This is a genomic window from Actinomadura sp. NPDC023710, assembly GCF_040639875.1.
Classification (GTDB): domain Bacteria; phylum Actinomycetota; class Actinomycetes; order Streptosporangiales; family Streptosporangiaceae; genus Spirillospora; species Spirillospora citrea.
Map to the genome: position 1 here is coordinate 1 of NZ_JBFAGB010000007.1, position 115,343 is coordinate 115,343.

The 115,343-nt window shown below is 73.2% G+C and carries 98 protein-coding genes and 2 pseudogenes (1 of these 100 running past the window's edge); 55 read left to right on the forward strand and 45 right to left on the reverse strand.

The window, feature by feature from the left end; translation table 11 throughout:
• A partial coding sequence (locus tag AB0H37_RS10050; protein WP_131764087.1) for an acyl-CoA dehydrogenase family protein occupies positions 1-96 on the forward strand: 96 nt, incomplete at its 5' end.
• 67 nt (positions 97-163) lie between these two features.
• Here AB0H37_RS10050 and AB0H37_RS10055 read toward each other — a convergent pair.
• From AB0H37_RS10055 to AB0H37_RS10065, 3 genes are all read right to left on the reverse strand, one after another.
• Positions 164-775, reverse strand: coding sequence for a hypothetical protein (locus AB0H37_RS10055; protein ID WP_329085643.1), 612 nt, complete (start codon positions 773-775; stop codon positions 164-166).
• Positions 776-881: 106 nt separating this feature from the next.
• A complete protein-coding gene (locus tag AB0H37_RS10060; protein ID WP_360612174.1) occupies positions 882-1,688 on the reverse strand; it encodes a thioesterase family protein in 807 nt (268 codons plus the stop codon).
• Positions 1,689-1,758: 70 nt separating this feature from the next.
• Positions 1,759-3,426, reverse strand: coding sequence for an LCP family protein (locus AB0H37_RS10065; protein WP_360612175.1), 1,668 nt, complete (start codon positions 3,424-3,426; stop codon positions 1,759-1,761).
• Between the two features lie 270 nt (positions 3,427-3,696).
• On the opposite strand from AB0H37_RS10065, the gene AB0H37_RS10070 reads away from it, so the two are divergent.
• The gene (locus tag AB0H37_RS10070; protein WP_179837512.1) at positions 3,697-4,749 is read left to right on the forward strand and encodes a glycosyltransferase family 2 protein; all 1,053 of its coding nucleotides are present in this window, start codon (positions 3,697-3,699) and stop codon (positions 4,747-4,749) included.
• Positions 4,750-4,848: 99 nt separating this feature from the next.
• Positions 4,849-5,589 carry a hypothetical protein gene (locus tag AB0H37_RS10075; protein WP_329085652.1) on the forward strand — a complete coding sequence of 247 codons (741 nt, stop codon included), beginning with the start codon at positions 4,849-4,851 and terminating at the stop codon, positions 5,587-5,589.
• 31 nt (positions 5,590-5,620) lie between these two features.
• Here AB0H37_RS10075 and AB0H37_RS10080 read toward each other — a convergent pair whose 3' ends face one another.
• Together AB0H37_RS10080 and ispD are read right to left on the reverse strand one after the other, a co-directional pair.
• Positions 5,621-6,370: a glycerophosphodiester phosphodiesterase gene (locus AB0H37_RS10080; RefSeq protein ID WP_179837510.1), complete on the reverse strand. Its 750-nt coding sequence runs from the start codon at positions 6,368-6,370 to the stop codon at positions 5,621-5,623.
• Entirely contained in the window at positions 6,367-7,068 is a 702-nt protein-coding gene (gene ispD, locus AB0H37_RS10085; RefSeq protein WP_179837509.1) for a 2-C-methyl-D-erythritol 4-phosphate cytidylyltransferase, read from the reverse strand. Before ispD ends, AB0H37_RS10080 begins: the two co-directional genes overlap by 4 nt.
• Positions 7,069-7,148: 80 nt before the next feature.
• Here ispD and AB0H37_RS10090 point away from each other — a divergent pair, with 80 nt between their 5' ends.
• From AB0H37_RS10090 to AB0H37_RS10115, 6 genes are read left to right on the forward strand one after another with little or no spacing between them, the layout of a single operon-like run.
• Positions 7,149-7,937: a hypothetical protein gene (locus tag AB0H37_RS10090; protein ID WP_360612176.1), complete on the forward strand. Its 789-nt coding sequence runs from the start codon at positions 7,149-7,151 to the stop codon at positions 7,935-7,937.
• Positions 7,934-8,587 carry a DUF5941 domain-containing protein gene (locus AB0H37_RS10095; RefSeq protein ID WP_179837507.1) on the forward strand — a complete coding sequence of 218 codons (654 nt, stop codon included), beginning with the start codon at positions 7,934-7,936 and terminating at the stop codon, positions 8,585-8,587. The genes AB0H37_RS10090 and AB0H37_RS10095 overlap by 4 nt, the downstream gene beginning before the upstream one ends.
• Positions 8,584-9,315: a phosphocholine cytidylyltransferase family protein gene (locus tag AB0H37_RS10100; protein WP_329085660.1), complete on the forward strand. Its 732-nt coding sequence runs from the start codon at positions 8,584-8,586 to the stop codon at positions 9,313-9,315. Before AB0H37_RS10095 ends, AB0H37_RS10100 begins: the two co-directional genes overlap by 4 nt.
• 48 nt (positions 9,316-9,363) lie before the next feature.
• Positions 9,364-10,419 carry an iron-containing alcohol dehydrogenase family protein gene (locus AB0H37_RS10105; protein WP_179839060.1) on the forward strand — a complete coding sequence of 352 codons (1,056 nt, stop codon included), beginning with the start codon at positions 9,364-9,366 and terminating at the stop codon, positions 10,417-10,419.
• The gene (locus AB0H37_RS10110) at positions 10,409-11,299 is read left to right on the forward strand and encodes a CDP-alcohol phosphatidyltransferase family protein (protein ID WP_329085663.1); all 891 of its coding nucleotides are present in this window, start codon (positions 10,409-10,411) and stop codon (positions 11,297-11,299) included. Before AB0H37_RS10105 ends, AB0H37_RS10110 begins: the two co-directional genes overlap by 11 nt.
• A complete protein-coding gene (locus tag AB0H37_RS10115; protein ID WP_360612177.1) occupies positions 11,296-12,177 on the forward strand; it encodes a glycosyltransferase family 2 protein in 882 nt (293 codons plus the stop codon). Before AB0H37_RS10110 ends, AB0H37_RS10115 begins: the two co-directional genes overlap by 4 nt.
• On the opposite strand, the gene AB0H37_RS10120 is transcribed toward AB0H37_RS10115, so the two are convergent.
• The 6 genes from AB0H37_RS10120 to AB0H37_RS10145 form a co-directional block, all read right to left on the reverse strand.
• Positions 12,174-12,812, reverse strand: coding sequence for a TetR/AcrR family transcriptional regulator (locus tag AB0H37_RS10120; protein WP_360612178.1), 639 nt, complete (start codon positions 12,810-12,812; stop codon positions 12,174-12,176). The genes AB0H37_RS10115 and AB0H37_RS10120 overlap by 4 nt on opposite strands.
• A gap of 68 nt (positions 12,813-12,880) precedes the next feature.
• Positions 12,881-15,328, reverse strand: a complete 2,448-nt coding sequence (locus tag AB0H37_RS10125; RefSeq protein WP_360612179.1) for an AAA family ATPase — start codon at positions 15,326-15,328, stop codon at positions 12,881-12,883.
• Between the two features lie 88 nt (positions 15,329-15,416).
• On the reverse strand, positions 15,417-16,139 hold the full coding sequence (locus AB0H37_RS10130; RefSeq protein ID WP_360612180.1) for an SDR family NAD(P)-dependent oxidoreductase: 723 nt from the start codon (positions 16,137-16,139) through the stop codon (positions 15,417-15,419).
• Positions 16,136-16,873, reverse strand: coding sequence for an acetoacetate decarboxylase family protein (locus tag AB0H37_RS10135; protein WP_329085670.1), 738 nt, complete (start codon positions 16,871-16,873; stop codon positions 16,136-16,138). The genes AB0H37_RS10130 and AB0H37_RS10135 overlap by 4 nt, the downstream gene beginning before the upstream one ends.
• 60 nt (positions 16,874-16,933) lie before the next feature.
• A complete protein-coding gene (locus AB0H37_RS10140) occupies positions 16,934-17,431 on the reverse strand; it encodes an SRPBCC family protein (protein WP_329085672.1) in 498 nt (165 codons plus the stop codon).
• Positions 17,432-17,464: 33 nt separating this feature from the next.
• Complete coding sequence (locus AB0H37_RS10145; protein ID WP_360612181.1) at positions 17,465-18,061, reverse strand: HD domain-containing protein; 597 nt, start codon at positions 18,059-18,061, stop codon at positions 17,465-17,467.
• Between the two features lie 161 nt (positions 18,062-18,222).
• On the opposite strand from AB0H37_RS10145, the gene AB0H37_RS10150 reads away from it, so the two are divergent.
• The gene (locus AB0H37_RS10150) at positions 18,223-20,184 is read left to right on the forward strand and encodes a PQQ-binding-like beta-propeller repeat protein (protein WP_360612182.1); all 1,962 of its coding nucleotides are present in this window, start codon (positions 18,223-18,225) and stop codon (positions 20,182-20,184) included.
• Between the two features lie 57 nt (positions 20,185-20,241).
• On the opposite strand, the gene AB0H37_RS10155 is transcribed toward AB0H37_RS10150, so the two are convergent.
• From AB0H37_RS10155 to AB0H37_RS10165, 3 genes are all read right to left on the reverse strand, one after another.
• On the reverse strand, positions 20,242-21,375 hold the full coding sequence (locus AB0H37_RS10155; protein WP_179837497.1) for a glycosyltransferase family 4 protein: 1,134 nt from the start codon (positions 21,373-21,375) through the stop codon (positions 20,242-20,244).
• A gap of 202 nt (positions 21,376-21,577) precedes the next feature.
• Positions 21,578-22,840, reverse strand: coding sequence for a nucleotide sugar dehydrogenase (locus tag AB0H37_RS10160; protein ID WP_329085679.1), 1,263 nt, complete (start codon positions 22,838-22,840; stop codon positions 21,578-21,580).
• A 19-nt stretch (positions 22,841-22,859) separates the two neighbouring features.
• Positions 22,860-24,314: a glycosyltransferase family 4 protein gene (locus AB0H37_RS10165; RefSeq protein ID WP_360612183.1), complete on the reverse strand. Its 1,455-nt coding sequence runs from the start codon at positions 24,312-24,314 to the stop codon at positions 22,860-22,862.
• 53 nt (positions 24,315-24,367) lie between these two features.
• Between AB0H37_RS10165 and wecB the strand changes: the two genes are divergently transcribed.
• The 3 genes from wecB (at position 24,368) to AB0H37_RS10180 (ending at position 28,348) form a co-directional block, all read left to right on the forward strand.
• The gene (gene wecB, locus AB0H37_RS10170) at positions 24,368-25,450 is read left to right on the forward strand and encodes a UDP-N-acetylglucosamine 2-epimerase (non-hydrolyzing) (protein WP_229810018.1); all 1,083 of its coding nucleotides are present in this window, start codon (positions 24,368-24,370) and stop codon (positions 25,448-25,450) included.
• Positions 25,443-26,171 carry a hypothetical protein gene (locus AB0H37_RS10175; protein WP_179837494.1) on the forward strand — a complete coding sequence of 243 codons (729 nt, stop codon included), beginning with the start codon at positions 25,443-25,445 and terminating at the stop codon, positions 26,169-26,171. The genes wecB and AB0H37_RS10175 overlap by 8 nt, the downstream gene beginning before the upstream one ends.
• An 86-nt stretch (positions 26,172-26,257) precedes the next feature.
• On the forward strand, positions 26,258-28,348 hold the full coding sequence (locus tag AB0H37_RS10180) for a glycosyltransferase family 1 protein (protein WP_329098548.1): 2,091 nt from the start codon (positions 26,258-26,260) through the stop codon (positions 28,346-28,348).
• Here AB0H37_RS10180 and AB0H37_RS10185 read toward each other — a convergent pair.
• Positions 28,345-28,545, reverse strand: a pseudogene (locus AB0H37_RS10185) (integrase core domain-containing protein); the annotation flags it as partial. The gene AB0H37_RS10180 and the pseudogene AB0H37_RS10185 overlap by 4 nt on opposite strands.
• 258 nt (positions 28,546-28,803) lie before the next feature.
• Positions 28,804-29,814, reverse strand: a complete 1,011-nt coding sequence (locus tag AB0H37_RS10190) for a CDP-alcohol phosphatidyltransferase family protein (RefSeq protein ID WP_179837492.1) — start codon at positions 29,812-29,814, stop codon at positions 28,804-28,806.
• Positions 29,815-29,904: 90 nt separating this feature from the next.
• Here AB0H37_RS10190 and AB0H37_RS10195 point away from each other — a divergent pair, with 90 nt between their 5' ends.
• Positions 29,905-31,428, forward strand: a complete 1,524-nt coding sequence (locus tag AB0H37_RS10195; RefSeq protein WP_360612184.1) for a hypothetical protein — start codon at positions 29,905-29,907, stop codon at positions 31,426-31,428.
• Here the strand turns inward: AB0H37_RS10195 and AB0H37_RS10200 are convergent.
• The 8 genes from AB0H37_RS10200 to AB0H37_RS10235 all read right to left on the reverse strand — a co-directional run bounded on the left by AB0H37_RS10200 (position 31,425) and on the right by AB0H37_RS10235 (position 43,961).
• The gene (locus AB0H37_RS10200) at positions 31,425-32,606 is read right to left on the reverse strand and encodes a glycosyltransferase family 4 protein (protein WP_329085691.1); all 1,182 of its coding nucleotides are present in this window, start codon (positions 32,604-32,606) and stop codon (positions 31,425-31,427) included. The genes AB0H37_RS10195 and AB0H37_RS10200 overlap by 4 nt on opposite strands.
• Positions 32,603-33,361: a hypothetical protein gene (locus tag AB0H37_RS10205; protein WP_360612185.1), complete on the reverse strand. Its 759-nt coding sequence runs from the start codon at positions 33,359-33,361 to the stop codon at positions 32,603-32,605. Before AB0H37_RS10205 ends, AB0H37_RS10200 begins: the two co-directional genes overlap by 4 nt.
• A 71-nt stretch (positions 33,362-33,432) precedes the next feature.
• Positions 33,433-36,846, reverse strand: coding sequence for a CDP-glycerol:glycerophosphate glycerophosphotransferase (locus tag AB0H37_RS10210; RefSeq protein WP_360612186.1), 3,414 nt, complete (start codon positions 36,844-36,846; stop codon positions 33,433-33,435).
• A 68-nt stretch (positions 36,847-36,914) separates the two neighbouring features.
• Positions 36,915-39,128, reverse strand: coding sequence for a bifunctional glycosyltransferase family 2 protein/CDP-glycerol:glycerophosphate glycerophosphotransferase (locus AB0H37_RS10215; RefSeq protein ID WP_329085697.1), 2,214 nt, complete (start codon positions 39,126-39,128; stop codon positions 36,915-36,917).
• Positions 39,129-39,187: 59 nt separating this feature from the next.
• Positions 39,188-40,345 carry an acyltransferase family protein gene (locus AB0H37_RS10220; RefSeq protein WP_329085698.1) on the reverse strand — a complete coding sequence of 386 codons (1,158 nt, stop codon included), beginning with the start codon at positions 40,343-40,345 and terminating at the stop codon, positions 39,188-39,190.
• Positions 40,346-40,399: 54 nt separating this feature from the next.
• The gene (locus AB0H37_RS10225; protein WP_329085700.1) at positions 40,400-41,404 is read right to left on the reverse strand and encodes an acyltransferase family protein; all 1,005 of its coding nucleotides are present in this window, start codon (positions 41,402-41,404) and stop codon (positions 40,400-40,402) included.
• A 168-nt stretch (positions 41,405-41,572) separates the two neighbouring features.
• A complete protein-coding gene (locus tag AB0H37_RS10230) occupies positions 41,573-42,994 on the reverse strand; it encodes an LCP family protein (protein ID WP_179837485.1) in 1,422 nt (473 codons plus the stop codon).
• 115 nt (positions 42,995-43,109) lie between these two features.
• Entirely contained in the window at positions 43,110-43,961 is an 852-nt protein-coding gene (locus AB0H37_RS10235; protein WP_360612187.1) for a TIGR03089 family protein, read from the reverse strand.
• 125 nt (positions 43,962-44,086) lie between these two features.
• On the opposite strand from AB0H37_RS10235, the gene AB0H37_RS10240 reads away from it, so the two are divergent.
• The 3 genes from AB0H37_RS10240 to AB0H37_RS10250 all read left to right on the forward strand — a co-directional run bounded on the left by AB0H37_RS10240 (position 44,087) and on the right by AB0H37_RS10250 (position 48,285).
• Entirely contained in the window at positions 44,087-46,153 is a 2,067-nt protein-coding gene (locus AB0H37_RS10240; protein ID WP_360612188.1) for a hypothetical protein, read from the forward strand.
• Positions 46,154-46,265: 112 nt separating this feature from the next.
• Complete coding sequence (locus AB0H37_RS10245; RefSeq protein ID WP_179839056.1) at positions 46,266-47,198, forward strand: glycosyltransferase family 2 protein; 933 nt, start codon at positions 46,266-46,268, stop codon at positions 47,196-47,198.
• A gap of 4 nt (positions 47,199-47,202) precedes the next feature.
• Positions 47,203-48,285 (forward strand): glycosyltransferase family 4 protein, encoded by a 1,083-nt coding sequence (locus tag AB0H37_RS10250; protein WP_179837482.1) that lies wholly within the window; start codon positions 47,203-47,205, stop codon positions 48,283-48,285.
• Here AB0H37_RS10250 and trxA read toward each other — a convergent pair.
• Together trxA and AB0H37_RS10260 are read right to left on the reverse strand one after the other, a co-directional pair.
• Positions 48,266-48,589: a thioredoxin gene (trxA, locus tag AB0H37_RS10255; protein WP_179837481.1), complete on the reverse strand. Its 324-nt coding sequence runs from the start codon at positions 48,587-48,589 to the stop codon at positions 48,266-48,268. The two genes, AB0H37_RS10250 and trxA, sit on opposite strands and share 20 nt — an antisense overlap.
• The gene (locus AB0H37_RS10260) at positions 48,586-49,572 is read right to left on the reverse strand and encodes a lysylphosphatidylglycerol synthase transmembrane domain-containing protein (protein ID WP_329098550.1); all 987 of its coding nucleotides are present in this window, start codon (positions 49,570-49,572) and stop codon (positions 48,586-48,588) included. Before AB0H37_RS10260 ends, trxA begins: the two co-directional genes overlap by 4 nt.
• A 66-nt stretch (positions 49,573-49,638) precedes the next feature.
• Here AB0H37_RS10260 and AB0H37_RS10265 point away from each other — a divergent pair, with 66 nt between their 5' ends.
• The 5 genes from AB0H37_RS10265 to AB0H37_RS10285 all read left to right on the forward strand — a co-directional run bounded on the left by AB0H37_RS10265 (position 49,639) and on the right by AB0H37_RS10285 (position 55,129).
• Positions 49,639-50,367: a class I SAM-dependent methyltransferase gene (locus AB0H37_RS10265; protein WP_329085709.1), complete on the forward strand. Its 729-nt coding sequence runs from the start codon at positions 49,639-49,641 to the stop codon at positions 50,365-50,367.
• Positions 50,368-50,499: 132 nt separating this feature from the next.
• On the forward strand, positions 50,500-51,648 hold the full coding sequence (locus tag AB0H37_RS10270; protein WP_329085712.1) for a glycosyltransferase family 1 protein: 1,149 nt from the start codon (positions 50,500-50,502) through the stop codon (positions 51,646-51,648).
• A gap of 34 nt (positions 51,649-51,682) precedes the next feature.
• Positions 51,683-52,750 carry an NDP-sugar synthase gene (locus AB0H37_RS10275; protein WP_360612189.1) on the forward strand — a complete coding sequence of 356 codons (1,068 nt, stop codon included), beginning with the start codon at positions 51,683-51,685 and terminating at the stop codon, positions 52,748-52,750.
• Between the two features lie 211 nt (positions 52,751-52,961).
• On the forward strand, positions 52,962-53,897 hold the full coding sequence (locus AB0H37_RS10280) for a DNA-3-methyladenine glycosylase 2 family protein (protein WP_329085716.1): 936 nt from the start codon (positions 52,962-52,964) through the stop codon (positions 53,895-53,897).
• Positions 53,898-54,184: 287 nt separating this feature from the next.
• Positions 54,185-55,129: a LysR family transcriptional regulator gene (locus tag AB0H37_RS10285; protein WP_360612190.1), complete on the forward strand. Its 945-nt coding sequence runs from the start codon at positions 54,185-54,187 to the stop codon at positions 55,127-55,129.
• Positions 55,130-55,156: 27 nt separating this feature from the next.
• On the opposite strand, the gene AB0H37_RS10290 is transcribed toward AB0H37_RS10285, so the two are convergent.
• The 3 genes from AB0H37_RS10290 to cofD all read right to left on the reverse strand — a co-directional run bounded on the left by AB0H37_RS10290 (position 55,157) and on the right by cofD (position 60,140).
• On the reverse strand, positions 55,157-57,721 hold the full coding sequence (locus tag AB0H37_RS10290; RefSeq protein ID WP_360612191.1) for a bifunctional FO biosynthesis protein CofGH: 2,565 nt from the start codon (positions 57,719-57,721) through the stop codon (positions 55,157-55,159).
• Between the two features lie 128 nt (positions 57,722-57,849).
• Positions 57,850-59,106, reverse strand: coding sequence for a coenzyme F420-0:L-glutamate ligase (locus AB0H37_RS10295; RefSeq protein ID WP_360612288.1), 1,257 nt, complete (start codon positions 59,104-59,106; stop codon positions 57,850-57,852).
• Positions 59,107-59,186: 80 nt separating this feature from the next.
• On the reverse strand, positions 59,187-60,140 hold the full coding sequence (gene cofD / locus AB0H37_RS10300; protein ID WP_179837474.1) for a 2-phospho-L-lactate transferase: 954 nt from the start codon (positions 60,138-60,140) through the stop codon (positions 59,187-59,189).
• 117 nt (positions 60,141-60,257) lie between these two features.
• Between cofD and AB0H37_RS10305 the strand changes: the two genes are divergently transcribed.
• From AB0H37_RS10305 to AB0H37_RS10320, 4 genes are all read left to right on the forward strand, one after another.
• Positions 60,258-61,196 carry a hypothetical protein gene (locus tag AB0H37_RS10305; RefSeq protein ID WP_360612192.1) on the forward strand — a complete coding sequence of 313 codons (939 nt, stop codon included), beginning with the start codon at positions 60,258-60,260 and terminating at the stop codon, positions 61,194-61,196.
• A gap of 237 nt (positions 61,197-61,433) precedes the next feature.
• On the forward strand, positions 61,434-61,697 hold the full coding sequence (locus AB0H37_RS10310) for a WhiB family transcriptional regulator (protein WP_021594342.1): 264 nt from the start codon (positions 61,434-61,436) through the stop codon (positions 61,695-61,697).
• A gap of 180 nt (positions 61,698-61,877) precedes the next feature.
• Positions 61,878-65,168 carry a glycosyltransferase family 2 protein gene (locus tag AB0H37_RS10315; protein WP_360612193.1) on the forward strand — a complete coding sequence of 1,097 codons (3,291 nt, stop codon included), beginning with the start codon at positions 61,878-61,880 and terminating at the stop codon, positions 65,166-65,168.
• Positions 65,168-66,610 (forward strand): DUF5719 family protein, encoded by a 1,443-nt coding sequence (locus tag AB0H37_RS10320; RefSeq protein ID WP_360612194.1) that lies wholly within the window; start codon positions 65,168-65,170, stop codon positions 66,608-66,610. Before AB0H37_RS10315 ends, AB0H37_RS10320 begins: the two co-directional genes overlap by 1 nt.
• 25 nt (positions 66,611-66,635) lie before the next feature.
• Here the strand turns inward: AB0H37_RS10320 and AB0H37_RS10325 are convergent, their stop codons facing one another.
• Entirely contained in the window at positions 66,636-67,064 is a 429-nt protein-coding gene (locus tag AB0H37_RS10325) for a metallopeptidase family protein (RefSeq protein ID WP_360612195.1), read from the reverse strand.
• A gap of 173 nt (positions 67,065-67,237) precedes the next feature.
• Between AB0H37_RS10325 and AB0H37_RS10330 the strand changes: the two genes are divergently transcribed.
• The 7 genes from AB0H37_RS10330 to AB0H37_RS10360 all read left to right on the forward strand — a co-directional run bounded on the left by AB0H37_RS10330 (position 67,238) and on the right by AB0H37_RS10360 (position 74,093).
• Positions 67,238-67,618: a DUF3499 domain-containing protein gene (locus tag AB0H37_RS10330; protein WP_138644054.1), complete on the forward strand. Its 381-nt coding sequence runs from the start codon at positions 67,238-67,240 to the stop codon at positions 67,616-67,618.
• A 122-nt stretch (positions 67,619-67,740) separates the two neighbouring features.
• Entirely contained in the window at positions 67,741-69,096 is a 1,356-nt protein-coding gene (locus AB0H37_RS10335) for a phosphomannomutase/phosphoglucomutase (RefSeq protein WP_360612196.1), read from the forward strand.
• 61 nt (positions 69,097-69,157) lie between these two features.
• Positions 69,158-69,340: a Trm112 family protein gene (locus AB0H37_RS10340; protein WP_089315918.1), complete on the forward strand. Its 183-nt coding sequence runs from the start codon at positions 69,158-69,160 to the stop codon at positions 69,338-69,340.
• A complete protein-coding gene (locus AB0H37_RS10345) occupies positions 69,337-70,476 on the forward strand; it encodes an SIS domain-containing protein (protein ID WP_360612197.1) in 1,140 nt (379 codons plus the stop codon). Before AB0H37_RS10340 ends, AB0H37_RS10345 begins: the two co-directional genes overlap by 4 nt.
• A complete protein-coding gene (locus tag AB0H37_RS10350; protein ID WP_329085761.1) occupies positions 70,477-71,439 on the forward strand; it encodes a cation diffusion facilitator family transporter in 963 nt (320 codons plus the stop codon).
• Positions 71,440-71,837: 398 nt separating this feature from the next.
• Positions 71,838-73,388 (forward strand): histidine kinase, encoded by a 1,551-nt coding sequence (locus AB0H37_RS10355; protein WP_360612198.1) that lies wholly within the window; start codon positions 71,838-71,840, stop codon positions 73,386-73,388.
• A 33-nt stretch (positions 73,389-73,421) separates the two neighbouring features.
• Positions 73,422-74,093: a response regulator transcription factor gene (locus AB0H37_RS10360; protein ID WP_329085765.1), complete on the forward strand. Its 672-nt coding sequence runs from the start codon at positions 73,422-73,424 to the stop codon at positions 74,091-74,093.
• Positions 74,094-74,295: 202 nt separating this feature from the next.
• On the opposite strand, the gene AB0H37_RS10365 is transcribed toward AB0H37_RS10360, so the two are convergent.
• Positions 74,296-74,646 carry a MerR family transcriptional regulator gene (locus AB0H37_RS10365; RefSeq protein ID WP_360612199.1) on the reverse strand — a complete coding sequence of 117 codons (351 nt, stop codon included), beginning with the start codon at positions 74,644-74,646 and terminating at the stop codon, positions 74,296-74,298.
• 160 nt (positions 74,647-74,806) lie between these two features.
• Between AB0H37_RS10365 and ahcY (AB0H37_RS10370) the strand changes: the two genes are divergently transcribed.
• The 4 genes from ahcY (AB0H37_RS10370) to AB0H37_RS10385 all read left to right on the forward strand — a co-directional run bounded on the left by ahcY (AB0H37_RS10370) (position 74,807) and on the right by AB0H37_RS10385 (position 79,539).
• Positions 74,807-76,237, forward strand: coding sequence for an adenosylhomocysteinase (gene ahcY / locus AB0H37_RS10370; RefSeq protein WP_360612200.1), 1,431 nt, complete (start codon positions 74,807-74,809; stop codon positions 76,235-76,237).
• 417 nt (positions 76,238-76,654) lie between these two features.
• On the forward strand, positions 76,655-77,911 hold the full coding sequence (gene ahcY, locus AB0H37_RS10375; RefSeq protein WP_329085771.1) for an adenosylhomocysteinase: 1,257 nt from the start codon (positions 76,655-76,657) through the stop codon (positions 77,909-77,911).
• A 3-nt stretch (positions 77,912-77,914) separates the two neighbouring features.
• Complete coding sequence (locus AB0H37_RS10380) at positions 77,915-78,490, forward strand: hypothetical protein (protein WP_329085773.1); 576 nt, start codon at positions 77,915-77,917, stop codon at positions 78,488-78,490.
• A 44-nt stretch (positions 78,491-78,534) separates the two neighbouring features.
• Positions 78,535-79,539, forward strand: a complete 1,005-nt coding sequence (locus AB0H37_RS10385) for a hypothetical protein (protein WP_360612201.1) — start codon at positions 78,535-78,537, stop codon at positions 79,537-79,539.
• Here the strand turns inward: AB0H37_RS10385 and AB0H37_RS10390 are convergent.
• Both AB0H37_RS10390 and AB0H37_RS10395 read right to left on the reverse strand, forming a co-directional pair.
• Positions 79,536-80,945 carry a cellulase family glycosylhydrolase gene (locus AB0H37_RS10390; protein WP_360612202.1) on the reverse strand — a complete coding sequence of 470 codons (1,410 nt, stop codon included), beginning with the start codon at positions 80,943-80,945 and terminating at the stop codon, positions 79,536-79,538. The genes AB0H37_RS10385 and AB0H37_RS10390 overlap by 4 nt on opposite strands.
• 63 nt (positions 80,946-81,008) lie before the next feature.
• On the reverse strand, positions 81,009-82,046 hold the full coding sequence (locus AB0H37_RS10395) for an RDD family protein (RefSeq protein ID WP_360612203.1): 1,038 nt from the start codon (positions 82,044-82,046) through the stop codon (positions 81,009-81,011).
• Positions 82,047-82,117: 71 nt separating this feature from the next.
• On the opposite strand from AB0H37_RS10395, the gene AB0H37_RS10400 reads away from it, so the two are divergent.
• Entirely contained in the window at positions 82,118-83,113 is a 996-nt protein-coding gene (locus AB0H37_RS10400; RefSeq protein WP_179837457.1) for a stage II sporulation protein M, read from the forward strand.
• A gap of 321 nt (positions 83,114-83,434) precedes the next feature.
• Here the strand turns inward: AB0H37_RS10400 and AB0H37_RS10405 are convergent, their stop codons facing one another.
• The 5 genes from AB0H37_RS10405 to AB0H37_RS10425 all read right to left on the reverse strand — a co-directional run bounded on the left by AB0H37_RS10405 (position 83,435) and on the right by AB0H37_RS10425 (position 88,731).
• On the reverse strand, positions 83,435-84,727 hold the full coding sequence (locus tag AB0H37_RS10405) for a DUF58 domain-containing protein (RefSeq protein ID WP_329085779.1): 1,293 nt from the start codon (positions 84,725-84,727) through the stop codon (positions 83,435-83,437).
• Positions 84,727-85,698, reverse strand: coding sequence for a MoxR family ATPase (locus tag AB0H37_RS10410; protein ID WP_179839053.1), 972 nt, complete (start codon positions 85,696-85,698; stop codon positions 84,727-84,729). Before AB0H37_RS10410 ends, AB0H37_RS10405 begins: the two co-directional genes overlap by 1 nt.
• 65 nt (positions 85,699-85,763) lie before the next feature.
• Complete coding sequence (locus tag AB0H37_RS10415; RefSeq protein ID WP_360612204.1) at positions 85,764-86,963, reverse strand: DUF4350 domain-containing protein; 1,200 nt, start codon at positions 86,961-86,963, stop codon at positions 85,764-85,766.
• Entirely contained in the window at positions 86,957-87,634 is a 678-nt protein-coding gene (locus AB0H37_RS10420; protein ID WP_229810002.1) for a DUF4129 domain-containing protein, read from the reverse strand. Before AB0H37_RS10420 ends, AB0H37_RS10415 begins: the two co-directional genes overlap by 7 nt.
• Positions 87,631-88,731: a hypothetical protein gene (locus AB0H37_RS10425; protein ID WP_360612205.1), complete on the reverse strand. Its 1,101-nt coding sequence runs from the start codon at positions 88,729-88,731 to the stop codon at positions 87,631-87,633. Before AB0H37_RS10425 ends, AB0H37_RS10420 begins: the two co-directional genes overlap by 4 nt.
• Before the next feature lie 285 nt (positions 88,732-89,016).
• On the opposite strand from AB0H37_RS10425, the gene mtrA reads away from it, so the two are divergent.
• From mtrA to AB0H37_RS10460, 7 genes are all read left to right on the forward strand, one after another.
• The gene (gene mtrA, locus AB0H37_RS10430) at positions 89,017-89,694 is read left to right on the forward strand and encodes an MtrAB system response regulator MtrA (protein ID WP_021598338.1); all 678 of its coding nucleotides are present in this window, start codon (positions 89,017-89,019) and stop codon (positions 89,692-89,694) included.
• 90 nt (positions 89,695-89,784) lie between these two features.
• The gene (gene mtrB, locus AB0H37_RS10435) at positions 89,785-91,422 is read left to right on the forward strand and encodes an MtrAB system histidine kinase MtrB (RefSeq protein ID WP_229810001.1); all 1,638 of its coding nucleotides are present in this window, start codon (positions 89,785-89,787) and stop codon (positions 91,420-91,422) included.
• Positions 91,419-93,215 carry an LpqB family beta-propeller domain-containing protein gene (locus AB0H37_RS10440; RefSeq protein ID WP_329085799.1) on the forward strand — a complete coding sequence of 599 codons (1,797 nt, stop codon included), beginning with the start codon at positions 91,419-91,421 and terminating at the stop codon, positions 93,213-93,215. The genes mtrB and AB0H37_RS10440 overlap by 4 nt, the downstream gene beginning before the upstream one ends.
• A 141-nt stretch (positions 93,216-93,356) precedes the next feature.
• Entirely contained in the window at positions 93,357-94,022 is a 666-nt protein-coding gene (locus tag AB0H37_RS10445; RefSeq protein WP_360612206.1) for a phosphoribosyltransferase family protein, read from the forward strand.
• 653 nt (positions 94,023-94,675) lie between these two features.
• The gene (gene raiA, locus AB0H37_RS10450) at positions 94,676-95,347 is read left to right on the forward strand and encodes a ribosome-associated translation inhibitor RaiA (protein WP_179837451.1); all 672 of its coding nucleotides are present in this window, start codon (positions 94,676-94,678) and stop codon (positions 95,345-95,347) included.
• 372 nt (positions 95,348-95,719) lie between these two features.
• Entirely contained in the window at positions 95,720-96,376 is a 657-nt protein-coding gene (locus tag AB0H37_RS10455; protein ID WP_229810015.1) for a response regulator transcription factor, read from the forward strand.
• A 212-nt stretch (positions 96,377-96,588) separates the two neighbouring features.
• Complete coding sequence (locus tag AB0H37_RS10460) at positions 96,589-97,863, forward strand: crosslink repair DNA glycosylase YcaQ family protein (protein WP_329085802.1); 1,275 nt, start codon at positions 96,589-96,591, stop codon at positions 97,861-97,863.
• Positions 97,864-98,028: 165 nt separating this feature from the next.
• Here AB0H37_RS10460 and AB0H37_RS10465 read toward each other — a convergent pair whose 3' ends face one another.
• Complete coding sequence (locus AB0H37_RS10465) at positions 98,029-98,367, reverse strand: HGxxPAAW family protein (protein WP_329085804.1); 339 nt, start codon at positions 98,365-98,367, stop codon at positions 98,029-98,031.
• 181 nt (positions 98,368-98,548) lie between these two features.
• On the opposite strand from AB0H37_RS10465, the gene secA reads away from it, so the two are divergent.
• Positions 98,549-101,425, forward strand: a complete 2,877-nt coding sequence (secA, locus tag AB0H37_RS10470) for a preprotein translocase subunit SecA (protein WP_360612207.1) — start codon at positions 98,549-98,551, stop codon at positions 101,423-101,425.
• A gap of 110 nt (positions 101,426-101,535) precedes the next feature.
• Here the strand turns inward: secA and AB0H37_RS10475 are convergent, their stop codons facing one another.
• From AB0H37_RS10475 to AB0H37_RS10485, 3 genes are all read right to left on the reverse strand, one after another.
• Positions 101,536-101,919: an Rv3235 family protein gene (locus tag AB0H37_RS10475; protein WP_329098554.1), complete on the reverse strand. Its 384-nt coding sequence runs from the start codon at positions 101,917-101,919 to the stop codon at positions 101,536-101,538.
• Positions 101,920-102,181: 262 nt separating this feature from the next.
• Complete coding sequence (locus AB0H37_RS10480) at positions 102,182-103,549, reverse strand: PTS transporter subunit EIIC (RefSeq protein WP_329085806.1); 1,368 nt, start codon at positions 103,547-103,549, stop codon at positions 102,182-102,184.
• Positions 103,550-103,572: 23 nt separating this feature from the next.
• Entirely contained in the window at positions 103,573-104,313 is a 741-nt protein-coding gene (locus tag AB0H37_RS10485; protein ID WP_360612208.1) for a GntR family transcriptional regulator, read from the reverse strand.
• A gap of 454 nt (positions 104,314-104,767) precedes the next feature.
• On the opposite strand from AB0H37_RS10485, the gene nagA reads away from it, so the two are divergent.
• The 7 genes and pseudogenes from nagA (at position 104,768) to ptsP (ending at position 110,368) form a co-directional block, all read left to right on the forward strand.
• Positions 104,768-105,928, forward strand: a complete 1,161-nt coding sequence (gene nagA, locus AB0H37_RS10490) for an N-acetylglucosamine-6-phosphate deacetylase (RefSeq protein WP_360612209.1) — start codon at positions 104,768-104,770, stop codon at positions 105,926-105,928.
• Positions 105,925-106,965, forward strand: coding sequence for an SIS domain-containing protein (locus tag AB0H37_RS10495; protein ID WP_360612210.1), 1,041 nt, complete (start codon positions 105,925-105,927; stop codon positions 106,963-106,965). Before nagA ends, AB0H37_RS10495 begins: the two co-directional genes overlap by 4 nt.
• A gap of 28 nt (positions 106,966-106,993) precedes the next feature.
• Positions 106,994-107,230 (forward strand): annotated as a pseudogene (locus AB0H37_RS10500) (PTS glucose/sucrose transporter subunit IIB); the annotation flags it as partial.
• A 36-nt stretch (positions 107,231-107,266) separates the two neighbouring features.
• Positions 107,267-107,716 (forward strand): PTS glucose transporter subunit IIA, encoded by a 450-nt coding sequence (locus AB0H37_RS10505; protein ID WP_360612211.1) that lies wholly within the window; start codon positions 107,267-107,269, stop codon positions 107,714-107,716.
• A 4-nt stretch (positions 107,717-107,720) separates the two neighbouring features.
• The gene (locus tag AB0H37_RS10510) at positions 107,721-108,398 is read left to right on the forward strand and encodes an HAD family phosphatase (RefSeq protein WP_329085814.1); all 678 of its coding nucleotides are present in this window, start codon (positions 107,721-107,723) and stop codon (positions 108,396-108,398) included.
• Between the two features lie 13 nt (positions 108,399-108,411).
• Positions 108,412-108,684: an HPr family phosphocarrier protein gene (locus tag AB0H37_RS10515; RefSeq protein WP_329085816.1), complete on the forward strand. Its 273-nt coding sequence runs from the start codon at positions 108,412-108,414 to the stop codon at positions 108,682-108,684.
• Positions 108,685-108,697: 13 nt separating this feature from the next.
• The gene (gene ptsP, locus AB0H37_RS10520; protein ID WP_360612289.1) at positions 108,698-110,368 is read left to right on the forward strand and encodes a phosphoenolpyruvate--protein phosphotransferase; all 1,671 of its coding nucleotides are present in this window, start codon (positions 108,698-108,700) and stop codon (positions 110,366-110,368) included.
• A 7-nt stretch (positions 110,369-110,375) separates the two neighbouring features.
• Here ptsP and AB0H37_RS10525 read toward each other — a convergent pair whose 3' ends face one another.
• The 3 genes from AB0H37_RS10525 to AB0H37_RS10535 form a co-directional block, all read right to left on the reverse strand.
• The gene (locus AB0H37_RS10525) at positions 110,376-110,870 is read right to left on the reverse strand and encodes a hypothetical protein (RefSeq protein ID WP_360612212.1); all 495 of its coding nucleotides are present in this window, start codon (positions 110,868-110,870) and stop codon (positions 110,376-110,378) included.
• 71 nt (positions 110,871-110,941) lie between these two features.
• Complete coding sequence (locus AB0H37_RS10530; RefSeq protein ID WP_360612213.1) at positions 110,942-112,585, reverse strand: glycoside hydrolase family 3 N-terminal domain-containing protein; 1,644 nt, start codon at positions 112,583-112,585, stop codon at positions 110,942-110,944.
• Positions 112,586-112,892: 307 nt separating this feature from the next.
• A complete protein-coding gene (locus AB0H37_RS10535) occupies positions 112,893-114,092 on the reverse strand; it encodes a BadF/BadG/BcrA/BcrD ATPase family protein (RefSeq protein ID WP_329085821.1) in 1,200 nt (399 codons plus the stop codon).
• Positions 114,093-114,153: 61 nt separating this feature from the next.
• Between AB0H37_RS10535 and AB0H37_RS10540 the strand changes: the two genes are divergently transcribed.
• The gene (locus AB0H37_RS10540) at positions 114,154-115,134 is read left to right on the forward strand and encodes a MurR/RpiR family transcriptional regulator (RefSeq protein ID WP_329085823.1); all 981 of its coding nucleotides are present in this window, start codon (positions 114,154-114,156) and stop codon (positions 115,132-115,134) included.
• On the forward strand, positions 115,131-115,343 hold the beginning of the coding sequence (locus AB0H37_RS10545) for an N-acetylmuramic acid 6-phosphate etherase (RefSeq protein ID WP_179837438.1). Its footprint extends 684 nt past the window's final position; 213 of the gene's 897 nt are visible here — the first part of the coding sequence; it begins with the start codon at positions 115,131-115,133; the stop codon falls past the right edge of the window. The genes AB0H37_RS10540 and AB0H37_RS10545 overlap by 4 nt, the downstream gene beginning before the upstream one ends.

A 115,343-nucleotide genomic window follows, 5' to 3' on the forward strand; every position in this document is an offset into this window, starting at 1 on the left:
GTGGAGCGGATGATGCGCGACGCCAAGATCACCCAGATCTACGAGGGCACCAACCAGATCCAGCGCATGGTCATGGCCCGCCAGCTCCTGAAGTAGTCCCCGGTGGCGCGGTCGAGGGGCGGGCCGTGCGGCCCGCCCCTCGGTGTCAGCGCCGTGCGCCGGCTCAGTCGTGCGAGATGTCGAGGATCATGGCGCCGTTCTTGGCCCGGTGCGGCCGCAGCGTGAGGCCGTCGTAGTTGGCGTTGGAACGGGGCGAGGCCGCGTCGATCGAGGTGATCATCACCCCGTGGCGGCCGCGCGAGGAGAAGGTCACCCGGCTGCCCTCGATCTTGATGTGCAGCGGGTCCATCCCCAGCTTCGGGTCGAACGTGATGGTCTGACCGTCCTTGATCTCGACCTGGCACTCCGCGTCCTCGCAGGCCTTCAGGTCGGTGCCGTCCTTGGCCTCGGACGTCCCCCTGGGCGGCGACTTGGGCGCCGCGGCGTCCTGTTCCGGTGCGGTGTTCGGCTTCGGCTCGGCGTTCGCCGCCGGGTTCGCCGGGTTCGCCGCCGGGTTCGGGTTCGCGTTCGGTGCCTGTACCGGTGCCGGTTCGGACGCCGTGTTCACGGTGAACGGGTCCATGTCGAACGCCGGGTTGGTGTCGGACGGGGCGTTCGCGCGCGGCGGGGCCGGCGGCGGCATGGTGCGCGCGGCGCTCGCGGCGGCGACGCCGCCGCCGAGCGCCACGGAGATCGCGGCGGTCGTGGTGAGCAAGCCGAGCATCCTTGTGGACATCTCTGCACTCCTGACGAGGTGGGAACTCTGCTCTCTGTCGCCCAGGCGCTACTCACCGTAGCAGAACAGTGACACAGAGTTGCGATCCCGCCCTTCCGGGCCGCGTTCAGCCGGGCGGGCGCTCGTCCACGAGGAGGGTCTGCAGGACGCGGCCGAGCTCGCCGGAGCGGTCGGCGAGCGTCCCCTGGCAGAGCGCGCTGCCGCCCGGCGCGGCGTCCAGGGACGCGGCGAGGCACAGCCACTCGCCCACGGGATCGCGGTGCAGTGCGACGGTCACGTCGGTGTTGATGATCAGCCATTCGGCCGGGTCGAGCTGGCTGCCGATGCCGGACGCGCTGTCGGCGAGCGTCAGCGCGCGGACGAGGGGGGTGTCGGCCTCGCCCGCCACCAGCGGGATCCGTGGCCGCGCCCAGACCGTCCCCGGGCCGGGCGCGCCGAAGGCGCCGCGGACGAGCCGCCACTCCAGCGCGGACAGGTAGCCGTCCCGGTGCATGCCCGCCCACTCGCCGAACGGCTCCGGCGCCCCGGGCAGGTCCGGCGGCGCGGCGGCGTGCACGACGGGCTCCAGCCGGGAGGGGGCCGCCATGATCCGCCAGGCGCTCGCGCGGGCGACCGGCCGCCCCTCGTGCGTGATCTCGCCTTCGAGGAGGGCGACCCTCCTGCCGGGGCGTACCACGCGCACGCCGACCTCCAGTTCCGCCACGGGCACGGGACTGAGGATCTCGACGGTCACCCGTGCCAGCCGGGTGCCGGGGGCGGGGTCGTGCCGCTCGAAGGCCCGCCCGATGAGCGCCGAGAACGGCCCGCCGTGCTGGAGGCCCGGCGACCAGGGGCCCGCCGTCGCGGCCGTGGAGGCGAACCTCCCGCCGCCGAGCGGCTCGTAGAACGACTCGGCGGGCACGTCCTCGCCCATGCTGCTTCCTCCCCGCTCGCGACTAGAAATGCATTCTAGAAGGCGGGGGCGGCGGCGGGGACCGTCCCGCTCAGCCGCAGAGCTTCTGGGTGGCCGTGCCGGTCTCGATGGCGGACCCTCCCGACGGCTGCGCGCTCGGCGACTCCTTCACCTCGACCTCCTTCACGCCGGCCCAGTCCGCGCCGTCCCAGTCCGCGCCGACCATCACCTGCACCTGGGAGCCGAGCGAGGAGACCTTCTTGCGCTTGGCGTCCGGGATCGCGGCGGCGAGGGTCTTGGCCGAGTCCTCCCGTCCCGGCCCGTACAGGATCTGCGTCGTCTGCTGCCCGCGCCGCGCCACGCCCGGTACGACGGTCACCTTGAAGCCGGCCTCGCGGAGCTCGCCGCCCGCCTTGGTGGCCAGGCCGCGGGTGCCGATCGCGTTGAGGACGCGGACGGAGATCTCGTCCGGCGGCACCGTCGGCTCGTCCCCGGACTTCTTCGTCGGCGTGGCGCTCGGCTTCGGGCTCTGCGTCGCGAGCGGCTGGTCGCGGCGGAGCCGGGTGAACAGGTCGCGCGCCTTGTGCTGGTCCCACTGGACGGTCGACTGCGGCGACGGCGCGTTCCACAGCACGGCGTTGTAGGCCGGGTTCGAGAGCGGCACCTTCGCGAACGTGAGGTCGTCGGTCGAGAGGTTCTTCATCTGGTCGGCGAGCCCCGGCAGGTTGTCGGCCAGCTTCTCATCGACGCGCAGCGACTTCAGCGAGGCGTTCAGGAACCTCGTGGACTTGACCGGGTCGCCGAGCGTCTTCGTCGACAGCGCCTGCTTCAGCATCGCCGCCATGAACTGCTGCTGGCGGTCGATGCGGCCGAGGTCGCTGCCGCCGGTCAGGGAGTAGCGGGCGCGGGCGAACGCGAGCGCCTTCAGGCCGTCCACGTGCGACTTTCCGGCCGGGAGCCGCAGGCCGCTCTTCTTGTCGTCGACGGCCTGCTCGGTGCACACGTCCACGCCGCCGATCGCGTCCACCATGCGCACGAACCCGTAGAAGTTCACCTCGACGTAGTGGTCGATCGACACGCCGGTCGCCTGCTTGATCGTGCTGACGGTGAGGTCGGGCCCCCCGAACTGGTAGGCCCAGGTGAGCTTGCCCGGACGGGACGGGACCCGCGTCCCCTTGGCGCCCTCCGACCCGTTGGACCGGTGCCCCGGGATCGTCACGTAGGAGTCGCGGGGAAGGCTCACGACCGAGACGCTGTCGTGGTCGCGGGAAACGTGCACCAGCAGCATCGTGTCGGAGCGCTCGCCCGCCTCGTGCCCGAGCTTGGCTGCCTTCTGCTGCTCTTTCGTCAGGCCCTCGCGCCGGTCGACGCCCGCCACCAGGATGGTCATGGCGCCCTTGGGCGTGTCCTTGCCCTTGCCGAGCCCGCCGACCGAGACCTTGTCGATCATGCCGGTGACGTAGTTCTGGAACGCCCACGCGCCGCCCGAGGTCAGCAGCACGAACGCCGAGGCCGTCCCGGTGAGGGTGAGGAAGCGCTTCTGCCTTCGCGCGCTCGTCGCCGCGCGGGGGCTCAGCCCCCGGCCGGGCCGGCGCGGCCCGCGCGGGCTCTCCACCGGGACGCGCGGCGCGGGCATCCCGTCGATGGTCACGCCCTCGATGTCGCCGTCGTCCTCGGCCGCGTGGGCGCCGGGACGCGGCCGGAAATAGCGCTCCAGGGGGTCGGCGTCGCCGCGACCCGAGTCGTGCCCGTCTGCCATTTCGGCCGCCGCCTCCCGATGATCACGTGCTGACGCGAGTCCACACCACTCTAAAGTGGGGGACACCCGTCCGTTCGCTACCTGGACCTCGTGTCCTTGCAGTAACGTGGCGCCGTCTTGACCACACCCCGGCGGCCCGCACGCAAACCTGGGTGGCGTGGGCTGCGTCAGACAAGCGAGCAAGAGAGAGGAAGGGGCGCCTCCCTCCGGTCCGCCGGACGGGTGCGCCCGCGAGCCCACATGAATTCGTCTCCCCATGCCCAGCGCGCCATGAACCAGGAAACCCGCTACGCCGTGAAGCCCCTTCCCGACTCCGGTCAGCGCACGTGGCCCGCCGTCTCGGTGGTGATGCCGGTCCTCAACGAGGAGCGCCACCTGACCGACGCCGTACGCCGCATCCTCAGCCAGGACTACCCGGGCGAACTGGAGCTCGTGCTCGCCATCGGGCCGTCCCGCGACCGCACCGAGGAGATCGCCCGCAAACTGGCCGCCGAGGACGCGCGCGTCATCGTCGTCGCGAACCCGACGGGGCGCACCCCGCAGGGCCTCAACATCGCGATCAAGGCGTCGCAGTACTCGATCATCGTCCGGGTGGACGGGCACTCCCTGCTGCCCGCCGACTACGTCCGCGCCGCCGTCGAGACGATGGAGGAGACGGGCGCCGACAACGTCGGCGGGATCATGGCGGCCGAGGGCGTCACCCCGTTCGAGAAGGCCGTGGCGCGCGCGATGACCTCCAAGCTCGGCGTCGGCAACGCCCGCTTCCACACCGGCGGCGAGGCGGGCGAGGTGGAGACGGTCTACCTCGGCACGTTCCGCCGCAGCGCGCTCGACCGCGTCGGCGGCTACGACGAGACGTTCACCCGCGCGCAGGACTGGGAGATGAACCACCGCATCCGGCAGAGCGGCGGCCGCATCTACTTCACCCCCCGCATGCGCGTCACCTACCGGCCCCGGCCCAACCTGCGGGCCCTCGCCCGGCAGTACTTCCACACCGGGCGCTGGCGGCGCGTCGTCGGGCGCGAGCACCAGGGCACGCTCAACCTGCGCTACCTCGCGCCGCCGATCGCCGTCGTGGCGATGGCGGCGGGCGTGGTCGCCGGGCTGTTCGGGTTCTGGCCCGGCTGGATCCTGCCCGCCGGATACGCGGCCGCGATGATCGCCGGTGCCGCCGTGGAGGGGCGCGGACTGCCTCCGGCCGCCTGGATCCGGCTCCCGCTCGTCTTCGCCACCATGCACGTGACCTGGGGTGTCGGATTCCTGACCAGCCCGCCGCGGCTCGGCCAGCCCGCCCCGATCAAACCCGGCGAAACCGTCCAGTAGCGGGCAGAAAAGTACGATCACCACCGAACCGCCATGGTGCGCGGCCCGTCTGACCGTTAGGTTTGGCGGGATCTCGCCCGCCGCAGTTCGGAGGTGGCCATGTCCAACGGAGCGCGCCACGGTCTCGGCGTGTTGATCGGGCTCGTGGTGACCCCGGTGATCGCGCTGTGCCTGATGTACAGCACGACCAAGTTCACGGAGTACTTCCGGTACTTCTTCACCCGGGGCGGCGAGGACCGCTGGGTCGGCGCCGGGGTGGTCCTGGTGGCGGCGGTGCTGGTGGGCCTGGCCGCCGGGTCGCGCGTGTCGCCGCTCGCCTCGCTGATCCCGGGAGCCGCCTACACGGCGATCGGCTTCCTCTGGCTCGCGGCGCCGCGCTTCGCGTTCGAGCACTCGGGACGCGGCGTGCTGAGCCGCGAGCTCTACCTCGGCTACACGACGCTCGCCCCCTACGGGGTCTTCCTGCTCCTGGGCGTCGCGCTCCTGGTCGCCTCGCTCGCGCCGTCGCGGTGGAAGGCCCGGACGGCCGCCGCGCCCCGGTTCGGCGGACCGCCTCCCGCGCCGATGGGCCCGCCGCCCATGCACGGCGGCCAGGCGCCCATGGGCGCGCCCCAGCCGCCTCCCGCGCCGGGACAGAGCCCGCCCTGGCAGGGCGGGCCGCAGTACGGGCAGCCGCCCGCTCAGCCGCACGGGCGGCAGCCCGGCTCGAACCCGCCTCCGCTGCCGCCGGCCCGGCGCGCCGAGGACGCCCGCTCCGAGCCGCCCGCCAAGAGCGGCTCGGACGACGAGGACCCTCCGGGCGAGTGGACGCAGATGTACGGCGGCAACCGCCCGAACTGACCCCCGGCCGCGGCCGCCCCGCCGCCGGCGTCTAGACGGCCGCGAGCACGCCGGGGACGTCGTTGACCACCATCGCGTCGAACCCGGCCGCCGCGTAGGTCGGGGCGGCCTCGGCCGACGGGCACCAGGCGATCGCCTCCAGGCCCGCCTTGTGCGCGATCTCCACGCAGTGCTCCAGCGGCCGCAGCCGCGTGTCGGGGTGCTCGGTGCCGCACGACCCGGTGTGCACGGCGACGACGTCCATGCCGAGGCCCGCCGCGGCCGGGACGGCGTGCCACAGCGGGAACCGCAGCCACGTCAGCAGCCCGAGCGGGACGCCCGGCGCCTCCTCGCGCAGGAACATCAGCAGCGACGGGTCGAACGACGTGACGAGCAGCCGGCGCCGCTCCGCCTCCCGCCTCAGCACCGGGGCCAGGAGCGCGCCGGTGCGGCGGGACGGGTCGTCCAGCGCGTCCTCCAGCACGGTCTTCACGTCCACGTCCACCGCCACGTCCGCCGGCAGCGCGTCGAAGATCTCGGTGAGCAGCGGCAGGCCGCTCGCGGTCGCGGGCAGGTCGACCAGGTGGTCGCCGTCCACGGTCGTCGGGTCGTGCCGCAGGACGAGGACGTCGTCGGCGGTCCGCGTCACGTCGATCTCGATCCAGGACAGGCCCGCCTCCACCGCGGCGAGCATCGAGGGCAGCGTGTTCTCGGCGACGGCCTCCCGCGCCCCGGGCGGGGTGACCTCGCCCGAGCCGAAGCCGCGGTGGCCGATGACGGTGGGGGTGTTCTCGAAGATCACGGTGCTTCCTCGCTGGCGAGATGTTCGGCGATGACGGCGTCGAGCGGCTGGGTGACCTTGAGGTTGCGCTCGCTGCCCGCCACGACCCGGATCGGGACGTCAGGCAGGTAGCGGTGCACGATCCCGCAGTCGTCGGTGGCGCGCAGCCCCGGGTCGGCGAGGGCCAGCTCGTAGGCCTTGCGGATCGTGCCGAGCCGGAACCCCTGCGGCGTCTGGAACCGGGTCAGCGTCTCGCGCGGCGGCATCGACGCGACCGTCCCGTCCTCGACCACCACGATCGTGTCGGACGACGGCACGCCGACCGCGACGGCCTCGCCGTCGTCCAGCGCGTCCAGCACGCGGTCGATGACCGGGCGGTCGACGAAGGGGCGCGCCGCGTCGTGGAACAGGACGCGGACGTCGTCGGGACGGTCCTCCAGCAGGCGCAGCGCCGCCACCGTGGACGCGGTCCGGGTCGCGCCGCCCTCGATCACCGCCGCCGTCTTGCCGAACGGCGCGGCGATCGCGGCCGCCTCGCGCAGATGCCCGGGCGCCATCACCACCACGACCTCGCCGATGCCCGGATGGGCGTCGAACGCGTGGACCGCGTGCGCCAGGATCGGCCGCCCGCCGACCTCCATGAGCTGTTTGGGGCGCCCGGCGCCCATGCGCTCGCCGACCCCGCCGGCGAGCACCACCGCAACCGTCCGCGTCGCCATTTCTTCCCGGTTTCCATGACTCTAGGTAGTCGAGCCACTACGCTTTGCACTGCTCTGCTTCGACCGGCCCGGAGGCACCGATGGATCAGGCGCCCGCGCGTGAGCGGCCGGTCACGCTCAACGTACCGGACCACCCCGTGATCAACCGCCCGGATCGAGAGGCCGCCGATGCCGTGGACACCGTGGATGCGGATGTGGAGGGGGCGCGCCGGCGCGGCCGCGCCGAGCCCGGCGACGGCCTCGTCGCCGCCTACGTGACCGGACCCTGCGCCGCGGTCGTCGCCCGGTGGGCCGCCGAGCGCGGGATCACCGCCGGCGCCGTGTCGGCGTCCTCGCTCGCGCTCGCGGGCCTGGCGGCGGTGTGGTTCTCCGCCGGCGCGCGGAGCGGCCTCGTCGCCGGCGCGCTGCTGCTGACCGCCTCGCTCGTCCTCGGGCAGGCGGGCGCGGGCCTCGGCCGCCGGGCGAGCCCGTTCGCCGTCCGGCCGGACGCCGTCCTCGACCGCGTCGGGGAGCTCGCCGTCTACGCGGGTCTGGCGGCCGGGGCCGCGGCCTCCGGGGCGAGCGCGTGGTGGCCGGCGGTGGGCGCGGCGGCGCTGCTGTCCGTCCGCCACACGGTCTCGGCCTCGTACGCGGCGAGCCGGCACGCGCGCCGCGCCCGCCCGGCCCGGCGCGGCCGGCCGCTTCAGGGCGGGGCCGCGCGGCGGGCCGCCAAGAGCCTGCGGCTGCCGCTCGGGGAGCGGTTCGCGCTGATCGCCCTCACCGCCGCCCTCGCCGACGCGCGGCTGACGTTCGCCGCCCTGCTCGCCTGGGGCGCGGCCGCCGCCGCGCTGACCCTGGGCGGACGAGTGGCGAGGTCGCTGGCGCCATGACGACCGTGCGGACGTACCGCGACGACGGCCCGCTGTCGCACGCCCTCGGCCGGGTGGCGGGCGGAAGGCTCCCGCCGCTGCCGGTCGCCGTCCTCGCGGCGGCCGCCGCGGGCGTCCTGCTCGCGGCGGGGCCGCAGCCCGGAACGCGCCTCGGGCCCGAACCGGCGGTGTTCGCGCCGCTCGTCGTGCTGCTCCTGGCCGGGCCCGCGTCCGAGAGCCCGCACGCCGGGCGGCTGGACTGGCTGGTTCCGCCCATTCTGCGCGGGATCGAGTATGGTTACCTCGCCGTGTTGGGGGACGCGCGGGCAGTCCCGGCGCCGCTCGTCTACGTGCTGCTCACGGTTCTCGCGCTCCACCACTACGACGCCGCCTACCGCACCCGCCAGGGGCGCCGGCCGCCGCGGTGGGTCCGCCTCGCCGGGCTCGGCTGGGAGGGCCGGATGCTGTTCACCGCCTTCACAGGGGTGTTCGCGCCGCTTCCGTTCGCGTACGCGGCGCTGGCCGCCTACCTTGGCGTGTTGTCCGGCGGAGAGAGCGCCGCCACGTGGGCGCGGCACGGCCGCGCCGGCGGAGTGACGATCGACCTGACGAAGAAGTTGTCCGGGGGTGTGGGGGACGGCCCCCACGGCGAGAGGGAGAAGAGAGCATGATCGGCATGGTGCTGGCGGCGGGCGCGGGCCGGAGGCTGCGGCCGTACACCGACACCCTCCCCAAGGCCCTGGTCCCCGTGGACGGCGAGACCACCATCCTCGACATCGCCCTCGGCAACCTCGCCGAGGTCGGGCTGACCGACGTCGTGATCGTCGTCGGCTACCGCGCGGAAGCGGTGCGCGAGCGCAAGGCGGCCCTTGAGGAGCGGTACGGCGTGTCACTCACGCTCGTCCACAACGACAAGGCCGAGGAGTGGAACAACGCCTACTCCATGTGGCTTGCTCGGGAGCACTTCTCCAAGGGCGTCCTGATGGTCAACGGCGACACGGTCCATCCGGTGGGCGTCGAGAAGACCCTATTGGCGAACCGCGGACCGGACATCCTCCTGGCGGTGGACGACGTGAAAACTCTCGCCGACGAGGAGATGAAGGTGATCCTCGACGCCGAGGGCCACCTGCGGACCATCACCAAGCTCATGGACCCCGCCACCGCGAACGGCGAGTACATCGGCGCCACCCTGATCGAGCCGGCCGCCGCCGGGCCGCTGGCCGACGCGCTCAAGGCCACCTGGGAGCGCGACCCCGACCTCTACTACGAGGACGGCTACCAGGAGCTCGTGAACCGCGGCGGCCGCATCGGCGTCGCGCCCATCGGCGAGGTCGACTGGGTCGAGGTCGACAACCACGACGACCTGGAGAAGGCCCGCCGGATCGCCAAGGGCTACTGACCGCACGCCCGGCACGACGCGAGGAGGCCCATGCCCCTGCTGACGCGGATGCTGACCGCGCCGCTCTCCATCGACGTGCGGCGCGGAGCCGTGGCGACCCTGGGCGAACTGCTCGCCGACAGGCGGATCGTCACCGAGGGCCGCGTCGCGATCGCCGTCGGCCCCGGCCAGGGCGACCAGATCGCCGAGCACGTCCGACCGTCCCTGTCGGCCTGCGAGGTGTTCCACGTCGCGGGCGGCACCGTGGACGCGGCGGTCGACCTGGGGTCCCGGCTGCGCGCCGGGTCCTACGAGGCGGTCGTCGGCATCGGCGGCGGCCGGACCATCGACGCCACCAAGTACGCGGCGACGCTGTCGGGCATCCCGATGGTGTCGGTCGCCACGAACCTGTCGCACGACGGGATCTGCTCGCCGGTCGCCTCCCTCGTCCACGACAAGGGCAAGGGCTCGTTCGGCGTCGTGATGCCGCTGGCGATGATCGTCGACCTCGACTACGTGCACGCCGCGCCCGACCGGCTCGTCCGGGCCGGGATCGGCGACGTGGTGAGCAACTTCTCCGCCGTGGACGACTGGCTCCTCGCCGCCGAGGAGACCGGCGAGCGGGTCGACCGGATGGCGCTCACCGTGGCGCGCACCGCCGCCGAGGCCCTGCTGCACCAGCCCGGCTCGATCGACTCGGACCGGTTCCTGACCGTCCTCGCCGAGGGGCTCGTGCTGTCGGGGATGGCGATGGCGTTCGCCGGGGACTCCCGCCCGGCGTCCGGCGGCGACCACGAGATCCTGCACGCGATCGACCACCTCTTCCCCGACACCGCCAACCACGGCGAGCTGGCCGGGATCGGCGCCGCGTTCTGCTACCACCTGCGAGCCACCCGGCTCGGCACGGGGCACGAGCGGCTCGAAGAGATCCTCACCTGCCTCGGACGGCACGGACTGCCCCGGTTCCCGGCCGACATCGGGCTGTCCCCCGAGCAGTTCGCGGAGGCGGTGCGGTACGCCCCGCAGACCCGCCCCGGCCGCTATACGATCTTGGAACACCTCAGCCTCGACGAGGACGAGACGCGCAAGGCGGTGCACGAGTATGTCCAGGCCCATGGAGGCTGAGCTGTCCGGGCAGAACCCACCCCCCCAGCCCCCCGGCTCCCCCGAACCATCCGGCGACGCCGAGCCCCCGGGCGACGACCACCGGCCGCACCGCAAGGGTGCGCGGATCGCCGACATCCGCCGGTACGGCCAGCCGCCCGGTCTGAAGGACCGGCGCAACGAGGAGCACTGGGCGGGCCGCCTCTACATGCGCGACCTGTCCCCGTTCTTCGGGTGGATCGCGCTGCGGCTCGGGTTCAGCCCCAACCAGCTGACCTACATGATGATGCTCAGCGGCGTCCTCGCCGGCGTCGCGGTGTCGCTGCCCGCCGACCCGCTGTGGACGGCGCTCGCCGGCGCGTTCCTCATCCAGGTCTACCTGCTGCTCGACTGCGTCGACGGCGAGGTCGCCCGCTACCTGCGGCAGACGTCGGTCGCCGGGGTGTTCCTCGACCGGATCGGCCACTACCTGTCGGAGGTGTCGCTGCTCGCCGGGCTCGGCTTCATGGCGCAGGGCGGCTGGGAGAACGGCGGCTGGGTCGAGCTCGGCCTGCTCGCCGCCCTCGGCGCCGCGCTGATCAAGGCGGAGACCGACAACGTCGTCGTCGCCCGCGCCAAGTCCGGGCTGCCCGCCGACCCGACCGGCGGCGACCGCGCGCTGCGGCCCCGCTCCACCGGCATCGCGCTGGCCCGGCAGGCGGCGTCCATGCTGCGCTTCCACCGCATCATCGGCGCGGTCGAGCTGTCGCTGCTGATCCTGGCCGCCGCCGTGATCGACACGCTCACGGGCGGGGACGACCCCGTCGCGGTCCGCGTCCTGATGGTCGCGGTCGCCGCCGTCGCCGTCCTCCAGACCCTGCTGCACCTGGTCAGCATCCTGGCCTCCCGGAGGCTGAAGTGAAACTGTCCGTCGTCGTCCTCACCATGGGCAACCGGCCGGAGGAGCTCGCCCGCGCCGTCAGCAGCGCCCTGGAGCAGGAGCACGTGGACGTCGAGGTCGTCCTCGTCGGCAACGGCGCCGACCCCGTCGGCGAGGCGGCGGGCGCGCCGCCGTTCGACGACGAGCGCGTCAAGACCCTCAGCCTCCCGAAGAACCTCGGCATCCCGGGCGGCCGCAACCGCGGCGTGGAGGCGTCCTGCGGCGACGTCATCCTGTTCCTGGACGACGACGGCTGGTACCGCTCGCCCCGCCTCGGCGCCCACCTGCGCGACCGCTTCTCCGCCGAACCCGACCTCGGCGTCGTCTCGTTCCGCGTCCGCGACCCCGAGGGCGGGCGCGGCGAGCGCCGCCACGTCCCCCGGCTGCGCGCGGGCGACCCGGAGCGCTCGTCCGCCGCCACCACGTTCCTCGGCGGCGCCTGCGCGATGCGGCGCGCCGCGTTCGACGCCGGCGGCGGCCTCCCGGAGGACTTCTTCTACGCCCACGAGGAGACCGACCTCGCCTGGCAGATCCTCAACGCCGGCTACCGCATCGTCTACGACGCCTCGGCGGTGATGTACCACCCCGCCGTCCTCCCGACGCGGCACGCCATGTTCTACCGCTACAACGCCCGCAACCGCGTGTGGCTGGCCCGCCGCAACCTGCCGTGGCCCCTGGCGCTCACCTACCTCGCCGTGTGGGTCGGCATGACCGTCCTGCGCGAGCGCAAGCCGAGCGCCCTCAAACCCTGGTTCAAGGGCTTCCTGGAGGGCTGGCGCAAGCCCGCCGGCCCCCGCCGCCCCATCTCCTACCGCACCGCCTGGCGCATGACCCGCACCGGCAGGCCCCCGATCATCTAGGGGTTCGTCACTGCGGCCACGATGAGGTGGGTCAGTTCGGCGGTGATGTCGTCCAGGGGGACGTTCTGGTCGCGGGCAGACCAGTGGTGGACGAGGTTGTTCACCGCGCCGATGACGGCGATCATCGTGAGGCGGTGGTCGCGGTCGACGGCCTCGCCGCGCGCGGCGGCCTCGCGGACCATCGTGAGCATCGCGTCCTCCCACTGGCCGCGCCAGCGGAAGCGGTGCCGCTCCAGGCCGGCGCTGACGCCGATCACCTCGACGAACGCGATGCGGGCCCAGCGCGGGTCGCTCGCGGTGACGGTGACGAACGCGCGGACGGCGCCCTCGACGCGGGCCGGGAAGCCGGCGTCCGCCGCCTGCGCGTACGCGGCGGAGACGGCCTCGGCGGCGCGCTCGTTGATGCCGCGGTGCAGCGTGGTGAGCAGCTCCTCGCGCCCGGAGAACTCCTCGTAGAAGTTGCGGGTCGACACGCTCGCCGTCGCGCACAGCCGTTCGATGGACGTCGCCGCGTAGCCGCGCGTCCCGAACAGTTCGAGCCCGGCGGCCAGCAGCCGGTCGCGCCGCTCCGCGCGGCGCTCCTCGGCCGACCGGCCCGCGTAGCTGCGCCTGGGTGCGGGATTGCGGCCGCTCATCGATCTCCGTTCACCCGTGCGGATGGGGCAGCGTCAGCCTAACCCGGAGGGGATCGGCGGAGGCCCCGTCAGCCGGTGAGCAGGGTGTCCTTCCAGCGGGGGTCGGCGGTGAGGACGGTCAGGCGCTGGGTGGCCCGCGACACCGCCACGTACAGCACGCGCAGCCCGCGCGGGGACTGGGCGGCGACGGTCTCGGGCGCCACGATGACCGCCGCGTCGAACTCCAGTCCCTTGGCCTCCAGGACGTCCAGGACCTGGACGCGTTCGGGCAGTCCCACGCCGAGCCGGTCGCGGTCGGCGGCGTCCCAGGCGGTGGCGGGGCCGTCGAACAGCGAGGCCTGGCCGCCGGACTCCTCCAGGGAGAGCGGGACGATCAGGCCGATGGTGCCCTCGACCTGGTCGAGCAGCTCCTCGACGGCGGCGCGGGCGGCGGGACCGAGATCGGGTTCGGGGACGACCCGGACGACCGGCTCGATCCCGGACGTGCGGACGGCGCGGGCGGGCCTGGCCTCGGGCAGCGCGCGGGCGAGCACCCGTGCGGAGACCGCGGCGATCTCGGTGGAGTTGCGGTAGTTCGTGGTCAGCTCGTACTCGTGCCGGGCGCGGGGAGGGGGCGCCTTGCGGTTCCGGCGGCGGCCCCGGGACGCGGGGCGCTCGCCGCCGAGCGCGGCCTCCATGGCCCGGCGGGCGGCGGCCAGGTCCTCCCAGGCGCTCTGGGCGGGGTCCTCGACGATCGTCCAGCTCGCCTGGCGGCCGCGGCGGCCGAGCATCCGCCACTGCATGGGGGACAGGTCCTGCGCCTCGTCCACGACGAGGTGCGCGTACTCGGGACGCTCCTCGACCACCCCGTCGTCCACCCGCCGGGAGCGCTCAAGCCGCTCCATGGACGTGGTGAGCTCCTGCATCTCCGGTTCCCACGTCTCGTCCACGACCTCCTCGCCGGTGAGGATGTTGACGCCGTCCACGACGAACGGGTCGTCCTCGGACGGGGGCCTGCGGCGGCGGGACGGGCGGGGCGGGGCGCCGAGCAGCGCGTCGAGCTCGTCCAGCAGCGCGACGTCCTGGTAGCTGAGCGGCGCGCCGTCGCCGGCCCAGGACGCGGCGAGCGGCTCGACGTCGGCGCGGTCGAGGTCGCGTCCGGCGGCGCCGCGGAGCCGGGCCGGGTCGCCGAGCGAGCGCAGCACGTCCAGCGGGCGGCGGATCGGCCACCAGGCGACGAGGAAGTCGGTGAACGCGCGCTGCTCGCGGACCCGCGCGTCGAACTGGGCGCGCTTCGGGTCGCCGTTGCCGGCGCCGTTGCCGCGCGCGGGCTCCTCGTCGAGGGAGGCCAGTCCGTCGGCGGCGAGGATCGCGTTCCACAGGCCCGCCTCGGCGCCCTCCTCGGCCTCGGCCGCCTCGGGGCCCCCGATCTCGGCGAAGCGGCGCCAGAGGGCGTCCAGGAGCATCTCCGCGGCCCGGCCGCGCGCCGCGTTCACGCTGCCGCGGCTGCGCCGGTGGACCTCGTTCCTGATGCGGTCGAGGCGGGCGCGGTCGAGGGTGACGACGACGCCCTTGAACACCACGCGCAGCTCGTCCGGGGCGCCGGGGGCGTGGTCGGCCACGGCGCGCCGCAGCACCGTCACCATCGCCTCCGCGCCCTTGACGCGGGCGAGTCGCGGTGTGTCGTGGACGGTCGCGGTGGCGCCGTCGACGAGGTCGCCGAGCGAGCGGAGGGTCGCCGAGCCCTCGCCGAGCGAGGGCAGCACCCGCTCGATGTAGGCGGTGAACCGGCGGTTCGGGCCGACGACGAGGACGCCGCGGGACCCGAACCGGCGGCGGTGCCGGAACAGCAGGTAGGCGACGCGGTGCAGCGCCACGGCGGTCTTGCCGGTGCCGGGGGCGCCGCGCACCAGGACCGTCCCGTCGGCGGGCGCGCGGATCACCTCGTCCTGCTCCCGCTGGATCGTCGCGACGATGTCGCGCATCGCGCCCTCGCGGGTGCGGGCGAGCGAGGCGAGGAACGCGCCGTCGCCGACGACGGTCATCCCGTCGGCCGCCTCCGGGTCGAGCAGGTCGTCCTCCAGGTCGACCACGGTGTGGCCGCGCGAGTGCAGGACCCGGCGGCGCACGACGCCGCGCGGGTCCTCGGGGGTGGCGCGGTAGAAGTCCTCGGCGGCGGGCGCCCGCCAGTCGATGACGAGGGAGTCGTGCTCGCTGGTGCGGACGCCGACGCGGCCGATGTAGCGGGCCTCGCGGGAGGCCAGGTCGAGCCGGCCGAACACCAGGCCGTCGTCGGCGACGTCGAGGGCCTGGACGCGCAGGGCCGCCTGGTGGACCATCGCGTCACGGTCCACGAGCGAGGCCTTGGTGCCGGCGAGCGACTGGCGGTAGCCCTCGCGGATCATGGCCTGGGCGTCCGCGCGCATCTCCTCCAGCCGCGCGTAGGCGGTGTCGACGTAGCGCTGTTCGACGGCGATCTCCCGGTCCTTCACCGTGCCGCCGGGACCGGTCGGCCGCCCGTTGACCTGGGAAGACATGCAGGCTGCTCCTCGCGCGTGTGTCCTGCCGGGGACATCCCCCGGCACCCCGATGGCGAAGAGACAGCTTATGCGGTTCCGACGACGTTCAGCGTCGGGCGAGCGCCGCCGGGAACGGCCGGCGCGCCGGCCGGACCCGTACGTGGACGCCCCGGGCGGGGCGCGCGAGCGAGCGGTCCATCGCGTCGAGGACGAGGCCGTGCGGCGTCCCGGCCGCGGCGTGGACGCAGCGCAGCGCCACGCCCCGCCCGCCGTGCTCGGCCCACAGCGCGTCGGCGTAGGCGGCCACGGCGGCGGCGGACGGGCTCGCGGGCGGGCCGGAGGCGTCCGGGCAGAGGAACACCTCCCCGGCCCGTCCCTGTGGGGGGCGACTCTCCATATCCCCTGGCGAGGGCGGGTTCGACCCGGACCCTTCCGCTCCGCCGGCGCTCCGCTCCGGGGACCGGGCCGAACGTTCCAGCATCCCCGGCAGCGTGGCCTGGACGACGTTGACGGTGCCGAGGACGTTCCTCCGCAGGACGTCCTCCATCTCGCCGAGGGGCAGCGCCAGAACCGGTCCGGACGGCGCGGCGGACGCGGCGTGGACGACGCGGTGCACCGGGCCCGTCATCGCCAGCACCTGCGCCAGGGCCTCGGGGTCGGTGACGTCGCACACACGCACGTGCGTGTTGGGGGAGCGCTGCGCCGTCTTGGCGAGGCCGAGCTCGTCCACGTCCACCGCGACCACGTCCCACGCCGCCGCGGCCAGCCGGCGCGCCGCCACGGCGCCGAGCCCGTGCGCGGCGCCGGTCACCAGCGCCGTCCGCTTCACGTGCGCACCTCCTCGGCGCCCTGGAACAGCATCTGCAGATGCCCGACCGTGCTCGTGGTGAGCGCCCGCGCCCGGTCGAGCCCGAGGGCGCGCAGCTCGTCCGCCACCGGATGGTCGCCGAGGACGACGGTCGCGCCGCCCGGACGGGTCCGGACGCCGGACGGCGTGAGCGTCCACGGCGTCCGGCGCGTCACGCCGTCCAGGCAGGAGTAGGCGTCGACGCTCGGGGCCGCCGAGCCGGCCGGCATCGGCACGCCCGGCCGGATCGCCACCTCGATCGCCGTCCGCCCGCCGATCCGCACCGCGCAGCGCTTCACGCGCCCGGAGAGGTCCATGGGGATGTCGGCGATCTCCTTGGGGAAGCCCCAGATCGTCCGCCCGGCCTCCAGGGTGAACTCCTGGTTGACCGGCAGCCAGTGGATGAAGGCCCCGATCCCGCGCATCCGCCCGAGCACGCCCGGCGACGGAGCCGCGCCGGGCGGGCGCACCAGGAACGCGACGGCGAACTCGTGGTACGGGCCGAGGTCGCCCTCGGCGTACCGGACGAACGCCAGCGAGCAGACGGCCCTGCCGGGCAGCGGTTCCGCCACGGCGAGCCCGGAGTAGGCGATGACGTCCTGGGCGGCGCCGGCGGGGACGGCGAACATCGCCGAGCCGACGGCGGCGTCACGGATCCTTACCGGGAGGGTGACCCGCTCCCCCTGGATCGCGTGCGTCTGCGCGGTCGTTGTCACACCGCTAAGTAGAACAGGTTCTTGTTTTGCTGCCAAGCGCCGGAACCGGGGAAGGGGCGGTCACCCCTTCTCGACGGCCGTCCGGATCCGGTCGAGCGTGGCGCGCATGCCCTTGCGGTTCACCTCGGCGCGCCCTTCGGCGGCGACGCCGGTGAAGACCTTGCCGAGCAGCGACACGAAACCGGCGCCCCGGTGGTCGCGGCGCAGGTCCTCCCAGTACTCGGTGAGCCGGGTGCGGGGCGCGGACGAGTCCTGCGCGACGTCCTCGAACCGGTATCCCCACAGCGCCACGGGCACCCCGAAGCTCGACACCCGGAAGGCGAACACCTCACCGGGCACCGCCGCGCTCACCTGGCACGTGGTGAACCACACGCGCCAGCCGATGCGGTTGAAGCCGACGAACCTCGTCCCCGGCCTGACGGCGCGCCCGCGCACCCACGTCGCGAAAACCTCGGGGCTCCACTCGCCCATCCGCCGCAGATTCGCGACGGCCGCGTAGACGTCCCGCGCCGGCGCGGCGACGACCACGCTCTCCTCGACGACCCACTCCCGCTCCATGGCTCCGCATTCTCCCACTTCATGACCGGCGGGTCACTGGAGGTGGGCGAAATGCCGCCGCCAGGCCGCGTACCAGGCCCTGAACCACGGCTCGGACTCGGCCAGCGGGGCGATGTAGGTGAGGGTCTCGGCGTAGTAGCGGCGCTGGAAGTCCGGCGCCATCCGGTCGAGGGTCTGCACGTTGCTGGCGCGGTCGGCGAGCTTGACCAGGATCGCCTCGGGCGGGGCCTCGCCCAGACGCCGCAGGTAGGCGGCCCTGGCGGCGCGCTTGGCCTGGCGCCCGGCGCCGGCGGCGGGCGGCTTGGTGACCCAGTCGACCAGCTCGGTGACCTCGGGGCCGAACTCGGCCTCCACGTCGGCGAGGGAGGCGGGCGTGTCCTCGACGACGTCGTGCAGGACCGCGGCGGACAGGACGGCGGGCGCCGTCACCCCCGCCCCGCGCACCAGCACTTCGAGGGCCTCCAGCAGGTGCTCGACGTAGGGGGCGCCGGTCGGTCGCCGCTGGTCGCCGTGCCAGCGCAGGGCGGCGGCGACGGCCCGCTCCAGGCCGTCCAGGTCGACGGCTGCGCCGGACGCGGTGATGTCCGCGCGGGCCGTCTCCCAGGTGTGCCAGCGGGTGAAGACCTCCACGGGTTCGCTCCGTTCTTCCCGGCCGTGTCGCGCGGGAGCCCCGCACAGGGCATGGTGGGTGTCGTCCTAATGAGCACAGTCCTCGGTGATTACCGTAGTTGGAGGGAGGCGGCGCGGTCGTGGTCGGGAGCCGGCAGCGGCCTGACGGCCGACCGGAGTCCGTGGGCAGGGTCCGTGTCGCGCTCGGTCTGCTGTCCGGGGCCGTCGCCGTCGCGCTCTGCGTCGTCCTCGTCGACACCTACGTGCTGCGCGCCGAGTGGTGGCAGGTCCGCCACACCGTGACCGGGGAGCCCGTGGCGCCGCAGAGCGAGGTGGGCCCGCCGCCGGGCCCGCTCGCGGTGAGCTGGGAGCACGCGACGCGGACGCACCGCGGTTCGGTCGCCGGCTACGACGGCGTCGCCCACCAGGTCGCGCAGGGGCAGGTCGTGACGGCGTCCGGGCACGGGATCGAGGCGCGTGACGCGCGCACCGGGCAGGCCCGCTGGAGCTACCGCCGCGCCGGGTGGTCCCTGCTCGGCTGGACGACCACGGGGTCGCGCGTCGTCGCCTACTTCGAGCGGGACGGCGACCGCGGCGACCGGATGCTCGTCGCGTTCGACGCGCTGTCGGGCGGGCTGCTGTGGCGGCGCGAGGACGAGCGTCCCGCCGCCGTCTCCCGGACGACGCTGCGCTGGCCCGCCGGGTCCGACGTGCTGTTCACCGCCGACGAGGGGCGCCGGACGCTGTTCGGGGTGTCGGCGGTGACGGGGAACCGGGTGTGGCGGCTGGCGCTGCCGCGCGGCTGCCGCCTGTTCGAGGGCGGGGCGCACCCGTCCGACGGCCGGGAGGACCTCGCCGCGCTGGGCCTGCGCTGCGCGGGCCCCGGCGGCGACAAGGGGCACCGAAGCCGGCTGCTGGCCGTCGACCCGACGAAGGGCATCGTGCGCTGGGAGCGGCGGCTCGGCTCCCGGGAGTCGCCCGAGGTGTCGATGCTGGACGGGGTGACGCTCGTCTCGGACGGGACGGCCCTGCGCGCGTTCGACGACGGCGGCCGCCAGTTCGGCGTCTGGAAGGGCGACGGGGTCTGCGGCGACCTGATGTGCCCGGGCGTGCTGGCGCCGGGCCGGCTCGTGGTCGTCTACCACCCGGACGGGACCGGCACCGACGGGGCGGGAGCCGAGGGGGCGGGCACCGACGGGACGGGCGCGGACGAGGCCCGCATGGAGGCGGTGGACGTGCCGTCCGGGCGGGTCGGGTGGAGCCGCGACGTGCCCGCCTACACCGCGCTCGCGCAGGCCGGCGGGCAGGTGTTCGCGCTGCGCCCCCGGCTGTCGGAGGGACTGCTGCCCGCGGGCGTCGACATCGTCGAGCCCGGCGACGGCAGCGTCACGACCGCGCCCGCGCCGTTCTCGATGGACCCGGACCTGCCGGGCGTCCGGCCCTGGCTGGCGGCCGCCGGAGGGCTGCTGTACGCGGCGCTCCCGCAGGCGGCGCCGCGCCCGGACGGCGCGGCGCGGCTGGTCGCCCTGCGCGGCGGGCTCGCCGGCGCCGGGCCGCCGGAGCTCGGCGGCGTCCCGGAGAAGGACTGGCCGGACGCGTGCTCCCTGCTCAGGAAGGCCGATCTGGCCGCGGCGCGCATGACCGGCTACGTCACCGAGCCGCGCCGCGCGTCCGCCGGGACGGTGCGCCTTCCGCGGCCGGTGTCCTGCACGTACATGCCGCGCGGCGGCAGGCGCGATCCCGCCGGGTCCGCCGCCCGGAGATCGCCCTCGCCCGAGCCGAGCGGTACGGGTTCTGCCACGCCCGACCCCTCGGCCGGGCCGCGGGTGGGCGGCCCGGAGCGGGACGACGGCCCCGAGACCGCCGTCACCGGCCTCACGGTGAGCGTCCGCTGGGTGGCCGACACCGACGCGGCGGCGTCGCGGATGCTGGAGACGCTGCAGGCGACGCAGGCGCAGGCCCGGCGGCGGCGCGACATCGGGGGCGACGAGGCCTATGAGATCGGCCCGACCGCCGGGATGATCGCGCTGCGGGTCGGGCGGTGCGTGGTGATGGTCGAGGCGAACCGCCCGCCGGGGGCCGCCGCCCGCCTCGCCCGCTCCGTCGCCTACCGCCTGCGCCACCTGTCCCAGTCCCGTTCCTGACCCGGCCCGTCCTGCCCCGGCCCGTCCTGACCCGGCCCGCCGCCGACCCCGGCCGGCTCAGTGCTCGGGGACGGGTTCGGCCTCCGGTTCCGGGACGGCCGAGGGAGAGCGGCCCGCCCACGCCTCCAGTTGGGCGACGAAGCGTTCGGCGTGGACGGGCCAGTGGAAACGCTCTCGGGCGGCCTCGTGGCCGCGCTTGCCGAACCCGGTGCGCAGGACGGGGTCGTCCCGCAGCCGCAGGACCGCCTTGGCCGCGGCCTCCGGGGCGCCGAACGGGACGATCAGCCCGCACTCGGCGGGCTCCACGATGTCCACGGCCGGCGGGTTCGGCGTGCTGATCACCGGGATGCCGCGGGCCATGTACTCGACGATTTTCGTCGGCATCGAGTGCCGGTAGTTCGGCTCGTCGTGCAGCAGCGCGAGCCCGGCCATCGCGCCCTCGGCGATGCGCAGCGCCCGGTCGTTCGGGACGAACCCGTACCAGCGCACGATCCCCTCGCGCTGGGCCGTGCGCAGGGCGTCCCGGACGTCGGGGTCGGCCGCGCCGATCAGCTCCACCAGCACGTCCTCGGCGGCCAGGGTCCGGGCCATCTCGATCATGTCGAGGGCGCCGCGGGCCCGCGAGAGCTGCCCGACGTAGACGGCGCGGCGGCCGTCCGGCGGTCCGGGCGGCAGGTCGGACACGTAGGTGGTGTTGGGCACGACCGGGTGGTCCTCGCGGAACCGGGACCGGTAGCCCTCCTCGGCGAGCAGCAGCCGGTGCCGCCGCTCGCTCCGGCGCTCCAGGCGGCGCACGGCCGGGCGCAGGAGGGGGCGGGCCGGTCCGGGCACCCAGCCCTTGGCGGAGAGGGCGGCGGCGGTGTCCTCGTGGACGTCCCAGACCACCGTCCGCCCCAGCAGTTCGCGCGGGAGCGACACGAGCAGTTCAGGATCGTGCAGGAGGACCACGTCGGCGTACGCGGCGTGCTCGGCGAGCGCGCGGTGGGCGGCGCGCAGGGCCCGGACCCGGTGCCGTCCCGTGGCCCGCGGGATGTCCACCGGGCTGATCTGGCGCCACGGGGTCGCGTTGCACGCCCGGAAAGGGGCGATGTAGGTGACCTCGTGGCCGGCCTCTAGCAGGGCGCGTATCTGCCGGTGCAGAATGCGCGCGTCTTCGGGGTGGTGCACCACCGTGCAAACGCAGACCCGCATCACACTCACTCCGCAACGTCCGATTCGTCCATCACCGGCGAGTCTCGGGTGCCGATGCAAATTGCCGATGAATTCCCGTTGTCCGGAGGGTGGACGCTGCCGGGCGACTTTTCCCTGACTGAAAGGGAAGGCCGTCGGTCAGGCAAGTCCCGCCGGATGGAAAAGCCCTGTCAAAGAAGTCCGCCACGGAAAAGCCCGCCTGTCAGAGAAGCTCGACGGTGTCCTGCTGGATGTTGCGCGTCCGGCCGCGGGTGTCGAACAGCAGCCGGGCGTGGCGCGCCAGCGTCGCCGCCTCGTAGGCGGCGTGGTCGGCCAGCACGATCGCCAGGTCGGACGCCTCCAGGGCGGCGGTCAGGTCCCTCCCGGCGGAGGCCACCGGCTCGCCGTCCACCTCCCAGGAGGCGACGAACGGGTCGTGGAACGACAGGTCGGCGCCGAGGCGGGCCAGCCGCCGCGCCACCGGGCGGGCCGGGGACTCGCGCTGGTCGGCGATGTCGGCTTTGTAGGTGACGCCGAGCAGCAGGACCCTGGCGCCCTTGAGCGCGCGGCCCTCCCGGTTGAGCAGCTGCTGGGCGCGTTCCGCCACATACCTGGGCATCCGGTCGTTGATCTCCTGGGCCAGCTCCACGAACCGGAACGGGTAGCCCAGCGAACGGACCTTGTAGGACAGGTAGTTCGGGTCGATCGGGATGCAGTGCCCGCCGACGCCCGGCCCCGGCCGGAACGCCTGGAACCCGAACGGCTTGGTGGCCGCGCAGTCGATGGCGTCCCACAGGTCGATGCCGAGTTCGTTGCAGAACACCGCCATCTCGTTGACCAGCGCGATGTTGACGTGCCGGTAGGTGTTCTCCAGCAGCTTGGCCATCTCGGCCTCGCGCGTCCCCTTGGCCTCCACGACCTGGTCGACGAACTTGCCGTAGAAGGCCGACGCAGCCGACGCGCAGGCCGGGGTCAGCCCACCGACGATCTTCGGGGTGTTGCGGACGCCGTAGACCGGGTTGCCCGGGTCGATCCGCTCCGGCGAGAACGCCAGGTGGAACTCCTCCCCGGCGACCAGGCCGGACGTCTCCAGGATCGGCCGCACGACCTCCTCGGTCGTGCCCGGGTAGGTGGTGGACTCCAGCACCACCAGCGTCCCGGGCTCCAGGTGGCGTGCGACGGTCTCGGCCGCGCCGCGCACCGCGGTCAGGTCCGGTCCGCCCTCCGGCGAGAGCGGCGTCGGGACGCAGATGACCACGGTGCGGGCGCCGTCCAGGACGTCCTCGTGCAGGCTCGGGGCGAACCCCGCCTGCAGCATCCGCTCGACCTCCTCCGGCGACACGTCGTCGACGTGCGACATCCCGGCCTTGAGGCCGGCGGCCACGCGCGCGTCCCGGTCGAGCCCGCCGACCCGCAGGCCGGCCCGGCAGGCCTCCCGCGCGAGCGGCAGCCCCACGTAGCCGAGTCCGATGACCACGAGATCCACGCGACAGGCCCCCTTCGATCTATGTGCTCCGGCGTGTCGGGAAGCGGTAGGCGGCCCGGTATCCGGCCGTCACGGCGCGCCAGGTGCGTTCCGCCGCGACCCATTCACGGGCCGACCGCCCGATTTTCTGTCTCCTTTCGGGACTGTAAGCCAGATCTTCCAGGCAATTCGCCCAGGCTTCCGGGTCTTCCGGAACTGTTAACGCCCCCGTCACGCCCGGTTCCACGATTTCGCGAAGAGCCTTGACATCACTGGCTATAACGGGGATTCCCCCCGCCATGGCCTCGATCGGTTTCAGAGGCGTCACCAACTGGCACACCCGGTCCGCCCGGCGCGGAACCGCGAAGACATCGAGGACGGCGTGGTATCGGCGAACGGACTCCATCGGCACCCGGCCGGTGAACACGGCGTGGACGCCGCGTGCGGCCGCGCGCCGTTCGAGCGCGCCGCGCTCGGGGCCGTCCCCCACCAGCAGCAGGGTGACCGGCGCGCCGCGGTCGCGGAGCAGGGCGGCCGCGTCGATGAGCGTGTCGATGCCCTCGTAGCCGTAGAACGAGGACGTCAGGCCGGCGACGATGGCGCCGCGGTCGATGCCGAGCCGCTCGCGCAGGCCGGAGCCGTCCGGGAGCGGCGCGAGGAACGCCTCGTCCACCCCGTTCGGCACCGTGAAGATCTTCTCCTCGGGGACGCCGCGAGAGGCGATCTCCGCGCGCATCGCCTCGCCGAGCGTGACGACCGCGTCCGCCTCGGCCATCCGGCGGGTCTCCAGCTCGCGGGTCAGCCGGTAGAACTCGTCGTCCTCGCCGTGCGCGGGATCGCGGGAGAGCCAGGAGTCCTCCAGGAAGCCGCGCACCTCGTAGACGACCGGGACCCCGTGGCGGCGCCCGAGCTCCAGGGCGACGGCCGCGTTCAGGTGGTTGCTGACCGCGTGCAGGACGGACGGCCGCAGCTCCTCGACCAGCCGTCCGGCGAGGTCGGCGCTCTTCGCCACGGTGTCGCGCGGGTCCGTCTGCGGGAACCAGGGCAGCAGGCGGTGGTAGGGGACGCCGTCCACCTCGACGCGCGCCCGCGCGTCGCCGATGCCCTGGCTGAGCGGGTATCCCAGCCGGGTCACGATGTGGGGGTCCCACCCCAGCTCGCGCTGGGCGAGGGCGATCCGGTGCGTCCGGACGGTGTAACCCGCGTTCGTGCGCGGCAGGGCGTTGGTCACGAACTGCAGGACGGTCGTGCCCTGCACGGCCCGGCGCTCGCGCGGCGGCGCGGACTCCGCGAGCAGGAGCCGGAGGTCCCGCGTCTCGCGGCCCAGGTTCCGGGGTCTCGGGACGACGAGGCGGGAGCTCCGCAGCCGGGCGCCGAGCGGGGTCCGGGCGGCCAGCCGCACGGCGAGCCGCGACGCCCGTCCGGGGTCGTCGCGGAGCTGGCGCCAGGCGAGTCCGGCCAGGTAGACGGTTTTCTTCACGGGTTCGTCGGCCACAGGCCGGACGGTAGGCAACCCCGATGAACAGAAGGGAAATTGTGTTGGCACCCATCGTGCACGTCCTCGGGGCGCGGCCCAACTTCGTCAAGGCGGCGCCGGTGATATCGGCGCTCGCCGCGGCGGGAGCCGAGCAGGCGGTGATCCACACCGGCCAGCACTACGACGCGCGGATGTCGGAGATCTTCTTCGACCAGCTCGGGCTTCCCGAGCCCGACGTCAACCTCGGCGTCGGGTCGGGCGGACACGCCGAGCAGACCGCCGCGCTCATGATCGGGCTGGAGAAGGAGTTCACGGGGCGTTCACCCGCGCTCGTCATCGTGTACGGCGACGTGAACTCGACGATCGCCGCCGCCCTCGTCGCGGCCAAGCTGCACATCCCGGTCGCCCATGTGGAGGCCGGGCTGCGCAGCTTCGACATGACGATGCCGGAGGAGGTCAACCGCAGGATCACCGACCAGCTCTCCGCGCTGTGCCTGGTCACGAGCCCGGAGGGGATCGGCCACCTGGCGGCGGAGGGCGTCGCGGTGGAGCGGGCGCACCTGGTCGGCAACCCGATGATCGACACGCTGCTGGCGAACCTGGACCAGTTCGACACGGCCGCGGTGCGGGAGGCGCACGGGCTGCCGGAGCGCTACGTCCTGGCGACCATGCACCGGCCCGCGAACGTCGACGCGCCGGAGACGGCCGCGGCCCTCGTCCGGCGCCTGCACGGCGTCGCCGACCTCGCCGACCTCGTCATCCCCGTCCACCCCCGCGGGCGGGCGAACCTGCTGGCCGCCGGGCTGGACGGGCACGACCGCGTGCACATCCTGGAGCCGCTCGGGTACATCGACTTCATCGCGGCCGTGCGGGGGGCGGCGGCGGTCGTCACGGACTCGGGGGGCCTGCAGGAGGAGACGACGATCCTCGGGGTGCCGTGCCTGACCGTCCGCCCCAACACCGAACGGCCGATCACGATCACCCACGGCACGAACCGGCTCGTCACGTTCGAGGAGCTGGTGCCGGGGGTCCGCAAATGCCTGGAAGGGGGATCGGCGCCCGGGGGCGGGACGGGCGGGCGCACGCCGCCGCTGTGGGACGGCCACGCCGGCCCCCGCATCGCCGAAGTGATCATGGAGTTCCTGGGTGAGTGACGAGGAGAAGAACGCCAAGGCCTACCAGCAGCTCGGGCGGCTGAAGTCCACGCTGCGCGAGCGCGAGGCGCGCCTCGACGAGATGGAGCGGCGGCTCGCGGCCCTGGAGGCCTCGACGGCCGTGCAGTTCGGGCGGCTGGTCGCCGGCGCGGCGCGCAACCCCAAGCGCGGCAAGCGGCTGCCGAAGGAGCTGTACCGGCTCTGGCGCAAGCGCAGCGCCCCGGTCTCGGCGGCGGCGCGCGCCGCCGCCGGCGGCGTCCAGCCGGACCGCGTGGACCGGCCGGAGGACCGCCTGCTCGTCGCGGGCCCGTCCGACGTCCCGATCATCGCGGGCGTGCTCGCGCCCGGCACGGCCGCCGTCCTCGCCGAGCACGCCAAGGTCGTCGCCCTCTACCCGCACGACGCCGCGATCGCCCTCGAAGCCGCCGACGTGGACGCGCTCGTGGTGGACGCGGCGGCCGGCGAACCCGGCGGGCCGTGGGCCTACCTGGGCGTCCCCGGCATGTACGACCGCGATCTGGCCCTGCACGAGATCCGCCGGATCGCCGCGGCCCGCTCGCTCCCGCTCGTCCTGTGGGGCGAGGCGCCGCCGGCCACCCTGGCGTCCCTGCACTGGGACGCGACCGCCACCGCGCCCGCCGGGCTCGCCCGGCTCCTCGACCCGGCGCCGCCGCCGGACGGCGCGGGAGACCGCGCCTCCACGAGCGGTCCGGCCCGTTGAAAGGAACCACCGTGCGACCACGTGCCCTCGTCTACGGCGACGTCGACCTCAACATCATCGACGGGTCGGCCATCTGGGCCCAGGGCATGGTGCAGGCATTGGTCCGCGCCGGCTGCGAGGTGACGCTGGTCCTCAAGGCGCCCGTCCGGACCGGCCGGCTCGTCGACCCGCTGCGCGCCCTGCCCGGCGTCACCGTCCGCAGCCCGCACGCCGAGGGCCTGTTCGAGGGCTCCGCCGGCATGGTCGCGCGGCAGGCCGCGGCCGTGCTCGCCCGCGTCGACGAGGAGGACCCCTACGACCTCGTCGTCGTGCGCGGCCGCATCCTCGCGGGCAAGCTCGCCGCGGGCCCGATGGCCGGGCGGCTGTGGACGTACCTCACCGACGTCCCGCAGTCGGCCGCGGAGTTCACCGCCTCGGCCAAGGCCGACCTGCGCCGGATCGCGGACGCCTCCCGCGTGCTGCTCTGCCAGACCGAGGAGCTGCGCGGGTTCCTGGAGGGCGCCGTCCCGGCGACCGCCGGCAAGAGCGTGCTGTTCCCGCCGGTGGTCGTGCTCCCGGACGGCCTGGAGACGCGCCGCCCCGGCCCCTCCGACGGCCCGCTCCGCCTCGTCTACACCGGCAAGTTCGCGCCGCGCTGGAACACCTACGAGATGACGTCCCTTCCGCGCCTGCTGGCCATGCGCGGCGTGGACGCCGAGCTGCACATGGTCGGCGACAAGATCCACGACGACCCGTCCGATCCCGGCTTCGCGGCCCGGATGAGGACCGCGCTGGAGACGGGCGAGGGAGTCGTCTGGCACGGCGGCCACCCGCGGGCCGAGGCGATGCGCCTGACCGCCGCCGGCGACGTGGGCCTGTCCTGGCGCGCCGCCTCCCTGGACGCCAGCCTCGAACTGTCCACGAAGGTGCTGGAGTGCGGGACGCTCGGCGTCCCGGTCGTCCTCAACCGCACCCCGATGCACGAACGGCTCCTCGGGACCGACTACCCGCTGTTCGCCGCCACCGAGGACGACGTGCTCGACGCACTGACGCTCATCGGCAAGAACCCGGAGGTCTTCACGCTCGCCGCGGACCGCTGCCGCGCGGCCGCCGCCGGATTCACCCTCGACGCGGCCGCCGCCCGCCTCCGCGACCATCTGGCGCAGGCGTTCCCGGAACCGTCCGAGAAGGTCCTCGCCGTGAAGGGGCGGCGGCTGCGCGTGGGCGTGGCGGGCCACGACCTGAAGTTCTTCTCCCGCCTGCTGGACTACCTGCGCTCCCGTCCCGACCTGGAGGTCCGGGTCGACCACTGGGCCGCGCTGAAGGCCCACGACGAGGAGCGCAGCCAGGCCCTGGTCGACTGGGCGGACGTCATCGTCTGCGAGTGGTGCGGCCCGAACGCCCTCTGGTACGCCCAGCGCAAGCGCCCGGACCAGCGCCTCGTCGTGCGCCTGCACCGCTTCGAGCTGTACGCGGCCTGGCCGAGGCAGCTCGACATCGGCGCCGTCGACCAGGTCATCTGCGTCAGCCCCCACTACAACGCGCTGACCCGCGAGATCACCGGCTGGCCCGCCGAGAAGGTCGTCACGGTCCCGAACTGGGTGGACGACGCGCAGCTCGACCGCGCCAAGCTCCCCGGCGCCGAGCACCACCTCGGGATGATCGGCATCGCCCCGTCCCGCAAGCGCCTGGACCTGGCCCTGGACGTGGTCGAGGAGCTCCGCCGCGACGACCCCCGCTTCACCCTCTTCGTCAAGTCCAAGCTCCCCTGGGAGTACTGGTGGATCTGGCAGAAGGACGAGGAGCGGGCCCACTACGAGGAGGTCTTCCGCCGCATCCGGCGCTCCCGCGTTCTCTCCGGCGGCGTCGTGTTCGACTCCTACGGCCGCGACGTGTCCTCCTGGCTGCGCCGCATCGGCTGGGTCCTGTCCACCAGCGACGACGAGAGCTTCCACCTCGCCCCCGCCGAGGGCATGGCCTCGGGCGCCGTCCCGGCCCTGCTGCCCTGGCCCGGCGCCGACACCATCTACGAGCGCCGCTGGATCCACGACGACACCTCGGCCATGGCCGCGTCGATCGCCACCACGGTCTCCCTGAACCGCTGGCAGGACGACGCCGAGCAGGCCCGCGCCCAGGTGAGGGCCGCCTACGGCCTGGACGAGGTCTGCCGCCAGTGGACGGACGTCCTCACCGGCTAGGTGTGATGTCCAGGGAGGTTGGTCAGCCGGGTGATCGGTGGCCGGCCTCCGATGGCGGAGTGGGCGCGGTGGTGATTGTAGAAGTGGAGCCAGGACGGCAGGGTGGCGTTGCGTTGCTCGGTTGACTCGTAGAGTCGGGCGTAGGCCCAGCCGTCGGCCAGGGTGCGGTGGAAGCGTTCGATCTTGCCGGCTTCCGGCGCGACGCGCTGCGGGTCGACCTGTTCGAGAAGCCCGGCGACTTCCGCGACCACTTCAAGAGCCGCTACGGGCCCGCGATCAGCGTCTACGACCGCATCGCCGGGGACCCGGACAAGGTCGCGGCGCTCGACGAGGCCCTCGCCGGCCTGGCCCGCGACCACGACCGGGGAGCGCCGACCCCGTCCATGGACTGGGAAAGGTCCGTCCGACAGAAGGGTCCCCGCGGCGGCGCCGCGGGGACCCTGATGCGGTACGGGTCAGCCGGAGCTGCCGACGACGGCGCCGGCCTGGACGGGCTCGGCGGGAAGCTCGGCGCGGTGGGTCTCGATCTTGGCGTTGAGCTTGGTGAGGCTGCGGCTGTAGTCGCGGCTGGAGAGCCAGAACTTGTAGATGATGATCAGCTCGAAGGCCAGCAGGCCGATGCCGCTGAGGATCACGACGGGGATGATGGCGCCCGGCACGATCGCGGCGGCGATCGGGGCGACGATGAAGACGCCCATCTGGAACTCGATGCCGCTGATCAGGTGGGGACGGATACGGCCCGCCATGAGGACGTTGCGGATGCGGGCGTACCAGGGGAAGCGCTGGTTGAAGCCCGCCTGCAGGGCCGCCGCGTTGGGGTCGTCGCCGACGACCCGGTTCTCCGCGTCGGCCTCGGGGTCCTCGGTGAGCGCCTCGGCGGAGCGCAGGTCCTCGTCGGCGTCCCCCAGATCGCCGTTGGCGCGGCGGGCCGCGAGTTCCAGCGTCCGGGCCTCCTCGCGGGCCGCGTTGAGGGTCGTCCGCATCTGCGAGCGGACCTTGTAGATCTCCAGCGCGTCCATGTAGCGCAGCATGTCGAGGAAGACGACGCCGAGCGCCGTCCAGACGTAGGCGACGTTGCCGGTGGCGGCGTACTGTCCGGCCATCAGGGCGATCGCGCAGGCCAGGACGCGGACGCGGTCGAAGATGTAGTCGAGCCAGGCGCCGAACACCGAGCCGGTGCCCTTCAACCGGGCGATCTTGCCGTCCATGCAGTCGAGCGTGAACGACAGGTGGTACAGCAGCGCGCCGGCGAGCAGCCACGGCCAGGACGCGACGGCGAAGCAGGCGCCGGCGGCGAGGCCGAGGACGAGCGCGCCGACGGTGAGCTGGTTCGGCGTCACGCGCGTCCGGTTGGCCGTGAACTTGACCAGCCTTGCGGCGAGCGGGTCGACCAGGAGCACGGTCCACCAGGCGTCACGCGCCTTGTACGTCCGTTGCCGAACGTCATCGAGCGTGAAGTTCGCCATGGGGTTCCTTTCGTTCGCGGAGCGGTCTGATCGTATCGGCTGTCCGGTTCCGGTCACCGGGGATCTCCCGGATCGTGATCGTCCGGTCACATGACGATCACCGCCGTGGGTACACGAGGCGGGGTGCGCGTGCGTTCCGTCCTTCCCCACCTGCCGTTCCTCGGAGTGCTCGCGGTCGCGGTCTGGATCCGGGCCGTCGCCGTCCTCGCCTATCCGGCGCCGCTGTGGTTCGGCGATTCGCCCGGGTACCTGGAGGCCGCGATCCGGTTCCGGCCGGACGAGACGCGCCCCAGTGGATATCCGATCTTGCTGTGGCTGCTCAAGCCGTTCCACAGTTTCGGCCTGATGGTGTCTGTCCAGCACGCCGTCGGGGTATTGACCGGTGTCCTGGTGTACGTCCTGGTCTGGCGTGCGGGACGGGCGGCCTGGCCCGTCACGGACGACAAGAGACGGCGCGTGTGGCTGCCCGGCACGGCGGCGGCGCTGCTGACCGTCCCGGTGCTGATCCCCGTGCACCAGATCGCCCTTGAGCACATGCTCATGTCGGACTCGCTGTTCGCGTTCCTGCTGCTCGCGGCGGTGACGGCCGTGCTGTGGCGGCGCCGGCCGACCTGGTGGCTCGGTGCCCTGGCCGGGGTGCTCACGGCGTGCGCGTCGCTCACCCGGACGGCGGGCCTGCCGCTGGTCGCCCTGATCCTGGCCGCGATGCTGATCAGGAGGGCGGGCTGGAGGGCCTGCGCGGCGGCGGCGGTCGCGTTCGTCCTGCCCGTCGCCGGCTACCTGGTCTGGTTCCACGCGGAGTACGGCCAGTACAAGCTCGCCAAGGCCGACCAGGTGTTCCTGTACGGGCGCACCGCCGCGTTCGCCGACTGCCGGGTGATCAGGCCCCGGCCCGAGCTGGCGATCATGTGTCCGGAGCGGAGCGATCCCCGGATCTCCAGGTCGTTCTCGGTGATGTGGACGCCCGACTCCCCGTTCCGCCGCATCCCGGGCTGGGTCTACGGCGAGGACGGCAACCGGCTCGCGGGCGAGTTCGCCTGGGCCGCGATCAAGGCGCAGCCCGTCGACTACGCGGAGGTCGTCGTCCGCGACACGCTGAGGGCGTTCACCTGGCACCGGCAGCCGTACCCCACGCCGTGGACGTGGCTCCAGTACGAGTTCCCCGAGGGCGAGGCCTGGAGCGACAGGCAGGCGCGCCTCGCCGGGCGGTACGGCGGGGACGGCGAGACCCGGGTCGTCCGGCCGTGGGCGGGGCAGGTCCTCGCCTACCAGGACCACGTGGTCATGCCCGGCACGATCCTCGGCGTCCTGCTGCTCGCCGGGCTCGCCGGGGCGGTGCCGCACGCGCGGTCCAACGGGCGGTGGCGCCTTGCCCGGCCCGTCCGGCACTGGGCGGCGGGCGCGCTGCTCCCGTGGGGGACGAGCCTGGCGCTGCTGGTGATCCCCGCCGCGACCGCCGACTTCGACTACCGCTACGTCATGCCCGCCGTCCCGTTCGCGTGCGTCGCGCTCGGACTGGCGCTGTTCCCGTCGCTCCGCCCGCCGCCCGTGCCCCCGCCGCGGGAGGAGCAGCGGCCGGAGTCCCGCGAGAAGATCGACGCCGAGGCCGACTAGCTCCGGCCGGTGTCGCGGCGGGGTGCGGCGACCAGCCCGCCGAGCAGCCGCTCCCATCGCGCGGCGACCGCCGGCACGGCGAACCGCTCGGCCGAGTCGAGGGCGTTCGCCGACATCGCGCGCCTCAGCTCCACGTCGTCGATCAGCCGGATCAGCGTCTCGGCGAGCGCGCCGGAGTCCTCGGGCGGGACGAGCAGCCCGTCGGCCCCGTCGGTGATGATCTCGCGGGGCCCGTGCGGGCAGTCGAAGGCGACCACCGGCAGCCCGCACGCGAACGCCTCGATGATCGTCATGCCGAACGGCTCGGCGCGCGAGGGCAGGGCGAGGACGGACGCCTTGGCCAGCTCGCCCTCCATGTCGTGGGCCGGCTCCAGCATCCGGACGTGGTTGTAGAGGCCGAGGCGGGTGGCCCGGCGGCGCGTCTCCTCGCGGCGCGGCCCCGCGCCGTAGATCCGCAGCCGCCACTGCGGGTGCTTCTCCACGACCTTCGCGAACGCGTCGACGAGCAGGTCGAACCCCTTGATCCAGACGATCCGGCCCGCCGCCACGACGACCCTGTTCTCCTGCCGCGACCGCGGACGCACCCCGGGGGGCAGCCCGTTGCCGATCGTGTGGACGGGACACGAGCCGGCGGGCAGCAGGCGCCCGTAGTCCGCGGTGTCGGCGGCCGTCAGGCAGGTGAGGGCGTCCAGCCGCGGGTACAGCTCCTCGATCTCGGCGAGGATCCCGGCGTCGTTGATGCCGAGCTGGAGGTGCTCCTGCCCGACCACGACGACCTTGGCCGGCGCGAGCCGCGCCGCCATCAGGTTGAGCCCGGCTCGGGTGGTGACCAGCACGTCCGTGCGCGGCCTGCCGAGGAAGCGGGTGAGCCTCTCGTCCGTCCAGGCGGAGTACTTGGAGAAGCTGCGCTCCTCGGGATGGACGATCCGCGTGGGCTCGCCCATGAGCCGGGCGGCGCGCTCGGTGTTCGGCCACGAGACCTTCGCGCCCGGCCGGACGTCGACCAGGAAGCGCAGCCGGACGCGGTCCGTGAGCGGGAACACCGGCCGGTCGGCCGTGCGCCGCACGCTGACGATCTCGACGTCGTGGCGGCGGGACAGCTCGTCCGCGAGCGTGAAGGTGCTGCGCACGGTGCCGTCGATCGCGCAGGCCTCCAGCAGCAGGAACGTGATCTTCATGGGGCGCCGTCCTCGGGGAGGAGGTGGCAGGCCACCGCCAGCCCGTCCTTCAGCGTGTAGTACGGCCGCACGCTCATCCGCCGCCCGCCGGACGCGACGACCTGCCGGGGATAGGAGAGCGTGCCGCGCTTGCCCGGCGCGTCGTCGAGGAACGTGGCGAGGCGGGCGCGGACGTCGCCCGCGTCCAGCCAGAGGTCCCACAGGGAGGGCTCCCACCGGGTGAGCGCGTGGACGTCCAGGCACGCGTCGAAGCCGGTCCCGTCGAGGCGGGCGCCCCCTGTCTCCTCGCCGCCGCCCTCGCGGGCGACCGCCACCAGCCGGGCGGCCCCGCCCGGCCGCGGCCCGGCGTAGGCGAGCCGGCCGGTGATCCTGATCTCGCCGTCGAGCGGATGCACCTCCTCGACCTCCGCGTGCGGGGAGACCTCGCGGACGTCGAGCGTGGCCCGCCCGTCCGGCAGCCGCACGACGCGGACGGCCCGATCCCGCGCCCGCCCGGCGTACTCGCGCAGCCCGTCGAAGGAGAACCCGGGGTCGTCGGTCAGCAGTGGGCGGTCCGCGCCGAGGAGCACCTCCCACGCGCCCGGCGCGAGCCCGGCGACCGGAAGCGCGGCGGAGCGCCGGTCGGCCGAGAGCGGCCCCGTACGGACCTCCCCGGACGGCCCGTGGCGCAGGACGATCCGCTCGCCCTCCGCCACAGGGCGCGGCCAGCGGATCTGCAGGGTGTCGTCCGCGCCGACCCTGCAATGGTCGGCCACCCCGCACCGGTCTAACTCCTTGCAACGGTCAGGAACCGTGTTCACGGACCAGTCGCCTTCCCCGATGACGCTTACCGGCCTCCGCCGTCCGAGCCGAAGACCCGGTCGACGGCACGGGAGGCGGCATGCCCGTCGTCGAGAGGGCAGAAACGTGCCACGAAGTCCTTGTAGCGGTCGCGGTAGCCGTCCATGGCGGACTCCGCGTCGCGGACCGCCTCGATGAGCTCGTCGGAGGTCTCCACGAGCGGCCCCGGGGCCTCGGCCTCGAAGTCGAAGTAGAAGCCGCGCAGCCGGTCCCGGTAGTCGGCCAGGTCGTAGGTGAAGAACAGCATGGGCCGGCCGGTGTTGGCGTAGTCGAACATCACCGACGAGTAGTCGCTGATCAGCACGTCGGAGATCAGGTACAGCTCGGTGATGTCGGGATAGGCCGACACGTCGCGGACGAAGCCGTGCCCGTCCTCGCGGACGCCGTCCACGACGTTGGTGTGCAGCCGGACCAGCAGGACGTGGTCGTCGCCGAGCGCCGCGCGGGCGCGCTCCAGGTCGATCCGCATGTCGAACTTGTAGCGGCCCCGGCTGTAGTACTGGTCGTCGCGCCACGTCGGCGCGTACAGCACGACCCGCTTGCCCTCGGGGATGCCGAGCCGGGCCCGCACCCGCGCGGCGACCGTGTCGGCCTCCGGGCTGTACAGCAGGTCGTTGCGGGGGTAGCCGACCTCCAGCATGTCGCCCTTGAACGCGAACGCGCGGCGGAAGATCTCCGTGCTGAACGGGTTGGGGGACAGCAGGTGGCTCCACTCGGGCAGGACGGGCCCGGCGTCCTTCGAGCGCGACTGGAGCGCCTTCTTCATACCGGGCGCGTACGCGAAGTGCACCTCCCTGATGTCACCGCCGATCTTCTTCAGCGGCGTGCCGTGCCAGGTCTGCAGGACGATCTGGTCCGGGTGCCGCCGGAACGCGTCGCCCAGCCGGTGGTTCGTCACGATGTAGCGGGACGTGGCGAGCGCCTCGTGCCACTCCCTGCCGTGCAGCCGGACGGGCCGCAGCGTGCCCGGCAGTTCCACCTGCGCGTCGTTGACGACCCAGAGCTGATCGAGGTCCGAACCGCGGCGCACCAGCTCCTCGTGGACGGCCTTCGGGCTGTCGGAGTACTGCCGGCCGCTGAAGCAGGAGAACAGGACCGCGTCGCGCAGCCCGTCGCGGTCGACGCGGCGGCGCGCCTCCTCCCGGTACCTGGTGCCGGCGCTCTTCTCCTCCGGCGGCACGTCGCCCGTCACCGCCACGGCGAGCCGCCCGTCGCGCGCCTCCAGGGCGTAGCCGCGCCGCGCCACCTCCAGCGGTCCGGGCAGGTCGCCCTGCGCCTCCGGCGACAGCCGGACGGTCAGCGCCCGCTCGCCCGGGGGCCGGAACAGCACGTCCCAGCGGCCGGGACGCAGCGGCAGGACGCCCGCGACGCCCGGCACGGCCGCGACCGGCACCCGCCCGTGCAGGACGCCCGACGCCGGGTCGGCGACGAGGTCGAACGCGTACTCCTTGCGGTGCCATCGGCCGCGCAGCACGATCTGGCCTCCGCCGTGCGCGGGGTGCGCCGCGGTCAGGACGAGGGTCCCGTCCGGCTCCCAGGCGCAACCGTCGACGGAGAGCCGCGCCGTGGTGCGCCGGACGCGCAGGTAGCCGCCGGGCCCGCGGCCCGCGGCGACCTCCAGCGGGCCGAACGCCCGCCGGACGTCCTCGACCTCCTCGGCGAGCACCAGGGGGCGGCCCGCGACGCGGACCGTCCAGTCGCGGGTGTCGTCGATCTCCTCCGGCGGCAGCGGGGACCCTTCGAGGGCCTCCGGGGCGACGCGGGCGACGTACCGGTCGCCGGACGCCGTGACCGGTACGTCGACGCGGTCGTCGCCGAGCGTCAGCGACAGCCCGTCCGGCGCCTCGTCCGCCTTCACCTCGACGACCAGCGTGTCGCCGTCCCAGGACAGCGCGACGGCCGCCGCCGCGACCCGCTCGACCTCGATGACGAGGCGGCCGTCGTCGATGCGCGGGACGACGCGCACGCCGTCGGCGACGTAGCGGTACGGCGGGTGGGCGCCGCTGCCGGAGCTGCCGCCCCGCAGCGGCCCCCGCCGGAACACGCCCGCGTTCAGCACCGACGCCTCGACCGTCCAGACGCCTTCGACCCATCTTCCGTGGTCACGAAGGCGGCTCACGTCGAAGGCGAACTCGAAGCCGGACCAGCCCGACCGCTTGCCCGGCGCCGGCACCTGCCGCGCCCGCGCGATGATCTTCCGTCCGGCGGACCGCAGCGTCATCGCCTTCACCGACGTCCAGCGGCGCCGCATGCTCACGGAGTTGATGTAGGCCTCGCCGGTGACGGTGAGCCGGTCGCCGTCCCAGCCGACCGCGTGGACCCGGCCCCGCATCCGCAGCTCGCCGCGGGCCCGGTAGACCTCGCGCGGAACGCCGACCTTGGCGTCCTTCCAGTACGGGTAGACGACGTACCGGCGCAGCGGGTCGCGGACGATCGACGGCGAGGCCTTCCCCCTCTCGTACCGGACGACCTTCACCAGCTCCGTCGTGTGCCCGGCGGACGCGAGGTGCCACTTCAGCCGGGTCAGCGCCGGGACGTCGGCCAGGAGTCTCGCGGGCAGCCCGGACGCGTACCCGGCGGCCTGCGCGACGACCTGCTCGCGCTCGTCGGCGGGCAGGTCCGGCAGCGCGTCCAGGAACACCCGCAGTTCCTCGGCGGCCGCGAGGGCCTGGAGCCGGCGCCGGGACCGGGCGTGGCCGTGCTCGCCGAGCCACGTGACGGCGAGGGCGACGGCGCCGAACCCGTCCGCGATCTCCTGTGCCTCCGTCGTGGCCGGGAACCGCTCGCCCCGCCGGTGCAGGACGACGCCGGGCAGCACGTCGACGCCCTTCGCGAGGTGCAGCGCCCGCACCGCCGGCAGCAGCTCGTCATAGCGGCCGAGATCGGGGAACGCCAGCTCGTGCGACGTCCAGAACGACCGCCGGAACAGCTTCCCGCGGACCCCGCGCTCGCGGACGAGATCGGGGGTGCGGTGCACGTCCGTGCCGGTGGCCGGGGCTAGGGACGGCTCGACGGGCCGCCACACGGGCGCCCGGTCCGGCCCGCGGCGGACGGCCTCGCGGCCGAGCGCGATGTCGGACCCGGAGGACTCCAGCGCCGCGACCAGCACCGCGACGGCCTCCGCCGGCAGTTCGTCGCCGCCGTCCACGAACAGCAGGAAGTCGCCGTCGCTCTCGGCGGCGCCGAGGTCGCGCGCCGCGCCCCGGCTGGGCGCGCCCCGCCGCACGACGCGGAACCGCTCGTCGGGCATGACGGCCCCGGCGGCGGCGCCCGCGCCGTCGTCCATCACCAGGACCTCCAGGTCCGCGTGCGACTGGCCCGCGATCGACGCGAGCGTGCCGCCGAGGGACTCTCCGGCTCCGTGCGCGAGCACGACGACGCTGATCCTGCTGGAGGGCAAGCGACCCACTCCTTCGGGCGTGACGGGGTGTGCGCCGGACGGCGCGGCGGCGGCTCCGGCGCCGGGGCCTACTGCGGCGGGTTCGGGATCTTCTCTCCGAGGAACATGCGGCGCACGGCGCGCTCGGCCGCGTGCCCGTCGTCCCACGGACAGAACCGCGCCCTGAAGTTCGCGAGGTTCTTCGCGGCGGCGTCGCCCCACGCGGCCCGGGACGTGAACGCCTCGACCAGCTCGGCCTCGGTCGCGGCGACGACGCCGGGGGGCGTCGCCGTCAGGTCGAAGTTGACCCCGCGGGTGAGCCGGTAGGTCTCCCAGTCGTTGGCGTAGATCACGATCGGCCGGTCGAGGTTGGCGTAGTCGAACATCACCGAGGAGTAGTCCGTGAGCAGCGCGTCCGAGGCGATCATGAGGTCCTCGACGGACGGGTGCTTGGAGACGTCGATGACCCGGCCCTCCGGCCAGCCCAGGTCCGCCGCCATGTTCTTGATCTTGTAGTAGTAGTGCGCCCGCAGCAGCAGCACGTGCCCCTCGCCGAGCGCGTCCACGACCCGCCCGATGTCGAACATGGGGGTGTAGCGGCGCTGGTAGTCGCGGTGCGTCGGCGCGTACAGGATCGCGGTCGCGCCGTCCGGGACGCCGAGCTCGGCGCGCAGCCGGGTGCGCTCGTCCCCGTCCGCCGAGACGAGCCGGTCGTTGCGCGGATAGCCGATCTCCAGCATCTCGTAGTCGCAGGGGAACCCGCGCTCCCATGCCTCCGTCGACAGCGGGTTGGACGAGACGAGGTAGTCCCAGCGGTCCGACCGGGCGATGAGGGCCTTGAAGTCCATGTCGTTGGCGCCGACCGGGTACTCCATCTGGTCGAGGCCCATCTTCTTCAGCGGCGTCCCGTGCTGCGTCATCATGTGCACCTGCCCCGGCCGCTTCACGTAGTTGTCGGGGAAGTTGACGTTGTTGACGAAGTACTTCGCGCGGGCCAGCGTCCGGTAGTAGTCGGCGGAGCCGGCGACGACGTAGTCGACGCCCTCCGGCATCGTCTTGCGCGCTCCGGGCTTGACGATCCACACCGGGCGGACGTCCGGGGCCAGCTCCCGGACCTTCTCGTAGATCGCCGCCGGGTTGCAGGCGTACCCGCGGTACCAGTACGCGCCGAAGACGGCGAGGTCCTCCTCGATCGGGAGGCGCCGCTGCATCTGGTAGTAGCGCTCCTTGGCGAGCTCCTTGCCCAGCAGCACACCGCGCCTGCGGATCTTGGCGGCCTTTCCGCCCCGGTTCCGCGCCTTGTCCTTGGCCTCGGCGGCGCGGACCCGCTCGAAGCCCCGGTGGTCGTCCGCCTTGATCATCCGGTGCTTGTCGGCGAGGAACGGCTTGTCGTCGGGCGGGACGTGCCCCGCCGGCTCGTACCTGTTGTACGTCTTCGCCATCTCCGCGAAGAACCGCGCCTTCTCCGACTCGTGGACGCGGTCGGGCCGCTCGATGATGACGAGCAGGTGCCAGATCGTCCGGTCGAACATCAGCGGGCGGAACGGGTCGGCCTTCGCCCCCATCCCGTCCATGAACGTGAAGATGCGGTCGTACTGCGCGAACGCGTCGAAATGCTTGGCGCTCGCGGTCTTGGTGATCGCTCCGCGGCGGCGCTGCCGGTAGATGTAGCAGACCCGGTCCAGCAGGCTCAGGCGCTCGGCGGCCATCAGGATCGGGTAGGTGACGTTGACGTCCTCGTAGTAGCCGCCGCTGAAGCGCAGCCCGAGGTCGAGCAGGAACTCGCGGCGGATCGCCTTGTTCCACGCCGTCATCATCATCTCGAGGACGCTCGGCCGCTCGGCGAGGGTGAACACCTCCGGCGCGGGCGGCTCGCGGAACAGGTGGTTGATGATGCTGCGCTTGACCTTGCCGTTCCAGTAGGACCGGGCGTAGTCGAAGACCAGCACGTCGGGCCGCGTCTCGGCGAGCCGGTCGCAGATCGCGCGGACGGCGCCGTCGGTCGCGTGGTCGTCGCTGTCGAAGAACCAGACGTAGTCGCCGGTCGCCATGTCGAGCCCGATGTTGCGCGCGTGGCCGAGGCCGACGTTCTCGTCGAGGTGCCGGACCTTGACGCGCGAGTCGCGCTCGGCGAACTCGTCGAGGATCTCGCCGCAGCCGTCCGGCGAGTGGTCGTCGACGGCGATGACCTCAAGATTGGGAAGATCCGGATCGAGGATGGAATCAAGGCATTGCCGGATGTACCCCTGCACTTTGTGCACGGGCACGATGATGCTCAAAGAGATATCGTGATCAGAGCTCACGCGAAGGCCAATCAACTACTCGGTGATTCTGGACTATACCCACAGGTCGGGCTTGAACCTCAGGTCCGGCCGGGCGCGGATCGAAGGAGCCACCGCGCGTCGGGCTCGACCGCCCACCGGGTGAGCCGCCGCACGGGTGCGGTGGCGAGGACGACGCCGAGCGCGGCGGCGGCCACGGTGACCGAGACGATGCCGAACGGGTTGTGCAGGACTGGCTTGTCCAGCACGCCGGTGTAATCGAACGTCTTCATGACGAGCCCGTGCAGCAGGTACACGTACATCGTCCGCGTCCCCATCTCGGTGTACCAGGACCGTCCGCGCGGGATGCACGCGAGGAAGGCGGCGCCGAGGAGAACGGCGAAGGCGAGGGCCACGAGCCGCCACATCATGCCTTCGGCGGTGTCGAAGCCCATGGCATCGTAACCCTGGTTCCAGTAGAGCAGCCCGCTGTCGATCTTCGGGACGACCGTGCCGAGCTCCCAGACGTAGGCGACGGGCAGGGCGGCGGCCAGCACGGCGAGCCCCGCCCACCGCGCCCCGGGGGCGCGCAGCCGCCGCACGTGCTCCGGGTCGACGGTCAGTCCGAGGACGAAGAGCGGCAGCAGCCCGGCGGTCCGGCTGAGCGTGGAGTCGGCGGTGAACGCCCAGCTCCCGCCGACGAGGCAGAACGCCACCGAGACGGCCACCGGATGGCGCAGGTGCCCCCACAGCGGCGCGCTCAGCCGCCAGAACACGAGCGCCACCAGGAACCACATCAGGAAATGCGGCCGGAAGAGTTCGCTCAGCCGGAACTGCACCCCGTTGATGAGGATCAATTGCGCCCGATAGAGCAGAATGAAGATCACGTAGGGGACGACGAGCGTGGGGAGAACGCTGCGGAACTTGTCCGTCGAGCGCATGAATCCGCGCGAGAAATAGCCGGTGATGAAAACGAAGACCGGCATATGGAAGGCGTAGAGGACGACGTACGCGGCGTGTGCCGCGCGACTGTCCCCGAACTGGGACCAGAAGTGCCCGACCACGACCAGCACGGCCGTGAAGAACTTGGCGTTGTCGAAGAACGCGTCCCGGGGGCGGGCGGGCTTCGGCGGCGCCGCCGGGCCCGGTACGGGACGCGGAGCGGGGATGGACGGGGCCTCGGGCGTGACGATCGCACTGCCCGTGGCGGAAGGCGCACTGCCCGTGGCGGGTGGCGGGGTGGGGAGGACGTCGGTCATATCTCCGGGGGGTCGGGTCTCAGCGGGAGCGCGAGCGAGGGCGGGAACGGGGCGTCAGCGGGAGCGGGCGGGTCTTCTCAGCGGGGTGAAGACCCGCGTCATCTTCGGCTCCAGTGCCCAGCTCATCGTCCGGACGACGGGCTTGGAGCACAGGAACGTTCCGACCACCAGGGCGCCGGCGACCACGATGGCCACCCCGGCCGGGGTGTGCATCCAGTCGGCGCCCCACCAGCCGGTGAAGTTCAGCAGCCGGGTCACGAACCCGTGCAGCAGGTAGGCGTACAGCGTGTAGGAGCCGAGAGCGGTGAACCAGTACCGCCCGCGCGGGATGAGGCTGAGGAACGCGGCGACGAGGACGACCGCCGCGGCGAACATCGCGATCCGCACCACGGTGCCGGTGAGGTTGCCGACGCCGAGTTCGAAGTTCGCGTGCTTCCAGTAGATCCAGCTCCGCGACATGCGGTTCATGACGAGATAGGAGCCGGCGAGGCCGGCGGCGAGCACCACGGCGCCGATCGGCCGCGCGATCGGCTTCTTCAGCAGCTCGAAGTGCACCGGCTTCAGGGTGAGGCCGAGGACGTAGAAGGGCAGCAGCCCGATCACCCGGTGGATGTCGAACGTCCCGCCGAGGTCGCTCATGTACGACAGGAGCGCGAACACCGTCGCCACGGCGAGCGGCCAGCGGATCTGCTGCCAGACCGGGGTGGACAGCCGCCACATGAACAGCGCGCACAGGAACCACGTCAGGTAGTACGGGTTCAGCAGGCTGATCTCAAGGTGGTTGCGGCCCGCGAGCCAGTCGTAGAGCGAGTAGGCGAACTCGAACACCACGTACGGCACCCCGACGTTGGTGATCAGTTTGCGGGCCTTGCCGCCGGAGAACGTCCAGTTCCGGGAGAAATAGCCGGTGATCACGATGAACAGCGGCATATGGAACATGTAGATGAACAGGTAGAGACCCTTGGCCAGCGGAACGTTCAGCAGGTTGGCCAGAGAGTGTCCCGCCACCACCAGCAGGATCGCGAAGTACTTGGCGTTGTCGAAGAAGGGGTCGCGCACCTTGCGGGCGGCCCCCTGCGGGGCCGGGCTCCCAGAGGCTGCGGTGCCCGCGACACCCGGCGCCCGCGCTTCGGGGGGCGCCGCCGGGTCCGTGGACGACGGCCGTTCGGTTCGCTGTGCCGCGTCGGCCTCTGAGGGCCTGGTGGTGTAGGTCATACGGCCGCCCGGTCAGCTCTCCTTGCAGATGTCGTCGCTGGCGCGGATCTCACCCTGCTGCTTCGGGATGCCGCCGCCGGCGCTCTTGAGGTTCGTCCAGTTCTGGCCGACGATCAGGTCGACGACGCCCGGCGTGCCACCCGTGGTGCGCGCCGCGGCCTGCGGCTTGCTCGGGATCATCGAGGTCAGGGTCTGCGCCTGCTGGTCGGCACCGGCACCGTACAGCACCTTCGTGGCGGTCGTGGGCGCGGGGGCGTTCCCGCCGACGGTGACCTGGAAGCCCTGCGACTCCAGGTCGTCGGCGACGCGACCGGCCTGGCCGTCGATGCCGCTGCCGTTGTAGACCCGCACGCGCACCTGGCTCGGCGGGATCTTCGTGGCGCCCGGCGCGGGCTCCTTCGGCACGGTCTTGTCGTTGCGGACGGCGGAGAAGAACGGCTGGGCGCCGGTGGTGAGCGCCACCCGGTTCGGGTCCAGGGGGTCGGGCCCGGACGGGACGGTCACGAACCGCAGCTTGCCGGTGGTCATGCCCTGCATCTCCTTGCCGATGTCCATCATGACCTGCGGCGTCAGCTCCTTGTCGGTGGTGAGCGACTTGGTCACGGCGTTCATCAGCTGGAGCATGCGCCTGGGGTTGCTGAGCACACCGGCGCTCATCGCCTGGCCGGCGAGGGAGCCCATGAACTTCTGCTGGCGCTTGATGCGGTCGGTGTCGGAGCCGTCGCCGAGGCCGTGCCGCACGCGCACGTACGCCAGCGCCGTCTCGCCCTTGATCTTGTGCTTGCCCCGGCTCAGCTTGAGCTTGGACTTGGGGTCGTCGACGTCCTTGGGAAGGCACACCGGGACGCCGCCGACGGCACTGGTGATGGACTTGAACCCGTTGAAGTCGACCTGCATGAAGTGGTCGATCCGGATGTTGGAGATGCTCTCGATCGTCTTGATGACGCAGGCCGCGCCGCCGTTGGTGAACGCCGAGTTGATCTGCGCGCGGGTCTGCGCCGGGATCGTCCCGCCCTTGCGGCTCTTGCAGGACGGCATCCGGACCATCAGGTCGCGGGGGAAGCTGATGCCCATCGCCTGGCCGCCGCCGGGGGACAGGTGCAGCAGGATCATCGTGTCCGAGCGGGGCGGCTCGTTCTTCATCGAGCGGCCGTACTTGGCGTTCGAGCCCTCACGGGTGTCGGACCCGAGCATCAGGATGTTCATCGCGCTGTTCAGCTTCTTCGGCCGGTTGGGGCCGAGCTGGGCGTTGACGTCCTCGTGCGAGATGTTCCCGAACGCCCGGCGGTACAGGCCGTAGGCGGTGAGAGAGCCGACCACCATGACCGCCGAGAGGCCGATGCAGACCCAGCCGAGGATGCGCCAGCCACGTCGCGGCGCCGGCTGCGGGTCGGCGTCGTCGACGTACTCCATGTACATCGGGTTGCTGTTCATCGGCTCCGAGGTCCGGGGGTATGGGCGGTTCCGGGGGTCCGGGGGCGTCCCCGCGAAAGGAACGGCCCGTGGCTCATGGTTCGAACGGACGGGACGAGGGCAAGGGAAGCGTAGGTCAGGGGAGGCGGTACACGGAGCCGGATTCGTCATTCGGTCCGGGCGTACCGGCCACCACCGTCACATGCTCCAGGGTCAGGCGACGATCTAGGGCGGCTTTGTCAAAGTTTCGTTGGATTATGACGGAAGCACCCGAGGCTAGTGGTGCCAGTAGGCAGGTCAGTACCCCGTCGAGTGTGGCGAAGGACATGTCAACCAGGAGCCGGTCGCGTGCGTCCAGCTCCCATTTCTCAACGGCCCCGCGCGCGGCGCCCACCAGCTCCGCCGCGCTGAATGTGGTCTTTGTCACACTCAGCGCGGGGGTCTCCGGCACCACCCCGGGGCCGGGGGCGAATCGGTCTCCGTACGCGCGCACCTCCGCCGCGTAGTCGGTCACGCCGGCCGGGCAGTCGGCGAGCGGGCCGCCGAGCGCGTGCAGCGACAGGCCGACGATCTCCTCGGCCCCTCCTGCGAGCACGTCGTCCGCGAGCACGTCGTCCAGCACCTCCTGCGCCGCCGCCAGGATGTACGGATCGGACGCCCCGGCCGGTTCGGCGCCGCCGCGCCGGAAATCCTCCGGGTCGACCGGCTCGGCGACGAGACCCGCCGACCAGCAGGCCATCAGCCACACCGCGGTCTGCCAGTGCGGCGGCAGGACCAGGACGACGCGGGTCCCCGGCTCGGCGGCGAGGCCGTCCACCAGGAAGTTCGCCGTCTTGGCCACCCAGTTCCCGAACGTCCGCGCGGACAGCTCGACGCGTTCGCCGCTCGCGTCGTCGTAGAAGGTGACCAGCGGGCGGGACGGGTCGTCCGCGACCCGCCGCCGCAGCAGCTCCGCGGGCGTGCCCGCGGCCCCGGCATGTGCGCTCATGGTCCGAGCGTATGCCCGCATGATCGTCCTGGCGCCGCCATCGCGCCGATGCCGCTACGCTCCGCACGGGTGAAGCACGGAACAGTGGCGGGCGAGCGCCCCGGCGGCGGGCATGGGGCGGAATCATGAACGCTGGTCGGCTGCTCGTCCGGGCCACCGCCGCCCCGGCGCTGGTCCTCGTCGCATGGCTGGCGGTGTCGCTGCCGCTGCTGATGGCGGGCGTGTTCCGCCCGGCCCCGGCGGTCGCGCTGTTCGTGCCGGTCGCCGCCCTCGTGCTGTGGCTCGGCCTGCGGACCCGGCCGGGGGACGCCCCCGGCGGGCGTCCGGGGACCCTGAACGCCCCGGGCGGCCTCGACGCGGTGCAGCGCCGGCCGGTGTGGTCGGTGTTCGCCGTCACGGCCGCGTTCCTGGTGCTCCAGGTCGTCATGTGCGCCGAGCAGATCGTCGTCCGCCGCGACCCCGCGTCCTACGTCCAGTTCGCGACGTGGCTGGCCGAGCACGGATCGCTGCCGATCCCGCTGGAGGAGGGGGCGTTCGGCGGCCCGGACGCGGCCCTGAACTTCGCGAGCCCCGCCTTCTACCAGGACGGCGGCGCCGTCGTCCCGCAGTTCATGGCGGGATGGCCGCTGGTGCTGGCGCCGGCCGGATGGGTCGGCGGCGCCCACGGGATGGTGCTGATGGCGCCGGTGCTCGGCGCCTGCTGCGTGCTGTCGTTCGCCGGGCTCGTCGCGCGCCTCGTCGGCCCCCGCTGGGCGCCCGCCGGGGCGCTGCTGCTCGCGCTGACGCTGCCGATGCTCTACGTCTCCCGCAACACCTTCAGCGAGCTGCCCGCCATCGTCCTGCTGCTGGGCGGCCTGTCGTTGATGTACGACGTCCGCCGGGAGCCCCGTGACGGGCGGGTCGCCGGCGCCAAGGCGCTCCTGGCCGGGGCCGCGCTCGGGCTGATCGTGCTCGTCCGCATCGACGGGCTGCGGGACGTCCTGCCGGTGGTGGCGTTCGCGGGCCTGCTCATCGCGCGCAGGCGGGCGGCCGGATACTGGACGGCCGGCGGCCTGCTGCTCGGCGTGGGAGCCGGCGTGGTCGAGGGCTTCACCATGTCCCGGCCCTACCTCTCCTACCTCCGGGCGTCGCTGGTGCCGCTGCTGGCCATCTCCGCGGCCGTCCTCGTCGCGACGGTCCTGCTGGTCGCGGCGCTGCGCCGGGACCCGGTGGCGGCCCGGCTGCGCCGCGCCGGCGCGGCGGTCGCGCGCGGCCGCCTGCCGGGCGCCGCCGCGGTCCTCACCGTGCTGGTGATGGCGGGCTTCGCGCTCCGGCCGCTGGTCCAGACCGTCCGCCGCCCGCCCGCGACCGGCGACGACGCGATGAACGTCCGGTTCATCGAGATGATCCAGAAGATCCAGGACCTCCCGGTCGACGGCACCCGGCAGTACTCCGAGCTGTCGCTGTACTGGGTCGTCTGGTACGTCGGCGTCCCCGCGCTGCTGTTCGCCACGTTCGGCGCGGCGCTGCTGGTGCGCCGTCTGCTGCGCGGGCAGTCCCCGGAATGGCTGCTGCCCTACGCGATGGTCGTCTGGACGACGGCGCAGGTGCTGGTCCGTCCCGGGATCACGCCCGACCACCCGTGGGCCTCCCGGCGGCTGATCGGCCTCGCCATCCCCGGCCTGCTGCTGTTCACGGTCTTCGCGTCGGCCTGGACCGTCACGCGCGTCCGGCGGCTCGGGTACGGGCCGAAGGTGGTGCGGAGGGGCGCGGTCGCCGGCGTCGCTCTGATGCTGGTGCCGATCGTGCTGACGTCCGGCGGCTACCTGGTGACCCGCACGGAGCAGGGCGAGGTCGCCGCCGTGGACGGGATGTGCCGCGCGCTGCGCCCGCGCGCCTCGGTCGTGATGGTCGAGCAGGCCACCGCCGACCGGTTCCTCCAGGTCGTCCGCGGTGAGTGCGGGCTGCCCGCCGCGCGCACGACCGGCGCCGCGTCGCCCGAGGACGTGCGCCGCGTCGTCGCCGGGGTGCACCGGGCCGGGCGGCGTCCGGTGATCATGGCGGCGAAGCCCGAGCAGGTCGCCCCCTACGGGACGCCGCGGCAGGTGCTGCACCTGGTGACGCGGCAGGACGGGCGCACGCTCACCGGGCCGCCCGGCGGCACCTGGGGGCTGACGATGGACGTGTGGACGGCCGAGCCCGCGCGGCCGTAGTGGCCGCCGATGTGCGCGGGGGCGAGTATCCTCGCGCTGCGTGAGCACCCAGTCTGTCGAGCCGAAGCCCCAGCCGCCCGCCGATGTGGAGCCCGCGTCCGACCCCGCGCCCGTGCCCGATCCGGTGCCCGCGCCCGGTCCGCCGGCCGCGTCCGACACCGTCCACGTCACGATCGTCCTGCCCTGCTACAACGAGCAGGACCACGTGATCGACGAGGTCGAGCGCATCTGCGAGGCGATGGACGGCAGCGGAAAGACCTACGAGCTGCTGGCCGTCGACGACTGCTCGACGGACGCGACGCTCGCCCGGCTGGAGGAGGCGGCGCCCCGCTTCCCGCACATGCGCATCATGGCGTTCCAGCACAACAGCGGGTCGGGCACCGTCCGGCGCATCGGCTCCCAGCAGGCCCGCGGCGACATCGTCGTGTGGACGGACGCCGACATGTCCTACCCGAACGAGCGGATCCCCGAGCTGATCGAGGTCCTGGACTCCGACCCGGCGGTCGACCAGGTCGTCGGGGCGCGCACCACCGAGGAGGGCACGCACAAGGCGCTCCGGGTGCCCGCCAAGTGGTTCATCCGCAAGGTCGCCGAGCGGCTCACCAACACCAGGATCCCCGACCTGAACTCGGGGCTGCGCGCGTTCCGCCGCGAGGTGTCGCTGCCGTACCTGCGGCTGCTGCCGCCCGGGTTCTCCTGCGTCACGACGATCACCATCGCGTTCCTGTCGAACCAGCACCCGGTCCGGTACGTGCCGATCGACTACGCCAAGCGGGCCGGCAAGTCGAAGTTCCACTTCACCAAGGACGCCTACCGCTACATCCTGCAGGTGCTGCGGATGGTGATGTACTTCAACCCGCTCAAGGTGCTGATGCCGCCCGCGCTGTGGCTGATCGTGATCGGGCTGCTCAAGGGCGTGTTCGACATGGTGGTGCACTTCGGGTACTTCGCCAACAACACCATCATGATCTTCGTGACGGGGTTGATCATCGCGTCGCTGGCGCTGCTGGCCGACCTGATCGTCCGTTCGCGCGGCGACGTCTAGCGGCATGCGCGTCGCGATCGTCGGGCCCGCGTTCCCCTACAAGGGCGGCGGCGCCCGGCACACCACCGAGCTGGCGCACCGGCTGGCGGCGGCCGGCCACGACGTCGTCATCGAGTCCTGGCGGGCCCAGTACCCCTCGTTCCTGTACCCCGGCCAGCAGACGATCTCCGAGCCGGAGGGGGAGCCGTTCCCCGGCACCCGGCGCCGGCTCGACTGGCGCCGCCCGGACGGGTGGTGGCGCACCGGCCGCGCGCTACGGTCGTGCGACCTGGTCGTCCTGGTGGTGCTCAGCACCGTCCAGGTGCCGGCCTACCTGGGGATCCTCGCCGGGCTCCGGGGCCGGGCCCCGGTGGTGGCGCTGTGCCACAACGTGCTGCCGCACGAGCGCAAGCCGTACGACGAGCCGCTGATGAGGCGCCTGCTGCGCAAGGCGGACGGCGTCCTCGTCCACACCGAGGCGCAGGCCGACCTGGCGCGGGGGCTCACCCGGCGGCCCGTGCGGGTCGCGGAGATGGCCGCGCACCTGCCCGCGGCCGGCGCCGCCGCGCCCGGCGACGGGAAGGTGCGCCGGCGGCTGCTGTTCTTCGGGATCGTCCGCCCGTACAAGGGGCTGGACGTCCTGCTGCGCGCCCTCGCCGAGGGCCCGGACGACGTGGCGCTCACCGTCGCGGGCGAGTTCTGGGGCGGCCTGGACGAGACCCGCGAGCTGGTCGGCTCGCTGGACCTGACGTCCAGGGTGGAGCTGCGGCCCGGGTACGTCCCGGCCGCCGACCTCCCGGGGCTGTTCGCCGCGGCCGACGCGCTCGTCATGCCCTACCGGTCGGCGACGTCGTCGCAGAACGTGTGGATGGCCTACGAGCACGGACTCCCGGTGATCGCCACCGATGTGGGCGGGTTCGCCGCGCAGATCCGCGACGGCGTGGACGGGCTGGTCTGCGCGCCGGACGACGTGCCCTCGCTCGCCGGCGCCCTCCGCCGCTTCTACACGCCGGGGGAGCCGGAGCGCCTGCGCTCCGGCGTCCGCCCGGTCGACCACGGCCCGGTGTGGGCCGCCTACCTCGACGCGCTCACAGGTGCGGTTCGATGACCTTCATCAGGGCGCGCTTCGGCTTGGCGCCGACGATCTGCTCCACGACCTCGCCGTTCTTGAGGAGCAGCAGCGTCGGCAGCCCCATCACGCCGTACTTGCCGGGCGTCTGCGGGTTCGCGTCGTAGTCCATCTTCGCGATCTTGATCTTGCCGTCCTGCTCGGCGGCGATCTGCTCCAGCACGGGAGCGATCATGCGGCACGGTCCGCACCAGTCGGCCCAGAAGTCGACCAGAACGGGGGTGTCGCTGCTCAGGACCTCGTCCGCGAACGTCGCGTCGGTCACGGTGATCGGGGCCGTCACGGTCCCTCCTTCGTAGGCTGCGTGCCCGTCGTGGGCGGCGTACCGGTCACAAGCTCCTTGGACCGCGGTTCATTCCCGGTGCCCGGGGCCGTCCTGCCCAGCAGGAACGCCACGCCCGCGATCAGCAGGTCGGCGGCGGTCAGCAGCACCCGGGACGCGATCGCGACCACGACCGGCGCGCCCGCCGGGAGCACCGGCGTCAGCACGACCGTCAGCGCCGCCTCCCGGGCCCCGATGCCGCCCGGCGCGATGAAGACGAGGAAGCCGGCGACGAACGCCAGCGCGTACGCCCCGGTCGCCAGGAACGGCAGCCCCCTGCCGTCGCCGCCCACGGCCGCGCACAGCAGCCAGGTGTGCACGCCGAACAGGGCCCAGCCGAGGACCGTCCACCCGACGGCCCTGAGCGTCGCGCCCAGGCCGACCGGGTGCTCCAGCGGCGGCCGGCGCACGAGCCTGAGCATCACGCCGAGCGCCCAGCTCACGATTCTCGGGTGCAGCATGGCCAGCAGGACGGGCGCCAGCAGGAACAGCCACCAGTACTCCCGGCGCGCCGCCGCGGACGTCAGCGGCAGCGTCACCGCCGCGACCGCGAGCCCGCACGAGGTGGACGTCGCGACCGCCAGCATCGTCGAGCCGAAGCTGCGCTCGGGCGGCACCTTGTGCTCGCGCGTCATCTCGATCTGCGTGACCAGCGCCCACACCTTGCCCGGGACGTACTTGCCGAGCTGGCTGATCCCCGAGATCCGGAAGACGGCCCGCACCGGCAGCGGCGACCCGAGCCCGGCGAGGAACTCCCGCCAGCCGAGCATCCAGACGAAGAGCCCCGCCAGGCCGGCGGCGAGCGCCCCGGCGAGCGTCGCCCACGACATCTGCCGGAACGCGTCCACCGCGGCGTCCCACTGGGACGCCACGCTGTAGCCGCAGAACGCGAGCGCGAGCAGGACCAGGAGCACGCGCAGGCTCCGGACGGCGACGACCTTCATCTTCACGCGCCCAGCGTAGGCGAACGTGACCTCACGGCCGCCCGCTCCGCCTAGAGTTGGGGGGCGATGAAGATTTCCGATGTGGTCGCCTTCATGGGGCACCAGGTGCACGTATGCCGGTACCGCGAGGCGGGGACGCTGCTCGACTGGATGGGGCGCGACCTGCGCGGCAAGCGGGTCCTCGACGTCGCGGGCGGTGACGGCTACTGGGCCGGCCGCGCGCGCCGGCGCGGCGCCGACGCCGTCTCGATCGACCTGGCCCGCGGCAAGATGGTCTACGGGCGGACGCTCGCGCACGCCCCCGCGCTGGTCGAGTGCGACGCGCTGCGGCTGCCGTTCGCCGACGGCTCGTTCGACGCGGTCCTGTCGGTCTGCGCGATCGAGCACTTCGACGACGGGGGCAGGTCCCTGGACGAGATGGCGCGGGTCCTCAAGCCCGGCGGCGAGATCTTCATGTCCGCCGACGTGCTGAGCCGTGCCGACGCCTGGCCGAAACTGCGCGACGCGCACAAGGCCAAGTACCACGTCCAGCACACCTACACCCACGACAGCCTGGGCAAGCTGATGGACGAGCGCGGCCTGGACCTCGTCGGGCACAGCTACCAGTTCCGCACCGCCGCCACCGAGCGCCTCTACCTGTCCCTGTCCACCTACGGCGGCAAGGTCGGCTTCAACGCCGCCGCGCCGCTCACGCCGCTCGTCGCGCTCGCCGACCGCGCCGCACCGAACGAGCGCGGCAGCATCGTTCTGGTCCGGGCCCGGAAAAGACAGGGCGCGCGGGGGCGGAGCGCGTAAGAGGTGGCCCTGCGGGGAGGGGCCCTCACGATGAATCGCGTGGGACGAGATCCGGCGAGCGGGCGCCTTCCGGGCGTACGCTCGAAGAGTAAAGAGTGATCTACGCCACCGCGCTGGATGGGGGAGTGGACCGTGGGGCCTCGGATTCTGCTCGACGCCACCGCCGTGCCTGCCGATCGCGGCGGGCTCGGCCGGTACGTGGACGGGCTGCTGTGCGCCCTGCACCGGCAGGGCGCGGACCTCGCCGTCGCCTGCCAGCGTGCGGACGCCGAACGCTATGAGGGCCTCGTGCCCGGCGCGCGGGTCGTCGCCGGCCCCGCGACGCTCTCGCACCGCGCCACCCGCCTGGCCTGGGAGCAGTCGGGCCTGCCGCACGTGGCCCTGCGCGTCGGCGCCGAGGTCATCCACCTGCCCACCTACACGATGCCGGTGAGCGCCGGCCTGCCGACCGTGGTGACGATCCACGACGTCACCCTGTTCGCCGAGCCGGAGCTGCACGACCCGGTGCGCACCTCCTACATCAAGTCGGCGACGCGCACCGCCGCCCGCCGCGCGACCCGGCTGATCGCCCCGTCCCGGGCGACGCGCGACGAGCTGGTGCGCATCCTCGGCGCCGACCCGTCCCACATCGACGTCGCCTACCACGGCGTCGACCACGAGGTCTTCCACCGCCCGTCCGAGCCGGAGGTCAAGCACGTCTCCGACCGCCTCGGCCTGCACGGCCGCCCGTACATCGCCTACCTGGGCGCGCTGGAGCCGCGCAAGAACGTCCCGAACCTGATCCGCGGCTGGGTGCGGGCCTGCGCCGGCCGCGAGGACGCCCCGGCGCTCGTCCTGGCGGGCAGCGGCGGCTGGGACGACGAGGTCGACGCGGCCCTCGCCACCGTCCCGCTGGAACTGCGCGTCCTGCGTCCCGGCTACCTGTCCTGGTCGGACCTGCCCGGCTTCTTCGGCGGTGCCCTGGTCGTCGCGCTCCCGAGCCGCGGCGAGGGCTTCGGGCTGCCCGTCCTGGAGGCCATGTCCTGCGGCGCGCCCGTCCTGACCACCCATCGCGGGCCCCTCCCCGAGGTCGGCGGCGACGCGGTCGCCTACACCGAACCCGACCCGGACGGCATCGGCGCCGCCCTCGCCTCCCTGATCGACGACCCGTCCCGCCGCGCCGAGCTCGCCGAGGCCGCGCACACCCGCTCCGAGAGGTTCTCCTGGTCGGCGTCCGCGGAGGCCCACATGGCCTCCTACCAGCGTGCCGTGGACCAGTACGCTTCCGCACGCACCCACTAGGCTCTCTCCGACCGCGCGTGGAGAAAGGAACCGAGTGGAAGCGATCCTCCTGGTGGGAGGTCAAGGCACCCGCCTGCGCCCCCTGACGATCTCCACCCCGAAACCCCTGCTCCCCACCGCCGGGGTCGCGTTCCTCGCGCACCAGCTGGCCCGCGCGCACGCCTCGGGCGTCGAGCGCATCGTGTTCGCCACGTCCTACCGCGCCGAGATGTTCGAGGCCGCCTTCGGCGACCGCGCCTACGGCGTCGACCTCGCCTACGTCAGCGAGGACGAGCCGCTCGGCACCGGCGGCGCCATCCGCAACGCCGCGCGCGCCCTCTCCTGCGGCCCGGACGACCCGGTCCTGATCCTGAACGGCGACATCCTGTCGGGCCACGACGTCCGTGCCCAGGTGAAGCTGCACGAGGCGGCCGCGGCCGAGGTGACGCTGCATCTCACCGAGGTCGACGACCCGTCCCGCTTCGGATGCGTCCCCACGGCCGACGACGGCCGTGTCACGGCGTTCCTGGAGAAGACGCCCCATCCGGTGACGAACCAGATCAACGCGGGCTGCTACGTCTTCCGCCGCTCGGCCATCGACGCGATCCCCGAGCACGAGGTGGTCTCCGTCGAGCGCGAGACGTTCCCCTCGCTCATCTCCTCCGGTGCGGTGGTCATGGGCTACGTCGAGTCGGGCTACTGGCTGGACGTCGGCACTCCCGAGGCCTTCGTCCGGGGGTCGCGCGACCTCGTCCTCGGCGCCCTGGCCTCGCCCGCCATGCCCGGCGAGCCGGGCGAGCGCCTCGCCCTCGCGGGCGCGCGGGTCGCGCCGGGCGCGGTCGTGCGCGGCGGCACCACCGTCGGCCGCGGCGCCGTGGTCGAGGCGGGCGCCACCGTGATCGGCAGCGTCCTGCTGGAGGACTCGTTCGTCGCCGAGGGCGCCACCGTCCGCGACTCGGTCCTCAGCCGGGGCGCCCGGGTCGGTCCCGGCGCTTTCCTCGACGGCGTCGTCCTGGGCGACGGCGCGGTGGTGGGTCCCGGCAACGAGCTGCGCTGCGGCGTCCGTGTCTGGCCCGGAATCAAACTGCCGCCGACCGCCGTCCGCTTCTCCGCCGACGACTGAGGCGCGACAGCGGAAGACCGCCTCGCGCGGGCAGGCGCATGGTCCCCCGGGTGCTGACCAGCGGATTTATGGCGACATTTATGCTTTGCCCCCGGACGGGGAGCCAACTGCGGGGCGGTGGCAGACTGGTGGCCGAGACCGTCGAGGCGCCGGCGTACGGGGAGACCTCGGCGGGTCCGGCGGGGCATGTCAAGCAGGGAGAGTCGGCTCGTTGAGCGTTGCTGAACCGCCCGGGGCGGCCGGGGAGGCGACCGCTGGGCGCCTCCCCGGCCGGGTCCGGGAGTGGCGGCCGCCGTGGGCGCTGGATCTGCGCGACGCGCTTTCGCCGCATCGGCGCGGGTCGCGCGATCCGGCGTGCCGGTTCGAGCGGGACGGTTCCGTCTGGCGGACGTCCCACACCCCTGACGGGCCCGGCACGCTGCGGGTCGGGTGGACCGGGGACGCCGTCGAGGCCACGGCCTGGGGGCCCGGCGCCGAATGGCTGCTGGAGGGGGTGCCCGAACTACTGGGGGCGGCCGACGAGCCGGACGGGTTCGTCGCGCGGCACGACGTGGTCCGCGATCAGGTGCTCAAGCGCCCGGGGCTGCGGATCGGACGGACGCGGCGGGTCTTCGAGGCGCTCGTGCCGGCGGTGATGGAGCAGAAGGTGCTGGGGCAGGAGGCGTGGCGCGCCTGGGCCTACCTGCTGCGCAGGTTCGGGCAGCCCGCGCCCGGCGCCCCGCACCTGCGGGTCCCGCCGCCGCCGGAGGTCTGGATCCGGATTCCCTCGTGGGAGTGGCACCGGTCCGGCCTGGAGGCCGTCCGGGCCCGGACGATCATCGGGGCGGCGCGGGTCGCGCGGCGGCTGGAGGAGGACCCGGCCGAGGCGCGGCTGCGGTCGCTGCCGGGCATCGGCGTGTGGACGGCCGCCGAGGTCAGGCAGCGCGCGGTGGGCGATCCCGACGCCGTCTCCGTCGGCGACTACCACCTGCCCGGCCTGGTCGGCTGGGCGCTGGCGGGCCGCAAGGTCGACGACGCCGGGATGCTGGAACTGCTGGAGCCCTACGCCGGTCATCGCTACCGGGTCACCCGGCTGCTGGAATCGTCCGGGATGCACCCGCCGAGGCGTGGCCCCCGCTTGCCGGTCCGGGACTACCGGTCCTTCTGACCGGGGCCTGCGCCCTGCGGCGGCGCAGCCAGAAGTTGTTCGGGGTCCGGTCGAGGCCGTCCCGGCTGTCGGCGCCGAAGAGGGGGCCGAGGACGGCGAGGGCGATGATGAGGCCGAGTACGTACAGCATGATCTTCTTCCTTGGGATCGCAGTGGCGGCGTTCCCGCGCGGGGCGATCGGGGGAGCCGGGGTCTCCGCCTCTTTCCGTCGCACTCACAGTTTGACTCCGTCCAACGTTCAGGTCCAGCGAGGCTTTCTGTAGGGATTGTGTAAGAATCGCTTCACTATGTTGGATCTCGGACGTTTGCGGGTGCTGCGCGAGCTCAAGCTGCGCGGGACGCTCGGGGCGGTCGCCGACGCCCTCGGCTACACGCCGTCCGCGGTGTCGCAGCAACTCGCGCAGCTGCAGCGGGACATCGGCGTGCCGGTGGTCGAGCGGGCCGGGCGGCGCCTGCGGCTGACCGAGGCGGGCGAGGTGCTCGTCGAGCACGCCGAGGCGCTGCTGGCGCGGGCGAAGCGGGCCGAGGAGGCGGCGCTCGCCGCCAGCGGGCGCGTCGCGGGCGCGGTGCGGCTCGTCGGCTTCCAGACGGCGCTGCTGCACGTCCTCGCGCCCGCGCTGCCGCGGCTGGCGGAGGCGTATCCCGACCTCGTCGTGGACGTGCTGGACGAGGAGTTCCACCGGGTGCTCCAGGCGCTGGTGCTCCAGGAGATCGACGTCGTGCTGACGGACGAGTACTCGCACCTGCCGCGGCCGCGCAGGCCCGAGCTGACCTCCGAGGTCCTCGTCACCGAGATCATGCGGGTCGGGATGCCGGAGGGCCACCCGCTCGCCGAACCGGGCGGCCCGGTCCGGATGGCCGACCTCGCCGGGTGCTCCTGGGCCACCGGGCACGTCGGCACCAACCACGCCGACCTGCTCGAACGGACGTGCGTGGAGCTGGGCGGCTTCCGGCCCGACGTCCGCTTCAGGTCCAACGACCTGATGGTCATCTTCGCGATGGTCGCCCAGGGCGGCGCCGTGTGCCTGGTGCCCGACCTCGCGCTCGTCGAGCGGGAGGAGGGCATCGTCGTGCGGGACGTCGCGGACGCCCCCGTGGACCGCCGGATGGTCATGTGGACCCGCGTCGGCGCGGAGGTGCGGCCGTCGGTCGACGCCGTCCTGCGGGAGCTGCGCCGCTCGGCGGACCAGCTGGTCGAGCGCCGCCCGAGCTGCCGTCGCGGCGCGCCCTGACCCGGCCCTCCGCGACGGCGGCGCCGGTCACGCGGGAGGGGTCACCGGCGTCAGGGTGAGCGACTGCCGTCCGAAATGCCCGATGCCGTCGGTGCGGCGGGACGCCTCCAGGCGCTCGGCGGGAACGTCGCCGTAGAGGGTGGTGCGCTGCCTGGAGGGACGGCCCGCGCGCGCTGCGATCGCCTCCAGTTCGCTGATGGGCTTGAACGACCCGTTCTCCGAGCCGGCCATCCGGCTGATGGTCTCCTCCATGAGTGTCCCGCCGAGGTCGTTCACCCCTCCCTGCAGGACCCGCGTGCACAGTTCGTCCCCGAGCTTCACCCAGGAAGTCTGGATGTTGGGGATCGCGCCGTGCAGCAGGATGCGCGCCAGGGCGTGGACGGCGACGTTCTCCCGCGCGGTCGGCCCCGGACGCGCCAGCCCGGCGAGATAGATGGGCGAGTTGTGGTGGACGAAGGGCAGCAGCACGAACTCGCTGAACCCGCCCGTCCGCTCCTGGATGGACCGCAGCAGCTTGATGTGCGCGACCCAGTGCGCGGGGTTGTCCACGTGCCCGTACATCATCGTGGACGTCGTCGGGATCCCGATCTCGTGCGCGGTGGTGACGACCTCGACCCACTGGTCGGTGGGGAGCTTCCCCTTGGTCAGCACCCACCGCACGTCGTCGTCCAGGATCTCGGCGGCCGTCCCGGGCAGGGAGTCGACGCCCGCCTCCTTCGCCGCCTCCAGCCACTCCCGGATCGACAGGTCCGTCCGGGACGCGCCGTTCACGACCTCCATCGGGCTGTAGGAGTGCAGGTGGATGCCGGGCGCGCGGCGCTTCACCTCGCGGGCGAGGTCGAAGTACGCGGTGCCGGGAAGGTCCGGGTGGATGCCGCCCTGCATGCAGACCTCGGTCGCGCCCGCCTCCCATGCCTCGTCCACGCGGTCGCCGACCTGCTCCAGCGACAGCGTGTAGGCGTCGGCGTCCGTGCGGCGCTGCGCGAACGCGCAGAACCGGCAGCCGGTGTAGCAGACGTTCGTGAAGTTGATGTTCCGGGTGACGACATAGGTGACGTCGTCGCCGACGGTGTCGCGGCGCAGGCCGTCCGCGAGTGCGGCGAGCGCGTCCAGTTCCGGGCCGTCGGCGTGCAGGAGGGCCAGCGCCTCGTCGTCGGACAGCCCCGCCGGGTCCTGTTCCGCGCGCGCCAGAGCGGCCTTGACGTCGGCGTCGAACCGCTGGGGCGCGGCCATGCGGTCGCGCAGCGCGTCCCAGTCGCCGTACACCTCGTCGAAGTCGTCGCGCCGGTCCGCCGTGCGGCCCGTCGTGTCGATCTCGGTGTGCAGGTCGGTCCGGCCGAACGCCTCGAACCCGCCGTCGGGCTCCTGCCAGGGACGTCCTTCGAGGACGGCGTCCTCCCGCGCCAGCCCCGTCGCGGGATCGGACAGGGCGGCGACGTGCGCGGTGAGGCGCGGGTCCAGCCACGGCTCGCCGCGCCGCACGTACTCGGGGTAGATCGTGAGCCGCTCGCGCAGTGCGAACCCGGCCCCGGCGGTCTCGGCGGCCAGCTCGTCGATCTGCGGCCACGGCCGCTCCGGGTTCACGTGGTCGGGCGTCAGCGGCGACACCCCGCCCCAGTCGTCGATCCCGGCGCGCAGCATCAGCGCGTACTGCTCGGCGACCAGGTTCGGCGGCGCCTGCACGCGCGCCTTCGGGCCGAGGACCAGCCGCGTCACCGCGATCGTCGCGGCCAGCTCCTCCAGTTCGGCGTCCGGGGTGTCGCGCATCCTGGTGTCGGGCTTGGCGCGGAAGTTCTGGACGATCACCTCCTGGATCGCCCCGTACTCGCGCATCGTCCGCCGGATCTCGAAGATCGCGTCCGCGCGCTCCTCGACCGTCTCGCCGATCCCGATGAGGATGCCGGTCGTGAACGGCACGTTCGTCCGGCCGGCGTCCTCCAGCACCCGCAGCCGTACGGCGGGGTCCTTGTCCGGCGACCCGAAGTGGGGGCCGCCGCGCTCGCTGAACAGCCGCGTCGCGGTCGTCTCCAGCATCATCCCCATGGACGGCGCGACCGGCTTGAGCCGCTGGAAGTCGCGCCAGGTCAGCACCCCGGGGTTCAGGTGCGGCAGCAGCCCGGTCTCCTCCAGGACCCGGATCGCCATCGCGCGCACATACGAGAGCGTGTCGTCGTAGCCGTGCGCGTCCAGCCACTCGCGGGCCGGGCGCCACCGGTCCTCGGGACGGTCCCCGAGCGTGAACAGCGCCTCCTTGCAGCCCATCGCGGCGCCGCGCCGCGCGATCTCCAGCACCTCGTCGGGGCTGAGATAGGGCGAGTCGAGCCGGTGCGGGACGGTCGCGAAAGTGCAGTACCCGCAGCGGTCGCGGCACAGCCGGGTCAGCGGGATGAAGACCTTGCGGCTGTAGGTGATGACGCCGGGACGGCCCGCGGCCTCCAGACCGGCGTCCCGGGTGCGGGCCGCGTAGGCGAGCAGGTCGTCGAGCTGCGCCCCGCGGGCCCGCAGCAGTGTGGTGGCCTCGGATCGGTCCAGTGTCTTGCCGTCGCGCGCGCGGGCCAGGGCCCGGCGAAGAGCGGAGCTCGGGGCGTCCATGCGGGCACTCTATGCCAATCGTCATATTCAGTGCCGCGCCGGGGTGCGAAAGACCGGGCAGAAGGAAAGGCCCCGGCCGTAGAAGCCGAGGCCTGCCCGCATCTATTCCCGCGCGGTCCCTGATCCGTTCATCTGACCTCGATGAAGGCGTCCGCCCCGCGCGACGGGCGCTCGCGCGGGGGCGCGGCCGCGTGGCCCACCCCGACGGCCCCCATCGGGTCCCACGCGTCCGGCAGGTCGAGGACGTCGCGGACCACGTCCCGGCAGAACATCGTGCTCGACACCCAGCACGAGCCGAGCCCCTCCACGGCCAGCGCCACCAGCAGGTTCTCCACGCCCGCCCCGGCCGCCACCACGAACATCTCGCGCTCGGCGCGGGACCGCCGCTCGTCGGGATAGTCGTGCGATCCCTCCATGACCAGGCACGGGACGACGAGGTAGGGGGCCCGGCGCAGCACCTCGCCGCGCCGCAGCCGCTTGGCGATCGACTCCGCGGAGAAGCCGTCGCGGCGCAGGTCGGCCTCCCAGGCGTCGCGCATCGCGTCCAGCAGCCGCGTCCGCGACTCCGCCGACTCCAGCAGGACGAACCGCCACGGCGTGGTGTGGTGCGGCGCCGGCGCGGTGATCGCGGCGCCGACCGCCCGCCGCACCGCGGCCGGGTCCACCGGCTCGGCGGTGAACTCGCGGATCGTGCGCCGCGCGCCCAGCACGTCCGCCGACCCGAACCGGAACATGTCCTCCTCGGGCGGACGCACCAGCGCCCGCGCGCCGGGCCCGTCCTCCGGCGTGACCAGGCCGGACAGCCCGCGCACGATCGCGACCGGCACGCCCTCCAGCTTGCCCTTGACCAGTTCGCCGGCCGCCGCGATCTCGTCGGCGACCGCCGTGATCGTGGCGTCCAGGCGGTTGCCGTAGGCGTCCTCGCGCCCGCGCAGGTCGCTGAGCGGGGCCAGCCCGGCGACGCCGATCGCGGCGTCCGTCAGCCCGTTGCGCCAGGGCCGCCCGAGCGTGTCCGACACGATCACGGCGACGTCCGCGCCGGTCCGCTCCCGCACCCCGGCGCGGATGCGCCGGGCCGAGGCGTCCGGGTCCTCCGGCAGCAGCAGCACCGTCCCGGGCCGGGTGTTGGACGCGTCCACGCCGGCGGCGGCCAGCACCAGCCCCTGCCGCGTCTCCACGATCCGGGTCTCGCCGCGCGCGTGCGCCCGCCGCGCCACCACCCGCACGGTCTCGGCGTCGATGGCCTTCTCCCGGTCGTCCGCGACCAGGACCCGCCCCTCCGCCTTGCTGACGATCTTGGAGGTGACGACGAGCACGTCGCCGTCCTCGACCGTCCCGTCCGGGATCAGCGCGGCGATGTCGGCGCCCTCGCCGACCTCAGGCATCCCCGGCACGCCGAAGACCTCGAACCTCTGCGGGGGGACGACCCCCGGCACCCCCCGGCCCGCTCCGCTCGACCCCGCGCTCATTCGGCGACCCCCGCCCGCTTCAGCTCCACCGCCAGGTCCAGGGCCGCGCGCGCGATCGCGGCGGTCGTCTCGGCGTCGCGCATCAGCAGCGGGCGCGAGCGCACGTCGATGCCCTCCACCCGCACGCCCGCGTCGGCCTCGTCGACGAGCCACCCGTCCAGCAGCCCGAGGCCGTAGTGCTCGGCGACCGCGCGCGCCGACGTCTCCACCCCGATCGCGGCCAGGCACGCGTCGGCCATCCCGCGCACGGGCGCCCCGCCGACGATGGGCGACACGCCCACCACGGTCTTGGTCGCGACCGCGTCCCGTATGCCGGGCACCGCCAGGATCGTCCCGATGCTCACCACCGGGTTGGACGGCGGGAACAGCACCACGTCGGCCGCCTCGATCGCCGCCAGCACGCCCGGCGCCGGCGTGGACTCCGCGGCGCCCACCGCCGCGATCGACAGCGCCGGGACCGAGGCCCGCATCCGCACCCACCACTCCTGGAAGTGGATCGCGCGCCGCCCCTGCTCGTCCTCGACCACCACGTGCGTCTCGACCTGGTCGTCGGTCATCGGCAGCAGCCGCACTCCCGGCTGCCACCGGTCGCACAGCGCCTCGGTCACCGCGGACAGCCGGTAGCCGGCCGCCAGCATCTGCGTCCGGACGATGTGCGTCGCGAAATCGCGGTCGCCGAGCCCGAACCAGTCCGGCCCCACCCCGTAGGCGGCCAGCTCCTCCTTGACGGTGAAGGTCTCCTCCGCCCGCCCCCAGCCCTGCTCCTCGTTGATGCCGCCGCCGAGCGTGTACATCACCGTGTCCAGGTCAGGGCAGACCCGCAGGCCGAACAGGGAGATGTCGTCCCCGGTGTTGCCGATGACGGTGATCTCCGCCTCCGGGGCGGCCGCCAGGAGCCCGCGCAGGAAACGGGCGCCGCCGATCCCGCCCGCCAACGCCACGATCTTCATGGCCTCAACCCTACGGTGATCCCCGAGGAGAGCAGAGGGGTCGCCGCTCCGGGCGACACTATGCAAAGCTTTGCCTGCTATCGGAGAACGCCCGGTCCCGAGTCTGGAGATGCCACCGTGAACAAGGAAGCCGTCCAGCGCCTGCGCGAACCGGCCGCCTGGGTCTTGCTCGCCGCGGCGGGCGTCCACCTTCTCGCGGGCATCATCTCGCTCCTCGGCGGCGGGGGCAGCTTCACGCTGCGCGCCCTCGGGCAGACCAACGACGGGACGTTCCTGCAGGTCGCGATGGTCGGCCTCGTCGCCCTGGCGATCCTGCTGACGACCTGGGGCGGCACCCCGACCCCGCAGGCGCGGACGATCACGATGGGGGCGCTCGGCGTCCTCGGCGGCATCGGGCTGTTCGGCGTGATCTCGTGGCTGAGCGGGATGCTCGCCAACTCCGACTACGCGGGCGCGGTGACCAAGCTCACGACCTTCCTGATCGGCGCCGGCGACCTGGCCGTGGTCGGCGTCGGCGGCTGGTTCGCCTTCACGGTCTTCAAGGGGATGCAGCCGCCCCGCCCGCAGCAGCAGATGCAGCAGCAGGGGGGCTACCCCGACTTCGGCTACCAGCAGGGCCAGCCGGGCCAGCAGCAGTACGGCCAGCAGCCTGCCCAGCAGGGTTACGACCAGCAGTACGGCCAGCAGCAGTACCAGCAGTACCAGCAGTACGGGCAGCAGGGTGGTGAAGGGCAGCAGCCCGCCCAGCCGGGGTACGAGCAGCAGCAGTACGGCCAGCAGCAGTACGGCCAGCCCGGCCAGCCTGGCTACGAGCAGCAGCAGTACGGCCAGCCGCAGGAGTACCAGCAGTACGGCGGCCAGGGCGGCTACCAGGCGGGCCCGCAGCAGGGGCAGCCGCCCGCCGAGCAGGAGGACATGGGCGAGTGGACCCGTGCCTACGGCGGCAGCGGCGGCTCCGGCCAGGACCCGCAGGGCACCCAGCCCGCCCCGCCGCAGGGCGGCGACCAGGAGGGCGGCGACTGGTACCGGGACAACCGGCCCCCGCCCCCGCAGTAAGAATCCCACGGCGAAGCCGCCGCTTCCGGTGGTGACCGCCCGATTAACTGATCTTCATCCAAAGGTCAGCATGCCCATCCCGGCAAAACCCGCTATGTCACCCGGGAATGCCTTCCGGCTTGACGGGGCGGCTACTACACGCGTGTAATTTCGTCGGTGTAGTTTCAATGCCGTCTCGGGGGAAGGAACTCGTGGGAGGGCATTGACCAGGGGGTTCCACGGGCAGGGAGGTGCGCTGTGAGCGAGGTGGTCATCCCGCTGGCGCACGGCACAGACGGCGAAGAGTTGGGCTGGCAGGAGCGCGCCCTGTGCGCGCAGACGGACCCGGAGGCGTTTTTTCCGGAGAAGGGCGGCTCCACTCGCGAGGCCAAGAAGGTGTGCCGGGCATGCGAGGTGCGTACGGAGTGCCTTGAGTACGCGCTGCAGCACGATGAGCGGTTCGGCATCTGGGGAGGGCTCTCCGAGCGGGAACGCCGGAAGCTGAAGCGGCAGGCCGTCTGACCCGCGGGCCGCGTCCCCGGATCGGTGGATCCGGAGCGTGCCCGGCGCGGCCACGCGTACAGTTATCAGCCGTGCCGGCCCCAGGGCCGGCACGGCTGCTGTCCGTCCGGCACCGCGTGCTCGTCGCGCACCGCCCGTCGGCCGGCACCGACACCGTCCGTCCCACAGATCGAGCGACCCTTGGCCCCCACCCTCGATCGCCATGTCGTCACCGCCGTCCTCGTCGCGCACGACGGCGCGCGGTGGCTTCCGGAGGCGCTGAAGGCGCTGCTGACGCAGTCGCGCCCCGTGCAGCGCCTCGTGACCGTCGACACCGGCAGCACCGACCGCGGCCCCGCCGTCCTCGCGGAGGTCGTCGGCGAGGACGAGGTCCTCACGCTGCCCCGCACCACCGGCTACGGCGAGGCCATCGCCGAGGCGCTGCGGCAGGACGCCGCGTCCGCGCCCGTCCCGGAGGACGAGTCCGCCGCCGCCCACCACGCCCATCACGCCGACGAGGCCCAGGGGTCCCGCAAGCCCCGCACGGAGTGGATCTGGCTGCTGCACGACGACTGCGCGCCCGACCGCGACGCGCTCGACCGGCTGCTGCGGACGGCCGACGCCGACCCCAACGTGGCGGTGCTCGGCCCCAAGGTCCGCGACTGGGACGACCGCCGCGTCCTGCGCGAGCTCGGCGTCACCGTCGACTCCGCCGGGCGCCGCCACACCGGCCTGGACCGGCGCGAGTTCGACCAGGGCCAGCACGACGGCGTCCGGGACGTCCTGTCGGTCGGCAGCGCGGGCATGCTGGTCCGCCGCGACGTGTGGGACCGCCTCGGCGGGTTCGACGTCGAGTACGGCCTCTTCCGCGACGACCTGGACTTCTGCTGGCGCGTCCACGCCGCCGGCCACCGGGTCGTCACCGCGAGCGACGCCGTCGTCTACCACGCGGAGGCGTCCCGGCGCGGGCTCCGCGAGATCGGCATGACCGCCGAGCACCCCGCCCGCCGCGATCGTCGCAACGCACTGCTCACCCTGCTCGCCAACCAGCCGCTCGGAGCGATGCTGCGGGCCCTCGTCCGCAACGTGTGGGCGTCGCTCGCGCACGCCCTCGTCCTGGTGGCGACCAAGCGGCCGGGCATGGCCCGCGAGGAGCTGCGCGCGCTCGGCGACGTGCTGCGCTCGCCCGGCCGGCTCCGGCGGGCGCGGGCCGCCCGCGCCGAGGGCCGCACGCGCGTGCGGCGCAGCGTCCGGCGGTTCCAGACGCGCTGGGTCGTGCTGCGCCGGGCCGGCGAGGCGGTCTCGGAGTACTTCGCCGCCCACGAGCGCGACCGCGAGGACAGGGACGACGACCTCACGGCCGACGAGCCCGGCCCGATCCGCCGGTTCCTCGCCCGGCCCGGCGTGATGGTCGTGCTCGGGCTCGCCGCCGTCACGGTCGCCGCCGAACGCTCCCTGGCGACGGCCGCCGGGCGGCTCGGCGGCGGCGCGCTCGTCCCCGCGTGGGGCGGCGCGAGCGACCTGTGGGCGCAGTACCTGTCCGGCTGGCACCCGGTGGGGCTCGGCACCGACGCCGGCAGCCCCCCGCACGTCGGGGTCCTCGCGGTGCTGTCCAGCGCGGCGTTCGGCAAGCCGTGGCTGGCGGTGGCGGTCCTGCTGCTCGGCAGCGTCCCGCTGGCCGGGCTCACCGCCTACCGCGCCTCGCGGCTGCTGGTGGTGGAGGCGCCGCGGACGGGACGGCGCGCCCGCGCGTCCGGCCGCCGCGTCCCGGTCTCGACCGTCCGCGCCTGGTTCGCCGCCGTGTACGCGCTGCTGCCCGCCGCGACCGGCGCCGTCGCGGGCGGGCGGATCGGGACCTGCCTCGTCCTCGTCCTGCTACCGCTGATCGCCGTGCACGCCGCCCGCCTCTACGGCTTCCCCCGGTCGGAGGCCGCCGGGCTGGACGCCCGGACGCGCCGCAAGCGCACGGGACGGGCCGCCTGGACGGTCGCGCTGCTGCTCGCCGTCACGATGTCCTTCGTCCCGCTGATCTGGCCGATCGCCCTGCTGGCCGCCGGGATGGTGCGGGCGCTGCTGGACCGGCCGGGGCGGCAGGGCCTGCGCGGCCTGGCCATCGCGCTAGGCGTCCCGCCGCTGCTGACGCTCCCGTGGACCGCCGGCCTGCTGTTCCACCCGTCCCGCTTCCTGACCGAGGCGGGCCTGCACCGGCGGTTCGTGCCCGCCGCCCCGGCCGACCTGCTGGCGCTCGACCCGGGAGGGCCGGGCACGCCCGCGCGGTGGGCGCTCGCGGGGCTGCTCGCGGTCGCCGTCTGCGCGCTGCCGCTCCGCAGCCGCCGGGGCCACGTGCTCGCCGGCTGGCTGCTGGCGGTCTTCGGGCTGCTCGTCGCGGTGCTGACCAGCGCCGCCACCGTCACCAAGGGGGCGGACGAGGCGCCGGTGTGGCCCGGTGTGGCGCTGCTGTTCGCCGGGGCCGGCGTCCTGCTCGCCGCCACCGCCGCCGTCCAGCGCGCCACCGAGGCCCTGGCGGGCCAGCACCTGATCTACAAGGCGGGCGGTGCGGTCGTGCTCGCCGCCGCGCTCACGGCCCCCGTCCTCGCGGCCGCGCTCTGGGTGGCCGGCGGCGCGGGCGGCCCGCTCGGCAGGCTCGACCCCGACACGGTTCCCCAGTTCGTCCAGGGCACCGGCGGAGTCAGGACGCTCGTCCTGCACCGGGAGCCGACCGGACGGGTCTCCTACACGGTTCTCAGGGGCGCACGGCCCCACCTGGGGGAGTCGGAGGTCGCCGTCGAGGGCCGGGCCCACGACCGGATGGACGACCTCGTCGCCGGCCTGTCCGCCGGCCGGGAGGGCGACGACGGGCCCGCGCTGACGCGGATGGGCGTCCAGTACCTGCTGGTGCCGCACCCCGTGAACGACCCGCTCACCAAGGTCCTGGACGCCTCGCCCGAACTGACGCGTCTCAGCCGCACGGGCACGTTCGCCGTGTGGCGGCTCCAGGCGACGTCCGCCCGGATGATGCTTCTGCAAGGTTCAACGGTCACGCCTCTGTCCGCCGGGCGCGTCAACGCCCGCGTGCAGATCCCGCCGGGCACAGGCCAACGCACGCTTCTCCTGGCAGAACCGGCCGACGGTGGCTGGCGGGCCACGCTGAACGGCGACGACGTCAAGGCGCGGACCGTGGACGGCTGGGCGCAGGGATACGACATCCCCACCGCCGGAGGAGAGTTCGAACTGACCCGGTCGATGACGATGCGGCACATCTGGGTCGTCGTCCAGGGGATCGCCGTCCTGCTGGTGGCCGTCCTGGCGCTGCCGGGCGCGCAGACCGACACCCTCATGCTCGCCAGAGAGCGGGAACGCCGCCGCGGACGGCGAGGACGGCGCCGCGCGCCCCGTGCCCGCGTCCAGCGTGCGCTGCCGCCCGCCGCGCCCGCAGAGCCGTCGGAGCCACCGGAACCCGCGGAGGAGCCCAGCACGGAGGAGGTGTCCTGATGGACAAGGTCCTGCGCCTCCTCGGCATGCGCTACGCCACCGCCGCCCTCATGCTCGTCGCCGTCGCCGCCCTGTACGGCGCCGCGACGTTCTCCCGTCCGGGCGAGGCGTCCGAGAGGGGCCGCGAGGCGCCGGTCACGCACGCCGTGACGGTCTGCCCGGGACACGAGGGAGGCCGCCTCGCCGTCCAGACCCTCGGCCGGAAGAAGGGCGGCGGGCGCGTCGACATGGCGCCGACGAAGGGCGGATCGCCGCTGGGGTCCATGACGTCGCCCGGCCAGGGCTGGGGCAAGGACACCAAGTCCGGAGAGGACTCCTACACCCTGCGCGCCACCGGTCCCATCGCCGGCGGGCTGGAGGCGGAGCAGACCACCCACGAGGACGGCGGCGACGACCGCGGCCTCGCCGGCGTCCGCTGCGCCGCTCCCGGCACCGACCTGTGGTTCCTGGGCCCCGGGCCGGTCGCCGCCGACGAGCTCGACCTCTACCTGACCAACGTCGACGCGCAGCCCGCGTCCGTCGACGTCTCCGCCCTGTCCGGCGAGGGCCCCCTCGACACCACCGAGGGGCGCGGCACGCCCGTCGAGCCCTACACCACCCGCGTCGTGAAGATCGGCGGGTCGCCCGAAGGGCTCGGCGACATCGTCAAGACCGCCGCCGACCTCGCCCTGCGCGTGCGCACCACCAGCGGCCGCGTCGCCGCGTCCCTGCGCGTCCGGATCGGCGAGAAGAAGGGCATCGAGTGGCTGCCGCAGTCGGCCGCGCCCGCGGCCTCCGCCCTCGTCCCCGGCGTGCCGGGCGGTTCCGGCGGGCGCCGCCTGCTGGTCGCGGTCCCCGGCGAGGCCGACGCCCGGATCAGGGTCCAGGTGATCGCCGCTGACGGCGCGTTCGCCCCGCAGGGCCAGGACGTCCTGGACGCCCCCGGCAAGACCGTGACCTCCGTGCCCCTCGACGGCGCCCTGTCCGGCAGGGCCGCCGCCGTCCGGCTCGTGGCCGACCGGCCCATCCTGGCGGGCTTCGCCGCCGACCGGGGCGCCGACGTCGCCTACGGGGCCGCCACGCCGCCCCTCGGCGCGTCCGGCCCCGGCGTCGTCGCCGACAACCGGTTCGACTCGTCCCTCTCCCTGACCGCCCCGTCCGGGGCGGCGAGCGTCCAGGTCACCACCATGAACGCACAGGGCGCCGGTGCCCCCCGGCAGGTCGAGATCCCCGCCGGACGGACCGTCGAGACCGAACTCGCCGCGCCCGGCACCGGTGCGGACGCCTCCTTCGGCGCGGTGATCATGCCGAGACCCGGCTCGGCGCCCGTCTACGCGTCCCGCCTCCTCGCCGCCGGCAAGGGCGGCGGCTACCTGTTCACCGTCCTGCCGATCGTCCCGGCCCCCACGACCCTGCGCCTCCCGGCCACCGCCGACTCCCAGACGGCCCTGACCCCGAACTGATCCGGAAGCCCGGGACGGCCGGGCGTTAGTCGTCGGGAGTGTCGTAGCTGGGGTCGACGGACTCGGGGGAGAGGCCGAGCAGGTCGGCGACCTCTTCGACGAGCAGGTCGCGGATCATCTGGGAGAGTTCGGCCTCGCCGGCGGCGCGGGCCTCGACGGGGCGGCGGTAGATGACGATGCGCACCGGCCGGCCGCCGTCGCCGGGGAGGGTCTGGCCGAGCGGGACGGGCCCGTCGAACAGCGGCTCGACTCCCGGCACCTCCTCGACCGCGAACTCCACGCGGGCCAGTTCGCGGCTCCAGCGCGTACCGAGCCGCCGGACCTCGTCCTCGACGAGGTCGGCGAACCGTTCCGCGCGGGTACGTGAGACCGGCGCCTGCGAGGGCGTCAGAGGACCACGGAGGCCACGACCGTGCCGGTCGCGGCGCCGTACGCCTGCCACACGGGATCGCACGCCACAAGAGTACCTCCGCTCGCACGGCGGCCCCCACACAAGGCGCCGCCCGGAACGGTCCGTGGACAAGGTCATTACGGAATGTAGTTGTTACCAAGGAAATCGCCCGGTAACGGCGACACGTGCGCCGGGGTGGTGGCGGAGCCGGGTGGGGGGAGGTACGGTCAGCCATCGTGAGCCCCGTCCGCACTTGCTCCCGCACCGCCTGCAAGGCGCCCGCAGTGTTCACGCTCACGTACGTCTACCGCGACTCCACCGCGGTCCTGGGGCCGCTCGCAACGTACGCCGAGCCGCACTGCTACGACCTGTGCGCCGAGCATTCCGAACGGCTCACCGCCCCCATGGGGTGGGAGCTGGTGCGGCTCCCCGTCGAGGAGGAGTCCGAGCCCAGCGCCGACGACCTGGAGGCCCTCGCCGACGCGGTCCGCGAGGCCGCCAGGCCCGCCCCCGGAACCGGCCACGAGCCGGTCGGCCAGGGCACCGAGGTCGGCCGCCGGGGGCACCTGCGCGTGCTCCGCTCCGAACCCGCCGGAACGCAGCCCGGCCAGGAGTGACCGCGGGCCCCCGCCCCCGTCCCGATCCCCGGTCCGACATCGCGGCGGGTCGCGCCCGCCCTTCCCGGTAGGCTCGTGAGCCTGCCGTTTTCCGCGCACGGTTCTTCGGACAGGGAGCAGGAGTGGGCGACCTCGCCAAGATCTTCAAGGCGTACGACATCCGCGGCGTGGTGCCGGACGAGCTCGACCCCGCGACCGCCGAGGCGACCGGCGCGGCGTTCGTCCGCGTCACCGGGGCGAGCGCGGTCGTCACCGCCCACGACATGCGGGAGTCGTCGGTTCCGCTGGCCGAGGCGTTCGCGCGCGGCGCCACGTCTCAGGGCGCGGACGTCATCGAGGCCGGGCTCGGCTCCACGGACATGCTCTACTACGCCAGCGGCAGCCTCGACCTGCCCGGCGCCATGTTCACCGCCAGCCACAACCCGGCCCGGTACAACGGGCTGAAGCTGTGCCGCGCCGGCGCCCGGCCCGTCGGCCGCGACACCGGCCTCGGCGAGATCCGCGAGATGATCGAGAACGGCGTCCCCGCCTACGACGGCGAGCCCGGCACGGTGACGCGGCGCGACATCCTGAAGGGCTACGCCGACCACCTCAAGACGCTGGTCGACCTGTCGTCCATCCGCCCGCTCAAGGTCGTCGTGGACGCGGGCAACGGCATGGGCGGCCACACCGTCCCCCCGGTGTTCGAGGGCCTTCCGATCGACCTGGTCCCGCTGTACTTCGAGCTGGACGGCACCTTCCCCAACCACGAGGCCAACCCGATCGAGCCGGAGAACCTGCGCGACCTTCAGGCCAAGGTCCGCGAGACCGGCGCCGACATCGGCCTCGCCTTCGACGGCGACGCCGACCGCTGCTTCGTGGTGGACGAGCGCGGCGAGATCGTCTCCCCGTCGGCGATCACGGCGCTGGTGGCGACCCGGGAACTGGCCAAGCACCCGGGCTCCTCGATCGTGCACAACCTGATCACCTCGAAGGCCGTTCCGGAGATCATCTCCGAGCACGGCGGGACGCCCGTCCGCACGCGGGTCGGGCACTCCTTCATCAAGCAGACGATGGCCGAGACCGGCGCGGTGTTCGGCGGCGAGCACTCGGCGCACTTCTACTTCCGCGACTTCTGGTTCGCCGACTCCGGCATGCTGGCGGCGATGCACGTCCTCGCCGCCCTCGGTCAGCAGGACGGGCCGCTGTCGGAGCTGCTCGGCGAGTTCACCCGCTACGTCGCGTCCGGTGAGATCAACAGCGAGGTCGACGACCAGGCCGCGGCCGCCGCGAAGGTCGAGGACGCCTTCGCCGGCCGGCCCGGCGTCGAGGTCGACGAGCTGGACGGGCTGACCGTGCGCGACGACGCCGCGGGATGGTGGTTCAACCTGCGGCCGTCCAACACCGAACCGCTGCTACGCCTGAACGCCGAGGCCGGCGACGAGGACACCATGGCGGCGATCCGCGACGAGGTCCTGGCACTGGTCAGGGAGAAGTGACCGCGTCAGGGAGAAGTGACCGGGTCCGGGAAAGTGACTGCAAGGGAGATGTGACGCTGCCATGACGATGAAGCTGGACTCCTGGCTGCTGGAGATCCTGGCCTGCCCCAACTGCGGCGGCGACCTGCGCGCCGACGAGGAGGCCGACGAGCTCGTGTGCACCGGCTCCTGCGGCTACGCCTACCCGGTGCGCGACGACATCCCCGTCCTCCTCGTGGACGAGGCCAGGACCCCCGCCCCGTGAGCGTGTCCCTCGACCCCTCGCGGCTGGAGAGCGCGGAGGCGGCCGAGGCGGCGGATCCCGGCGGGATGCTCCGGCAGGTCGCCTCGTCGGCCGCTCAGGTGCGGGAGGCGCGGCGCGCCGCGGCGGAGGCCGGCGTCTCCGGGCTGGCCGAGGACGGCCGCCCCCGCGCGGTCGTGGTCGCCGGCACCGGCTCCTGCGCCGTCCCGGGCGACGTGCTCGCGGCGGTGTGCGGCACGGGCTGCGCCGTCCCGATCTCGACGGTGCGCGGCCACCGGCTGCCCGGCTGGGTGGGCGCGGCCGACCTGGTCATCGCGGTCTCGTCCTCGGGAGCCGCCGAGCAGACGCTGGAGGTCGCCGCCGAGGCCGCCCGGCGCGGCTGCCACCTGCTGGCCGTCGGCGGGGAGGACTCGCCGCTGGCGGACCTGGCCGGCAGGAGCCGCGGCGTCTTCGTGCCCGTCCGGTCCGCCGGGCGGCCGCGCTCCACCCTGTGGGGCCTGACGGTCCCCCTGCTCCTGGCCGCGCGGGCGCTGCGGCTGGCGGACGTCCCCGACGCCGTGCTGGAGTCCACCGCGGTGCTGCTGGAGGACGTCGCGCACCGGTGCCGTCCGTCCAGCGAGCCGTTCGTCAACCCGGCCAAGCGCATCGCGCTCGACCTGGCGGGCGACGTGCCGCTGGTGTGGGGCACCTCCGACGTCTCCGTGGCGGCGGCGTACCGGATGTGCTGCCAGCTCAACGAGAACGCCAAGTACCCGGCGGTCTTCGGGGAGCTCCCGGAGGCCGGCCAGAACCAGGTCGCGGTGTTCGACGGCTTCTTCGCGCGGGCCGGCGCCCCTGCCGACCCGGACGACTTCTTCCGCGACCGGTCGGACGAACCGGAGCACGGCCTGCACCTGGTCACCCTGCGGGACGCGGTGGAGGATCCGCAGGCGCGCACATGGGCCGAGGCGTCCGCCGCGCTGGCCCGCGCCCGGGGCGTGGCGCTCACCGAGATGCGGGCGGAGGGCGACCATCCGCTGGAGAGAATCGCGTCGCTGATCGCGTTGGTCGACTATGTCACGGTTTACTTGGCTATCGCGCTCGGCGTGGATCCTGCGTCCGAGCCTGCCGTCAAAGAGTTCAGAGCGAGGATTGCGTAGATGAGTGCTGAGGGTGGAACGAAGGCCATCGTCGCCGCGTTGGCCGCCAACCTCGGGATCGCGGCGTCGAAGGCCGTCGCGTTCGCGTTCACCGGTTCGTCGTCGATGCTGGCCGAGTCCATCCACTCGGTGGCCGACTCCGGGAACCAGGGGCTGCTGCTGCTCGGCCGCAAGCGGTCCGAACGCGACCGGACGCCCCAGCACCCCTTCGGGTACGGGCGCGAACGCTACTTCTACGCGTTCGTCGTCGCGGTCGTCCTGTTCACCGTCGGCGCGGCGTTCTCGCTCTACGAGGGCTACCACAAGATCTCCCACCCGGAGGAGGTCAAGTCCCCGGTCTGGGCGTTCGCGGTGCTGATCATCGCGATCGGCCTGGAGACGTTCTCCTTCCGCACGGCGATCAAGGAGTCGAACGAGGTCCGCGGCGAGCAGTCGTGGTGGGCGTTCATCCGCCGCGCGAAGGCCCCCGAACTTCCGGTGGTCCTGCTGGAGGACCTCGCCGCCCTCGTCGGCCTGTTCCTCGCCCTGTTCGGCGTCTCCATGGCGGTGGCCACCGGCGACGGCATCTGGGACGGCGTCGGCACCGTGGCGATCGGGCTGCTGCTCGGCGCGGTCGCGACGATCCTGGCGATCGAGACCAAGAGCCTGCTGATCGGCGAGGGCGTCGACCCGCAGACCGAGCGGCGGATCATCGAGGCGCTGGAGTCGGTGGACGAGGTCGACCACCTCATCCACATCAGGACCGAGTACATGGGCCCGGACGAGCTGCTCATCGCCGCGAAGATCGCCGTCAACCACGACGACACGGCCGCCGACGTGGCGCGCGGGATCGACGCGGCGGAGGCGAGGGTCCGGGCGCAGATCCCGGAGGCGAAGCTCATCTACCTGGAGCCGGCGCTGTCCGAGGCGTCGCGCACGCACGCCGTGGACGCGCAGCGGCCGGAGACCCCCACGTCGTCCTGACCGGGGACATTCCGCGCGGCCCGTCCCACGGGCCGCGCCCGGACATGGGACCCCTCGCCGGGCGGCCGCCGCAGGCGCCGACCGAACCCCAGCCCAGGCGAGACCGGCGAGTGCCTCCGAAGAGGCGAGCCGCGGCCGTCCGGCGAGGTGCTTTCCCATGCCGCCCCGCCCGGACCCCTGAAACCGGGCGGTTCTGGTGTGACCGCGGCGGCCCCCGCCGAACCCCCTACGTCGGCGATGGCCACCGTCGCGGTCACGGTTAAGACACTACGTTCGCGGCTCTCGTTCGCACGTCCCCCTCAAGGAGGGAACGCGGGTGGTACTCCAGGCGGACCCCGGCGATCTGCATACACCCGCGCGGTGAGGCCGTGGCCCGCCTCAGCGGTCAGTATGGAGGGGTGACCACCGATGACAAGGCTCGGACCGGACCCGACCCCGCGGGGTTCGGCCCAGCCGTCGCGCACCACGCGTGGCGGCTGTCCGGCCGGATCGTGGCGGGGGTCGGGCAACTGCTGCTGTGGATCCTCACCGGCATCGGGACGCTCCTGCGCCCGCTCGCGGTCAGGCTCGGCGCGCGGCTGAACGGCGGAGCGGGACGCGGCCCCGGGGGCCCGCCAGGGCAGACGGCGCCGCTGCCCCGCTGGCTCAACACGTGGCGGGAGGTCGTCGGCGCCTGGTACTTCGCGCCGCTGACCGGGTTCGCCCTGACGATCGCGGCGCTGGCGGAGCTGGCGCCGCGCGTCGACTCCCCGATCAGCCTGGCGGGCGGGTTCGCGGTCGCGGCGACGCTCCCGCTCGTGTGGCGCCGGGAGAATCTGCGCGCCGTCGCGGCGGTCGTGCTCAGCGCGGTCGCGGCGAGCCTCCTCACCGGGCAGCTCCTGCTGGTCACGACGAGCTTCGCGGCCCTCTACACGCTGTACGCGCTGGGACGGAGGCTGCCCCGCCAGTCCACCGGGGTGCTCGCGGTCGGCAGCGTGGCCGCCCTCGGGGTCGTCTACCTCGCGACCGGCACGCTCGACGACATCCCCTGGCCCGCGCCGATCGTCGCCGTCCTCGCCGCCATCGGGCTCGGGGACGCGCGGCGCGTCGTGGAGTCCGCCGGCCGGACCGAGGCCGAGGCCGCCGAGCGCACCAACGAGACCCTCACCCGGCTCACCGCCGTCCAGCGGGAGCAGGCCGTCATGCGGGAGCGCGCCCGCATCGCGCGGGAGCTGCACGACGTCGTCGCGCACTCCGTCTCCATGATCGCCGTGCAGGCGGAGACGGCCCCGTACACGATGGAGAACCTCTCGCCCGAGGCCCGCGCCGGCTACACCGAGATCGCCAAGACTGCCCGGGACGCGCTGGTGGAGATGCGGCGGCTGCTCAGCGTGCTGCGCGCCGACGCCACACCCGAACCGGAGGCGGCGAACTCGCCGCAGCCGCGCCTGGACCGGCTGCCCGACCTGATCGAGCAGCACCGCGGCGCCGGAGGCCATGTCGACCTCGCCGTGCACGGCGACCCGCGCGCCCTGTCCACGACGGTGGAGCTGTCGGCGTACCGGATCGTCCAGGAGGCGCTGACCAACGCGCGGCGGCACGCGCCCGGGGCGGGCGTCCGCGTCGACCTGACGTTCCTGCCCGACCGGCTCGCGGTCCGCGTCCAGGACAACGGCGCCTCCGCGGCCACCCAGGTCCTGAACCCGCGGGATCCCGGTTCCCGTACAGGTGGACCGAACACCCCGGCCCCGGCCCCGGCCGAGGCCGGGCGCACGCGGCTGGAGACGTCCGGCTCGGGTGGCGGGCACGGCCTCGTGGGGATGCGGGAACGTGCGACCATGCTGGGCGGGCGGTTCTCCGCCGGCCCGGCCACCCAGGGCGGGTTCCTGGTGGAGGCCGAGCTTCCGGTGACGAGTGAGGGGAATTCCATCCGTGGAAACGGTTCGCAGGCGCCGCCCGGCCGCCCCTGACCCCGCCGTCCCCCCGCCTCCGGGGCGGCCGCTGTGATCAACGTGCTGATCGTCGACGACCAGACGATCGTGCGGGCCGGGTTCGCCGCCCTGCTCGCCGCCCAGGACGACATCACCGTGATCGGCGAGGCCGGCGACGGCCGCGAGGCCGTCGCGCTCGCCGAGCACCGCCGCCCCGACGTGGTCGTGATGGACATCCGGATGCCCGGCATGGACGGCATCGAGGCCACCCGCCGCATCCTCGCGCTGCCCGGCTCGGAGAACGTCCGGGTGCTGGTCCTCACCACGTTCGACGTGGACGAGTACGTCTACGAGGCGCTCGCCGTCGGCGCCAGCGGCTTCCTGCTGAAGGACGCGACCGCGGACGAGCTGGTGTCGGCGGTCCGGGTGGTGGCGCGCGGCGACTCCCTGCTGGCCCCGCAGGTCACGGGACGGCTGGTCCGTGAGTTCACCAAGCAGCGGCGCAACCGCCCACAGGCGCCGTCGGAGCTGTCGACGCTGACCGCCCGCGAGACCGAGGTGCTCGTCCTGATCGCGGGCGGGCTGTCCAACGGCGAGATCGCGCAGCGCCTCTTCGTCAGCGAGCACACGGTGAAGACGCACGTGGCACGCGTCTTCACCAAGCTGGGCCTCCGCGACCGCGCCCAAGCGGTCATGCTCGCCTACGAATCCGGCGTAGTGGTCCCGGGAGAGAGCGGAAGCTGACTCTCCCCCCACCGCCTTAGCCACCTCTTCAACCCCGCGACAACCTGAGTGATCGCGATCGCGTCCGAAGGCAGATTCGAGCGAAGCAAGAATCTGATCGCGCAGCGAGCCGCAAGGCGAGCCGGAGCGATGCCAGCGATCGCCCGCAGTGCCCGACGATGGAGGGCCGCCAGGCCCGAAGGAGGAGGGCACCGCCATAGGCTCAGCGGCGCAGGAGGCGCATGGCCTTCTCCTTTTCGAAGTCCAGGGCTCGGGTGGGCGGGGCGGAGAGGCGGCCTATGCGCTCGCCCAGTTCGCGCACGTGGGCCTGGACCTGGGGTTCGGCAAGGACCCGCAGGCCGAAGGCCAGTTCGGCGGGGCCGATGTCGTAGCGCTTCTCCAGAGCCAGGGCCAGCGCGACGGCGCGCAGTTCGGCGTCCCCGAAACGGCGATGGCCGCCTCCCCGCCTGGTGAGGGCGGCTTCGCGGGTGACGGGCAGCAGCCCGAGGGCCTCGCGGTACCGGAGCATCCGGGGCGAGGTGCCGAGCCGCCGGGCGGCCTCCGTGATACGCATGGCGGCAATTCTGACAAATTAGTGTCAGGAAGTCGCCCCCGACCGTGCCTTGGGACGCGCACCGCCCGTAGACTCGCCCCCGTTGACGCGGCCGTGCACTCGCCCGTCACGACCCTCGCGTACCCGACGGCGCGCACATGACCAAGGGAGCAACGAAAGCATGGACTACAAGGTCGCCGACCTGTCGCTGGCCGACTTCGGGCGCCGGGAGATCCGGCTCGCCGAGCACGAGATGCCGGGCCTGATGGCGGTGCGCGAGGAGTACTCCGCCGCCAAGCCGCTGCGCGGCGCCAAGATCATGGGCTCGCTGCACATGACGATCCAGACGGCCGTGCTGATCGAGACGCTGGTCGAGCTCGGCGCCGACGTCCGCTGGGTGTCCTGCAACATCTTCTCCACCCAGGACCACGCCGCCGCCGCCATCGTCGTCGGCAAGGAGGGCACCGTCGACGACCCGAAGGGCGTCCCGGTGTTCGCGTGGAAGGGCGAGACGCTCGAAGAGTACTGGTGGTGCACCGACCAGGCCCTGCAGTGGCCGGACGGCACCGGCCCCAACATGATCCTGGACGACGGCGGCGACGCGACGCTCCTCGTCCACAAGGGCGCCGAGTACGAGAAGGCGGGCGCCGTGCCGACCGCCACCGAGGACGACCCCGAGGAGTGGGGCATCATCCTCGACACCCTGCGCCGCACCATCGCCGACAAGCCCGGCCGCTGGACCGAGGCCGCCGCCGCGATCAAGGGCGTCACCGAGGAGACCACCACCGGCGTCCACCGCCTCTACGAGATGGCGAAGGCCGGCACCCTCGCCTTCCCGGCGATCAACGTCAACGACTCGGTCACCAAGTCGAAGTTCGACAACAAGTACGGCTGCCGCCACTCGGTCATCGACGGCCTCAACCGCGCCACCGACGTGCTCATCGGCGGCAAGGTCGCCGTCGTCTGCGGCTACGGCGACGTGGGCAAGGGCTGCGCCGACGCGCTGCGCGGCCAGGGCGCCCGCGTCATCGTCACCGAGATCGACCCCATCTGCGCGCTCCAGGCCGCGATGGACGGCTTCCAGGTCACCACCCTGGACGACGTCGTCGACCGCGCCGACATCTTCGTCACCACCACCGGCAACTTCAACATCATCACGGCCGAGCACATGGGCCGGATGAAGCACCAGGCGATCGTGTCCAACATCGGGCACTTCGACAACGAGATCGACATGACCGGCCTCGCCAGGACGCCGGGCATCGAGAAGATCGAGATCAAGCCGCAGGTGCACGAGTGGCGTTTCCCCGACGGCCACTCCATCCTCGTCCTCGCCGAGGGCCGCCTGATGAACCTCGGCTGCGCCACCGGCCACCCGTCGTTCGTGATGTCCAACTCCTTCACGAACCAGGTCATCGCGCAGATCGAGCTGTTCACCAAGACCGACGAGTACCCGATCGGCGTCTACGTCCTGCCCAAGCACCTGGACGAGAAGGTCGCCCGCCTCCACCTCGACGCCCTCGGCGTCAAGCTCACCGAGCTCACCAAGGAGCAGGCGTCCTACATCGGCGTCCACGTCGAGGGCCCCTACAAGCCCGACCACTACAGGTACTGATTGCCTTTTTCTCCTCCTTCGGGCCTTGGCGGCCCTCCATCGTCGATAAAAGCGGCGATCGCTGGCATCGCTCCGTCTCGCCTTGGCGGCTCGCTGCTGTGCCTATGGCAGTGCCCTCCTCCTTCGGGCCCGGAGGGCCCTCCATCGTCGGGCACCGCGGCGATCGCTGGCATCGCTCCGTCTCGCCTTGGCGGCTCGCTGCGCGATCAGATTCTTGCTTCGCTCGAATCTGCCTTCGGACGCGATCGCGGCCACCCAGGTTGTCGCGGGGTGGCTGCGGTGGCTGAGGTCGCTGCTTTGTGGTGATCGCTGGCATCGTTCCGTTTTGGTTGACGGTTGGGCTGGGGGAGTGGGCTTGTCTTGCGGCTGCCGGGCGGGGGGTCCCCCGTCCGGCAGCTACTTCGTGAGGGTGTGGTGATGAGCGATATCGCGGATCGGTCGTTGGCGTATGAGGGCGTCAAGCGGATCGAGTGGGCGGATCGGAGCATGCCGGTGCTGCGGCAGATCCGGGAGCGGTTCGCCGCCGAGCGGCCGCTGGACGGGTTGAAGGTCGCGGCGTGCATGCACATCACGACCGAGACCGCCGGGCTCATCCGCACCCTCCAGGCGGGAGGTGCGAGCGTGGCGCTGGCGGCCTCCAATCCGCTGTCCACGCAGGACGACACCGCCGCGGCGCTGGTGGAGGAGTACGGGGCCGAGGTGTTCGCGCGCGCGGGCACCGACCGCGAGGGGTACTACGCGCACATCCACCAGGCACTGGAGACCGAGCCCGACTTCGTCCTGGACGACGGGTGCGACCTGGTCAACACCCTGCACACCGACCGGACGGATCTGCTCGGCACCGTGAAGGCGGGGTGCGAGCAGACGACGACGGGCGTCATCCGGCTGCACCAGATGGCCCGCGAGGGCGCGCTGAGGTTCCCCGTGGTCGCCGTGAACGACACCGACACCAAGCACATGTTCGACAACCGGTACGGGACGGGCCAGTCGACGCTCGACGGGATCGTGCGCGCGACGAACACGCTGCTGGCCGGCAAGACCGTGGTCATCGCGGGCTTCGGCTACTGCGGGCGCGGCCTGGCCGAGCGGGCGCGCGGCCTCGGCGCGCGCGTCGTCGTCACCGAGATCGACCCGGTGAAGGCGCTGGACGCGACGATGCAGGGTTTCGCCGTCCTGCCCATGGCCGAGGCCGCCGTGGAGGGCGACGTCTTCATCACGGTCACCGGGAACCGCGACGTCGTGAACGCCGACCACCTCGCCGTGATGAAGGACGGGGCCATCCTCGCGAACTCCGGGCACTTCGACGTCGAGATCGACGTGCGGGCCCTCAGCGACATGGCCGTGGAGGTCCACCACGGGATCCGGCCGCAGACCGACGAGTACGTGCTGGCCGACGGGCGGCGCCTGGTGCTGCTGGCGGAGGGCCGTCTCGTCAATCTGGCAGCCGCGGAGGGGCATCCGGCGGCCGTGATGGACATGTCGTTCGCCGACCAGGCCCTCACGTGCGCGTGGCTCGCCACGGCCCACGCGTCGCTGTCCCCGGCCGTCCACGACGTGCCGAAGGAGATCGACACGGAGGTCGCGCGGCTCAAGCTGGACTCGATGTCGGTCTCCATCGACCTGCTGACCCCGGACCAGGAGGACTATCTGCACTCCTGGCGCATCGGATCCTGAGCCGTGCCGGCCGGGACGTACCTGCATCTCGACGGGGGGCTCGAGGAGCGCTTCCAGTGCGCGCCCGGGCCCGCCGGGTGGCGGTACACCTCCGCGCGCTCCGACGGCGTCCGCGTGGACCTCGTCGTGGACGCGCGCTGGCGCCAGATCCGCGTCGAGGTCGTCACGCCCGGCTGGTGGGTGCGCGGCGGCGTGACCGGACGCGCGCTGGCCTGGGTGCGCGCGGCCGGGGAGACGGGCACCGAGCACAGCGAGCGGGCGTCGGGCTTCCTTCACGACTCACCGGGGTTCCTCGTCGCCGTCGCCCGTTCCCTGGAACTGGACGAGGGCGCGCAGACCGATGTCCGCCTCGTCCGGTTGAGCGGGACGTCGCTGTCGGCGCTGACGGCCCTGTGGCGCTGGCGGCTGGCGGGGACGTCCGTCCACGAGACGGAGACCGGGCCGCTCTCCGTCTCGGAGTACGAGGTCACCGATCTGTCCACGGGCGAGGTCGAGTCGGTGCACAGGGCCGGGGACGTCGTGCTGGCCGCGCCCGGGATCGAGCTCACCGCCCTGGAGTCCCCGCCGAACCTGCCCTGACCAGGCATGCGGTATCTTCTCGTACTCGTCCGACAAGATCAGGTATGGGGGTTGTGGCGGTGTACGGGCAGGTGCCGGAGGGGCAGGGGCAGGCGCAGGGACACGGCCAGGGGCGGCCGCCGATGAGCGGCCCGCCGATGCCCGGCCCGCCGATGCCCGGTCCGTTTCCGCCCGCCGGGCCGCAGGGCCCGCCGCCGGTGAAGCGGCCCTCGCCGGTCGTGTGGGCGGCCGTGGCGGTCGCGGGCGTGGTCGTGCTGGCGGGCGTGGCCTTCCTGGCGCTCCACGGGACGGGCGCGCCGACCGGCCCGGTGAAGGCCGAGCAGTGCGTGGACACCGGGTTCGGGATGGACGACGGCAAGAGGATCCCGCCGAGCCTCCGGGTGAGCTGCGACGACGCCGAGGCGAAGGCCAAGGTGGTGAAGGTCGTCGGCAAGAAGGAGGCGTCGGCCTTCCAGTTCGGCTCGCGTGCCGAGCCCGACTGCCCGAGCGGCACGGACGGCTTCACGAACGTCCGCGCCGAGAAGGAGGACAAGACCTACTACGAGGCGTGCGTGCGCAACCTCAAGGGCTCCCACCCGGGCGACCCCGGCGCGGGCGGGGCGTTCCTCTCGGCGGGCGACTGCGTGAGCAGCGGCTCCATCGGCTTCGGCAAGGAGCAGCCGTGCTCCGAGCCGGACTGGTACGGCAAGCTGATCGCGCGCGTCGGCGCGGAGAGCGCGTGCCCGGCCAAGACGCTGGAGACCATGAAGATGAGGTCCTTCGGCGGCGGGAACGTGGCGGACCCGGTGCTGTGCCTGGGCGCGGGCGGCGGCGTGCTGTCCCCGGGCGACTGCATCGAGGATCCGTCGTTCAACGTCGGTGATCTCGACAAGGCCCAGTGCGAGTCCAGCGACGCCATAGCGAAGGTCGTCGGCAGGGTGGCCACAACGAAGGAGTGCCCGGCCGAGGCCACCGACTACATGACGAGCGAAGGTTCCTTCCGGCCGGTGCTGTGCCTGAAGAAGCTGCGCCCGACGCTGACCGAGAAGCTGCGCTCGCTCCCGGGCTAGGGCCTCACCGTGAGGGTGTGGGACGGTCTACCGGGGTCGGCCCACACCGACAGGACGTGGCGCGTCGCGTCCCAGGTCGTCCGCCACGTCCCGTCCGGGTCGGTCGAGGTGACCTTCGGGGTGGACGGGAACCAGATCTCCGTGGGGCCTGCCACGCCGGGCTTGTTGCGCCAGGTCACCGTGAGCGTGCCCGACGCGTGGGCGACGTTCGTGAGCGTGCCGGCGACCGCCCGCGGGTAGGGCCGGGCGAGCAGTTTCGCGAAGAGGGTCGGCTCGCCCTTGCCGTCGGTGACTCCGGAGGAGCCCGGGTCGTTCGACCAGTACGCCCAGCCGATGCCGAGTTCGTCCGCCATGGAGAGCCAGTCGCCGGTGAAATCGGCGGCGCCCGGAGCGTCCTGCCCCATGCCGCCGACCTCGCCCAGCCACATCGGCGCGTTCATGCGCCGTGCGGCGGCGGGCATGTTCCGCTTCCAGAGCGTGAACTGCGCTTGGACGAGCATCTTCGCCACGCCGTCGTATGAGCCGCCCAGGTCGACCCCACCCGGATAGAAGTGCGGCGCAAGGACGATCCGGGGCCCACCGGGGCGCGGGTCCCGGACAGCACCCAGGGAGGTCTCCGCGCCCTCGTTCGGGCCGAGCGCCTGCGGTTCGACGAACACCCAGTTGTCGCCGTCCACCTCGCGGATCGCGTTGACGACGCCCTGGTAGAAGGGCGTCAGGATCGGGCCTTCGAAGAAGCCGAACTGGCGCGTCCCGCCGAACGGCTCGTTGATGAGGTCGTAGCCCAGTACGGCAGGGACGCGGGAGAAGCGTTGCGCTACGTGCTCCCACATCGCGGTGTAGCGCCGCACCAGTTCCGGGTGCTTGCCGGTGTTGTTCCAGAAGTTGTCGTAGGCGCGCAGGATGGCGGGCTGGAGATACGTCAGCACCCATGGGTCCTGCGGTGTGCAGGGCAGTCCGTCGGTGAAAGTGGCCCAAGCCGGGGCGCCGTTACCGGAACCCTCGCACGCGGCCGGACCGTAGATGTCCTGGTGCATGTCGAGGATGACGTGCATGCCCTGCTCGCCGTACCAGGCGACACGTTCGGCGACGTCGTCCAGATAGGCGTCGTCGTAGTGACCGGGCTCCGGCTCCACGTTCTTCCACTGGACCAGGTACCGGACGGAGTTCGTGCCCAGATCCCGAGCCTCCCGGACGACGTCCTCCCGCTTCACCCAGGGCAACCCGCCCGGACCCTTGGCGCTGCCCGCGGTGTTGAGGCCGTGCAGGAGGAGGGTCCTGCCCTGGTCGTCGGTGATGGCGGGCAGCGGCGCGGTCTCCGCGTGTGCGGGCGCCGTGGCCGAGGCCGGCGGGGTCAGGGTGAGCGCCGCGAGGACGACCCCGCCGAGGGCAGTACGGACGCGCATGCCGCCTCCTGAACCTGAAATTTCTTCGGATTCTAGGAGTTCCGGCTGCTATTGACAATCTTGTCAGTAACCCGGATGCGGGCGCTGCGGCGGCGGACCGCCGGCGGGCCCCGCCGGATACGGCACGGGCGGCCGGGGTGCGTTCAGCACGTTCTGGTACGGCCCGGCGCCGTAGTCGTTCGGCGGAAGGAACCGCGGCCGGCCGGGCTGGGGAGCACTGAACGGCGGCGGAGCGGGCGGCCCCTGCCGCGGCGGGCCGTAGGGCGCGGGCCCCGCCATCGCCATCGCCGGGACGGGCACGGGGGCGGTGCCCCAGGCGGGAAGGCCCAACCGGCGCATCCGGCGCGCCCGGCGCTCGGCGAGCCGCAGCTCCTCGCGGTGGCGGCGCTCGGCGAGGACGGCCGACAGCAGGATCTCGGGCCGCACCCCCGGCGGCGGTGGCGGGCTCACCACCACGACGACCTGCGAGGCGATCCGCTGCCCCAGCGAGTCGCGGACTTCCGGCAGCAGCTCCCAGAACCGCGACAGGTACTGCCGGGCCGTCATCGCCAGCTCGTCCGACAGCATGGACAGCTCCAGGTTCCGCGCCCACCAGGCGAGCTGCGGCGGCATCACCGCGACGGGACCCAGCAGCGCCGACGCGGGCACCCGCTCCTGGATGACGATCGTCCCGGCGAACAGGTCGCCGAGCCGCTTGCCGCGCCGGTTGCAGAACGACGTGATCAGCGCGGGCGAGCCGTAGAACATCCAGAACTCGACGAACCCGGCGAGCGCCCGCACCAGCGCCTGCCGGAACCGGACCGGCCCGCCGTCGTCGCCGACGACGCGGAGCCCGACGGCCATCTTGCCCAGCGTCCGCCCCCGCGACAGCGTCTCGAACGCGCAGGGATACCCGACGATCACCGCGACGACGGCGAGGAGCGTCAGCCCGACCGTCCAGGCGTCGTCGGCCACCAGCGAGGTCATCGCCGTGACGTAGACGACGATGTTCAGCAGCACCATCTGGAAGAGCAGGTCGAGGAGGATGGCGCAGGCCCGGCTGGCCAGTCGCGCGACCCGGATGTCGAGCGCGACGGCCTCGCCGGTGACGAGATCGGCCATGTCCTGTCCCTCCAACGCGGGCGGATTGACCATTGTGCCGGTTCGGCGGGCCGAGGCGTTAGTCTCGCCGGGTGGACGTCGACGCCTACGTGGCCGCGCACAACGCCGAATGGCTGCGCCTCGAACGGCTCATCAACCGCAGCCGCAGGCTGACCGGCGCGGAAGCCGACGAACTGGTCGATCTCTACCAGCGCACGGCGACGCACCTGTCGGTCGTCCGCTCCAGCTCGCCCGACCCGCAGCTCGTGGGGCGGCTGTCGTCGCTGGTGGCGCGCGGCAGGGCCGCGGTGGGCGGCGCGCAGGCGCCGCTCTGGCGCGACGTCACCCGCTTCGCGACCGTGTCGTTCCCGGCGGCCGCGTACCGGATGCGGTGGTGGTGGCTCGGCAGTGCCGTTCTCGGCAACCTGTTGTCGCTCGCCCTGGCGATCTGGGTCGTGCACAGCCCCGACGTACAGGCGACCATCGGGACGCCGGACGAGATCCGCGAACTCGTCGAGCACGACTTCGCGAACTACTACACCGAGCACTCCGCGTCCTCGTTCGCGTTCCAGGTGTGGGTCAACAACGCCTGGGTGTCGGCGACCGCGCTCATCTTCGGGATCCTGCTCGGCATCCCGACCGTCTACGTCCTGCTGCTGAACCAGGTCAACCTCGGGATCAGCGGCGGCCTGATGTTCGCCTACGGCAAGGGCGGGGTGTTCTTCGGCCTGATCCTCCCGCACGGCCTGCTGGAGCTGACCGCCGTCTACCTCGCCTGCGCCGGGGGCCTCAAGCTCGGCTGGACGATCATCGACCCGGGCCCGCGCCGCCGCGGCCAGGCCCTCGCCGAGGAGGGCCGCGCCGCCGTCAGCATCGCCCTCGGCCTCATCGCGGTGCTGCTCGTGTCCGGCCTCATCGAGGGCTTCGTGACCGGCTGGGTCCACATCACCTGGCTGCGCATCACCATCGGCGTCATCGCCGAGGCCGCCTTCCTCGCCTACGTGATCGTCCTGGGCCGCCGCGCCGTCCGCCAGGGCGAAACCGGCGACTCCGACCTCCACCCGGATCTCGCGCCCGTGTCTGGTTGATTTTGCTTTTTTCTCCTCCTTCGGGCCTGGCGGCCCTCCATCGTCGATAAAAGCGGGCGATCGCTGGCATCGCTGTGTTTATTGCAGTGCCCTCCTCCTTCGGGCCTGGCGGCCCTCCATCGTCGGGCACCGCGGGCGATCGCTGGCATCGCTTCGTCTCGCCTTGCGGCTCGCTGCGCGATCAGGTTCTCGCTTCGCTTGAACCTGCCTTCGGACGCGATCGCAACCATTGAGGTTGTTGCGTGGTTGCGCTGGGGCTCTGCCCTGAACCTGCCTTTGACGCGATCGCAGCCGTGGGTTGTTGCGTGGGTGCGGTGGGCTCTACAGCCTTCCTGCGGCTTTCAGGGCCAGGTAGGCGTCGGCCAGGGCGGGGGCTATGGCTGACGGTGGGGCGTCCACCACTTCTACGCCGTGGCCTCGTAGTTCGGCCGTCAGGCGGCGGCGTTCGGCTCGGGCGCGCTCGGCGGCGGCGGCGTCGTAGACGGACGCGAGGTCGCCGCGGCCCTCCGCCATCTCCGCGACCCGCGGATCCGACACCGCGGCGATCATGACGAGGTGCCGGGCGGTGAGGCGCGGCAGCAGGGGCAGCAGCCCCTCCTCGATCGCGGCGGTGTTCAGATCGGTGAGCAGCACGACGAGGCACCGCTGCCGGACGCGCGCCATCAGCGTCGACACCATCCCGGCGGCGTCGCATTCGAGCAGCTCGGGGTCCAGCGGCGCGAGGGCGTGCACCATCGCGGGAAGCAGGTCGGTGCGGGAGGCGCCCTCCACGCGGGCGCGGACGCGGCGGTCGTAGGCGAGCAGGTCGACGCGGTCGCCGGCGCGGGACGCCAGGGCGCCGAGCAGGAGCGCCGCGTCCATCGAGCAGTCGAGCCGGGGGATGTCGCCGACGCGGCCCGCGGACGTGCGGCCGGTGTCGAGGACGAGGTAGATGCGGCGGTCGCGTTCGGGGCGCCAGGTCCGCACGACCACGTCGCCGCGCCGCGCCGTGGCGCGCCAGTCGATGGACCGGACGTCGTCGCCGTCCACGTACTCGCGCAGGGAGTCGAACTCGGTGCCCTGCCCGCGGATCAGCGCGACGTGCGCGCCCGTGAGCTCCCGCAGCCGGGCGAGCTTGGCGGGCAGGTGGCGGCGGGACGGGAACGCGGGCAGCGCCCGGACGCTCCAGGGCGCGGGACGCGAGAGCTGCCGCGCGGCAAGTCCGAGCGGCCCCACGGAGCGGACGACGACGGTGACGGCCTTCCGGTCGCCGCGGCGGGTCGGCGTCAACGTCATCTCGACGCGGCGCCGTTCCCCGGCGGGCACGTCCACCCTCACCATGCGGGGCGTGGCGCCCGCGCTGGGCGGCCACACGTCCCGGAGCCGGGCCTTGAGGCGCCGCCGGCCGAGGTTCTCCACGATCAGCGACACCTGGGCCGTCTCGCCGAGGCGCACGTTGGTGTCGCCGGCGCGGTGGAAGCGCAGGGCCCGCACGTTCCCCGCCAGGGCGAGGTCGGCGGTGACGCCGAGCAGCAGGGCGCCCCACAGCGCGAAGAGCGTCCACCAGCTCGGCGCGAACAGCGGGACGATCGCGCCGAGGAGGGCCAGCAGCCCGAGACGCCCGGTCAGCGCCATCAGCGCGGGGCGGGGACGTGGGCGAGGATGCCCTCCAGCACGCCGTCGGCGGTCGCGCCCTCCAGTTCCGCCTCGGGACGCAGCTGGACGCGGTGCCGCAGCGTGGGCCTGGCCAGCGCCTTCACGTCGTCCGGCGTGACGTAGTCGCGGCCCGACAGCCACGCCCAGGCGCGGGACGTGGCCAGCAGCGCCGTCGCGCCGCGCGGCGACACGCCGAGCTGGAGGGACGGGGACTGCCGGGTGGCCCTGCACAGGTCCACCACGTAGGCGGCGACCTTGGCGTCGAGGTGCACGGTCCTGACGGAGGCCTGCCCGGCGGCCAGCTCGGCCGCTCCGGCGACCGGCTTCACCTCGGACAGGTCGCGGGGGTCGAACCCGGAGGCGTGCCGCTGGAGCATGGAGATCTCCTCGTCCCGCGTGGGGACGGGCACCGTCAGCTTGACCAGGAACCGGTCGAGCTGGGCCTCGGGCAGGGGATAGGTCCCCTCGTACTCGATCGGGTTCTGCGTGGCGCACACCACGAACGGGTCGGGCAGAGGACGCGCGGTGCCCTCCACCGAGACCTGGCGTTCCTCCATGGCCTCCAGGAGGGAGGCCTGCGTCTTGGGAGGCGTCCGGTTGATCTCGTCGGCGAGCAGGAGGTTGGTGAAGACCGGACCCTCGCGGAACTCGAACTCCGCCGTCCGGTTGTCGTACACCAGCGAGCCGGTCACGTCGCCCGGCATCAGGTCGGGGGTGAACTGGACACGCTTGAAGTCCAGGTCGAGGGCCCGCGACAGCGTCTTGATCAGCAGCGTCTTGGCCGTGCCGGGGACGCCCTCCAGCAGCACGTGGCCGCGGCAGAGCAGGGCGATCACCAGCCCGGTCACCACGGAGTCCTGGCCGACGACCGTCTTGGCGACCTCACCGCGCAGGGCCGCGAGCGCCGCGCGGGCCGTCTCGGCCTGGCGCCGGGCTTCCTCGGAGATCATGCCCGGCCCCGCGCCGCCGGGGGCGCCGCCGGGCACGTCGTCCTTCCCGAGCTCTACAGGGGGGTTCAAGACTGGCGTACCTGCCTTTCCAGGTCGTCGAGGACGTCGGTGAGGGCGATCAGCCCGGCGTCGTCCAGGGGTTCAGGACCGTACAGGGCCGCTCCGACGTACGTCTCGTCGTACGCCGTGCGACGGGCGACCGCCACGACGATCTCCTGTGCGGCGGAGGGGTCCTGTGCGCTGCTGCGGGGGAGTCCGAGGAGCGGCACGAGCCGTTCGCGGGCGCCGGAGCGCAGCGCGTCGGAGGCCCGGTCGCGGGCGCGACCGGCGCGGTACAGGCGGGCGAGGCCCTCGACCGTCTCGGCGGACCGGACGACCACGGGCAGCGCCTCCGCCACGACCGGGCCGAGGCGGCGGGCCCGCCACAGGGCCACCAGCAGCACCGCGACGAGCAGTTGGAGGACGAGCAGCTTCACGCCGAACGGCAGCAGATCGCCGAGCGACCGCTGCCCCGCTCCGGAGCCCTTCTCGGGCAGGTCCGGGGCGAGCCAGACCGCCGACGTGCCCGCACCGGCCAGGTTCATGCCGAGGGCCGCGTTGCCCTCCTCGGTGAGCCGCCGGTTCGTCAGCGGCGCCGTCGAGCCGAGCACCGTCACGGTGTGCGCCCCGGTGCCGACCTGGACGAGTCTCGCGTCGCCGTAGTCGGTCCGGTAGCAGGCCGTGCCGGCGCCCGCGACCTCGTAGGTCTCGGACTCGTGGAAGTCGACCGGCCCCGCGAGCGACGCCACGGGCAGGTTGCAGCGCGGTCCGGCGATCTCCTCGAACGACGGGCCCCGCCTGCGCACCTGCGGGGCGAACGCCTCCAGCGCGAACGACGTCGGCCGGACGAGCAGCACATCCGCCGGGACGCCGCTCAGCCGGGCGAGGTCCTCCTCGGTGAGCCGCTCCGTGCGGGTCACCACCAGGATCGTGCCCGGCCCGGCCGCGCCGAGGGCGTCGCGGGTGTTCCGGGCCACCGTCACCGGCGTGCCGTGCTGCCGGAGGATCTCCACGAGCGCCCGGCTGCCGTCCTGCTTCGGCGACTCCGGGTCGAGCGCCTCGGCCGACGCGGAGGGGCGCAGCGCGGCCAGCACCACCGCGACCACGATCATCGCCAGGACCGCCGCGACGACGCCGCGCGCCGACCGCCAGCGGCGCCCCGCGACCTGCCGGGCGGACGCCTCCGGGGCGGGCCGCGCGTCGCGCGGAGGGGAGGCCGTCACCATCGCGGCCCCCCGTCGTCGCCGGTTCCGGCCAGGGTGAGGTCGTCGGACTCCAGCGGCTTCGGCCGCGCCGCGCGCAGCCGCTCGTCCAGTTCCTTCATCCGCGCGTATCCCTCGGGTGTGCCCGGCCGGTCCCCGTACCAGACGTCGTCGAAGATCCGCACCCCCGCGGCCAGCTCGCCGGCCAGCTCCGGCACCGCCTCGCCCGCCTCGGCCGCCAGCTCGTCGGCGGTCCGGCCCGGCCGCGCCGACAGCACCGCGCGCTCCTCGAGGTCGCGGGCGATGGCGCGCAGCCGCTCCCGGATCGCCTCGGCCCACCGCCCGGCCTCCGCGTGCAGCTCCGCCGCCTCCCGGTGGTCGAGCGCCGTGGACGGTGCGTCCTCCAGCAGCGGGTCCTTGCGGGAGCGCGGGTTCCGGCGTCCCCACATCAGCCACACCACCAGCGCGACCGCGACCAGCACGACGGCGACGACGATGGCGATGGACGTCCACCCGCCGCCGCTGCCCTGCGACTCCGGGGCGGGCGCCTTGTCGAACAGGTGGCGCAGCCACTCGGCGAAGTCGTCCCAGGCCCGCTCCAGCCAGGACGGCTTGTCGCGCTGGTAGATCTGCTTCTCCAGCTCGCGGCGGGCCATCTCGCGGGCCTCGTCGCGGCCGATCGGATCGAGAATCATGTGCCCGCCCCCGTCCACGGACGTGCCGGTGCAGGGCCGGCCTGCGCCGGGCCCGTCCGCCACAGGCCGATGAACCCCTCGTCCTGCTCGCCGGCGCCCTGCTCTCCGGCGGTTCCCCGCTCCCCGGCGGCGACGGCCGCGGCCGAACGCCCCCGGGTGCGCAGGTCCAGGTCGAAGCCCTCGCGGCGCATGCGCCGGTCCATGTAGAGCAATGCGATCACACCCGCGTCGAACGGCATCACCACGGACCAGCTCACGATCCGGCCCACGGTGTCCACGGCGAGCGCGCCCATCGTCGCCCCGCTGCCGGAGGAGTCGTCAAAGAAGATCAACTGTGCGAACAGGAACGGGATCCGCAAGGCGAAGAAGCCCATGAACACGGTCACGAGCATGGCCAGCAGGAGCGTCCCGCACGTCCGGAACCAGCGCCCCTTGGAAAGGGTCATCGCGCGGCGCAGCGCGCCGCCGACGGTCTGCCGCTCCAGGACGACCGCGGGAACCGCCTGGACGAACAGGATGTACAGCCACACCATCAGCCCGATGCCGAGGGGGAAACCGAAGAGCCCCGCGAGCACCGCGAACGCCGGGCGCTCCCCGGCGGCGATCAGGAGGAGGAACGGGACGAGCGGCAGGACCAGCGCGCCCAGCGAGACGCCCATGACGGCCGACGCCGTGGCGACCAGCCGTCCGAGCCGCGGCCGGGCGTCCCGCCACGCCTGCCTCGGCGCGATCGGCAGTCCCAGCAGCTCGCGCCCCAGGATCGGCGCCACCAGCCCCGCCAGCAGCAGGATCCCGAACGCCGACAGCACCAGCCCCAGCAGCGACAGGGTCAGCTGGGCGCCCAGCGACTCCATCAGCAGGTCGGGGGTGACCTCGTCGCGGGCCTCGTCGCCGACGAAGAAGTACGCGGCGACCGAGCTCGTCACCTGGATCACCGTGCTGACCGCCACCGACAGGCCCAGCGTGGCGCGCGGCCTGCGCCGGATGCCGGCGATCGCGCCGTCCAGCATCTCCGAGATCGACAGGGGACGGAACGGGACGCCCCGCGCCACATCGGTGGCGCCGGCGTCGTCGTCCCAGCCGTCCGGTCCCGGCATCCCGTCTCCCTGCGCTCTTCGGCGGGTCGGCGGCGCGTCCGATCTGGCCCGATCCGGGCCGGTACGCGGCCGCCGGTCAGGTCATCCTGTCACGGGCGCGGCGTAGATCTTGCGCTGGTTTCGGGAGTCGCGCCTACGATGGCGAGTCGCCCGGACGATGCGGAGGAGCGCCGTACGACGCAAACGCGGGTAACCTTGCACGCCAAGGCATAACTCTCCCTGGCGAGGTGGCGCCGGAGCATCGCGCCCCACTCCACCGAACCCCGACTTGTGACGATGAGGGCCATGAGAGGACGTGTACTGGTCGTCGACGACGATCTCGCGCTCGCCGAGATGCTCGGCATCGTGCTGAGGGGCGAGGGCTTCGAGCCGTCGTTCGTCCACGACGGCGACAAGGCGCTGGAGGCGTTCCGGGAGACCCGGCCCGACCTCGTGCTGCTCGACCTGATGCTGCCGGGGGCCGACGGCATCGACGTGTGCCGGCAGATCCGTGCCGAGTCCGGCGTGCCGATCGTCATGCTGACCGCCAAGAGCGACACGGTGGACGTCGTCCTCGGCCTGGAGTCGGGCGCCGACGACTACATCGTCAAGCCGTTCAAGCCCAAGGAGCTGGTGGCGCGCGTGCGCGCCCGCCTGCGCCGCACCGACGAGCCGGCGCCCGAGACCCTGCAGATCGGCGACATCACCATCGACGTCGCCGGCCACTCGGTCAAGCGCGGCGACCGGCACATCCCGCTCACCCCGCTGGAGTTCGACCTGCTGGTCGCCCTCGCCCGCAAGCCCCGCCAGGTGTTCACCCGCGAGGTGCTGCTGGAGCAGGTCTGGGGCTACCGGCACGCCGCCGACACGCGGCTGGTGAACGTGCACGTCCAGCGGCTCCGCGCCAAGATCGAGAAAGATCCGGAACGGCCCGAGATCGTCGTCACCGTGCGCGGGGTCGGCTACAAGGCCGGCCCGGCCTGAGGCCCGTCCCGCCGTCCGCCGCGATCCCCGTGACACGCCGATGACCGACCAGCGCCCTTCCGTACCGCCGCGCCGCCTCGCGGACCTCCCATGAACGTCGACATGAGGAGGGCGAAGCGGTTCGTCCGGCGCGGGCTGGGCGCGGTCCGCCGCGTCGTCCAGGGCGCCGCGGGCGCCGGCTACCTGCGCTGGCGCCGGTCGATCCAGGTACGCGTCGTCACGTCCACCCTGTTCATCTCGGCGATCGTGGTGGCGATCCTGGGCGCGTTCCTCATGCAGCAGGTGTCGTCCGCGCTGATGGACGGCAAGGTCAAGGCGGCCCGTCTCCAACTGGACGACGGCCTGGCGCAGGTCCAGCGCGACCTGGGCAACTCCACCGGCGACGGCAGCAGGCTGAACTCGACGATCGACCGGCTCAAGGCCCGCAGCGGGCCCTCCGGGCTCTACGAGGTCTACATCCGCGACACCACCGAGCAGTACTTCGACGGGTACACCACCAACGAACTGCGCCAGGAGAGCGTCCCCAAGCGGCTCCGCGAGGAGCTGAAGAACGCGCCCGCCGGGTCCCGCGCCTACACCTACGGCAGGCTCTCCTACATCGGAGACCGCGCGGACGAGCGCGGCCTCATCGTCGGCGGCAAGACCGGCCAGTTCGAGCTGTACTACCTGTTCCCGCTGACGCAGGAGCAGCAGACCCTCACCAACGTCAGCCGCTCCCTGGCCGGAGTGGGCATCGTCCTGGTGCTGCTGCTGGCCGCGATCGCCTCCCTGGTCACGCGGCAGGTCGTCATCCCGGTGCGGCTCGCGGCCCAGGGCGCGCAGAGACTCGCCGCCGGACGCCTCGAAGAGCGCATGCGGGTCCGGGGCGAGGACGACCTGGCCCGGCTCGCCCGCTCCTTCAACGACATGGCGGCCAACCTCCAGGAGAAGATCGGCGAGCTGGAGGACCTGTCGCAGGTGCAGCGCCAGTTCGTCTCCGACGTCTCCCACGAGCTGCGCACGCCCCTGACCACCATCAGGATCGCCGCGGACATGCTCTACGAGAACCGCGACGGCTTCGCCGACCCGTCCGTCGGGCGGTCCGCGGAGCTGCTGCAGAGCCAGCTGGAGCGGTTCGAGTCGCTCCTGGCCGACCTGCTGGAGATCAGCCGCCACGACGCGGGCGCGGCGACGCTCGACGCCGAGTCCCTCGACATGCGCGACCTCGTGCTGCGGGTCGTCGGCGACATCCAGGGCCTCGCCGAGCGCAAGGGCAGCAAGGTCATCCTGCAGCTGCCGGGCGAGCCCTGCCTGGCCGAGGTCGACCGCCGCCGCGTCGAGCGCATCCTGCGCAACCTCCTCGTCAACGCCGTCGAGCACGGCGACGGCGAGGACATCGTCGTCTCCGTGGGCGCCGACCGCGACGCCGTCGCCGTCTCCGTCCGCGACCACGGAGTCGGGCTGAAACCGGGGGAGGGACAGATGGTCTTCGACCGCTTCTGGCGCGCCGACCCGGCCCGGGCCCGCACCACCGGCGGCACCGGGCTCGGCCTGTCGATCTCCCGGGAGGACGCGCAGCTGCACGGCGGCTGGCTCCAGGCGTGGGGAGAGCCCGGCGCGGGCTCCCAGTTCCGCCTCTCGCTGCCGCGCGTGGCCGGGGCCGAACTGCGGGGCTCGCCGCTGCCGCTCGTCCCGCCGGGGGCCGGTGACGCCCGCCCGCTGTTCGCGGAGCTGGAGGCGGGCGAATGAGCCCCTGCGCGGGAACCCGGCGGATCACGTGCCTGCTCGCCGTCGCCGTCCTGGTCCTCGGCGGCGCCGGCTGCGCGAACGTGCCGAGCGGCGGGCAGGTCGTCTCCGGCAAGCCCGCCGAGCGCGCCGAGCGCGTCGACGACCCCTACGTCCGGCTGATCCCGGTGAAGCCGCGCCCCGAGTGGGGCCCCGCCCAGATCGTCTCGGGCTTCCTCTCCGCGTCCGCGAGCTTCGACGACGGGCACAAGGTCGCCAAGCAGTACCTGTCCGGCCAGACGTCCTGGAACCCCGGCCTGCGGCCCTTCGTGACCGTGCTGGCGAGCCGCATCACCGACCCGCACGTGATCAAGTCGTCCGGGAACCAGGCGACCGTCCGCATCACCGGCGAGGAGCTCGGCACGATCACCGCCGACGGCCAGTACACCGCCTCCCCGAAGGCGCTCGACGCCACGTTCCAGCTCTCCAAGACCCCGCAGGGCGTCTGGCGCATCGCCGGCCTCCCCGGTGACGACAAGGCCGGCCTGCTGCTCACCAAGGACGACGTCGAGCGCGCCATGCGCACCGTCAACCTGTACTTCTTCGCGCCCGACCGGCGCACCCTCGTCCCGAACGGCGTCTTCCTGCCCGTGGTGAACCGGCGGACGCTGCCCACCCAGCTCGTCCAGGCCCTGCTGACCGGCCCGACCTCCTGGCTGAACGGCGCGGTCGACACCGCCTTCCCCGAGGGCACCCGGCTCCGCCGCAGCGTGCGGATCGACAAGGACGTCGCGACCGTCGACCTCACGGGCCAGGCCCGCGGCGGCGACGTCGAGCGCATGTCGGCGCAGCTCTCGTGGACGATGCGGCAGCTCTCGGAGATCAAGTCGTGGCGGCTGTCGATCGAGGGGAGGACCGTCGCGCCCGACGGCACGGACGCCACGCAGTCCGTGAACGGATGGGAGGGCAACTCGCCCGACGGCCAGGTGCCCGGCGCGGGCGTCCAGCAGAGCGCCTACGTCGTCGGCCCCTCCGGCTTCCTCGGCACCCTGGAGAGCGACCGCGCCCAGCCCGTCGTGACCGGCGCCGCCGGCCGGCTCACCCGTCCCGCCGTCGCCCCCGACCACCAGGAGTTCGCGGGCCTGAGCGCCGACGAGAGCCAGGTCCTGGTCGCCGGCCCCGTCACCGGCCAGCCCGCGCCCCGCGTCCTGCTGACCGCGCGTCCCGGGGCCCACTTCACCGCGCCGACCTGGAGCCACGACGGCACCCTGTGGATCGTGGAGACGAAGAAGGACGAGTCCTCGCTCTGGGTGCGCAGGCGCGGCGGGCCGCCCGTCCGCGCCGCCCACTGGGGCCTCGGCGGCCGCGAGGTCCTCGCCTTCCGCGTGGCCCGCGACGGCGTCCGCGCGGCCGTGATCGCCCGCGTGGACGGCCGCCCCCAGGTCCAGGTGGGACGCATAGTCCAGGCTTCCGGAGGCGCCCCGGACGTCGGCTCCTTCCTGCCCGTGAGCTCCGAGCTCCAGGACGCCGTCGACCTCGCCTGGCGGGACTACGGCACCCTCGCCGTCCTAGGCCGCGCCAAGCGCGACTCGCAGACCCTCCCGTTCCTGATGCCGATCAGCGGCAGCGCCATCACGTCCCTGGGCGTCGGCTCCCTCGGCGAGCCCCGCACGATCGCCGCCGCCCCCGGCGCCCCGATCCTCATCGGCACCCGCTCGTCCGGCAAGGACCAGGTCTGCCGCCAGCGCTCCCCGAGCAACTCCTACAGCGCCTGGATCTGCCCCACCCCCGCCAAGGACCCCTCCTACCCGGGCTGACGCGCGGATCCGGGCGTACCGCGACACGCCGAAGCGGCGGTATCACCTTGCCCATTGCCCGCCGCGTTGTGATCACTGAGAGTTATCCACAGTTCCGGGAGTGCGGGGCGGTGGCCGGGTGCGCCCGGCATCGTCGAGGGCATGAGTGTTCTCGCCGATCTGATCGACCTGCTCCTTCCGCAACGCTGCGCCGGGTGCGGGCATCATCCGGGGCTGCTGTGCGACGCGTGCGCACGTCCCCTGAGGGCGGGGGCGCGGCCGGCGGGGCAGGCGCCCGCCGGGCTGCCCCCTCCGTGGACCGTGGCGGCCTATGAGGGGCCGCTCCGCACGATCCTGGCCTCCTACAAGGAGCGCGGACGCGCGGCGCTCGCCGTCCCGCTGGGGGAGGCCCTGGCGACGGCCGTCCACGCCGCCCTCCCGTCCGGCCCCGGCCCGCCGGTGGTGGTGTGGGTGCCGTCGGGGCGCAGGGCCGTGCGTCGGCGCGGCCACGACCCCCTGCGGGGGACGGTCGACGTCGCGGTCCGGCGGCTCCGCGCGGGCGGTGTTCCCGTGTCCGCGCTCGGCGCCCTGCGGCAGCGAGGGCGCGTGGCCGACCAGGCCGGGCTCTCGGCCAGGGAACGGGCCGCCAACCTCGCGGGGGCCATCGAGGTGCGCGCCGAGGTCGCCGGGCGCCGCGTCGTCCTGGTCGACGACGTGGTCACGACGGGCGCCTCCCTGGCCGAGGCCGCGCGAGCCCTGCGGGCGGCCGGCGCGGACGTGACCGGGGCGGCCACCATCGCCGCGACGCCCCGGCACCGGTTCTGGTGACGCCGTGTAGTGGAACTTGTCGGGCCTGTGGGGTGTAGGGGGACAGTGTGAAGTTAATCGAGTCACATAAGGACATGGGGCGGCAGGGATTTCGGAAACTCACCGAGGGGTGAGTCCCAGCTGACCTGGGCGGGCGGTAGGCCCGTGAGCGGCGTGCACACGGGGGTTTCACGTCCGTGACGGGGTCCCGGAGAGGCGGCGTAAGACCCCGCTGAGGCAGTCAACGATGACGGTCAGTGAGTTTTTCCTCGCCGCACCCCCCTGACATTCGTGGCGTAAGGGGTTAGCGTTCCTGACATGGCACCCGCCCGGGTCCGTGGTTGCGTTGGATCGCAGTGCCCGTCAGGGGCACGGCAGACGATCCGGCTAGCCGATGCCAGGCGCAGGCGAAACGGCCCACGTAAGGCGACTTCTCGTCGACCGATCACGGTGCGCCTTAGAGGTAAGTCCTGCCCCGTCGTGGGATCCGATATCCCCCGAAACGGGAGAAGGGCAGTAGTGGCGAAAGCGCCGCGAGCCCCTCAGCAGGCGGATGTGGGGACGAAGACCAGGTCGGCCGGGCGGGTGCGACCCACCGTCCTTTGGTACCCGTTCGGGGCTGTCAGGGGCCCCGGAACGGGCATGAACCGTAACCGGGAGAAGGGGGGTCCCACGTGAACATCACCGTGAGGGGCCGGCACACCGACGTCAACGACAGGTTCCGTCGGCACGTCGACAACAAGCTCGCCAAGATCGAGCGGCTCGACCAGAAGGTCATCCGCGTGGACGTGGAGGTGTCAGAGGAACGCAATCCCCGCCTGGCCGACCAGCGCGAGCGAGTGGAGCTCACGATCCGCTCCCGCGGTCCGGTGATCCGCGCCGAGGCCGCCGCCGACGACCGCTACGGCGCCCTCGACCTGGCGCTGGACAAGCTGGAGTCACAGCTCCGCCGCGACGCGGAGCGGCGCAAGGGGCACGGCGCGAAGCACCACGGCGGCAAGGGCCGCGCCAAGCTCGCCACGATGGAGACGCTCCCCGAAACGCTCCCCGCCGTCGGGCCCGAGCCTGTCGAGCCGGCCGCGCAGCCCGTGGAGGCCGAAGCCGAGACCGAGGTGGTCCCCCAGGAGGAGAACCTCGTCCCCATCCCCATGGACGGCGACGGCCCCCTCGTCGTCCGCGAGAAGTTCCACCAGGCCGAGCCGATGGGCATCGAGCAGGCCCTCTTCGAGATGGAGCTCGTCGGCCACGACTTCTTCCTGTACCGCGACAAGTCCACGGGGCACCCCTCGGTCGTCTACCGGAGGCGAGGCTGGGACTACGGAGTCATCAGACTTGTCGAAGAGTGATGCGGTACTCGCGTCACGTCACCGCCCGAACCATGTCATGATCTGAAAAGGCGCATCAGCCGATCCGCGACGCGGCGCGTCCCGGGAACCTCCCGGGGCGCGCGGCGGTTAACCGGGAGACACCCCGGTCTGAAATCCCCCGGGTTCGTCCCCGGACCCCGTAGGTTCCCGAGGACGACCCGTAGGAGAACGACCCTCCGCAGTTCCATATCGCTGAATAGTGAAGGGGGGAAGCGGCGTCTCCTTCACGCCGCGACTCTGGTGAGCGAGAAGCCCGAGACTCGCGACGCCGCGGCGGTACCCCGCCAGCCAGGCGCCGGCACCGCCCCCGCCGGCCGGGAGGCGGCAGCGCCGACCGGAGCGGCAGACCCCATCCGCGTGCTCATCGTCGACGACCACGCGCTGTTCCGCCGCGGCCTGGAGATGGTCCTCCAGGGCGAGGACGACATCGAGGTCATCGGCGAGGGCGGCGACGGGCAGCAGGCCGTGGAGATGGCCGGCGACCTGCTGCCGGACGTCGTCCTCATGGACATCCGGATGCCGCGCCGCAGCGGCATCGAGGCGTGCACCGCGATCAAGGACGCCGCGCCCAGCGCGAAGATCGTCATGCTGACCATCAGCGACGAGGAGGAGGACCTCTTCGAGGCGATCAAGGCCGGTGCCAGCGGCTACCTGCTCAAGGAGATCTCGATCGACGAGGTCCCGCAGGCCGTCCGCGCCGTGCACGGCGGCCAGTCGCTGATCAGCCCGTCGATGGCGTCCAAGCTCATCACCGAGTTCGCCTCGCTGTCCAAGCGCAGCGAGGAGCGCACGCAGCAGGTCCCCGCGCCCCGCCTCACCGAGCGCGAGATGGAAGTGCTGCGCCTCGTCGCACGCGGCCTCGGCAACCGGGAGATCGCGCGCGAGCTGTTCATCTCCGAGAACACGGTGAAGAACCACGTGCGCAACATCCTGGAGAAGCTCCAGCTCCACTCCCGGATGGAGGCCGTCGTCTACGCCGTCCGCGAAAAACTCCTAGAGATCACCTGACCCGAGACGACCACCCGCCCGTGCCTCCGCCCAAGGAGGCCGGGAAAGCCCTCTGCGGGGCACGCCGGCGCCTGCCGTGCGTCCCGCTACGGTCGTGCGGCGGGTAGAGGGACCCGGCCTGGCTTGTGAGACCGCCTGGGAGGCCGGGTAGCCCGGGGGGTGGGGCGACCGGCAATCCGGGTTTGTCGGTGTTGTGTCGTAGCATCGCCGGCGTGGTGGAACTCAGCGCGGACGAGGCACGGCGGCTCCAGCTGCGCGCCCAGGGCTTCCTGGGGGCGCGTCCACAGGGGGGCGTGCCGGCGATGCTGGAGCGGCTCGGCGCCGTCCAGCTCGACACGATCTCGGTTCTGGCCCGGTCCCACGAGCTGGTGCCCTACGCCCGCCTCGGCCCGGTCGGGCGCGACAAGATCGAGGCCGCCTACTGGGGCGGGCGCCAGGCCGTCAGGCCCGCGACACGCCGCTCCGCGAAGCCCGGACCGGCCGCCGACGGCCCGGCCGTCGACGGGGCGGGCGCCAACGGCTCGCCCACCGGCGGGACGTTCGAGTACTGGGCCCACGCCGCGTCCATCCTGCCCATGGCCGACTGGCCGCTGTTCGCGTTCCGGCGCCGCGCCTACCTGCGCCGCGGATGGCGCTGGCACAAGGTGCCCGAAGGCGTCTGCGACGAGATCCGCGCCCGGCTCGGCGCCGACGGACCCCTCACCACCAAGGAGCTCGGCGGCGCCAAGGCCAGCGCCGACTGGTGGGACTGGAGCGACCACAAGATCGGCATCGAGTGGCTGCTGGACATCGGCGAGGTCGTCTGCGTCGAGCGGGTCGGCTGGCGCCGCGTCTACGACCTCGCCGAACGCGCCGTCCCCGCCGATCTCCTCGCGCAAGACCTCGACGACGACGCCTGCCTGACCGCCCTCGTCGCCCGCGCCGGGCGGGCCCTCGGCGTGGCCACCCGCGGCGACCTCGCCGACTACTACCGGATCAAGCAGGACCAGGTCGACCGCGTGGTCGAGGCGGCAGGGCTCGTCCCCGTCGAGGTCGCCGGTTGGAACCGGCGCGCCTGGGCCGACCCCGGCGCGCTGGCCTCACCGCCCAAGGGCAGGCACGCCACCGCGCTGCTCTCGCCCTTCGACTCCCTCGTCTGGGACCGCGCCCGCGCCTCGCGCGTGTTCGGCTTCGACCACCGTCTGGAGGCGTACGTCCCGAAGGCCAAGCGCGTCCACGGGTACTTCGCGATGCCGCTCCTGGCCGGCGGGCGCATCATCGGACGCGTCGACCCCGCGCGGGAGGGGCGCACGCTCATCGCCCGCCAGGTGTCCATGGAACCGTGGGCGACCCGCACCGCCGCCCGTACGGAGACGTCGGCGACCGCCCTCGCCACCGCCCTGTGGCGCGCCGCGGCGTGGGTCGGCTGCGACGACGTCCGTATAGAGCGCACCACCTTGCCCGCCGTCCTCGTCAAAGCCGCCCTGACTTCCGCGTCTCCCTCCTGATCCCCGCAAGCCCATAGGGTGCTCCAGCCCTGCTCAGGGGGCAACACGGCGCGGGCGGGGGCGCCGGAAACCCAAGGAGCCGCCCGCCGGGGCCGGCGGGCTCCCGCAGCGGGCGAGGAGCGGCCGGGGGCCGAGGGGCGGCCGTCGGGGCTTCGGGCGGGGAGGTCAGCCGTGGGGGGACTGCTGGGTGTCGGTGGCCACGGGGGTGTCCAGGACCTCGCCGGCGTCGCCGCCGCGCCGCTTGTCGGACTGGGATCCGAACAGGGAGTAGTCGACGATCTCGGGGATGACGCGGGGCGCGTCCACGACGACGTCGGAGAACAGGTGGACGACCCAGCTGACCAGCATGCCGAGGACGACGATGCCGGCGCCGACCCAGAACATGACCCACAAGGGGCCCAGGCAGAGCCCGACGCCGCCTACCACGAAACCGGCGAAGATGACGGTGACGGCGATCCACGAACTCGGCCGGCCGGCGTGCGAACCGTGCGACTCTTCCGACATAGCACTCCCTCCTGAGGTGTGAGACATCTTCTCCGGGGCCCCGGCAGTCAAACGGGGCGCTCTGTGGATTGCGCTCCGGAGTGACCTAGACCATTCTGGGTCTCGCCTACGATGGGCATCGTACGTGTGGTGTGCGCGCCGCCTGGAGCGGTGACCCACGATCTGCAAGGAGCCTTCGAGAGTGCCGCCAGTCATCGACAAGATCCTTCGTGCGGGCGAGGGAAAAACTCTGCGCAAGCTCAAGAAGCTCGCGGATCAGGTCAACTCGATCGAGGAGGACTTCCTCGAGATGAGCGACGCCGAGTTGCGCGAGCTGACCGACAAGTACCGGGAGCGACTCGCCGACGGCGAGTCGCTGGACGAGCTGCTGCCCGAGGCGTTCGCGACCGCACGCGAAGCCGCCAAGCGCGTGCTCGGCCAGCGGCACTACGACGTCCAGGTGATGGGCGGCGCGGCGCTGCACCTCGGCAACATCGCCGAGATGAAGACGGGTGAGGGCAAGACCCTGACCTGCGTGCTCCCCGCCTACCTCAACGCCCTCGCGGGCGACGGCGTCCACGTGGTCACGGTGAACGACTACCTGGCCAAGCGCGACGCCGAGTGGATGGGCCGCATCCACCAGTTCCTCGGCCTCGAGGTCGGCGTCATCCTCCCGCAGATGACCCCGGACGAGCGCCGGGCGGCCTACAACGCCGACATCACCTACGGGACGAACAACGAGTTCGGCTTCGACTACCTGCGCGACAACATGGCGTGGAGCCTGGAGGAGTGCGTCCAGCGCGGCCACAACTACGCGATCGTGGACGAGGTCGACTCGATCCTCATCGACGAGGCCCGCACCCCGCTGATCATCTCCGGTCCGGCCGAGCAGAACTCCAAGTGGTACTCGGAGTTCGCCAAGATCGTCCCGCGGCTGAAGCGCGCCGAGCTGATCAGCACCGCCGGGCAGGTCGACGAGTACGGACCCGGCGACTACGAGGTGAACGAGAAGAAGCGCACGGTCGGCGTCACCGAGTCCGGCGTGGAGAAGGTCGAGGACTGGCTCGGCATCGACAACCTCTACGACTCGGTGAACACGCCGCTGGTGAGCTTCCTCAACAACGCCCTGAAGGCCAAGGAGCTCTACAAGCGCGACAAGGACTACGTCGTCATGAACGGCGAGGTCCTGATCGTGGACGAGTTCACCGGCCGCATCCTCCACGGCCGCCGCTACAACGAGGGCATGCACCAGGCCATCGAGGCCAAGGAGGGCGTGGCGATCAAGGACGAGAACCAGACGCTCGCCACGATCACCCTGCAGAACTTCTTCCGCCTCTACAACAAGCTCTCCGGCATGACCGGAACCGCCGACACCGAGGCGGCGGAGTTCAACAAGACCTACAAGATCGGCGTGGTGCCGATCCCGACGAACAAGCCGATGATCCGCCAGGACGTCGCGGACGTCGTCTACAAGACCGAGCAGGCCAAGTTCGAGGCCGTGGTGGACGACATCGCCGAGCGGCACGAGAAGGGGCAGCCGGTCCTGGTCGGCACGACCTCGGTCGAGAAGTCCGAGCGGCTGAGCAAGATGCTCAAGCGGCGCGGCATCCCGCACGCGGTGCTGAACGCCAAGCACCACGAGCAGGAGTCGACGATCGTCGCGGAGGCGGGCCGCAAGGGCGGCGTCACCGTCGCGACGAACATGGCGGGACGCGGCACCGACATCATGCTCGGCGGCAACCCCGACTTCCGCGCCGACCTGGCGCTGCACCAGCGCGGGCTGTCGCCGCTGGAGACGCCCGAGGAGTACGAGGCGGCCTGGCCCGAGGCGCTGGAGAAGGCCAAGGAGGACGTCAAGGGCGAGCACGAGGAGGTCGTCGACGTCGGCGGCCTGTACGTCCTGGCGACCGAGCGGCACGAGTCGCGGCGCATCGACAACCAGCTGCGCGGACGCTCCGGCCGGCAGGGCGACCCGGGCGAGTCCCGGTTCTATCTCTCGCTCGAGGACGACCTGATGCGGCTGTTCAACTCGGCCCGCGTCGAAGCGATCATGACCCGGCTGAACATCCCGGACGACGTGCCGATCGAGTCCAAGATCGTCAGCAACGCGATCAAGTCGGCTCAGAGCCAGGTCGAGCAGCAGAACTTCGAGATGCGCAAGAACGTCTTGAAGTACGACGAGGTGCTGAACCGGCAGCGCAAGGTCATCTACGCCGAGCGCCGCAAGGTGCTGGAGGGCGAGGACCTGCACGACCAGGTCCGCCGGATGATCGACGAGGTCGTCGCCGGCTACGTCGCGGGCGCCACCGGCGAGGGCTTCGCCGAAGAGTGGGACCTCGACAAGCTGTGGAAGGCGTTCAAGCAGCTCTACCCGATCTCGATCACGGTGGACGAGCTGGTCGAGGACGTCGGCGGCGACATCTCCGGCCTGGACGCCGAGACCCTCGCCGAGAAGATCCGCGAGGACGCCCTGGCGTCCTACGACAAGCGCGAGGAGGAGCTCGGCGCGGAGGTCATGCGCGAGCTGGAGCGCCGCGTCGTGCTGTCGGTGCTGGACCGCAAGTGGCGCGAGCACCTCTACGAGATGGACTACCTCCAGGAGGGCATCGGCCTGCGGGCCATGGCGCAGCGCGACCCGCTGGTGGAGTACCAGCGCGAGGGCTACGACATGTTCAACGCGATGCTCGACGGCATCAAGGAGGAGTCGGTCGGCTACCTCTACAACCTCGAGGTCGAGGTGGAGGAGCAGCCGGACGCCCCGGTCGTGGGCGCCGAACCGGTGTCGGTCGCCAAGTCCGCCCCCACGGTGGACATGGACAAGACCGACGACGAGGAGGTCGAGGAGCCCGAGGAGGCCGAGGAGGCCGTCGCGATCAAGGCGAAGGGCCTCGACGAGCCGAATCGTCCGAAGAAGCTGGAGTACTCGGCCCCGACCGTCGACGGCGAGGGCGGCGTCGAGCGCCACAGCGAGGAGACCACGGACGAGTACGCGGGCGTCAACCGCAACGACCCGTGCCCCTGCGGTTCCGGCAAGAAGTTCAAGCGCTGCCACGGCGACCCGCGCAGCAAGGCCAAGTAGGGCGCCCGTAAGCACGAGCAGGACGCGCGGAAGCGGCCTCCCGAAGCCTCGGGAGGCCGCTTCCGCATGTCAGGGGCCGTCTTCACCATGTCGGGGCCCGTCGGCGCATGTCAGGGCGCGGTCGTCTCCAGCGCCGTGCAGCGCCACCGCCCCCGCGCGTGCTCCAGCCGCAGGGCCAGCGCGTGGACGCGTCCCGCCACGACCACCAGGGCGACCGCCTCGGCGACGTCGGGCGCCGGCCGCTGCGATCGGGTCGACAGCACCTTCGGCGGGACGACCCGCCCGCCGCGCGCCCTCGGGCCGAGCTGGGCGGCGATCTCCCGGCACACCGCCGGGACCGCCACGAGCGCCAGCTGGTGCGCCGGCCGCGTCCCCGCCAGGACCTCCACGGCGAGCCGGACGGACGCCTCCGCGACGGCCTGGACCTCCGCGTCCTCCCCGTCCGCCGGACGGACGAGCCGCAGCCCCGGCCCTCCGGGCGCGGGCCCCGCCACGGGCCGCAACGCCAGCGTTCCGTGAACGGCGGGGGCCGGGCGGTACCGAACGAACCGAACTGCCCCGCTTCTGACCGGACGCACCATGAAACCTCCTGAATCGCTTTTTGAAACAGGAGTCACGAAGCTTGTGGAAAATACGTCCTGACCGCATACGGCCGCTCCCGTAACGGGAATGGGAAAGGCGGCGGGACGCGAAGTGCGTCCCGCCGCCTTCGGGAGCGAGTCCCGGGGTGCGGGGGCCCGGGACTCAGGGGAGGGCTCAGCCGGCCGGAGAGTCCTGCGGCTCGGCGGTGCCCTTGCGGTTCTTCTTCTTCGCGCCGCCGGCGAGCTCGGGGTCGGCGCCCGCGTCGACGGCCGTCGACTCCTCGTCCTCGGGTTCGCGGCCCGGGGTCGCGAAGTTGAACTTCGTGATCAGGAACTTGAAGATGAAGTAGTACAGGAAGAAGTACAGGACCCCCATCCCGAGGATGAGCCACAGCCCCTTGGTGTTGTCCTTCGAGGCGTTCAGCAGCAGGTCGATGCCGCCCGCGGAGAAGCCGAAGCCGAGCTGGGCGCCGGCCGCCTCCAGGACCGCCATCGAGATCCCGGTGAGGACGACGTGCACCCCGTACAGGACGGGCGCGACGAACATGAACGCGAACTCGATGGGCTCGGTGACGCCGGTGACGAACGCGGTGAGCGCGGCGGAGATCATGATGCCGCCGACCGCGGGACGGCGGTGCGGGGGAGCGGCGCGCCAGATGGCGAGGGCCGCGCCGGGCAGGCCGAACATCAGGACGGGGAAGAACCCGGCGAGGAAGCCGCCCGCGTGCGGGTCGCCGGCCAGGTACCGGTTGATCTCGCCGTGCACGGTGCCGTCCGGGCCGTTGTAGGAGCCGAACACGAACCAGATCAGCGAGTTCGGGATGTGGTGCAGGCCGAACGGCAGCAGCAGGCGGTTGATGACGCCGTAGATGCCGGCGCCGGCCGCGCCCGCGCCGGTGATCCAGTTGCCGAAGTCGGTCAGCCAGCTGCCGAACACCGGCCAGATGAAGCCGATCAGGACGCCGAGCACCAGGGCGGCGAGCGCCGTGATGATCGGAACGAACCGCCGGCCGCCGAAGAACGCCAGGTAGGTGGGCAGCTTCACCCGGTAGAAGCGCTGGTAGAGCAGTGCGGCGACGACGCCGATGAGGATGCCGCCGAGGACGTCGGTGGGGTTCTTGGCCCCGAAGTCGATGACCTCCTTGGGCGCCCCGTCCACCACCTTGGTGATCAGCACGTTGCCCTTGAGCTCGTCGCTGTGCGAGAACATGATCTTGGAGACCTGGTCGAACACCAGGTACCCGACCACGGCGGCGAGCGCGGTGGAGCCGTCGGACTTGCGGGCGAACCCGATCGCCACGCCGACCGCGAACAGCAGCGGCAGGTAGCTGAACAGGGCCTGGCCGGCGCCGCCGACGACCTCGGCGACGCGGTTCCAGCCGAGGCCGTCCTCTCCGAGCATGTCGGGCTGGCCGAACCGGAGCAGCAGCGCGGCGGCGGGCAGCACGGCGATCGGCAGCATCAGGCTGCGGCCGATCCGCTGCAGGACCGCGAGGGCGCTCGACCCTCGGCGCGGCGCGGAGTCCACTGTTGTCGCAGTCATCGCGAGGTTCCTCCTCAGGGGTTTCAGGAGTGCGGCGGGGGATTTCCGAGGGCCGTGTGGATCTGGTACCTGTCAGCCCTGTAGGTCGACACGCCCAGCTCGGCGCACACTCCTCCGGTGTAGGAGCGCCGTTGCAGGAGCAGCACGGCACTGCCCCGGGCGATCTGCAGGTGCCTGGCGTCGGCTGCGTCGGCCAGGCTGGCGTCGATGGTCTGGTCGCCCGCGTCGAAGACGAGCCCGTAGACCGCCTCCAGGACGCCGTAGAGGGAGCGGTCGGCGAGCCTGCGATCGAGCAGGTCAGGAGCGAGCGAGGCCAGGATATGCGCGCGTTCGAGTGCCATGGGCTCGCCGTCGGCGGTGCGCAGCCGCTCGATGACGTGGATCGGGGTACCCGGCTCGACGTCGAAGATGCGGGCGAGGCGCGCGTCGGCCGGGACCGTGCGCCGGTCCAGGTCGAGGGCGCCGGGCCGCAGGCCCCGGGCCAGCATGTCCTCGGTGAACGAGACGAGCCGCAGCGGCATCTCGATCTTGGGCCGGGCGACGAAGGTGCCCTTGCCGGGGACGCGGTAGAGCCGCCCCTCGGACACCAGCTGGTCGACGCCCTGCCGGACGGTCATGCGGGACAGCCGGTACCGGACGCACAGCTCGCGCTCCGAGGGGATCGGGGCGTCGACGGGCAGTTCCGCGCTCTCGATGAGGTCCAACAGGATGGCGCGGAGCTGGAAGTACTTCGGTACCGGACTGTGCGGGTCGATGGTCGTCACGGGGGTGTCCTCGATGGCCGGTGGCCGGATCGATGGGATTCGCCGGGTTTCGACGGATGGGTGGGCTGGTCGGTTGTTCGACGGTATTCGATTCGGCTGGTACTGGTCTAGGCCGGACTAGACCACAGCACCGAAAGGCATGTCAATGCACGAATCCGTAACGGCCCGATCACGTGCCGGCGAAGTCAAGATCGACGAAGTCGCAGGTCAGGCCAGGGCGTCGGACGGTGCCTCCGGTTCTGCACCCGAGCGTCCTGACCGTTTCCGGCTCCCGTTCCTCACGCCTCGGCGGCCGGAACTCCCGCGGCGGTCCGGAGCCGGACGAAGTTTCGCCCCGCATCTTCATCTCCCTCCGATTCGTGGAGTATGGTGCGTACTGGTCTAGTCCGGACTAGACCAGTTGGTATCCGGAGGAACCCATCCGCGATCATCGCGTCACAGAGAGCGCGCCCCCATGGCATCACTGCTGATCACGGCCGACCGCATGATCCTCACCCCGGCGGCCGGCCCCCACCGCGTCGTGTCCCCGGGACACGTCCGCGTGGTGGACGGCGTGATCACCGAGGCCGGAGAAGGGCGTCCGGAGGGCGTGCCCGACGTCGACCTGCCCGACGGCCTCCTCGCGCCAGGACTCGTCGACCTCCAGGTGAACGGATACTTCGGCCACGACATGGTGGACGCCGACGAGGCCGCCTGGCACACGGTCGTGTCCCGCCTGCCCGAGACCGGCGTGACCGCGTTCCTGCCCACCTTCATCACGGCCCCGGTGCGCACGCAGGCCGAGGCGCTCCGCCGCACCCGCGGCCTCCTGCCGGACCTGCCGCCAGGTGCCCGCGTCCTCGGCGTCCACCTCGAAGGCCCGTTCCTGTCGGAGAAGCGCAAGGGCGCGCACAACGCCGCGCACCTCACCGACCCCGCGCCCGGCGCCATCGCGACCCTGCTGGAAACGGGCCTGGTCAAGCTCGTCACCCTCGCGCCCGAACGGGACGGCGCCCTGGAGGCGATCCGCGCCCTCACCGCGGCCGGCGTGCTGGTCAGCGTCGGGCACAGCGACGCCACCGCCGCGCAGGTCGCCGCCGCGGCCGACGCCGGCGCCCGCAAGGTCACCCACATCTTCAACGCGCAGACCGGCGTCCACCACCGCGACCCGGGCGTGGCCGTGCAGGCTCTCATCGACGAGCGGCTGAGTCCCGGCCTCATCCTCGACCTGCACCACGTCGGGCCCGAGGTGGCGACGCTGGTACTGCGGGCCGCGGCGGGACGGGTCGTGCTCGTCACCGACGCGGCCTCGGCCGCCGGGATGCCGCCCGGCACCTACGACCTCGGCGGCGAGCCCATCACCATGCCCGAGCAGGGCCCGCCGCTGCGCGCCGACGGCACCATCGCCGGATCCGGCCTCCGGCTGGACGAGGCGGTCGGCAACGCCGTCGCGCTCGGCGTCGACCCGGCCGACGCGGTCGACGCCGCGACCCGGATCCCGGCCGACCTCGTCGGCCGGCCCGATCTCGGCCGGATCGCCCCCGGCGCGGCGGCCGACCTGGTCTGGCTGGGGCCGGACCACCGGGCGCTTGCGACGTGGGTCAACGGGCAGGAAGTCTTCGGAGGGGGATCATGACCAGTCAGATGCGCGCCGAGATCGGTGAACAGCCGGACGCGCTGCGCCGGACGATCGACGCGCTCCTCCCGCGCACACCCGACATCGGGGCGCTGGCGCGGGAGACCCGGCAGGTGCTGTTCATCGCGCGCGGGTCGTCCGACAACGCCGCGGTGTACGGGCGCTACCTGGTGGAGGCGCACGCGGGGCGGCTGGCCACGCTCGCCGCGCCGTCCATCGCGACCGCCTACCGGCGCCGGCTGGACCTGTCCGGCGTGCTGGCCGTGGCGATCAGCCAGTCCGGCAAGACCGAGGAGATCGTCGAGACCCTCGACTGGGCCCGCGACTGCGGCGCACGGACGGTCGCGGTCACCAACGGCGCCGGGTCGCCGCTCGCCGAGGCCGCCGAGGTCGCGCTGGTCACGCAGGCGGGCGCCGAGATCGCCGTGCCGGCCACCAAGACCTACACGACCCAGCTCGCCGCGCTGTCGGTGCTCGGCCTCGGCCTCGGCGCGCAGGTCGCCGCGGACGACCTGCGCCGCGTCCCCGACGAGGTCGCCCGGATGATCGCGCTGACCGAGGCCTCGCCCGCGCTGCCGGAGATCGTCGAGGAACTGGCGAAGGTCCCGGGTACGGTGGTCTCCGGACGCGGCATCGCGTTCGGGACCGCGCTGGAGCTGGCGCTGAAGATCAAGGAGGCGTGCTACCTGCACGCCATGGGCCTGTCCTACGCCGACCTGCTGCACGGCCCCATCGCCGTCGTGGACGCGCAGACCCCCGCGCTGCTCGTCGCCGCCGACTCCGGCCCGACGCTGCCCGGCACCGTCGCGCTGGCCCGCCGGGTGCGCAGCGCGGGGGCCCGCGCGTTCGGCGTGGGCGGCGGCGCGGAGCTGGCGGAGGCGTGCTCGGCCGCGTTGCCCGGTCCCGGCCTCCCCGAGTGGGTGGCGCCGCTGGGCCTCATCGTCCCCGGCCAGATCATGGTCGAGAACCTGGCCCGCCGGCTCGGGATCGACCCCGACGTCCCGCGCGGCCTCAACAAGGTCACGCAGACCGACTGAGCGACCCGGATCCCGAGAAGAGAGAACGAGCATGGACAAGGCCGAGGCCATCGTCGCCGCCCTGGGCGGGGCCGAGAACATCGTGGAGATCGAGCCGTGCGCGACCCGGCTGCGCACGGAGGTCTCCGACGCCGGAAAGGTCGACGAGGCGGCGCTGAAGAAGGCGGGCGCGTACGGCGTCATGCGCAGCGGCACCGTCGTGCAGGTCGTCGTGGGCCCGGAGGCCGACACCATCGCCAGCGACATCGAGGACATCCTCGACTGACAGGACCTTCCTCGACCGACCAAGGGAACCCCTCTGATGACCCGAGTACTGTCCCCGGTGGCCGGCCGGGTCGTCGGCCTCGCCGGCGTCCCCGACCCGGTGTTCGCCCAGGCCATGGTCGGCCCGGGCACGGCCGTCGACCCCGAGCGCGGTCCCGGCCACGCCATCGCGCCCGTCACCGGGAAGATCGTCAAGTTGCATCCGCACGCCTACGTCGTGGTGGACGCCGAGGGCCACGGGGTCCTGGTCCACCTCGGCATCGACACCGTCAAGCTGAAGGGGCAGGGGTTCGAGCTCCTGGCCGCCGAGGGCGACGAGGTCACCGCGGGGCAGCCGCTCGTCGGCTGGGACCCGGCGGTGATCGAGGCGGGCGGCCGCTCGCCGACCTGCGCGGTCGTCGCGCTGGACGCGGGCGCCGACGCCCTGTCGGATGTGCGCGAGTCGGGCGAGGTGGCGAAGGGGACCGAGCTTTTCACATGGAGCTGAGCGCATGGCGATGATCGGTCTCGGGGCGGCGGTCTTCGATCTCGACGGCACCCTCATCGACACAGAGCCGCGCAACCGCGTGATGTGGTCGCGGCTGTTCGACGCCCACCGCGTCCCCTACGACGAGACGCTGATCACCTCGTTCGCGGGGCGCCGCGGGATCGAGGCGCTGGCGGACCACGTGCACCTGTTCCCCGGCCGGACGGTCGAGGAGCTGTTCGAGCAGGCGGTGTCCTACGAGTCGCTGCCGGGGATGCCGGACGTGGCGCCCGTCCCGGGCGCGGTCGACCTCGTCCGGTCGCTGGCGGACGCGGGCGTGCCGCTGGCGGTGGTGACGTCGGGGCAGCGGCCCTATGCCGAGCGCCTGCTGGACATGCTGGGCATCCGCGGGCTGCTCGACCTGGTGGTGACCGCCGGGGACGTGGTCACCGGCAAGCCGCACCCGGAGGGGTATCTGGCCGCCGCGCGCGACCTGGACGTCCCGCCGCAGGAGGCGGTCGGGTTCGAGGACGCCCCGGCGGGCGTCGCGGCCGTCAAGGCCGCGGGGATGACGTGCGTGGGCGTCGTCACCACGCAGCCGGTGGGCGCGCTGGCCAAGGCCGACCATGTGGTGGCCGATTTCATGGAAGTGGACGTCGTGCCGGGCCCCGCACTGCGGGTACTCCGGACGGTAACGAGTTGATGGGGAGTATGCGGTGAGCGAGCGCAACGTCAAGATCGAGTCCAGGGTGGGGCTGCACGCGCGGCCGGCCGCGCTGTTCGTCCAGACCGCGGCCAAGGCCCCGATGGACGTGACGGTGTCCAAGCGCGGCGGCGCCCCGGTGAACGCCAAGAGCATCCTCGCCGTGCTCGGGCTGGACGCGCGGCACGGCGAGGAGATCGTGCTGTCCGCCGAGGGCGAGGGGGCCGACGAGCTGCTCGACAGCCTGGAGACGCTGCTGTCCACCCCGGAGCCCGAGGGGGCGTGAGGTGGGCGAGGTGATGCAGGGCGCGGGCGTCAGCCCCGGCGTCGGGGCCGGGCCGGTGCGCACCATCGCCGGGGCCGTCCCGGAGCCGCCCGCCGGGTCGCGGCACGGCGGCGACGCCGGCGCCGAGCGCGACTCGGCCCTGGCGGCGCTGGAGGCCGTCGCCGCCGACCTGGAGGAGCGCGGCGAGCGCGCCGCCGCGGCCGGCAACACCGACGGGCGCGACGTGCTGAACGCGCAGGCGCTGATGGCCCGCGACCCCGGCCTCGCCGACGGCGTCCGCGCCAGGGTCGGCGAGGGGACCTCGGCCGCCCGCGCCGTGTTCGAGGCGTTCGGCGTCTACCGGGAGATGCTGGCCGGGGCCGGCGAGTACATGGCCGCGCGGGTCACCGACCTCGACGACATCCGCGACCGCGCGATCGCGCGGCTGCTCGGCCTGCCGGTGCCGGGCGTCCCGGAGTCCGACGAGCCGTTCGTGCTCGTCGCCCGCGACCTCGCCCCGGCGGACACGGCCGTCCTCGACCCGGCGCAGGTCGTGGCGTTCGTGACGGAGGAGGGCGGCCCCACCAGCCACACCGCGATCCTGGCCCGGACGATGGGCGTCCCCGCCGTGGTCGCGCTCCCCGGCGCCACCTCGCTCGCCGAGGGGACCCGCGTCCTGGTCGACGGCGCGGCGGGGACGGTGGTCCCGGACCCGTCCGAGGCGGAGGTCACCGCCGCGCGGGCCGCTGCCGCCGCCCGCGCGTCGGCGCTGGAGGAGTCCACCGGGCCGGGCGCGACCAGGGACGGGCACCGCGTCCCGCTGCTGGCGAACGTCGGCGGCCCCAAGGACGTGGAGGCCGCGCTGGCGAACGGCGCCGAGGGCGTCGGCCTGTACCGGACGGAGTTCCTGTTCCTCGACCGCGCGGCGCCGCCGTCCGACGAGGAGCAGGAGGACGCGTACCGGAAGGTGCTGGAGGCGTTCCCGGAGGGCCGCGTGGTCGTCCGGACGCTCGACGCCGGCGCCGACAAGCCGCTGGCGTTCCTGCCCGCCCCCGGCGAGGAGCCGAACCCGGCGCTCGGCGAGCGGGGCCTGCGGATGATGCGCCGGCACCCGGACGTGCTGGCCTCCCAGCTCGCCGCGCTGACCCGCGCCGCCGCGGGGCTGAGCGTCAAGCTGCAGGTCATGGCGCCGATGGTGACCGACGCCGAGGAGGCCGCCTACTTCGCGGCCGCGTGCCGCGAGGCCGGCGTCGAGCATCCCGGCGTCATGATCGAGGTGCCGGCCGCCGCGCTGCGCGCCCGCGACCTGGCGCCCGAGGTGGAGTTCTTCAGCATCGGCACCAACGACCTCACCCAGTACGCGTGCGCGGCGGACCGGCAGGTCGGCGGCCTCGCGCATCTCCAGGACCCCTGGCAGCCCGCCGTCCTCGACCTGGTCGCCCCCGCGGCCGGCGCGGGCGTCCCGTGCGGGGTGTGCGGGGAGGCGGCCGGCGACCCGGCGCTGGCGTGCGTGCTGGTGGGCCTCGGCGTGACGTCGCTGTCGATGAGCGCGCCGTCCCTTCCGCTGGTGCGGGCCGCGCTCGTGCGGCACACGCTGGAGGAGTGCCGCGCGGCGGCCGCGGCGGCCCGCGCCGCCCGCACCGCCGGGCAGGCCAGGGAGGCGGCTCGCGCTCACCTGCCCGGGCTGGCGGACCTCGGGCTGTGACCCGCGGTCAGCCCGCGACCTGCCAGCGGTTCCCGTTCCCTCGCAGGACGAAGTTCGCGGCGAGCAGGCCGCCGGGACGGGCGGGCGCGCCCTTCCACCGCAGGTGCTCGAACCGGACGGTGTAGTCCCCGGCGCCCGGCCCCTCCTCGCAGGTCGGGACGGTCACGCCGCGCAGGGCCGCGAGGTCCTGCGGACGCAGCCTCGCGCGGGCCCGGCCGAGCCCCGAGGGGCAGCGGCCGGGTCCGCCGAACACGCGCCGCTCGTAGGCGGGCGCCAGGTACGCGCACGCCCTGGCGTTGCCCGCCGCCATCCCGCGCAGGTACTTGTAGAGCGCGAGCCGCGCCGGGAGCGTCTCCCGCGGCGCCGCGTCGGCGGAGGTCTCGGCGGGCCGGGAGTCGCCGGGCTCGGGGGTGAGCGGCGGCATCGTGACCTCGTTCGCGCCGCCGCAGGCCGCCAGCAGCGGGAGCAGCGTCAGGGCGGCGAGGGACGGGCGGACGCGCACGGGGACCTCCTGGGGGCACGAAGGCGGCCCGATCTTCCCAGCAGACCGGCCCTCGCGTCCATCGGCGGTCCCTACCGGTAGGCCATGCCGTGCCCGGCGGGCTTCCCGCCCGCCGGCACCGGCAGCCTGCCCATGGGCTTCACCGCTCCGCTCAGCACCCTGGCCAGCGCCTCCACCGAGACCCGGCTGGAGGAGTAGGTCGCGAGCGCGGCCTTCGCGCCGCCGGCCGAGTCGAGGTCGTAGGGGCGGCCGAGCGCGGCGACGACCACCGGCTTCGAGCCGAGCGCCCGGATCCGGGACGCGGTCGCCGCCCCCGCGTTCACCGTGGTCAGGACCATGACGTCGGCCGAGCCGGGCGCCGTGACCGCGACGCCCTGGCGGCGCAGGGCCGCCTGGAGCCGGCCGCTGTCCGGACCGGACACGGCGACCTTCCTGCCCTTGAGCGGCAGCAGGCCGCCGTCGTTGCGGACGAGGGTGACCGAATGCTCGGCGACGCCCCGGGCGACGGCCTTGTTCGCGGGCGTGCCGACCGCCGCCGCGGCCTTGGCGGGATCGGCGGAGGTCCCCTGGAACAGGCCCCGGCGCTGCTTGAGCTTGAGGATCCGCGTCACCGACTCGTCCAGCCGCCGCTGTGTGATCTTCCCGGTCCGGACGGCCTTCACCACGGCGTCGTAGGCGCGCGGCAGATCCGGTGGCATCAGCAGCTGGTCGGCGCCCGCGTTGATCGCCCGGACCGGGACGCCGGCGTCGCCGTACTTCTCGCGGACGCCGGCCATCTCCAGCGAGTCGGTGGTGACGACGCCCTGATAGCCCAGCTTGCCGCGCAGCAGCCCGGTCAGGACCGTCTTGGACAGCGTGGACGGATCGCCCGACCTGTCGAGCTTCGGGACGACGATGTGCGCGGTCATGATGAGGTCGACGCCCCCCGCGATCGCCGCCTCGAACGGGGGCGCGTCCAGCCGCTCCCACGTCCGCGGCGAGTGCTGGATCACCGGCAGGCCGGTGTGGCTGTCGGTCGCGGTGTCGCCGTGGCCGGGGAAGTGCTTGGCCGCCGCGGCGACCCCGGCCTCCTGGAAGCCGCCGATCGCGCCCCGCACCAGCGTGGACGCCAGGGCCGGGTCGGACCCGAAGGAACGCAGCCCGATCACCGGGTTGCGCGGGTTCACGTTCACGTCGGCGTCGGGCGCGTAGTCGAGGTTGATGCCGACCGCGCGCAGTTCGGCGCCGGTGACCCGGGCGGCGGCGCGGGCGTCGGCCTGGCTGCGGGTCGCGCCGAGCGCCATGTTGCCGGGGAACGTGGTGACGAACGGCGTCCGCGACACGATGCCCTGCTCCTCGTCCACGCCGAGCAGCAGCGGGATCTTCGAGGCCTTCTGCAGCGCGTTCGACTGCGCGGCCGTCCGCGCCGGGGTGCCGATGTTGCCGGGGAAGTAGATCAGCCCGCCCACGCGGTACTTCCTGATCTTCGTGAGCGCGTCGGCGCGGCTGGAGAACGTCGGGACGAACAGCTGCCCCACCTTCTCGGCCACGCTCATCTTCGCGACCCGGCCGGGAATCCAGGCGTCCGGCGCGGGCGTGCGCGGCGCACCGGGCGCGGCGGACCCGGCGGACGGCGTCCGCCCGCCCTTGCCGCTCTCGCCGCCGCCGCAGCCCGCGGCCCCCGCGACCAGCGCGGACACCGCCGCCGCGAGCGCGAGTGAACGTGAAGCACGCACCTGACCAGGCCCCCCGACGTGGTCTCGGTTACTCGGTCGCATCGGACGCCCGCGACCGTAGCCGCTCCCCGCGCCGCTGTCGACTCCGGCGGCCCGAACGACCGGGACGACCCGGACGGCCTGGACGACCCGGACGAGCGGGGCGGCTCAGGCGGCTCTGCGGTCCCGGGGGTCACACGGTGATCACGATGGACCCCGGACCGCGAACGGTGGCGGATCATGTGGGGTCCATCGCGATGGACCGGCGGCCGGGCCGGATCGGCCGGGCCGGGGCCGGGCGGGCCCTTCGCCGTACGGCGGGCGGTGCTCAGCCCGGCAAGGGGTGGCCGAGACGGCGCAGCGCCATCCCGGCCGCGCCGACGGCCCCGTCGCCGGCGCTGCGCGGCGCTTCGGCGAAGCGGGCGCGCAGCCCGGAGCGGACGGCCTCGGCGACGGGGCCTTCACGGAGCACCGAGCCGTGCATGACGACCGGTGCGCAGGGGTCGGACAAGGCCGGGCGCACCGCGTCGACGTCGGCCAGCAGCCACTGCGCGGCCTCGTCGGTGATGCGCCTGGCCACGGGATCACCGGCGGCCGCGGCGGCGGCGACCACCGGGCCGAGGCGGCCCAGGGCCGCGGGCGGGCGGCCGTACACCTCCTTGATGATCGCCTGGGCGAGGCGGGGATTGGGCGGGGTGCCGGGAGACTCGGGATGGCCCGGCGGCCCGTTGCCGGGCGCGGGGCAGCGGGCGGACGGCGGGTAGGCGGATCCGTGCGCGAGGACGGCGGTTCCGGTGGCGCGCCCGCCGGGGGAGCCCCCGCCGGCGGACAGCGCGGCGGGCTGCGGTAGCGCAGGAGAGCCCGGTGACGGCGAAGGGGCGCCGGCCATGGCCAGCGCCCTTGGATGGCGGGGTCTTCGCCGTTCCGAGTCGATCTGCGCGACCACCGTGGGGCCGAGCAGCGCCCGGGGGACCGAATCGGTGAGCAGCGTCGGGGAGCCGCGGCCGTCGTAGGCGGCGAGCGCGGCCCGGACGGCCTCCTTCCCGAGCCATACCGCCGAACCCTCGTCCCCGACGAGCCAGCCGTAGCCGTCCGCGCGCTGCACGATCGCGCCGTCGTTGATGACCGCCGCGCCGGCGCCCGTGCCGGAGAACACCACGATGCCCTTGGGCTCGCTGGTCCCCGCGGCGAACGCCACCGCGATGTCGGTCACCACCGCGGGCGAGCCGCGCAGCCCGACGGCCTGCCAGGCCTGCCGGGCCGCCGCGACCGCGGCGGGCCGGCCGGCCGAGCCGGCGCCGGCGATGCCGAACACGCCGGTGAGGATGTGGGTACGGTCGAGGTCCCCGAGTGCCTCCCGCAGGGCGGTGGTCAGCGCCCCAGCGGTGTCGCCTCCTGAGTTGGGGTTGGCCCCTGGGCCGGTGCCGGAACCGGCCAGGGCTCCCCCGAGCGTCAGCACGACGCAGCGGGTCTTCGTGCCACCCGCGTCGATACCGACCACGTAAGGACCGGCCAAATGGGTCAACACATGGCGACCGTAGCCTTTCCTAACGTTGACGTGACATCCAGCGCGTAAGAAAATTTCCTCCATGAGGAAACCCATCGGCCCCGACCGGGGCCCCGAGCGGGGGAACACGGGGGAGCCCGCTGCGCCAAGGGACGACGCGGCGGGCAGGGACAGGGACGCCACGCCGCTGAGCACGGTGGTGCGGGTCCGTTCGCTGCTGCCCTCGCTGCCCCCCGCCGAGCGAAGAGTCGCTCAACGCGTCATCGACGACCCCGAAGGGGTCGCCAACTCGACCATCACCGAACTCGCCCAGAACTGCGGCACCTCCGAGACCACGGTCATCAGGTTCTGCCGGGCGATCGGGTTCCATGGTTATCCAGAGCTGCGGCTGACCCTCGCCACCGAGGCGGGCCGGGCCCAGAGCGCCAGCGGCGGCCGGGTCATCGGCAGCGACATCAGTCCCGACGACTCGCTTGAGCAGATCGTGGAGAAGGTCACCTTCGCCGACGCGCGCGCCGTCGAGGAGACCGCGTCCCAGCTCGACATCAAGATGCTGGAGCAGGTCGTGGACGCGGTCGTGGCCGCCGATCGGGTCGACGTCTACGGCGTCGGCGCGAGCGCGTTCGTCGCGGCCGACTTCCAGCAGAAGCTGCACCGCATCGGCCGGGTCTGCTCCGCCTGGGCGGACGCCCACATCATGTTGACCAGCGCCGCGGTCCTGAGCCCCGGCGACGTGGCGATCGGCATCTCGCACACCGGGGCGACCGTGGAGACCATCGACGCGCTGGAGGTCGCCAAGACCAGGGGCGCCAGGACCGTCGGGCTCACCAACTTCCCGAAGTCCCCCATAGCGGAGGTCGCGGACCTGATCCTGACGACCGCCGCCCGGGAGACGACGTTCCGCTCGGGCGCCACCGCCAGCCGGCTGGCGCAGCTCACAGTGGTGGACTGCCTCTTCGTCGGAGTTGCGCAGCGCACCTACGGGTCTACCCGCAAGGCCCTCGAAGCCACGTACGAGGCGGTCCGCGGACGGACCGTGCGACCCGACCGGAGGCGTCGGTGATCGATTGCGAGCTCCCCACGGAGGGGCGGAACCCCCGGACCCTCGACGTCGACACGCTGCCGACCATGGAGGTGCTACGCCTGATCAACTCTGAGGACGCGACCGTGCCGACGGTCGTCGGCTCCGTACTGCCCGAGGTCGCCCGGCTGGTCGACCTCGCGGTGGAGTCCCTGCGCGCGGGCGGCCGCGTGCACTACTTCGGCGCCGGC

Coding starts and splice junctions, on each gene's coding strand:
- AB0H37_RS10055 (WP_329085643.1), bottom strand. CDS start 775: ATGTCCACAAGGATGCTCGGCTTGCTCACCACGACCGCCGCGATCTCC.
- AB0H37_RS10060 (WP_360612174.1), bottom strand. CDS start 1,688: ATGGGCGAGGACGTGCCCGCCGAGTCGTTCTACGAGCCGCTCGGCGGC.
- AB0H37_RS10065 (WP_360612175.1), bottom strand. CDS start 3,426: ATGGCAGACGGGCACGACTCGGGTCGCGGCGACGCCGACCCCCTGGAG.
- AB0H37_RS10070 (WP_179837512.1), top strand. CDS start 3,697: ATGAACCAGGAAACCCGCTACGCCGTGAAGCCCCTTCCCGACTCCGGT.
- AB0H37_RS10075 (WP_329085652.1), top strand. CDS start 4,849: ATGTCCAACGGAGCGCGCCACGGTCTCGGCGTGTTGATCGGGCTCGTG.
- ispD (WP_179837509.1), bottom strand. CDS start 7,068: ATGGCGACGCGGACGGTTGCGGTGGTGCTCGCCGGCGGGGTCGGCGAG.
- AB0H37_RS10090 (WP_360612176.1), top strand. CDS start 7,149: ATGGATCAGGCGCCCGCGCGTGAGCGGCCGGTCACGCTCAACGTACCG.
- AB0H37_RS10095 (WP_179837507.1), top strand. CDS start 7,934: ATGACGACCGTGCGGACGTACCGCGACGACGGCCCGCTGTCGCACGCC.
- AB0H37_RS10100 (WP_329085660.1), top strand. CDS start 8,584: ATGATCGGCATGGTGCTGGCGGCGGGCGCGGGCCGGAGGCTGCGGCCG.
- AB0H37_RS10105 (WP_179839060.1), top strand. CDS start 9,364: ATGCTGACCGCGCCGCTCTCCATCGACGTGCGGCGCGGAGCCGTGGCG.
- AB0H37_RS10110 (WP_329085663.1), top strand. CDS start 10,409: ATGGAGGCTGAGCTGTCCGGGCAGAACCCACCCCCCCAGCCCCCCGGC.
- AB0H37_RS10120 (WP_360612178.1), bottom strand. CDS start 12,812: ATGAGCGGCCGCAATCCCGCACCCAGGCGCAGCTACGCGGGCCGGTCG.
- AB0H37_RS10125 (WP_360612179.1), bottom strand. CDS start 15,328: ATGTCTTCCCAGGTCAACGGGCGGCCGACCGGTCCCGGCGGCACGGTG.
- AB0H37_RS10140 (WP_329085672.1), bottom strand. CDS start 17,431: ATGGAGCGGGAGTGGGTCGTCGAGGAGAGCGTGGTCGTCGCCGCGCCG.
- AB0H37_RS10155 (WP_179837497.1), bottom strand. CDS start 21,375: ATGCGGGTCTGCGTTTGCACGGTGGTGCACCACCCCGAAGACGCGCGC.
- AB0H37_RS10180 (WP_329098548.1), top strand. CDS start 26,258: ATGGTGCAGGCATTGGTCCGCGCCGGCTGCGAGGTGACGCTGGTCCTC.
- AB0H37_RS10190 (WP_179837492.1), bottom strand. CDS start 29,814: ATGGCGAACTTCACGCTCGATGACGTTCGGCAACGGACGTACAAGGCG.
- AB0H37_RS10195 (WP_360612184.1), top strand. CDS start 29,905: ATGACGATCACCGCCGTGGGTACACGAGGCGGGGTGCGCGTGCGTTCC.
- AB0H37_RS10200 (WP_329085691.1), bottom strand. CDS start 32,606: ATGAAGATCACGTTCCTGCTGCTGGAGGCCTGCGCGATCGACGGCACC.
- AB0H37_RS10220 (WP_329085698.1), bottom strand. CDS start 40,345: ATGACCGACGTCCTCCCCACCCCGCCACCCGCCACGGGCAGTGCGCCT.
- AB0H37_RS10230 (WP_179837485.1), bottom strand. CDS start 42,994: ATGAACAGCAACCCGATGTACATGGAGTACGTCGACGACGCCGACCCG.
- AB0H37_RS10235 (WP_360612187.1), bottom strand. CDS start 43,961: ATGAGCGCACATGCCGGGGCCGCGGGCACGCCCGCGGAGCTGCTGCGG.
- AB0H37_RS10240 (WP_360612188.1), top strand. CDS start 44,087: ATGAACGCTGGTCGGCTGCTCGTCCGGGCCACCGCCGCCCCGGCGCTG.
- AB0H37_RS10250 (WP_179837482.1), top strand. CDS start 47,203: ATGCGCGTCGCGATCGTCGGGCCCGCGTTCCCCTACAAGGGCGGCGGC.
- AB0H37_RS10260 (WP_329098550.1), bottom strand. CDS start 49,572: ATGAAGGTCGTCGCCGTCCGGAGCCTGCGCGTGCTCCTGGTCCTGCTC.
- AB0H37_RS10265 (WP_329085709.1), top strand. CDS start 49,639: ATGAAGATTTCCGATGTGGTCGCCTTCATGGGGCACCAGGTGCACGTA.
- AB0H37_RS10285 (WP_360612190.1), top strand. CDS start 54,185: ATGTTGGATCTCGGACGTTTGCGGGTGCTGCGCGAGCTCAAGCTGCGC.
- AB0H37_RS10290 (WP_360612191.1), bottom strand. CDS start 57,721: ATGGACGCCCCGAGCTCCGCTCTTCGCCGGGCCCTGGCCCGCGCGCGC.
- AB0H37_RS10295 (WP_360612288.1), bottom strand. CDS start 59,106: ATGCCTGAGGTCGGCGAGGGCGCCGACATCGCCGCGCTGATCCCGGAC.
- cofD (WP_179837474.1), bottom strand. CDS start 60,140: ATGAAGATCGTGGCGTTGGCGGGCGGGATCGGCGGCGCCCGTTTCCTG.
- AB0H37_RS10320 (WP_360612194.1), top strand. CDS start 65,168: ATGGACAAGGTCCTGCGCCTCCTCGGCATGCGCTACGCCACCGCCGCC.
- AB0H37_RS10340 (WP_089315918.1), top strand. CDS start 69,158: ATGACGATGAAGCTGGACTCCTGGCTGCTGGAGATCCTGGCCTGCCCC.
- AB0H37_RS10350 (WP_329085761.1), top strand. CDS start 70,477: ATGAGTGCTGAGGGTGGAACGAAGGCCATCGTCGCCGCGTTGGCCGCC.
- AB0H37_RS10365 (WP_360612199.1), bottom strand. CDS start 74,646: ATGCGTATCACGGAGGCCGCCCGGCGGCTCGGCACCTCGCCCCGGATG.
- ahcY (WP_360612200.1), top strand. CDS start 74,807: ATGGACTACAAGGTCGCCGACCTGTCGCTGGCCGACTTCGGGCGCCGG.
- ahcY (WP_329085771.1), top strand. CDS start 76,655: ATGAGCGATATCGCGGATCGGTCGTTGGCGTATGAGGGCGTCAAGCGG.
- AB0H37_RS10385 (WP_360612201.1), top strand. CDS start 78,535: ATGGGGGTTGTGGCGGTGTACGGGCAGGTGCCGGAGGGGCAGGGGCAG.
- AB0H37_RS10390 (WP_360612202.1), bottom strand. CDS start 80,945: ATGCGCGTCCGTACTGCCCTCGGCGGGGTCGTCCTCGCGGCGCTCACC.
- AB0H37_RS10395 (WP_360612203.1), bottom strand. CDS start 82,046: ATGGCCGATCTCGTCACCGGCGAGGCCGTCGCGCTCGACATCCGGGTC.
- AB0H37_RS10405 (WP_329085779.1), bottom strand. CDS start 84,727: ATGGCGCTGACCGGGCGTCTCGGGCTGCTGGCCCTCCTCGGCGCGATC.
- AB0H37_RS10410 (WP_179839053.1), bottom strand. CDS start 85,698: ATGATCTCCGAGGAAGCCCGGCGCCAGGCCGAGACGGCCCGCGCGGCG.
- AB0H37_RS10415 (WP_360612204.1), bottom strand. CDS start 86,963: ATGGTGACGGCCTCCCCTCCGCGCGACGCGCGGCCCGCCCCGGAGGCG.
- AB0H37_RS10420 (WP_229810002.1), bottom strand. CDS start 87,634: ATGATTCTCGATCCGATCGGCCGCGACGAGGCCCGCGAGATGGCCCGC.
- AB0H37_RS10425 (WP_360612205.1), bottom strand. CDS start 88,731: ATGCCGGGACCGGACGGCTGGGACGACGACGCCGGCGCCACCGATGTG.
- mtrA (WP_021598338.1), top strand. CDS start 89,017: ATGAGAGGACGTGTACTGGTCGTCGACGACGATCTCGCGCTCGCCGAG.
- mtrB (WP_229810001.1), top strand. CDS start 89,785: ATGAACGTCGACATGAGGAGGGCGAAGCGGTTCGTCCGGCGCGGGCTG.
- AB0H37_RS10440 (WP_329085799.1), top strand. CDS start 91,419: ATGAGCCCCTGCGCGGGAACCCGGCGGATCACGTGCCTGCTCGCCGTC.
- AB0H37_RS10445 (WP_360612206.1), top strand. CDS start 93,357: ATGAGTGTTCTCGCCGATCTGATCGACCTGCTCCTTCCGCAACGCTGC.
- AB0H37_RS10465 (WP_329085804.1), bottom strand. CDS start 98,367: ATGTCGGAAGAGTCGCACGGTTCGCACGCCGGCCGGCCGAGTTCGTGG.
- AB0H37_RS10480 (WP_329085806.1), bottom strand. CDS start 103,549: ATGACTGCGACAACAGTGGACTCCGCGCCGCGCCGAGGGTCGAGCGCC.
- nagA (WP_360612209.1), top strand. CDS start 104,768: ATGGCATCACTGCTGATCACGGCCGACCGCATGATCCTCACCCCGGCG.
- AB0H37_RS10495 (WP_360612210.1), top strand. CDS start 105,925: ATGACCAGTCAGATGCGCGCCGAGATCGGTGAACAGCCGGACGCGCTG.
- AB0H37_RS10505 (WP_360612211.1), top strand. CDS start 107,267: ATGACCCGAGTACTGTCCCCGGTGGCCGGCCGGGTCGTCGGCCTCGCC.
- AB0H37_RS10510 (WP_329085814.1), top strand. CDS start 107,721: ATGGCGATGATCGGTCTCGGGGCGGCGGTCTTCGATCTCGACGGCACC.
- ptsP (WP_360612289.1), top strand. CDS start 108,698: ATGCAGGGCGCGGGCGTCAGCCCCGGCGTCGGGGCCGGGCCGGTGCGC.
- AB0H37_RS10540 (WP_329085823.1), top strand. CDS start 114,154: ATGAGGAAACCCATCGGCCCCGACCGGGGCCCCGAGCGGGGGAACACG.